We start from the raw sequence: 115343 nt of genomic DNA, 5'->3' as shown, positions 1-115343 counted from the left end.
ATTGCCAAAAACACTTTCTTCAAACACTTCTATATGACCGTCCAAATATTGTTTAAAAAATAAAATAAGCTTTTCACCACATTTGTCAACCAAATGTTTTTCATAAGAAGGAGATTCCATTTTAGTTATTCCCTTCAGGACCTGCACCATTTCCTCTCTTTTTTCATGTAAATAGTCGACAATCTCTATCATCAGCAAACACCCTTTTTAAATCGAGCTTATCTTAATATATGCTCCCTCCAAAATTGCATAACCCCTTATTCTTTACAAGGAAATAATTATGCGAGATTCACGGTATGAATAAAATCAATAAATTGAACAAAAAGCAGATGAATGTCTGCCCGAGCTCTAACTAGCCGATGCTGATCTTGTAAATATTTGTGCAAGCTTTATCTTCAGAACAAATAGTGCTTTTCTGAATTATATTGCTTTAACACCTTACTTTGCTGATGTAATCTTTATTCGTCATATTCGTTGTTATACAGCTTGTATTCGCCATCATACTGCTTTTACTTATCGTTACTCAAGCTGTACTCAGCCTCAAATAAATAACCTTAAGTTCGTGGCTCCTAACTTTTCATCATTGCACTGTCTTTCTAGATTAATGCATGCTACTCGAGCGAATCCTATTATCTGGTATCGCTCAAATGCATTAAAGACGGTTTGTTCGCACATCCCAATGTCTCCATGCAGATAGATCAACGCAAAAATAAAAAGCGACATTTAGCCGCTTCACTTCTGTTCATCCTGTAAAATAGAGTAAATCTTAATATCCCAATGCTTGCCTTTTGTGAACATAGCCTTACGTAAAATCCCTTCAAAACGCATACCAGCCTTCTCCATCACTCGACTTGACCCAATATTCTCATCCAAACATCGTGCTTGAATTCGGATCAGTTCCATCTCTTCAAAGCCGAAGCGGATAACTTCCTTGGCAGCCTCAGTCATAATGCCCTTTCCCCAGAAATCTCGTGATAATACATATCCTATTTCAGCACTTCCGTGTTTCGGTTTCCACCAAATAAAATCAATCGTACCTACAATTCTTCCTGTTTCCTTCCATTCGATTCCCCACGGTGCCACTTGTTTTTCTGCATAACGTCCCTTAGCAAACTCCAAGTACTGTTTCGTATCTATAATGGATTGATGGCGATCCCATGTCACATACCTTGATACTTCCTCATCTGAACCATAACGAAATATATCTTCTACATCTGTATCCTTTAATTTTCTTAATCGCAAACGTTTAGTCTCTAAAATCGGCAATTCTAAAATCCCTTGTTCACTCATCTTCCCCACTCCTATTTACATTTTCCTTATTATAAATGAGTTATTAACATAAATCGATCGCATTTTTCAATTTTTCGCATTTATCCAAGATATTCTTGCTCGTATATTTGTATCATGACGGAGAAATTATATAAATAAGGAGGAGATGTGTAATGAACAGCCAACGTGCGAAGGAAATAATGGAGGCCTCTCATTTGATCCAAGTTCAATACCATGGCATTCCTGTCTATTTACAAAAAATACACCCTGAACAGCAAACAGCTACTATTTTTCCTTTAGATAATATGGAACATGAGCAAATTGTAGATCTAGAGGGCTTAAGTGAATAGACTTTTAGCATTCCTTTAGCATTCCTTGAGGAGGAGGATTTCATTGAATCAACAAAGAGCTGAAGAAATCGTGCAATCAGGCGAAATAAAACATGTCACATACCAAGGGGAACGTGTTTATATTCAACAAGTTGATGCACAAAACAAGACAGCACGTATTTACCCTTTGGATGATCCACAAAAAGAAATGGATGTTCCTCTTACACAACTTGTGGAAAAACTTTAATTATAAAAGAAACAATCTTGTCAAAGATCGTTACTGTACAATACCGAAAATATTCGATTTAGCAAAGTTCGTTTCATCCTCAAAGATAGGAACAATGATTCAGTGGGAGATCACCTCCCACTGGACGATAAGCATTAATCTTTATTACAAGCAAATCACTTGGAAACAAATGCATCTATCTAGCATAATGTAAAAGAAGACATTATCGCTCTTAACCCGACTAAACAAATAAGTTTTATCAAATTAAAAAAATAGGAGGAGAAGCAGTTTGGATCTATTTATTCGCTCAGAGCAGCAGCAATCATGGCTAAACAAATTACAGGAGAAAGAAGATAAGTTTAAAAATCTCTCCGCCCAAATTGATGAACAGGGCATCTTCCCAAAGGAGAATATTGAAGATCTAGTTCATTTAGGCTACACAAAAATCACCTTACCGAAGGAGTTTGGTGGGGAAGGTCTAAATGTTTATGACATGGTGCTATTTCAAGAAACACTAGCAAGCTATGATTCTAACACTGCTCTTTCCATTGGTTGGCATTTGGGCACTGTCGGGGAAATCTATGAGAAAAAAGCTTGGACACCGGAAAACTTAGATTTCCTAGCAAAGGAAATTTTAAATGGGGCTGTTGTCAATCGATCTGTAAGTGAAGCACAAACTGGTAGTCCGACGCGCGGTGGCCGTCCTGGGACGAACGCGGTGAAAATAGAAAATGGCTGGGTATTAAATGGAAGAAAAACATTTACAACAGCTTCGCCCATCTTAACGTACTTTTTAACCTCTGCTTGGGTCGAAGAAAAACAGTCCATCGGTTTCTTTCTTCTTCATAGGGATTTACCGGGGTTATCGGTGGATGAAACATGGAATGTCATGTCGATGAGAGGAACGGGAAGTCATGATTTAGTTTTGGAGAATGTTAGAGTAGAAGACACTAAACTTATCGAACTACCTGACAAAAAAAATCCCGCAAAATTTGGTGGCTGGTCCTTGCATATTCCTGCTACGTATCTTGGAATTGCGCAAGCTGCTCGTAATTATGCCGTACACTTTGCCAATCACCATGCTCCGAATAGCTTAAAGGGACCGATTAGTCAATTGCCGAATGTGCAACAACATATTGGTGAAATCGAGTTAGAATTAGCTCAAGCACGACATGTGTTATATAGCGTTGCTTCAGCATATGACGATACAGACCGAAGACCATACTTAACAAATGAAATTGCGATTGCCAAACATACGGTGATCAATTCAGCAATTAAAATTGTTGACCAAGCGATGCGTGTAGTTGGCGCCAAAAGTTTACAACTTACCAACCCTTTGCAACGCTATTATCGTGATGTACGTGCTGGATTGCATAACCCGCCAATGGATGATATGACGATTAAAAATTTAGCCATGACGGCTTTGAAGGAAGATGAAAAGTAAGTTGTAGGACTTCGAATGAATATAGATCAAAGGCTAAATTTGCGACGTGTTGTCCGCAAGGTCAAATCGCGACATGCCATCGCTCCTCTTGCATTAGTACGTCGCAATGCCTTTGTGACCAAATTCCAGTTCGCCGAAAATTTCAAATAGTAAAGGGAGAAGAAGTTATGAAAACTCTAAAATTATTTAGTCTCCTCTTCGGTCTTAGCATATTCGGATTATTAGTTGGTTGTGGATCCCACTCTACTTCAGAAAATGCAAGTGATTCTAACGGAGATGTTCGGAAGATTAAAGTGGCTTATGATCAAGCTTCTAAACCCATTTCTTGGCTAGATAATGCCGGAAATCCCACTGGTTATGATGTGGAAGCGATGAAATTAGTCGATAAATTACTTCCAGAATATGAATTTGAATTTGTGGGTACCACAAGTGATGACTTACTTGTTGGTGTATCCCAAGGGAAATATCAAGTCGGCGTTAAAAACGCCTTTTGGACAGAAGAAAGAACGGAAAAATTTATCTATCCTAAGGAATTTCTAGGTTTAAGCAGTATTGGGCTTGTTTTAAAACAAGAAAACGCCCAAATCAATTCGCTAGAAGAATTTGCTTCCGCCGGAATGACTTTGGCTCCAATTGCAGCAAACAATGCCCAATACACTGTTATTGATGAGTACAATCAAAAGAATCCTGATAATCCGGTAAAACTTAAAGCAGGTGATACTTTTTCAGTTGATGTCATTCAGTGGGTAAATGAAGCTCGCGTCGATGGCGGGGTCATCATAGAGGGTCCTTTTGAAAAGCAAGTCTTAGCAAAAGATGGACCATATCACAATCTTGTGAACGAAGTAGTCTACAATGAGTTTAATGTCATAAAAACTTGGCCTTTGTTTAATATGAAAGAACAGAAATTTGCCGATGCCTACGATGAAGCAATTCAAAAACTTAGGGATGAGAAGAAACTTAATGATTTAATGATAGAATTTTATAACCGCGATCTATTTGAGGTGCTTGATCAAGTAGAGAGATAGTCCATCAGTAACAATATTAGGCTCCCCACATATACTATTTTCCAAACTAAGCTTCCATTAGACAATCGATTGTATCATTTTGCTTCCAAGCACCCTTGCTCCTTTTCTAAAAGGTGTGACAACAATAGTATCTATGTTGTTCTCTATTTGAAGCCATGTTTTTCATTAATTTCATTTTATGTATAGATTTTTCAATTTTGAAAAAGTTGGTGAAGAATATGCAAGAGTATTTTGACGCCACATATATTTGGGATGCATTTCCTACTCTCATTCCTTTTCTAAAAGTAACTTTTTTAGTCGTCATACTTTCCGTTCTTTTTGGAAGTTTACTTGGTTTTATTCTGGCCGCAATGAAAATTGGTAAGAGCAAAATTGCCCAACATATTGCTCATGGATATACAACGATTTTACGCTGTACCCCATCCATTGTTCTACTGTTTTTAGTCTATTATGGAGTGCCCGCTATTTTCATCCATTTTGGGATTGATTTAAATGATATGGATAAAGCAATTTTCGTTGTATTGACATTCACTCTCCAATTTGGAGCCATTATGTCTGAAGTGATCCGGACTGCCTATGAATCTATTGACAAAGGACAATATGAAGCAGCAGTAAGTGTAGGACTTAGCCCTGCCCAAGCATACAGACGAATTATCTTTCCACAAGCCTTTGTGGTCGCCTTACCCAATTTCGGTAATGGTTTATTAGAATTATTAAAAGAGGGCTCTTTAGCTTATACAATTGGCTTAATTGATGTGATGGGGAAAGCAAACATGATCATTGCAAGCAATTATAACTCTCATGCTTTAGAAATTTACATTGCTTTATCAATCATTTATTGGGTGCTTTCGATCGTAATCGAACAGTTTTTCCTCAAGCTAGAAAAGCTTTTCGGCAAAGGGAAGCAAGTAGTTAAAAATGTGTAGGAAGGTGACAACATGGGGATAAATGTTCCTTTTTTAATCGATACATTTTTTACTGCATTATCTGGAGTGCCTGTCGCCTTGTTCATTACGATTGTGGCACTCTTCATCGCTTTACCACTTGGCTTTTTATTAGCCTTAACTAGACTAAATAAGATTCCTTTTTTGAATCAGTTTTCCCGTGTTTATGTATCTTTTGTGCGGGGGACGCCTGTCATTGTCCAAATTTTCATTATTTACAATAGTGTTCCTTTAATCCTTTCAAGAATATTTGAGAAATATGATATTCAAACAAATGTGTATGATATTAATCCGATTTGGTACGCCTTTATTGTATTTTCTCTAAATACAACAGCTATTTTAATTGAAGTATTCCGCTCCGCCATAAATACGGTAAGTAAAGGACAGCTTGAGGCGGCCTTATCTGTTGGACTAACACAATATCAAGCATTTCGTAGAATTATCATTCCCCAAACTTTAGTAGTCGCCCTACCGAATATTTGTACAGCAACCGTTCATCTCATTAAAGCCACTTCTTTAGGGTACGCCATGTCCTTACACGAGATTACTTTAAAAGCCCAAGTTGCTGCCAATATTGGCTACAACTATGTGGAAGCTTATATTGATATTTTCCTTGTCTATTTAATTCTATGTAGTGTAGTTGAATATTTGTTTAAATGGTATGAAAAACGTCTGACAAAATATAAGATCGCCTAATAAAAGTCTAGGAGGCAAACAACATGCTACAACTCAAAAACATGCATAAATCCTTTGGTAAAAATGAGATTCTCAAAGGCGTGGACTTGTCGATCGATAAAGGAGACGTTGTAGTTATTATCGGTCCAAGTGGCTCTGGTAAAACGACCTTTCTTAGATGCATTAACTTTTTAGAAAAAGCGGATCAAGGTCATGCTACCTTTGGCGACCTAACTGTAGACCTTCATAGCGCATCCAAAAGACAAATCCACCAAATTAGACAAAAGGTAGCTTTTGTTTTTCAAAATTACAATCTGTTTAATAATAAAACAGCATTAGAAAATGTAACTGAGGGACTAATTATCGGCAGAAAACTCCCAAAAGCAAAAGCAGAAGAAATCGCCAAGCAAGCCTTAGATAAGGTCGGCCTAACAGATAAATACCAATCATATCCTGGCGAGCTTTCCGGTGGACAACAACAGAGGGTGGGAATTGCTCGAGCTGTTGCTTTAAATCCGGACATTATTTTATTCGATGAACCGACTTCAGCCCTCGATCCTGAACTTGTTGGAGAAGTCTTAACTGTAATGAAGGATATTGCCAATGAAGGAACGACCATGGTCGTCGTTACCCATGAAATGTCCTTTGCCCAAAATGTGGCGAATCGAGTTATTTTTATGAATGATGGTGTGATTGTTGAGGAAGGCTCTCCCCACGATATATTTTTAAAGCCAAAGGAAGAACGCACGAAAAAATTCCTTAGAAGAATTTTAGCGGAAGATTATTAACAACATATATATTTATGCTTACTAGCTTGGTTCCACATGAACATGGACACTATATACTTGGAAGTTTTTTATTAAGGCCTCTTCCACTTCTGTCGCAATTTCATGAGCCTCTTTAATATCAAGGGTAAAGTGGACAAGAATCACAATGTCAACCACTGTATTATTTCCGTAATTTCGAGCTTTAATTTCTTGAACTCCTTTTACCCCATGCACTTGAAGAGTAGCCTTTTTATAGATATCTAATTGCTTCTCATCAAATCCATCTGTTAAATAATGGGAAGCTTTTTTAAAAATATCCCAAGCTGTTTTACATATTAATATTCCAACTATACTGGCTGTTACAGGGTCTAACCAAGGGAGATGGAATTGTGAACCAATAATGCCGATTGCAGCACCAATACTCACCCAAGCATCTGATAAATTATCCTTCGCAGCAGCCATAACAGCTTGGCTGTTTATTTTTCGGCCTAATTTTATATTATAGCGATAAACCAAATACATGATAAGTGAACAGAACACACCTACCCCCGCCGAAATAATATCTGGTGACTCTTGGGAAGGTTGAAATATAGAAGAGATCGCTCCATATAAGACTTGTATCCCCACAATCATCATAATAAAGGAAGCTACCATAGAGGCCACTGTTTCAGCCTTCCAATGTCCATACGGATGATCTTGATCAGGTGGTTTTCGTGATAATTTCAGACCAATTAACACAGCAATGGATGCGATGATATCTGTCGCATTATTTAGACCATCTGCTTTTAATGCCTCTGAGCCGGAAAAATTCGCAACAACTAATTTCAATATAGCCAAAATGATATACGCAATGATACTAATAACTGCTCCACGCTCTCCCATTTTCAAATCTTGATATCGTTTTTCCTCCAACCTCATCACCTCGTAAAACACTAATGAAAATATGATACCAATTCAAACGTGAGTGGGTCTATAGCAATGTTTTTTCGTTATACTATATAGTTGGCAGCAAGCATAATAAGTAGCACATAGGCAAATTTTGCTGATCAATATTTGCCTATGTGCAACCCCAACTGTGTAAAAGCGCAAAAAAGATGAGCCCTCCTCCAAGAGGACTCACCTTCTCCCACGTGTCATTCATAAATAATATGTGATGCTACTTAAAAGTCGAACCCCACAGACGTCGAGTACGGATCTGTCTCCCATTCGTGTGTCCGAGCTTTTTCATTGGCCGCTTTTAAATTTTGGATTAATTTATCTAAATCAACCGCTTGCTCATAATGCCATTGAAGAGCCGCCGATGTGTAAAGCTCGTTTAACTGGGCAACGGAGAATGATTTTGTTTGATCAGCAATATAACTTATATCCTGTTTTGTCATAAAACGATCCAATTTTTTACCAAATAAATATTTTTCTCTTAACACTAGACTAGGTGTCTTAATTTCGTAAGCACGGTCAAAACGTCCCGCGCGATTCATTAAGGCAGGATCAATACGTTCAGGATAATTTGTCGTCCCAATTAAAAAGAGACCTTCTTTCGATGTCGCTCCATCTAAAGCATTTAGAAAAACAGAGCGAGCCGACTCTGGCATAGAGTCAATATCTTCGATGACTAATACCATCGGAGCCATCTTGGCAACGATTGAAAAAACCTCTTGAATCGAATAACTAGAAGTATATTCTGTAATTTGCCAGTAGGCTACAGGGGCGTCAATACTCCCAGCAATCGACTTCACTAAAGTCGTTTTCCCATTTCCCGGAGGCCCATATAACAATATTCCTCGCTTATATGGAATATTGTACGTCTTAAAAAATTCCCCACTCTCATTGAAAAATTCATCAATTGAGCGATAAATTTCATTTTTTAATTCTCCTTCTAATAATACATCCTCTCTGCTAACTTGCTGTGTGATCCATTCCTTTGTTCTCTCGACTCCGTCCTCTGTATCCGTAAAAACCGTCACACAATCTTTCATAATCTCTTTTTGCCGCTCATATACGTAAGCCAAAAACTGGAGAAGATCATGACCGTTTTTGGCTAAAAGGAACTCGCGTTCATAATCTGCATGATTTTGAAAAATGGGTAGTTTTAGTAAGCCTACCTGATGTTCAGGGTAGTAATAGACCGAATTGGTCAAAGCAGGCTTAATCACAAAATCTTGCTGATCCCCATTTTGCTCATAGATAATTGTTCCCGTTTCAACGTAATCAAAAATATTAGCCACTAATTGGGCATGGCCAGCATCTATATCCTCCTGGAGCACAGTCCAAATCTCTTCTTGCCCCTCACTATCTAAAAACAGTTTGAGCGAGCAACCTGTCTTTTCATACATGACCTGCAAAACTTTATCTAATACAAACCCATAATCATGATAATTCGGTAAAATCTCTCGTGTATTTTCAAGCATATGAATAATAAATGAACTTTCCTTCAAATACATAATCCCCTTCAAACTTTTATTAATTCCTCTCCTTAGATTATAGAAAAATAAAGTTGAGGTAAAGAACAAAAAGCAAAATCCTTGATTGTCAAAATAGTTTTTTCAACAAAAAATGAAACAATATACACATATGCATATTGCTCCTATAAAGAAATGGACAAAGGCAGAATGCTAACTAAGAGAATATCCTGCTACTGACACCATAAAGATCACAACTACAACAGCAATGATCACGCCGATTAATTCAAATAATAATACAGCTAAGGCAAAATTTTTCCGTGGTGATGGACTACCAAATCCCCACACTAATAACAATATAATATTTACTAGAGGAATTCCTAATAAAAATATCGTCCAAAACCATTGACCAACCGAAAGTTGCTTTTGTTGTTCCATTCTCTTCTCTCCCTTAAGTCGTTCTAGATGCATTTTTAAAAAAAGATCAATATAAATGCTTATTCCGTGCTTGGCAAAATAGAACGGTATGTAGTGCCCTTATGTTGCGGGACTGGAGCGCCATCTACTCTATACGCTAGCTCCATTTCCATTCCATATTATCTCATTTCCCAGAGTCTTTTGATTCAGGTAATTAGACCTAATTTTTAATGTAAAAACAGCTCCTCCAACGAAGAGCTGTTTTATGATTCCTCTAACGGGAACCCAAAAATATTCACTACTTTAGCTGCATTAGCATTTGAAATAGTTGAAGCAAAACCTAAACATAATAAAGTTTCATTTGGATTTTTATCCCTAGGTAAATAAATCCCCATCCCCTCTGGTTCTCTAAAAGGCAGGTCACTCGCTATTCCAATCCACCGCTTATCAATGACTTTCCCTGTCTTCCAATCTATTGTCGTAATATACGTATTGCCTTTAGGTTTTTCCGAATCTCCTGTTCCGAAATTATTTCCCTCTAATAAATAGAGAAAATCTCCATAAGAGACAAAACCCTGAAAAGTCCCCAGTTGTGGTTGGGTCATTTGAACAATCGGCTGAAAGTGATGCCGCTTTACATCGTCTAAATGATAGAGTGCAAAGTGGAATTCCCCGTTTTGGCGATACCTCATTGTCAAAAGGTTATGTACATGATCTATGTTCACTGTAGTGTGATCCACATTAGGTAAAAACTCAAATTTTTCTATTATAGTGGTATTTGATTCAATCGTTTCTTCATTCATAAATGGGAATCTGGCAATCCTCTTTCCCCAGCCATTTTTCCCACCATTTGCAACAGCGTCACTCTCCGTCCAGATATAAACTTCTTTTCCGTCAGGTTCAACCCCAATGGAAACACCATGGCCAAATCCCCTTAAATACATATAACCAAGTTTATTTCCTGCCATATCCAATTTCGTTAACACTAAATCACCATTAGATGCTCTTTCCGCTCCCTTTAAAGCTCTCCTTTCATCCGAAAATTGATAGCCTTTAGCCATCAACTGCACTGTGTAAATATGCTGATTTCTATAATCAAAGGCAAAGCTCTGAAGAACCGTATGATCTTGCAAAGATTTCTCCCTCAATAATTCGACTTCCTGACCGTTAAGATCAAATGATTTAGCATGAGGAAGCTCTGCTTGTACGTCATTAGGTAAAAAAAGGCTAACGAATAATCCTAAAGTTATCAAAAGCCTATTTTTTCGTGAAAAATTCAATGATCATTATCCTTTCTTACTTCATAAATCCGCATGCACTTAGGTTTGTCTGCAAAATGCAGAATATACTCCCGGTACTCTGATTTCGCTCTAACCCACCTGCCCTCTCGATAAAATCAATTTGAGCGGCTCGGACAATAAGCACCCACTCCACTAGAGCAAGTCACTTTGCCCTCCTCTTTCAGTTCTTGATCTTAAAAGCATTTAAAAAACATAATAAAAAAATAATTATTATATAAGGTGTCCTTTTGCATCGTTCGGATCTATATGAGGGATAGGAGGGATGCAAAATGGAGAAAATTACATTTGGAAAAGAGTTAGCAACAACAATTGGGTTGAACGAAAGTATTGTATTGGAGAGACTGTACAAACATGTTGAAAAAGAAGGAACACCTTTGAACGGACACGTGTGGATGGAGCGTACATATGAAGAATGGCGGGAGGATTTTCCATTTTGGTCGATCGCCACGATTAAACGAATCTTTACTTCTTTGAAAAAACAAGGCCTAATCTTAATAGAACAACACGGAAAACACCGCTACGACCGCACGAATTGGTATGCTTTGGCACAAGAAGGAGACCAGGCATTTATACAAGATAATACGTCGAACGCTCAGCCACAACAGGAAAATGGACTAGAGGAAAAAATGACTTCTGTGCAAAAGCAATTACAGAAATTGCGTTTTTTCCCACTTCGCGATACCCAGAAAAAAGAGTTGGCCCATGCATGTCGACATTTCCCACTTGAGCAAATTTCCCAAGCCCTGGAAGTGACTGCAGAACGGGCAATTTTCGCTTGGAAATATGCGTATAAAGTATTATTAAGCAACAAGAAGACCCCTTCAAGTACTTTCCAACGTAAAATCATTCGGACAGAAAGAGTACCCGACTGGTTTCAAAAAGAAGAGCATTTGAATAAAATGGACACCACCCCGCAATGGAATGAAGAAGCGCTCGCCAAAAAGCAGAGATTAGAGGCGATCCAGGAGAAATATCGAAAAAGGGAAACCATTGGACTCTGTTAAAGCATTTCAAGATGTTCTCCCTAGCCTCAACCTGCTACATTTTATATTTTTTTACATATTTTTAGCATTAGAACAAAGACTAATTATGGAGGTGATAGAGATGGCAAAAAGAACGGAAAGTAATTTGGAAGGATTAAATCCGGAAAAAAGGCCAAGTCGAAATGTTGGATATCAGGAAGAAATGGCACAAGAACCACTTAGCACCAAACAAAAATTAAACAATAAAAGGCGAAAAAAGAATCAATAAACGATTTCTTCCTTCGCTCTTTTGTATAATGATGCCTTTTTTCACCCAGCTATCGACTAGCCATTAGGGATTTCACTGGGCACCCAAGTCCCTATGGCTCAATCTATTTACCTTAAGTAGTCTGTTAGTGATACCTAGAACAATGGCAAAAGCGCCTGGGAATAGGGAGAACGGCTAAAATTGCGGCGTCTTGCGCATCGCAAGGCCGTTCTGACCTACATCCTGAGCCTTGACCACTTTTGTTAGCTCATTCTCAAACCTACTTATTTCAATATAAACTGTGCTTGGCTATGACCTTCCTTTGTTTTCTTTACTTCAAGAATAGCAGGAAAAATCGATTTAAGTTCCTGAACATGAGAAATGACACCGATCATTCTTCCCGACTGTTGTAGATCAACCAATGTATCGATCGCTTTATTTAGTGCTTCTTCATCTAGAGTCCCAAAGCCTTCATCAATAAACATGGTTTCGATCGAAATATTTCCTTGAAAGCTTTGGATGACATCGGACATTCCTAATGCCAAACATAGAGAAGCATTGAATTTTTCGCCACCAGACAGTGTTTTGACGTCACGAGTTTGTCCTGTATAGGCATCGTATATATCAAGAGCTAACCCACTCTGTCTTCCATGAGTTTCCTGACGATCACTCCGGATTAAATCGTATTGGCCATTCGATAATTTTTTCAATCGTAAATTAGCCGCTTCAATGATCTGCTCCAAATATTCAATTTGTAAATAACGTTCAAAGGAAACTTTATGCTGGTTTTGACCACGAATCACATCATACAAATCACTTAAAACCGCAAGTTGCCGTTCACTTTCGCGGACTCGCTTTTCTGCTTCCGTAATCTTGTCTAGCAATTGCGTTGCTTCCGTAAAGAAATTCTTTGATTGTTCCCACTGATTAAGGGCTGTTTCATAAGCCTGCTTAAGTTCTTGCAAATGCTGTTCTAATTGTTGTAAATCGGCTTCTTCTTTATCTTTCAAGCTTACCTCTAATTCCTTTACTTGCTCTTGAAGTAAGGAACGAGTTTGTTTAAATTGCTGGATCTCATTTTTTAATGCTATTCGCGCTTCTTCTAGCATTTTAGCTGCGCGATAAGTCTCCTCAGAAGCAAATCCGGACTTTTCTAGCAAAGATTGTAAAATAACTTCCATTTTCTCTCTCTTCGCCTTTGTCTCCACTCGTTGCTTTTCGGCATACTCCAAGTTCGTCGTAGCCTTTGTTTTCTGTTCTTGTATCTTTTGAAGCTCTTGCTGCACTTGCTCCCAAGCGTTGTCTAAAGTTATTTTTTCCTTGTTTGTTTTTTCGATCTGTGCTTCTAATTGCCCCAGAACACGTAATTCCTTTGGGATCGTTCGAATCCGTTCTGTATAAAGCGCCTTTGTATTTTCTGCCTTCAACCTTTTTTCCTGATAATGTTGCTCACACTCATCTCTCTTCTCATCCAACTGTTTAAGCTCTTGTTGCTGTTCCCTCAGTTTACCTTTCCATTTAATGAGCAATTCTTGATCAGCTTTTAACTTTTCTACTTCTTCGTTTAAAAGCTTTCCTTCCCCTTTTAATTGGTCTAGTTTCACGGAAACTTCTTCTGTGCTTAGTTCGAGAGATTTTATATCACTTTGTCTTTCCGCCAACTGCTGCGCATTAGCAGTCCATTCTACTTTAAGAGTATGATATTCATTTTCGTCATGATCCAGCCTCTTCTTGAGCATTTCTAATTGTTCTTTCGAAACTATCCCCCCTCTATCTGTCGCCTTCTGGGGATGTTCCAAGCTCCCACAAACAGGGCAAGCTTCTCCATCATGCAAATGACTCGCCAAAACAAGGGCTTGTTGATTGAACCAATTTTTTTCTTGCTCTAAGTATTCCGCTTTTTTCTGTTCGAAAAGCGCTTTTTTTTGCTTTAATTCCTGCTCCAAAGTGGTTTGTCTAAGCTTATATTTGTGAAATTCATGTAAAACTTTCCACTGCTCACGTTTCTTTATTAATAACTCGTTTTTCTTTGGATACTCGCTAACCTCATTCTCCTTTCCCATAATTTCCTGATGCCATTTCTCAACTGTTGCTGTTTTTTCCTTTCTCTTCTTCTTGATATCATCGAGCTGAACATGTGCTAGATTGGCTTGTTTCTCAAGTACGTAGATCTGCTGTTTGACTTGATCTATTTCTTTTACTGTCGGGAGATAATCCTGCAAGCGTGTCAGTTCTTGATGAAGCTGCTCTCTCTTCCCCTTTTTTTCTTCTTCTTGACGATACATTTCCAAAGTTTGCTCGTAAGCATCCTCTATCCTCTTTTTTGCTTGAACAGCTTGTTTATAAGCTTGCTGCTTTTTCTCTTCGTCCTCACGTAACTCTTTCACCTGTTGTTCATATGGCTCAATCGAACTTGCTCGCTCGGCTGCTTCCAATTGCTTTTCTTTTTGAGCAAAAGCCGAAACTTGCCCATCTAATTGCAGTAATTGTTGCTTTTTTCCCGTAAGCTCCGCAAATCGCTCATTCAACGCTTGTGCTTGATAATATTCGGACTGCTTTGCTGTATGTCGTTTATACGCTTGTTCATATTTTTCATGATCTTGGGCTTTCTTCTCATCATAATAGATAACCTCATCTTCAAGCCCCTGTAAAATTTGTTGAATATTATAATGCTCCTGGGAAACTACTTGGAAAAAGGAAGATCCCTCTCTAACAGGCAAAGTCGCTTGGACATTTTGAATAAATGAGGCTTTCACTCTCTCTTCTTGTTGATAAATCTCCTCTACCCGTTTTTTTCGATTTCGTAGCTTTTCACCAATTTGCTGATAGCGATCTGTTTTAAAAAGACGACGTAATATATCTTCCTTATTTTCCGTTTGTGAAGTTAATAGCTTTCGAAATTCTCCTTGCGGTAACATGACAATTTGTTTAAATTGTGCTTGAGTAAGCCCTAAAAGAGATTCAACTTTTTTATCTATCTCAGAGACGATTTGTCGATCTACACAAGGAATTTCTTTCCCATTTTCCAATTCAAAAAACTCATAACGTTCACCTGTTTTTGTTTTATTCCCCTGTTTTACATGGCCCAGTTGCCGCAAAATTCGGTATGTACGTTGATGGAGCTCAAATACTAATTCAACCGCCGTATGGATGTCATCCTCTGCAAAGTGACTGCGCAACATAGTCTGATTTTCCCGATCCTGTCCACTTGCACTTCCATATAAAGCAAAACATATCCCATCGAAAATCGTCGTTTTCCCTGCACCTGTATTACCCGAAATCACGAAGATAGACTGCTCCTTTAACTTTGTAAAATCAATAATCTCTGTATCTTTATAAGGGCCAAAAGCAGTCATTCTTAAAGTTAATGGGCGCATTCCTGTTCCCTCCTTTTTCAGTGAATGAAAATATAAAATAGTTTCTCATGTAAATTATTCCATTTAGCCTAGTCACCAGCGGTGCACACTAGGACCATCTGTTTTTAGCCAACGGTCTACCTTTAATCTAAAGCAAAGAATATCTTTAGCTAAGTCACTAAACAACATATTGCGCTTTTTAATTAGGTACAAATTCTCTTTGTGGTTGTGCAGTGGTTTCATTTTCATCTTGCAATAATTCGTCCACAACCTCTTTAAATATCCTTTCCGTTTCTTCCGTCACTCTCTCTCCTTTCACTTGTTCGTAAAAAGATTGAAAAAGTTCTAGATCACTCATCTTACTCCGCGTCTTTTTCGTAGTGGCGATAGACTGAGTAATTATTTGTTTTCTTTCAACATGCATCGCATTGGGATATACGGAACGAATTTTTTCCATTGGTGATAGAATCGGAGTTTCATCTAATAATCGAACAAAAACATAATCATCACAAATTGAATGAGTTAATAACTCGGACATCGTGGCTTCAACTGTGCGCATATCTCTTTTAGGTATGAGCTCTTTTTTTGTAATCTTAACATCCCCGTTTTGCCCAAGCTCCACAATAGAATAACCCTTTCGATGATGTTCTTCAGATATCGAATATTTCAAAATCGAGCCTGCATATCGAATCTTTTCCTTCATAACATAATGTGCTTGATGCAAATGTCCGAGAGCTGTGTAATGAAAATCAGAATAGAGCTGTGCATCGACATATTCTGCCCCACCAATAGAAAGTGGCCGTTCAGAATCACTCGTATTTTCTTCCTCATCCCCAAAAGGAGTGACAAATGCATGACCAATTAGCACATGGCGAGCATTCAGATCAAGCTCAGCTTTTATTTCTGTCATAATTTTTCGCGCTGCATCCTGATGTGAACGTACCTCCTCATCATCAAATACATTGCGGACCATACTTGGATCACAGTATGGCACAAGATGAAAATGCACAGGTCCAAAAGCATCATGAAGAATAACAGGCTGTAATTCTTTAGTTAAGCGTCCCGCCATATGTAACCCATTTTGCTCCATGATTTTACTACCAAAATGTAGACGACTTGGACTATCGTGGTTTCCCGCAATGGCTAGTACAGGGATTTTTAATTTTAAAACAATCGTTTCTAGAACTTCATCTAAAAGTTGTACAGCTTCCGTTGGTGGTACTGCCCGGTCATATAAATCACCGGCAACGATGACAACATCTGGCTGCTCTTGTTCAATATCTTGTATAAACTGCTGTAAAACGAATCGTTGATCGTTAGTCATATAAACACCTTGTACTAATTTTCCCAAATGCCAATCCGCTGTATGGAAAATTTTCACTTATGATCACTCCTCGTAAACTATTTTTTTCGGATCTATTCCTATTATTATAACGTATTTCCCTATAGCTCACTTGAAGATTCGACATTTATTCCCTTATTGCAACAAAAACAGGACAAGTTATAATTATATTAATAGAGGGAGGTGATTTTGAAAATGGAAGATTCTGCTTTGAAGGAAATTCTCCACGCTCTTGAACTTCAGACTGTATATTTTGATCAAAAAGTAGAGCAACTTGAAGAACAATTTAAGGGGATAGAACAGCGAATTGATCTGCTCGAAAAGAAAATAGATTCCAGTATATCAATTTTGCCCAAACAGCGAAAGATGTTGATTTACTTTTAATACTATTAGAGGAATGCATACCTCAAAGAATCCTACACAGATCCTCTTCACAAAACCCTACTAATATCCGCACCATCACGGAGCAATGTCTATTTTCGCATAAAAAAAGAGGACCTCAGATCGTCCCAATTGGAACAATCCTCGGTCCTCTTTCAATATTCATTATAGTTTAACAACGTTAGCAGCTTGGTCGCCACGGTTGCCTTGAGTGATATCAAAGCTTACTTTTTGACCTTCTTCAAGAGTTTTGAAACCTTCGCCAGTGATAGCTGAGAAATGAACGAATACGTCTTCTCCGCCTTCAACTTCGATAAAGCCAAAACCTTTTTCTGCGTTAAACCATTTAACTGTACCTTGATTCATGTGTAAATACCTCCAAAAGTTTGTTACTTAATAACGATGTAAACAAAAATTCACATGCTTTCACGGAATAACTAAGTAAATAATATAATCCCGTGAAAACATGTGAATTATAAGATTTAATACATATTAAGTGTAAATTTATTGTAGCACAGGCGATTCCCCATAGCAAGCCTTTGTTAAAGTTTTTTAAATTAAACTTGTAAGCGTTTTTCATTCTTTCCTAAAAATGGTCTAATGTAACTAAAAGTTTCGCTTTGAAAACTAGTCATAGGGAGCTAAATAATCTAGGTAAGATGCCTCCAACTACGAGCAAAGTTCGGTGGTTGCTCTAAAAATAAACATATTTTCGGATGTTGAATATTTTGTTTGACAGGAGCTTATGGAAAAAAGATTTAAAAACAGACTCTATTTGGAAGGGGTTTTTCTTTGACACATTTATCCTTGTATGGTATCACATAAGTAGTTAGCACTCACAGATTACGAGTGCCAAATTTTATAAGAATAGTGAAAGGTGTTTGTTCAGGAATCTTTCATCTCAAGAGCTAACGCTAGTAGCTAGATCTAAGAGGCGCACCTATGCTTAGTGACGCAAACAAGCACCGAAAGGCTAGTTGCTGTGAGCAAGCTAAATCGAGCACGAACCAAAATTTGCACTTACCTATACTTGAACAAAAGGAGAATAATTATGGAAAAAAAGCTGTTTCAAGCAGAATCAAAGCGTTTATTAGAAATGATGATTCATTCGATTTATTCAAACAAAGAAATTTTTCTAAGAGAATTAATCTCCAACTCTAGTGATGCTATCGATAAGATTTATTACCGTACCCTCACAGATGATTCTTTAACCTTTGATCAAGACGATTACTACATAAAGCTTTCAATCGATAAAGAAAACCGAATTTTAAAAGTCGAAGATACAGGAATCGGCATGACGAAGGAGGAGCTTGAAGAAAATCTTGGAACGATTGCGCAAAGTGGCTCCTTGGCCTTTAAAAAAGAGAATGAATTAAAAGATGGTCATGATATTATCGGTCAATTTGGCGTCGGCTTCTATTCTGCTTTCATGGTAGCCGATCAGGTTACTGTAATTAGTAAAGCTCTAGATAGCGATGAAGCCTATAAATGGCAATCTTCTGGTGCTGATGGCTATACAATTGAAACAACCACAAAAGAAACGGTTGGAACAGAAATCATCTTAACCATTAAAGATAATACGGAAGAAGAAAATTATGATGAATTTCTAGAAGAGTACCGCATCCAGTCAATTATTAAAAAGTATTCCGATTTCATCCGCTACCCGATTAAAATGAATGTGACAGAAAGTAAACTAAAAGAAGGCACAGAGGATGAATTTGAGGAGATAGTCGAAGAAAAAACACTTAATAGCATGGTGCCTATTTGGCGGAAAAATAAAAGCGAATTAACAGACGAAGATTATGATAATTTTTACACTGAGAAACGCTACGGCTTCGATAAACCTTTAGCCCATATCCATACAAGTGTTGATGGAGCCATCCGTTATAATGCGATTCTTTATATTCCAGAGAAAATGCCTTTTGATTATTATTCAAAAGAATTTGAGAAGGGCTTGGAATTGTATTCAAGCGGAGTACTTATCATGGATAAATGTGCGGAGCTACTACCTGATTATTTCAGCTTTGTAAAAGGAATGGTTGACTCTGAAGACTTATCTCTCAACATTTCTCGGGAGATTTTACAACAGGATCGCCAATTAAAACGAATTGCCAATAATATTGAAAAGAAAATTAAAAGCGAATTGCAAAGCATGCTGAAAAATGACCGTGAAAAATACGTGACTTTCTATGAAGCTTTTGGTAGACAGTTAAAGTTTGGTGTATATAGTGATTATGGTATGCATAAGGACGTATTACAGGATCTGCTTATGTTCTCCTCATCTAAAGAAAACAAGCTTGTGACATTGGATGAGTATGTTTCAAGAATGCCGGAAGAACAGAAGTATATTTACTATGCTTCAGGAGATTCAATTGCTCGCATTGAAAAACTGCCACAAACAGAGCTTCTCTTAGAAAAAGGCTATGAAATCTTATATTTCACAGAAGATGTAGATGAATTTGCAATCAAAATGTTGATGAACTATAAGGAAAAAGAATTCCGCTCTGTAGCAAGTGGTGATTTAGGACTTGAAGATCAAGAACAGAAAGAGAAAGAGGCCTCAGAAGAAACAGAAGATAACAAGGAACTATTCGAATCTTTGAAAGAGATTTTGTCCGGAAAAGTGAAGGATGTTCGTGCTTCTAAACGATTGCGGTCCCACCCTGTCTGTCTCTCCACAGATGGCGAAATTACGATCGAAATGGAAAAAATCTTACAAGCCATGCCTGATAATCAAAATGTGCAAGCAGAAAAGATTTTGGAAATTAATACGAATCATGAAGTGTTCCAAGCGCTAAAATCAGCCTTTGCGACTGACCAAGATAAATTAAATCTTTACACGAACCTTTTATATAACCAAGCACTTCTTATCGAAGGATTACCTGTACAGGATCCAGTTGAATTTACAAATGATATTTGTAAAGTGATGGTATAACATCATATACCGAACCCGATTTTCTAGGGTTCATAAAGACTGTAGACAAACTCTAAAATAACGAGTTGTTTACAGTCTTTTTATTTTTATACTGGATAGAGTAAGCGTCCCGAAGAATGCGCTTCGTCACTACGCTTCTGCAGAGTCTGGGCTGTCTCGCAAATCCCGCAAGAGTCGAGCGGATGCTTCTCCAAATCATTAAAGTATTAAACGTTACTTTTCTATAAATACTCATTCATTTCTATAATAGATAGTAAGATTAACCTTAAGATGATGGGAAAGTCGTGACAAGAAGACTAATTTATGAACGCAACCAATTAGAAATCCTTGCGATTGAACAACTTGTTTCCCCAAGACCATTTAATTCACAAATTGGATGGTCAATTGACTATCATCAATACAAATCAAATTCTTCTTAATATGTAAGCTGTCCATTGTTCTTACAGTCTAGATGGACATGAAAATATCCAGAAATGGTATAAGGACTGCTTAAGAAGTAGGATCTTCACTGAAATTCCTTTATTCAGACAAAAATTATGTAAAGTGGTAAAAGGCACTGGGAGAAAACTCATTCCCAATACCTTATGGCGGCAAAACTGGACGGACCTATTTTCTAGGGTTCGCTTTTTATAAACAAACAAGCTACTAAACGATAATCCGAATACCCTTTATTTAATGGCACCGGCAACCATTCCAGCTATAATTCTTTTACTAAAGAAAATAAATAAAATAAGCGGTGGAATCGAGATTAATAACACATTGGTAAATAGTAAATTCCATTTCGTATTAAATAAGCTCATAAAATTATATAATGTTAATTGCAATGTAGCGTTCTTTGCACCTGGAAAAAAGTACAAAAAGTTTACGAAATCATTATAAATTTGAACTGAATTTAAAACAATGATCGTTGCCGTTACTGGCTTTAATAAGGGTAAAATGATAGAGGTAAATAATTTCAACCTGCCACACCCATCAATTAAAGCTGCTTCATCAAGCTGTTTGGGTATAGTAGCCATGAATCCGCGATATAACAAAACCGTAAAGGGCAAACGTAAAGCAACTTGAACTAGGACAATCCCTATCATTGTCTTAAACAGTCCAATCCCGTTTAGAACCCAAATTGTTGGGACAATTGCAGGCGGAATAATTAATCCAGCCAATACGAGGAAATTTAGAAATGGTGATAATTTCCCTGTTCTTCTATGCATTACGTAGCCGGTCATAGCTCCGCAAATAATTAAAATAATAATAGAAAAAATAGTAATAAGTGTGCTATTCATAAAGGCCCGAAAAATCATTCCATTTTCAGCAGCGATTACTTCCTTTATATTCTCACCTAACTGAAATTCAGTTGGCCATGCCATGTTTAATAACGAGGATTCCTTAGTTGTCTTTGCTGCATTAACAAAGACAAAATATAGTGGGATACCGAAAATAATAACCGTGAGCAAAACTGCAAACAACTCAACAAAGAATTTCTTAACCTGTTTTATTTTTGGTACCCTAGACCTTTGAAAACTAGTGGTCATCTCCTTTGATGCCAAACCTTCGGGTAGTTTGCTCATTAAAGATCAACCTCTTTCCTGTTTAAAAAGTAGTGCAGCGGAAAGGCGAGTAGTGATACTACAATGAATAAAATCACATTCCCTGCAGTGGAAATTCCATAAAAACCAGCCTGATATTGCTTATAAATGATGGAGGCGATTAAATCTGTACTAAAACCAGGACCCCCTTTTGTCATTACCCAAATCAAATCAAAGGAACGTAAACCACCAATAAATGCTAAGATAATCACCGTATTCATCGCCGGTCTACTTAATGGCAAAATAATATGCCAAAATTTTTGGAAGGAATTCCCGCCATCAATCATCAATGCCTCAAAATATTCTTCGGGGATGGACATAATCCCTGCTATAAAAATAACGGTCGCAATCCCTAAACCTTGCCACACATCAACCAAAGCAACAGACAAAAGTGCAATTCTTACATCTCCTAGCCAATCGGGACCGACAATACCAATTGCAGACAGTACAGTATTAATCATCCCCTGTGATGGATGCATCATCATGGAAAAAGCTATACCAATGGCAATTGTACTTAAAAGTGTGGGGAAAAATACCATAGACCGGATAAAACCCACAGTTCTTAACCTTGTACATAGAAATGTCCCGATTAATAAACCGAAGATAATTTTCAAACCACATGTCACAACAGCATAAATAACTGTATTTTTAAAGCCAATATTCATCGATGGCTCTGATAAAAAGGTCTTGAAATTCTCAAGTCCAATAAATTCCCAATCTGTCAGTGTCCACCATGTCATACTAAAAAAGAAGGACATGATAGTAGGTAGTAGAAAAAAGGTAAAATAAATGATTCCAGCTGGTAATAGAAAATAATATGAATAGGTTGATGTGTTTAGTTTGGTCATCTTTGTTTCCCTCTCCCTTTCATTGAGATTAAAAGAATTGCCCCTTTAAAAACAGGGGCTTTTCTAGTGGTGATGATTAGTACATCTCTAACTTTCGTTTCATATTTTCTACTATTTACTAATTGGCTATATGTTGATATAGATTACCAGCCTTCTAAATTAAGTTGTTTTGCTTGCTTCTCAACATCCTTGTCATACAATTCAGCACCTTCTTTTGCTGATTTAATTCCACTGCCTACCTCAATTAATATTTGCTCCAAGTTAGGGCCTTTTAACGGACTTAAGAATTCTAGTGCAGGAGCTGTTTTATCTTCTTCAAAATATGGTGTCATGTCTTTAACTGCTGTAAATACATCCTCAGGGAGCTTTACATCCTCAATTGCAAATGGACCGATTGGTGGGTCTGCAGCTAAATATGCCGCAACTCCCTCTTCAGATACAAATACTTCAAACCACTTTTTCGCAGCATCAATATTTTCACTATTTTTATTGATATAATAAGCATTTGGCATCCAAATCGTAAAACCATTCTTCTCGGCATTATCTCCAGGTTGCGGAAATACCCCAATGTCCCCAATCTCATCTGGGTAATTCTCCGCCATCAGCGGCAATATTTGCGATAACATCGGATAATGAGCTCCCTCGCCTTCAGCTAACATCTTCATTCCCGCATCATATGTTGTGGACAAAAAGTCTTCATTCATATATCCCTTTTCGTAAATGTCTTGCATTTTTTCGAAACTTTTCAATGCACCCGGTGTTGTAGCAATTTTGGCCTTATTCGCTGTATAGTTTTCCGGAAAGTCTGGATTTTCTGCTAAAACATTAAAGTTATCTGCTAATACAATAAGCTGGGAAGTCCAAGTTTCTTTATATGTTCCGATAACAGGTGTTTTGCCTGCCTCTTTTATTTTCTCATTGTTTTCCATTAATTCAGTCCAAGTTTTAGGTACCTCTAAACCTAACTCTTCGTATAATTTCTTATTATAAAACCACCCTCCGACTTGAACAGGATTTCCAGGAATGCCATAAAGTCCATTTTGATCAGATACCGATTCTTTAAAAGAATCCATTAGTTTGTCTGCGTAAGGTTCATCGGATAAATCAACGAAGTTTTTAGAGGGATTGAGCGCATGCATTAATGATCCTGAGTTATAGTAAGCAATATCAGTCATATCTCCGGTGGCCAGGCGTGTTTTCATCAGGTTGTCCCCCTCCGCCCCGCTTGGTCTAATTTCAAATTCTGTTTTAATGTTATACTTTTCTTCAACAAGTTTGGCCACAGCCTCTACCCCTGCCTTTGATGATGTATTGCCAATTAAAACAGAGAGGGTGACACCATCCACATTTTCATTATCTGTGGAACTAGAAGTGCTCTTATCTTCACTACATCCTGCCAAACCAACAAAGACCAAAAAGGTAGTCATGAGGAATGCAAATAGCTGCCCTTTTTTCCGTAACATAGATACAACCTCCCACAAATATTTTCGTCATAGTTTTATTGTAAGCGCTACCAACAATAACAATAAAGTACTGTTATTTTCGATTCATGTACCCTTTTTTATTATTTGACTGTGACTGAATGATTTTGATGATGTCTGCAAAAAAATAACTGCACTTTTGCAGTTAGCTACGTTATATTTTTATATTCACTAGGATTGTTCCCAGTATGCCTTTTGAAAACTTCGGAAAAATGGCGATAGCTATGATAGCCTACCTTTTCACTAACTTCCATTACTTTGGCACCTTTTATTAGCATTTCCTTCGCTTTCCCTATCCGCTTATTCGTTAAATATTGGATATATGTCATACCTACTTTTTCTCTAAAGAGCGAACTAAAATAAGTTGGAGTTATTTGCACATGATCAGCGACATCCTGTAATGTAATGGCTTCATTATAAAATTGATCTATAAATATACAAGCTTTTTCCATTGCATCTTGTTTACTAACCTGCTGAATATTAATTATCTGACCTAACATTCTATTTAGTTGCTCGTGAAGCCATTCCACCATCTTATCCCATGTTTCTATTTCTCTTATCTCCTGTTGGGGAAAATACTTCGCCCAAAATCCTTCCCTAGAACAAACATCCTTTTCAGCTTCTTTCACAATTTCAAGGCAGAGATAAATAAGATGGAGTATTTCATTTTCCAATATTTCTCTGCTCTTTATTTGGGCTTCAAGTTTATGAATGAATAAATTTACCTGTTCTAACAATCTTTTATCATCACCCACTCTTAAATAGGCGCTAATTGCCTGTTTATATTTTGAGAAGTCTTCAAATACAGAGGTCCTTCGTTGGATATCTTTAAATTTCACCAACCTTTTTTCACCCATAAACATCCCATATTCCATGGCATAAAATGCTTCCCGATAACTTTTAGATGCATCTTTCATTTGGTAGTAAGTGCTCCCTAGACCACCTAGAATTTGATGATCCAATTGTTTTAAGAAATGCGTGATGATAACTTCCTCGTTATTATTATCAAAATGAAAAAGTACTAAAAAGTATGTGCCTCCATAATAGGCATAAACTATTTGACAATCATAACTATCCAACAGCTTCACATGATCTTTCATCGCAAGAACTGTAATCCCGACAATTTTATTGGACTTATTCCCAAACACATTTCGCCAATTCCATTCTCCCTGTTCTCCTAACGTTAATAAATCAAGTGTCGCTTTTTCTAAGCGAATATGGTAGTTTTTTTCCCAATCTGCCTCCAATCTCTCTAATCTTTTTTTCTCATTAATCTTTTTTATCGTTCGTTTCATCACCTCTTGAACCATTGATAATGTCACAGGTTTTTCAAAATAATCCATAACCCCTAACTTAATTGCCTTTTTTAAATACTCAACTTCATTAAAACCACTAAATACTATGCATACAGTTTCAGGCACCTCTGCCAATATTTTTTCAATTACCGCTAATCCATCCAATCCTGGCATCCTTATATCTGTTAATACAATATCTGGCTTTTGATTGATAAAAAGGGAAATAGCCTCATACCCATTCATCGCTGTACCTACCAATTCAATTCCATATTTCTCCCAATCTATCATCCTTTTTAATCCCTCAAGAACAATATACTCATCATCAAACACGACCATTTTCAGCATTATTCTCACCGTCCACTCTCTCTGTATCGAATCTCAACCTTCGTTCCAATATCACTAGTTATACGTAAGGAACTTTCCACTCCATAATATAATTTCAATCTCTCCTCCACATTCTTAAGACCAAACCCTTTTTTCGTACTCTCTATATCCTTTATTCCAACACCATCATCCTTTATAGTAAAAACAATTTCACTTCCGGTTTTCTCACCTGTTAACCAGATTGTTCCTGGCCCCACTTTTGGCTCAAGCCCGTGATACACAGCATTTTCTACTATAGGCTGTAATAATAATTTCAACATCTGCCTTTCTAACAAAGCAGGCTCCACTTGTTCAACGTATTGAAATTTATCATTATACCTTATATTCTGGATTGTAAGATAACTCTTAATGTGGGAGAGTTCTTTTGCAATCGGAATAAGATCCTTCCCGTTATTCAAGCTAAGCTTAAAAGTCTCTGATAAGGCTTGGGTCATTTTAGCAATATTATCGTTGGATTCGATGATTGCTAACCAATAAATAGATTCTAACGTGTTATATAAAAAATGAGGTTTAATTTGGGCTTGTAATATCTTTAACTCTGATTCTTTCTTAATCAATTGGTAACGAATTAACTGATCATTGAGATGTCTATTTTCAGAAATAGCCTTTTTAAAGTTTTCACCGATTATACTAATTTCATCTTTCCGTTTTAATTCATTTCCACCCAATGCCGAGTTTGTCCAATCTGTCGTTAGCTTTTTTAATTGCCTTAAAGGCTTATTTAGCTTTCCAGAAAAGATGAAGGACAGAGTAAAAGATAGGACAGCCATCAGAAAAACTAAGAGAATGGTAATCTTTCCAATATCACTTGATTGGCTAAGCAACCCCTGTTCATCTGTAATATGAACAAATACCCACCCCGTTGTTTGGTTACGATATAGATTAGAAACATATCCTTTTTCCGTAAAGTGTTCGATTGCTTTGCCTATATTATCCCAGTGTCCTTCCCGAAGACGATTGACTTCTGGGTAACTATACATCGCTCTCACCCTATCCTGAGAGTCATCAAAAATGATAAATTTGCTATTTTTACTATCATTAAAAGTCTTAGAAAATAACGACTTTCTTACATTTACAACTAACATCCCAAGAACTTGTTGATTAAATAGCTGATCAGATTCGCGCAACTGCTTAACTGAAGAGAATGTATCAACGGATTCGTCTCCAACTAATACGTTTTCACTAAAGAACACGGTCTTCCCTTGGGCTGCATCGCTTTTGTTATACCAATCTTCATTGACTATTTCACGGAAAATCCCCCCATTATCGTACTTCCCTGTGCTCTCTGGATCGCCATAACAAACTGAACGATGATAGGCATCAAAAATACATATGGAGTCAATATCCTGAGTATCGATAAAATAACTATTAATCAAATTCTCCATACTCTTAATAGTTTTAATATCAATATGTGTTTCTTTGCTACTATAGTTTGCTAAGCTGCTTTTTAATTCGGTTTGGATATCGCTATTCCATACAATCACTCTTTCCATATTAACAATATTTTTCAACAACAGATCTGCACTTTCACTTGATGTTTTTAAAATATCCTTTGCAGATTGCATTTGGTTGTCTACTAAAGTACTTTTCGCAATATTAAAGGAGAGGTAGCCAAGTATAGTCAGTGGCAAAATGGACAGCAATACCATGGTAATGAAGTATTTTTGCCCAATTTCGCGCGTTTGGAACCACTTTTTGAAGGTATACCAAATTTTTTTCATATCTCTTCTCCTTAATGCATAATCTAATGGCTAGATTGATTGCTGTGTCTAATAAAATACAATTTTATTAACCTTTCACCGCTCCAGCGGTCATACCGGCAACAATCTTTTTATTGAAGAAGATAAACAAAATTAATGGTGGTATTGAAATCAGTAAAACGTCTGCAAAAAGTAAATGATAAGAAGTTCCATATATACCTGTAAAATTATATAAGGTTAGTTGGACTGTTGCATTCTCTGCACCAGGAAAGAAATAGAGCATATTCTCAAAATCATTATAAATTTGTATAGAAGATAAAACGATAATCGTTGAGGTAACTGGTTTTAGCAAAGGAAAAACCACTCGAAAAAACAATTGAATTGGCCCACATCCATCTATAAAGGCGGCTTCATCTAATTCCTTAGGTATTGTAGCGACAAAAGCTGTATATAATAGGCAAGCAAAGGAGAAATGTAATGCAGATTCGAGCAATATAATTCCTTGGATAGTCTTAAAAATACCGAGGGATTGCAGAACCCAAATTGTCGGTACAATAGCTGGTGGTATCATTAATCCAACAAGAATCACATAGTTAAGTTTTTTTGCTAGTCCCTTTCTCCGCTCAAGGATAAAACCTGCCATAGAACAAACGATGATTAAGATCATAACGGAAAATATTGTGATAAACGTGCTATTAAGAAAAGCTTGTAATACAATCCCCTCATTCATTGTGAGTACTTCTAAGTAATTCTCTATTATATGGAATGAGCGGGGAATGGCTAGATTCATAATAGCTGCTTCTTCACTACTTTTCATTGAATTAATCATGACAAAATAAAAAGGAATTCCAAAGAAAAGAACAGCGAATAATATGGCAATGATTTCTGTCAAAAATAATCCGAAACTTCCCTTTCTAAATTTTTTCCCTTTCCAGATAACAGCTCTTGAATCTTTATTTAGCAGTGATCCATTTCCTCCTCTGCCCTTGTTATTCACAGGTCCACCTCTTTACGATTAAGAAATTTAAAGATTGGAAAGGCAATGATTGCTACAAAGAAAAATAGCAGAACATTACCTGCAGTGGCAAGGCCAAAAAAGCCACTTGCATATTGCTTATAAACAATGGAAGCTAGTAGATCAGTATTGAATCCTGGTCCCCCTCCAGTCATTGCCCAAATCAAATCAAAATTTCGCAGTCCTCCAATTAACGCAAGCGTAATTACGGTATTCATAGCCGGCTTGGATAATGGAATAGTAAGATAAAGAAAAGATTGAAATGAATTTCCCCCGTCCACTTTAAATGCTTCATAATACTGTGCGGGGATTGCTAAAATACCAGCAATAAAAATGACTGTTGCAATCCCCACTCCTTTCCAGATATCCGTCAAGGCTACAGAAAAAAGTGCAATACTTGGATCTCCCAACCAATTAGGTCCAGAAATCCCAAGTCTCTCAAGCATTGAATTAATAACACCTGTCGTAGGGTGCATTAACGCTTTAAATGTGACACCGACTGCGAACGTACTTAACAGTGCCGGGAAGAAAACAATCGATCGCAGAAAGTCTTTATTCCTAATTCTTGAGCATAAAAAGGCGGCCAGTAAAAATCCGATAACCGTCTTTCCAATCATTGTTGTAAAAGCAAATAGAAGTGTATTTTGAAACCCTATGCGTAGAGAGGGTTCTTGAAAGAACTGGATAAAATTTTCCAATCCAATAAACTCCCAATCTTCTAAGGTCCACCATGTCATACTATAAAATAAAGACATAACAGTAGGCCAGATAAAAAGAACACCATAGATAAGGATAGCTGGTAACAGAAAGTAGTAAGGATACAGTTTTTTCGTCATTCGATTCATTTATTGTCCTCCCCTTTGTCACCATTTAATTCCTAATTGTTTCGCTTGTTTTTCCACATCCTTATCATATGACTTTGCCGCCTCAAGGGCAGTCATAGTCCCACTACCAACAGAGGTACATAATTGTGCTAAATTTGGCCCTTTAATAGGAGACGCAAACTCTAGTGCAGGGGCAACTTTTCCTTCTTCAAAATACTTTGCCATATCTTTGACTGCTTCATAGGCATCTTCAGGTATTTCAACCCCTTCCATTACAGAAGGACCGACACTTTTCTGCTTAGATTCATATATTTCTATGCCTTTTTTAGAAACAAAAAATTCCATCCACTTTTTAGCTGCGTCAACATTTGGAGATTCCTTACTAATTAAAATGGCATCAGGCATCCAAACTGTTAGTCCATTTATATCTGCGTTATCACTTGGTTGTGGAAATACACCAATATCATTTATTTTATCAGGGTATTTTTCAGCTAGTAATGGTAGAAATTGAGCTAGCATTGGATAATGTACCCCATTTCCTTCAGCAAGTAATTGCATACCCTGATCATAAGTTGCCACTGTATAGTCTTCATTCATATATCCACTTTCCGCAATTTCTTGAATTCTTTCAAATCCCCTTAGTGCAGAATCTGTTGTAGCGAATTTTGCCTTTCCCGCGGTATATTCATCCGCAAAATTTTGTTCTTCAGCCTGTAAATTGTAGTAATCGGCAAGTATTGGCAATTGTGAGGTCCAAAGTTCCCCATATGTACCAATGACAGCTGTTCTTCCGGAATCCTTAATTTTCTCATTGTTTTCTCTAAGTTCATCCCATGTTCTCGGTACGGAAAGACCTAATTCTTTATAAACCTTTTTATTATAAAACCAAGCCCCTACCTGACTAGATTGAATCGGTATCCCAAAAATCTTCTCTTGGTCACTCACTACTTCTTTATAGGAATCCAACACTTGATCAATATAGGGTTCGCTTGCCATATCAACAAAATGCTTGTCGGGATTTAAAGCCATTAAAAGTGAACCCGAATTATAGACGACTAAATCTGGAATTCCCCCAGTTGCCAAACGTGTTTTTACTACATTTACACCTTCAGGACCACCTGGACGTAACTCCACGTTCGTCTTTATGTTTAATTCCTTTTCAATTTCTTCAATAACAGCACGAAAGCCCGAATTATCAGCCACATCTGATATAAGAATATTTAGTGTGGTCGTTACTTCATTATTATCCTTACTATTTGAATTTACTTGTTTATTATTGGAGCTAGTTGTATTACAAGATGCCAGTAAACTTGTAATTAAACAAACACTGGTTATAAAGCCGATAAAGCTAAATTTACTTTTCCTCAATATCGTTCACCTCTTCACTATATTTCCACCTCAACAAATAAAGGGCTTACATTATTCATTAACATCTTTTATAAAGCTTTAGATTATAATTTATGGCTGTTTAATAATTGATCTCTCATCCAGTTATTATTGATAAAAGGATCTCCCTCTTCAAGAAGAATAGAAAACAATCTCCTTCTAAATTCTTTTAATCTATCTTTATGTTTGGTATTATAAATTTCATTTGTTAATTCAAATGGATCTTCTCGTAAATCATAAAGTTCATCTATACTCGTAGGATTCCAAATATATTTCCATGCATGGGTCCGATACATTCTCTGGGTAAATAAGCCAAACTGTTGTCCATGATACGTCGCAACGATTTCCTGTCTCCAATCCGGAAGTATCTCCCCTTTTAAGAATGGAACTAGGGAACGTCCTTGAAAAAAGTCTGGTATCGTCATGTCTAATAGCTCTAGAATAGTTGGAGGTAGATCAAGTAAATTGTAAACAAATTCACTGCAAGTAGAATTCCCTCTAATTTTACCCGACCACTTTAGAATTAATGGGACCTTTACAACATCTTCGTACATTACAAAGTGCTTATCCATCATGCGATGGCTGCCACATAAGTCTCCATGATCTGATGTGAAAATAACGATCGTATCTTCTTCGAGTTTAAGTCTCTCTAATGTATTTAAAATTTGACCAATAGCATGATCTACCTGAGAAATAACCGCGTAATATTTAGCAACGATTTTCGCCCAATCTTTCCATTCAAAATTTTCCACCTGCCAATTATATAATTGTTGTTTTTGAATATATGGTTTATTTATAAATTCTTCCGCAAACCCTCCCCATGCAGGTATATTTTCGGGTGAATACATACCTGCAAATTTTCCATTAGGATTATAAGGCAAATGTGGCTCCGAAAAATCAATTCGAATATGCCAGGGGTCAGCTTTTCTCGAAAGTTTTTCAAGCATTTCGCTAGCTTTTCTACTAAGCCAATGGGTCCGGCTATCTTCTAAGGGAATCGGATCTATTTCACCATGCCATTTAGTTAATTTTTCCTCTTCATCAATCCTTATTCCATCACTTAATTTTCTCTCCGGATATTTTTTCTCTCGAAACTTTGTATATTCATTCAAACTGACATAATGTTCATACCCATAAGCTTTTGGATTATATTGTGGATGAACATGCCATTTTCCTAAATAGGCATTATTATAACCTAATTTTCTCAATTCTCTTGGCCAGGAATATTCTCTAGGTTCTAATGGCTTTATAGCTGAGCCAAGATCATGATTCCATAAGGTACCAAAAGTCTCAGGTCTCCTTCCATTAATGAGTGCAGACCTAGCAGGAGTACAAAGAGGAATATTTGTATAAGCATTCATAAACCAGATACCATTTTTAGCCAAATCATCAATATTTGGAGTTCGCACAGGATATTCTTGACTAAATCCGATACAATCATAGCGTTGCTGATCAACCATAATAAATAACACATTTGGTTTCTTTGACATTTTATCAGCTCTCCTCCTTTAAAAAAGGGGCTTTATATAAGGTCTAGTAGGATTGATATCATTTCAATTATTGACTGTTATTATAGCAACAAGAGGATTGATGTTCATGGTCTATCAAGCCATCTTCAGGGCTGATTTGGTCACATATTGTTTGCCTTTATTCTCTAAGAATTTCTCTGTCTTAGGGTGAAGATTCCAACGATCTTTACTTTAAAAAGTAGGAGAATAACTATAGCTTTTTCTATAAAAGGGCTTTAGTACGAATCTTTCCCTCTTTTCATTCGTAATTGAATAAAGAGATGAAAGTTTACGTATAAAAGTTGTTTTTCCATACTCTTAGTCTTTTTCACATGCTTTTTACCAAAGAAGACAAGCTGAAGTTGACTTAAGCAAGCAGAACCCAAAAGGCTGCTAGGGTCAATAGAAGCTGGTTGTCTACTGCTATATAAGTAAGGAAGCCACGGGTTCCTTATTTTTTTAATTCCCACATCAATATAGAAAAGCACTTTTATCATCGATCATTGACCATGTGTCAAAAATAGCTAGGTTTGCGGTTTAGTGTCAATATTCAGATAAGGAATAAAGAAACAGGAGGCATCAACATATGAATAAGGAGAGACGCCCCAAATTAGCATTACCCATAACAAAATGGGAAACTACCTTTAATCTTGCTACTCTCATCATTTTCATAAGCGCAATGGTATATTTGATCGTTCATTGGGGCCTTTTGCCTGACAAGGTTCCTGCTCATTATAATGCAATGGGAACAGTCGACCGCTGGGGAAATAAAGGAGAGATGCTTATACTCCCTATTATTGGGGTAATTTTGTGGATTGGCATGACCATTTTGGAACGTTATCCACATGTCTACAACTATATAGTTCCTATTACAGAGGTAAATGCACGGGCTCAATATATAAACGCACGATTTATGGTCAATATCCTAAAAAATGAAATTCTTATCTTCTTTTCTTTTCTAACTTGGGTAGGGATAGAAATAGCATTGGAAAACCATAACGGAATAGGCATTTGGTTTTCCCTGGTCTTTTTAGGCTTCCTATTCGGTTCGATGGGCTATTTTATCATCCGCTCCCTTTGGCTTAAGTAAAGGAGAGAAGCTATAGACTTATCTGAAATAGAGGCCTGATAGCTGATTTCCAATTTTCACACGGAAATCAGCAAGTTCAGGAACAAACATAAAATCTCTCTGATTACTAAGAGGATTTAGTACAGGGGGCTTTATTTCTTATTTTTCAAATCATCCACATGATACTCTGTCAGTGGCCCAATGAACTTTCGATATCTTTCTAGCTTAAATGCCTCTAATTCTTCTGGGGTCATCTCTTTAATGACTTCAGTTGCCTTCTCCTTCGTATTTTCGCATTCTTTTCCCTTTTCAATGATTAAACGTTTCAATGTAAATCCCTCCTAATGAAGTAAAACTTAATCAGCGGGGTTTATTAGGTGCCATCTTGCACTAAAAATCCTAAAAGCTGTTATGCAGATAAATGAAAAAACCCCATCTGCATTGGATAACAGAAGGGGTCTTAAGACCGATCTTATCATCCAAAGCAAAAAACTAAGCTTTGCTGGTTTTAGCACCTTACCTATGCAGGTTGCTGTGACGTCGTAGAGCCAGATCTCTCAGCCACTCTTGATAACTATTCAATTTATCCCTATTGTATGAGGGATTGGCAAAAATTTCAAGGTAAAAGCAAGTCCTTTTTTACAAATTAACAAAAATTACTATTAATGGGTATATGAAGAACCATTCAGCTTTGTTCTATTCTTTGAATGCATAAGAAGGGAATATTCATCAGAGAAAGATTCTCAACTCCCTGTTCAATTATAACCTCACTCAAGCCTAATTTATTCAGCTGCTTTTTTAAACGAGTAAGGGCCTTCTGATAAATTGCATCCGGCACTTTTCCCACTTGGTCATGTGAAGCAAACAGGTCAGCTAGCTCAGCTTTTTCTACTGGCTTTCCTTCAGTGTGATGCAATAAGATCCTTTTTAATATTGTCGCTTGCAGAATGGTCAGTGGGACTTCTTCTTTCTGATAAATTATGGACTGTTGATCATCAGAAAAATACAAAATAAGGGGAGAATTCTCTACTTCTTTGTCGATTAAATCCTTACATTCATCTGCCGAAGCCAATTTAATCCCATTCTCAGAAAGAACTGTAAAGGTATGACTTTGCAGATATACCTCTTGGTGAACGATATTTCCTTGGATAGTAGGAAGATCCAGCCCCGACTTCTCATCCCTTGTTTCTGCCACTTTTCTAATCATGTCCTCAGTCTCCATTGCTACTTTTAAAGTACTGTTTTGTAAATAAAGCAGTACTTGATAATGCTGTTGTTCTGATAGGCTATATGGTGAATGGGCATTTCGCTCATGACTTTTTAAAGCATTATTAAAATGAACTACTGCTGTTACGTAAAAGTTTTTCCTATAAGCATATATCCCTAGACGATAATAGGCTAATGCATTGCCACGATCATATTTTAAGACCTTGCTTAATGACTTCTGGTCATCAATAAGATCCCTTTTATAATAGGTCTTCATATAGGCTCCATAATGTAGCAAATGTTCGATAAGAGCTTTTTGGATTTCCTTGGCATCAAAAGGACTTTCACTCTTTTTTTGTCGAGCAAGCCTTCGTAATAAATCTTCCTCAACTCCGATGAGTGCTGATAGGGAGACACTCTTTTCTTCATCCACAGAAATTTGAAGTTCTTCTCTTAAAGCCAAAAGTTCCTCTAATGACATGTTCAGCATATTTTCACTCCATCCCCCAATTTTTTCTTCTTATATCATACTCCTTTTAACTAGCTTTTTCAGGTTCGATCCTATTATAAGAACATCGATTTCTTTTTTACATAAAATAAAATATAAGTGTGTTACAAACGAAACCTAAAAACATTGATTATCTATAAACAGCGAAAATTTTATCATTTTTACTGAACTTTTTGAGCATCCTATAATGTAACAGGAAGGAAAGAATTCGTATGTTTCCTTGGAACTCATTCCCTTTTAATCTTAAACAAGATAAGGCTCCTCCTTTTGAGATTGGAAAAACTAATGTTGATGACTATGTACAAAAGGTTTTATCCCAAGCCTTTTCTGCTTTTGGTCAGGATGCAACGAATTCAAATGATTTGTTAGGATCTCTTCTTAAACAGATGCCCGCTTCTTCAGGTTCTTCATCACCAAACGGTGTAGAACTTTTTGAATCCTTTCAATTTATCTTTATTCACATTTCCGTTCCTGACGAAAAAAGTTTAGATAGATGGAAAGTTTATCATACAACCAATCAGCTCATTATTGAAGATTTAGAGGTCCCACAAAATACCAAAACAATTACCTTGCCTGCACTTGTAAATAAGAAGAAAACAACTGCCGTTTATAAAAATGGGATTTTAGAAATCATCCTTCAGAAAAAGACAGATATGCAATATACGGAAGTGGGAGTGTCAAAAGAATAAAACAATTCTTTTTCATTTTTCTCACTTCCGTTAATTTCAATCATTTACTGGACAAGCTCCTTAAACCCCATTTTTCAAATATAAGGATAATGAAACCGTTATCACTAAATATTATGAATATTCCTTTGTTCAAGCTCATAATTTCATGTTATAATGTACGAATATTCTAGTTTATTAGCAAGGGAAGTGGATGACGCCATGAGTGAAACAAAATTGAAATCGAAGACTGTAAATGTGGAAGATATCCTCATTGCTTACCAACAATTAAAAGACGTTGTGGCACATACGCCTTTGCAAAGAAGTGAGCGTTTATCTGAGAAATATGATTGCCATGTTTACTTAAAAAGAGAAGATATGCAACATGTGCGCTCGTTTAAATTACGAGGCGCTTTTTATAAAATTAAACGAATTGAAGCAGAAGCACGTGATAAAGGGGTAGTGTGTGCTAGTGCCGGCAACCACGCCCAAGGTGTTGCTTATGCTTGTTCCCATTTGGGCATTTCTGGAACTATCTTTATGCCGCAAACTACTCCAAATCAAAAGATTGAACAAGTGAAAATGTTCGGACGTGAATATGTTGAAATTGTACTTGTTGGAGATACATTTGATGATTCCTCGAAAAATGCATTAGAGTACGCGAATAAAGAGGATAAAATTTTTATTCACCCATTTGATGACTATGATATTATTGCCGGACAAGGAACAGTTGCTGTAGAAATTATGAACGATCTTGAAGAGCCTGTTGATTTTGTCTTTTCCAGTATTGGTGGAGGTGGCTTAGTATCTGGTCTCAGTTCATATATTAAAAACTTATCTCCACATACTCAAATGATTGGGGTAGAACCCGCTGGAGCCGCCAGTATGAAAGCAGCCATTAAAAATAATGGCATCACTCCACTTGCTTCTATTGATAAGTTTGTAGATGGCGCTGCTGTTGGCTGTGCAGGGCAAAAGACATTTGAAATTTGCCGTCAATATGTGGATGATATCATCCCAGTTCCAGAGGGAAAAGTATGTACGACGATTTTAGATCTTTATAATAAGTATGCGATTATTGCAGAACCTGCTGGGGCTCTTCCAATTGCAGCATTAGACTTTTATAAGGAAGAAATCAAAGGGAAATCTGTCATCTGCGTCATAAGCGGCGGAAACAATGATATCGGGCGGATGCAAGAAATCAAGGAGAAATCCTTATTGTATGAGGGACTTCTTTATTACTTCATCGTAAACTTCCCACAACGAGCTGGAGCCTTACGTGAGTTCCTTGATGATGTTCTTGGGCCTGAAGATGATATCACCCATTTTGAATACACGAAGAAAAACAACAAAGAAAGCGGTCCAGGGTTAGTCGGAATTGAATTAAAAAGACCAGAAGATTATACTGGTTTAGTAGAGCGCATGCAACAAAGAGGATTTCCTTATACCGAGGTAAACAAAGATAGTACTTTATTTAATTTGCTTATTTAACAAACAAATGGCTGATCACAGGTGAATTTCGCCAAGTGGATCAGCCTTCTTTTATTCTCATTGAAGAACTCTAAATGGGGTAACGGTTCGTTCTTTTTCATGTCATAAGACTTCTCTTCTAGGTATTCAATTAACGCCTAGAACACGCAAACCGCCGAAACTTCCTTTTGATGTACAATTGCAAGAGAAAAACATGAGGCTAGGACATAACTAAAATGACTAAGCCTCAAAAGCGAATATTGCATTACCTTAGCGGAGGAAATATACGTAGACTGCTGCGGGAAGTAAGAGTTCAGGCGAAGTCTGAGGAGGCTTGACACTAGGAAAAGTAGGCTAAGTTCGCGCCGTCCTGGCGGCAGGCTCAAAGCGCAACTTCCTGTTGCTTCATGCGTCTCTTTCCCCAATGAGCCGTTGCTGTAAATATAAACATCAGAGCAACAGCCATTCGTAAAGAAGTTTCCCAATCATCAAAATAAGACAGTCCAAGAAAACCAATCAAACGAAAAATCAAGAATGACACGATCAATAGGCTAAACGGAGCCATTCGTATTCCCCCTCTTATTAAAAACCTTTGGTTATCATAAAATACAAAATAATGACAGGTAATAAAGTAGCAGTGATTCCGAAAATGGCCCAATAAAGCGATGCTTTCCTGTACGCTTTAGAAATGATACCGGTCTCTATCGATTGGGCGCTATGGCGGATCATGCTGCGCTGTGCGGGCAACAGTACCGTCAACCAGAGGATGCCAGTTAGAGAAAACAGGATCAACGAAAGGGTAAGCCAATTGAAGCCATACATCGAATACCCTGCTTGAACAGCCATTAGATTACCGGAAACGATAATTAAAATTAAACCCGGTAGAGTAAATATAAAGTCGGCCAACATCACGTTTTTCACCGTGTTGTGAATGAATGCAGGATCCCCCTTTATATCGGTCCGAATCTTCCAAAACGCTGCAGTAATTATATTCCCTAGAAAAATAACCGCTCCGAAAAGATGCAAAAACAACAGTAAACTCACTTGGTCCACATCCTTTTCATTTATTTTTTTGACCGGAGTATGTTGGTCATGAATGTTGAGAAATCATCTGTGCTAATACGTGAGAGTGAGCGTGGATTTAATTTGATCATTCATTACATATTGGACAAGATTCCGGAAGTGGTTACTTTGTTATTTATTTTTTAATTTTCTTAGATTCTCTATATCTCCATTAACGATCACATCAGTATGAGCAGAAATAATATCAATATCTAAATCCCACCATTTAATTTCTTGCAATTCATTAACAATTTCTTCTGAAAAACGATTTTTAATTTTCTTTGCTGGATTTCCCCCAACGATCGTGTAAGGTTCCACATCTTGTGTAATAACCGATTTGGCTGCGACAATGGCACCGTTCCCTATTTTTACCCCAGGCATAATGACAGTATCCATCCCAATCCAAACATCATTTCCAATTATGGTATCACCTTTAAACGGCAACTGATCTAACGTTGGCGTATATTTCTCCCAACCGTGCCCGAAAATATTGAACGGGTAGGTTGAAAAGCCATCCATTCTATGGTTAGCTCCATTCATAATAAACGTTACGCCGGGTGCTATGGCACAAAATTTCCCTATAATAAGTCTGTCACCGAAGAATTCATAATGGTATAACACTTGATCTTCAAAAGATTCACCATTTCTTGCATCGTAATAGGAGTAATCACCCACAAGAATGTTTGGTCTAGTAATTGTATTTTTAATAAATTGCACAACTTCATTTCCTTTAACCGGATATTTTTCTTTAGGATTAGGTCCTCTTTGATTATTTGATTCCATAGTATCTACGTCCTTTCATGATTTTAATAACAGACTTAGCCGACCTATCTTATTGCATTCCTCAGCGAACCATATGGCACCATCGGATCCTAATGTAATACCATGTGGCTCCGCATTTCGGGTAGGTATTGAATATTCAGTAACTTCTCCTTTCATTGAAATTCGGCCAATTTGATTACTCCCCCATTCGGTAAACCATAAGGCATGATCAGGCCCTTCTACTATTGCGTGTGGGCGAGCATTTGCAGTAGGGATAGTATATTCACTTATTTTTCCAGAAGGAGTGATCCTGCCGATTTTATTTCCGTTAATTTCTACGAACCAGAGGGCATTGTCAGGTCCACATGTAATACCAACAGGACCAGCATGTTTTGTAGGTAAAAGATAATTCGTTATTTCTCCAGATATTGTGATCCGGCCAATTTGATTACTTTGATTTTCAGTAAACCAAATGGCACCATCCGGGCCAGCTACAATAAAAGAGGGGTAGGAACCAGGATTCGGTAAATCATACTCAACCATTTCACCTGATGATAAAATTCGTCCTATTCTATTTCCATTCATTTCCGTAAACCAAATGTCTCCATTATTCCCTTCAGTTATTCCAAAAGGTGCTGAATCTGGGCATGGTAAAACATATTCAATCATTTCGCCTGTTGCTGTCAGTTTTCCAATTTTATTAGCTTTATTTTCCGTAAACCATACTTCCCCTTGGGTTGTGGAGGTTATGGACAGTACACCAGCATCGGATGTAGGAATAACAAAATGAGTGACTTCGCCGTTAACAGTCATTCGACCAATTCGATTGGCTTTATGTTGTGTAAACCATAGCGCACCATCTTTCCCTGTGGTTATTCCATAAGGGCTGAATCTATGTCAAGAAGTTCGTATTCTTCGATCTTTACAACCATGTCGTTCCTCCTTTTCTTTATAGGAAATATTTCACTAATTCGTTAGAGAATAATTAGATTAATAGGATTTCTATTGGAATATAGTCCACTTAACAAATTAGCCAAGTGGTTTATTGGGTCCTTCTAGTTGAATAATTTTTTTTATGATTTCTTCTCGTTTCATTTCTTTTAAAGGAAAGAACCTTGGTTGCGCTGGCAAGTTAAACTCAATATGTGAATGAGATAGCTCAAACAGTAGCGTTCCTATCTTATCTTTATGTTGATTTTCAATCACAATCCAAAAAACGCGTTTTTCATGATGAGGGGTGCCCCACTTAGCCTTCTCCATTGAATTTCTAAAATGTAGACACTCTCCAATAACAAAGTCATCTTCTTTCGTATTTTCTGCAGATCGAAAACCCTTTTCTTTTACTAGGTTCCATACCGGTGGAATAAGTTTATCTAAATACATGCCGTATGTTGCATCTTTATATTCCCGAAATAGCTGTTCAAGCTCTTTGATATTCTTGTTCAGTACTTCTTTCCAGTGTTCTTCTATATAGGTAGATAGCACTTCTCCTAACTCATAGATTGTCATCTGCGGTTGAATATTTACTATTGTCATATGAATCCCTCCATATTTTTCATCCTACAAATCAAGCTTACAACATTAAAGCCAATTCTAAAGTTTTTAAAAAAATGGCTGATTTTACAATACCTGATTTGATAAACTTTACATTAACGTACAATTATCAAATATTGGAGTGTGCTCATTGAAAAAAATAAGGCCTATAGATATTGCAAAAAAATTAAATATTAGTACAAGCTCTTTAAGAAGCTATGAAGAAAGAGGAATTGTGCCGAAACCTGAACGGTCATCTACTGGTTATAGGATATATACAGAGGAACATGTAGCTTATTTTGAGTGTATTGTAGCTATGTCTCCTGGGTTTGGTATGGATATAACATCGGCTGTTCTAAAAAACTTGCAACGAAAAGAACTAGACGCTGCTCTTTGGATAATAAATAATGCGCAAGTAGCAAATTATGAAGACAAAATTATGATTAAACGTGTGAATAAACACCTGGAAAACTTGACTCATGAACACTCTATAACTACTGGAGAATTGTCACTTCAGACAAATATACCTCCAACAACTCTTCGATATTGGGAAAAAGAGGGATTTATTACGTCCAAAAGAGATGAACTAAATAACTATCGCCTATTTGACACATTCCAGCTCATAAAAGTCTTATTAATGAAGATAACTCAGAATGCAGTTTATTCATATGAGGTAATTCAAATAAAAAAAGAGATTAAAAATTTAAACCAATATGATCTTGAAGAAGTTAGAAAGGTAATACATGATATTCAAAAGCATATAGGTAAGCGTAACCAAAAACAGCTTAAAGGGATATTTTATCTATATAAATTATCTAATATTAAATCTGCATTGAATATATAGTATTTTTTTAGATGGTACGAAAAAGCGCCAACCCTTATTCTGAAGTGCCCCCCTTATCAAGTAAACAGGGAAATAATAAAAAAGGATTTAAGCTACTTTAGCCCTATATTCCATAAGGCTAAGGCTGTTTAGTCGTTTTTGACATCTTTCATGATTATAGAAATGTTCAGAAGAATTTAAAGAGTGGGTAGTAAGCTGTATATCTGGAAAGCCACGCTGATCATGGGACGATAGTAGATGTGATTCGAAACAACAATCACAAATAATCGGTATCAGCAATATGCGATGTCCTACAAATTCCCAGAAGTACGTATTATTATAAAGCCAATATCTAAGAACATAACTACGATCAGATCTAAGATTTTTTTCTCTTAAGCGGAAAACACAATGTGATTAGCAAATTCCACAAGTACTGGAGTCTTTACGTGACATCGTTGTATCTAAGAGGTACGATAAATTTACTTATAACAAACAAAGAGGGATCTATGTTGAAAAAAATCTATAGTGATATTATCCAATATCGAGGGACCCATTATGACTTTGGCTTTGTACAAGGCAAAGAAATAAAGGATTCTCTTACAATTAGAAATCGAGAACAGCAATGGAAAGTACGGAAACCACGATTTACTATTGAAGTAGATGAAGTTAAGCAAGCGATTCTTCCGTTCGCTCCGGGAGTTTGGGACGAGTTATTAGGTCTACAAGCAGCACTGGAATGGCCGATGGAACGTATTCTCGCCGAGTTTGGTGGCTATCGTTTAGATTATGTAAAATCGGGCTGTTCCATTTTAACAGGTGAAGATTATTTAATTCGCAATTATGATTATCATCCTAAAACATATGAAGGACGTTATACATTATTCCAGCCATCTGATCAAGGCTATGCGATGATTGGACCGAGCCAAAGAGTGACCGGACGCATGGACGGAATGAATGAAAAAGGCCTAGCTATGGGCTATAATTTTATGAATCGAAAAAAGCCTGCAGATGGATTCATCTGTTGTATGATCGGAAGGCTTATTTTAGAATCATGCGCTTCAGTACATGAAGCTGTTGATCTGTTAAAAGAAATTCCGCACCGACATTCCTTTAGTTATACTGTATTCGATTCAAGCGGTGAAACTTATATTGTAGAAGCAACTCCGCGCCGGATTGAGGTTCGTCAGGCAAAAGCCTGCACAAATCACTTTGAAATTCTCACAGACGAAAATCGCCATCATCTCGTTGATTCTGAGCGACGATTGAATGCCATGAATGCGAAGTATCAAGAACTTTCTGACGCAAGGTCTGCCTTCCGTTTTATGAATAGTCGCGATCAAGGTGTTTTTTCCGAGCTTTATAGCAGTTGGGCTGGCACGATCCATACTTCCGCCTATTTACCTCGAGAGATGAAAGCATGGATGGCTTTAGGTGGAGACCAAGAACCGATTGAGTTTGACTTTTCTAAGTGGCTAAGTGGAGAAGATTTTATTTGCGACAACATTACGGGGGAAGTGGATACAGACATCCCATTTGTCCATATGGATGAAGGAGCACATTGGTCGCGCAAGAGATAAGTTTATAAAAGTATATCGAGTAAAAGGCTAATAGCGCAAGCGCTATTAGCCTTTTACTTTTATTCGTATCTTAGAGCATCAATCGGACTTAACTTCGATGCTTTGTTGGCTGGTAAGATACCAAAGATGATGCCGATGAAAGCAGAGAATCCGACACCGATTAGGACGACGATTGGGCTGACCATAGCATTGATCGGGGACAATAATGTAATTAAACCTGTCCCCGCACTCGCCAAGCCGATTCCGATCAATCCACCTAATGAAGTGAGAGTGATCGATTCAATTAAAAACTGAAATAAAATTTTTCCTCTTGTCGCTCCCAACGCCTTGCGCAGACCAATTTCTCTCGTCCGCTCTGTTACGGAGACGAGCATAATATTCATGACGCCGATTCCGCCAACTAGTAGAGAAATACCGGCGATGCTACCAATGAATAAGGTCATGATAAGGATCACTTGACCAATTTCATCTTCGATCTCTGACATATCATAAGTAGTAAATTGGCCTTGCTCAAGCTCCTTGCTTTCCGTTAGTGTTTCGGCTGCTAGTCGGCCTGTCTCCCCGATCGATTCTGGACTTTCAGCTATTACAGATAGGCTTTCAATCTCATAGCTACCGAACATCATGGAAATAACCGCTCGAGGCATTAACATCTCGCCTGATTCACTCCATTGATATTGTTCAGGTATGGGGGACTTGTATACACCGATCACCTTATAAGGATTATCGTCGAGATCAATAATCTCACCGATTGGATTTTCATCTTCCTTAAAAAACATTTCTCTTGCAACCTTATCGATCATGACAACCCTATTCATTCCTTCATTGTCTCGAGCATTAATTGGTCTACCTTCCAACACTTCAATGCTTTGGGCTGAAAAATATTCCGGCCCCACTCCAGTAATATTCATTTCACCTGTTTTATCATTTCGCACTAACATGCCCCAACCTGTATTCGTTCCAATGGCAGCTTTGACACCCGGAACAGCTTCAAGTGTCTCTAAATCAGCACTGTTCAATTCCGGATTTTCATAGGCATAATCGCCATTCATCATTTCTTCTTCCGTGGGTTCATATTCATAATATAGCTCAATAACATTTTTATCGACTGCAAATAACTCGTCAGTCATTTGTGTTTGGGCTCCCTGACCAATTGCCACAATCGTAATGACGGCGGCCACACCAATAATGATCCCAAGCATTGTTAAGAGGGCACGGACCTTATGATTCCAGATCGATGAAAAAGCAATCTTGAAGCTTTCTAGAAAATTCATGATGTCATCCTCCGATCATCCGTAATCAGCCCATCCCTTAATGTAATGACCCGATTGGCATACGCCGCCACTTCCTCTTCATGCGTAACGAGGATTACCGTCTTGCCTTCTTGATTTAATTGCACAAAAAGTTCCATAATCTGTTTGCTTGTTTTCGAATCAAGGGCACCAGTTGGTTCATCTGCCATGATTACGGATGGGTTATTGACAAGAGCACGAGCAATCGCCACCCTTTGTTTTTGCCCCCCAGATAATTGGTTCGGTAAATGTTTTACACGATCCCCCAAGCCGACTTTTTCCAACATTTTCTGTGCTCTATCTTTACGCTCTCGTTTCGAGACACCTGCGTAAATAAGCGGTGTTTCCACATTTTTGATCGCATTGAGACGCGGTAGTAAGAAAAATTGCTGAAACACAAAGCCGATATGGCGATTACGTAAAGCAGCTAATTGTTTTTCCCGAAAAGCACTAATCTTTTCATTGTTTAATTCATAATCGCCTTCTGTTGGGTAATCGAGAAAACCAATGATATTCATTAACGTCGATTTTCCCGAACCAGATGGACCCATAATCGCAACAAATTCACCATCTTCAATGGAAAGATCGATCCCATGCAGGACAGGGACTTTCAAAGTGCCATTCCCATACACTTTTGTAATCTTACTCAACTTCATCATAGGATGTCACTTCCATTCCATCGTACAATTCGAGATCTGGAGATACCACAACCAACTCACCCTTTGTCACACCTTCCGTGATCTCAATGAATTCATCATTCATTTTTCCTGTTTCAACTTCGCGTCGTTGTAAAACACCATCCACAAGAACATAAATGACTTCCACCATTTCGCCGGTGCTTTCTTCACCCTCTTCCATTGCTTCTTCTTCAATAATCGCCATATGAGGGACAACTAAAGATTTTTCACCACCACCCATTTTCACTTCTAACGAAACATGGAAACCTTGGCGCAGTTCAGAAGTATCATCTTTAATCGCAACTTTAAACGGATAGGTTGTAACATTTCCGCCTCCACCCATATCATAATCTTCTACCCCACCGCCATCATCTGTAGGGAATTGGGAGACAGATTCCACGACACCTTTCCATTCACGCTCTTTAAAAACTTTTGGCCGAATGATGACAGGTTGATCTTTTTTAATTTTCACCGCATCAAATTCATTCATCGTTCCAATAACTTTATAAGGATCACTAGAAATAATATGAACGACAGGCTCACTGGCACCTTCTTCTGTCTTTTCAATATTTTCATTTATCTTTACGACGATACCATCAATTTTACTCACAACAGTCATCGCCTTGATTTGTGTATCTAATTCATTAATTGCTTCCTGAGCTGTTTCAATTTCTTCTTTTGTTGCTTCATGGTCCATCTCAGCCTGGACCAGTTCATTTTGCAATTGATTTACATCATCCTGTGTGACAATCTCTTCCATTACTTCCGCCTCTGGATCTATTTTGCGGCCAACCTGTTGTTTTGCATTTCTAATTTTTTTATCTAACTCTGCCATTTGATTAATCTCGATTTGTACTCTCTTTTTAATTAAATCTCGATCACGAACAGCTTTGTCAAATTCACGTTTCAATTTCGAAGAATCATAGAGAAATAGAGGATCGCCTGCTTTTACCTTCTTATTTTCCTCTACTTTAAATTCTTGAATTTCCCCATTCTCAGGTTCTAAATATATCTTTTGTTCACTTTCCGGAACGATCTTTCCCGTCACTAGAATACTTTCTGTTAATTCTTGTTCATCCGCCTTTTGCACGGTAAGTGGCATGTCTTCCATTTCTTCTACCCCACCACCGACCATTTTGCTCCCTAAATTCATGACAAGAGCGGCCCCGCCCCCTAGGATAATCAAAATCCCTACAACAATACTAATCCAAATCCAAACCTTCTTCTTCAATATAGATCCCCCTTAAATTACTCTCTATTAAAAAAAGATATTTAAACCCTATATACTATAACGTAAAAAGTGACAAAATAGTTTCTCTTTCTTTAAAATATTTTTACAAGTATTGACATTCTCATTTAACCATTTCTTCTAACCTTTGACAATATAGACGTCAAATCGGATAGAATCCCTACAGAATATGAGTGAATTTTTCACTCTGTCCAAGAATAACCGTTTGAGATAACCTGCATGGATCGAAAACCTTACTATTACCTTAATTTTGGTTAATAATCGTTCAACTCCCGTTAAGCTAGTTGGATTATGTTTTCACCCGTCAATCTATCAGGCTACTTCTTTGGAAAAGATAATTAAATAGAAAATAAGAAGATAATATAAATAATGGAAAAATCACCAAACTGATTAATAAACTTATGATTTGGTATCCATCCAAAAATACAATTGGTAACCGTGAAAGTAAAAACGTCGGAAAAACACAGCCTGAAAAAATAATAACAAAGGCGGTAATCCCTGAAGCAGATCCAGCTTTACATAAAAAAAGGGAACATATAAAACAAATGATCCCGACCATAAACATCATTTGCTCAAAAAAAGAAAAGGGAATGTTTATTTCAGTGCGCATAGTAACCGCTTCAAATACGATTGAATAAACAACCATCGTACTGATTAACATCAGCAAGCCCATAGACATAATTTTGTTCGTTTCTTGTATCTGTCTTTCATCTCCCTCTAAATTTGGATTGTTAAAGCTTTTAAATAGTTGAATCAATAAACCTGTACTCATGATCAAGCCTCCCAAAATAAATCATTTAAAGTCTTATTCAACTCTCTACAAATCGCGACACATAATTTTAAAGAGGGATTATACTTTCCCGCCTCAATCATGCCAATTGTTTGTCTTGTTACTCCCACCGCTTTTGCTAATTGTTCCTGCGACAAATCGGATTCTATTCGGGCTATTTTCAGACGTTTATTTTTCATGCAGACCACCTCACCAACTAAATACACCGACAATTAATCCTTACATACTGTTAGATATATATTACATTGCGCATGATTTATTTGTCAATTTATTTTTCAATACTAAAAAAAGGTAGCCCTTCTCAAGGAACTACCTTCTTAAAATTTTTATTTTTCAACATCGGATGATTTGTTGTTCTCCTCCACCTTTTCAGGATGTTGAGTATAAAATTTCCGACCGAGCCATGTTTGAAAAATCATGAAAATACCACCAACCACCCAATAGAGTGGTAATGCCGCTGGTGCTGAAAAAGAAATAAACATGATCATAATCGGCGAAATATAAGCAAACATCTGCATTTGTTTCTTCTGAGCTTCAGGAACAGTTGCCATAGAGACCTTTGCCTGGATAAAATAAACAAATCCTGCAATCAACATCATAATGCGATCAGGACTTCCTAAGTCAAACCATAAGAAGGAATGATTCGCAATATCTGCCGAACTACGAATAGCCCAATATAATCCCATCAAGATTGGCATTTGAATAATAAGTGGTAAACAACCGACACCAAGAGGATTTACATTATGTTTTGTATAAAGAGCCATCATTTCCTGTTGAATTTTCTTTTGCTCTTCTGGATCTTTTGTAGCTCGCAAACGTTTTTGGATATCATCCATTTCCGGTTTTATCATATCCATTTTGACCTTCATTTCTTGCTGTTTCTTATACGTATTTAACATGAACGGCAACAAGATCAAGCGGATTATTAATGTAATAGCAATAACAGCTAGTCCAAATTCTCCCCATAAAGCAGAACCAATTTCATGAATTCCCCATGCAAGTGGACGGACAAAAATATTATAAAAAAAGCCGGTTTCGTTTTCTACACCTGAACAACCACCAAGCATAAAAGTGGCGATAATAAGCATAGAAAGTAAGATTGTATTTTTTTTCAATTCGAGTTCACCTTTCTACTTTTAAGAATTTTTAGCTTTTAAATAGAAAAGTGATGATCATCCGCATCATCTGGTGATTCTTGTCTTCTTACTGTTTTCATTAATTGAAAGCGATGATAACGCGGTCTGTCATTTCGAATTGTGGGCATCGTAAAGATGTTCAAATGAACAGATTCACTAGCTCGTCCATTCGTTTGGACAGAATGTGAAAGTATGATTAATTGCCAGCTTAAAATCCAAATAATCGCAATCGTAAGTGGCAAAATCCACTCGGCATATGATTCTTGAAGTAGTAAATCATACATGACTATCACCTAATTTCTTCATCCAATTAGCACCTCTTCCTAGGAACCTAAAAGGATCCATCCAAGACGCCCGCTTTTTAGTTTCCAATACTAAAAGTATAGTAGTTATTTCAAAGAATGTAAAAGGGTTTATTTACATATAACTAAAAAGAGTGTAAGAATGGCGGATTTCGGTGATTTAACAAAATAGCTTTTCTCTGGATCCGATTTAATCGCACGTAAATCATGCCATATTCAGAGCCACTCTTTAGCAACTCTTTCAACACAGTGTTTTGTGGCCACACGAAACACCAAGCTTCTTCTTTCAGCAAACTACTCTTATAAAACCTTTCTATGAATATGATCCATTATAAAACCACTGGCTGGTAAGGTTGGCATTTTAACAAGACTAAAACTCATGTCCTGTTCAGGGACTTCATAATCTATTTTATTCGCTAAGAAATCCAAAGTGGCCTTCATTATTTCAATTGTAATACCTTCCCCTGGACAGCGATGCCCTGTCGCAGCGTCTCCTCCCCCCTGGGGAATAAAATTGTATAAGCTTCCATTCCACTTCCGAAATCTTTCTGGCTGGAATTGATCCGGTGTCTCCCATATATCGGCATCATGATTCGTTCCATAAAGATCAAGTATGACAAGTTGCCCTTCTTTAAAATCGCATTCTCGCCATCTAAAATCTTTGCGTGCTTTTGCACCTAGAAACGGTCCAAATGGATAATAGCGACGGACTTCTTGAGCGAAAATTTCTCGTTCTAAATCTGTCGTTAAGTGTGTTCGATATTGTGGATGCTCATATAACGCCAGACCTTCAAAGGTAATAAATACAGCGATCGCGATAATTGGCCGTAACACATTATTTAATTCCACTGCTGCGGTATGTGTATCTAAGAGTTTCCCTTCTAGATCATAGTGAAAGGCAATCGTATAAAGTGGGGTTCCTTCCTTTACCTCTAGTTTTCCTTCACGCACTCCTTCGATCAAGGAACCTGCCCATTCATCTAATTTTGTCCTTGCTCTCCTGCCTTTCCAATGGCGTGGTCCGATGGCTCCAAAAGCATCCACTAACGAAGTAAAGTCATCTGCTTTTTCTGCAATGTCTTTTTCATTTAAAGGCACCCCCGCCCATTCACAGGCCGTCCGTAATAATACCTTTCGCGCTTCTTCAAATAGGACAATATGTTCTGCTTGCTCCCATTCTGTGATACAAGCCTCCCATTTTCCCAACACAAGTTCACCCAATTTCTTTGCCTCTTTCGGCGTCATCATCGAAAGAAACAACTTCTTCCGATGATCATGCTCTTTCCCGTCCAACGCTTGTACACCACCTATGCCAAACAGTGACTTTTGAACCCGTTTTGGTACTGCACCTTCACGTTGAAATAGCTCTGTATTATAAAATAACTTGGCTGCTTCTTCTCCACTCATACAAATTGTATTTTGTCCTAGCAAATGTGCCGTAAATAATTCCGAATCATATCTTTCTCTTCTATTTTGAATGAACTGATATCCTTCTTGATATAAAGACAGACTATTATCTAAACCTTTGTCATGAGGTACTTCTTTGTTCATCGTCATATTTCAGCTCTCCTTTTTGTCCTGCTACAGGCGCCTTCGTCTCGCAGGATGACAAGTTAGAACGATGTCCCTTTAAATCTTCAGCCTTTAGATGGCGACCTTAAGCTTTTTAATCAAACGTTTGATTAAATGTCCTATCTTTTACATTTGACCTTTAAGCAGCAATTTAAACATATTTGAAAATGATAAAAGGGAGAAAGTAAGTCTGGATATTAAGTCCAACTGTAGTTAAACTTTATATCGTTCTAAAATGGAAGATTCTATGAATACCATTAACAGAAACGACCTACTATATTCTTTTATCATTACTAGAGCCTGCACATGGATATTTGATTTTTGTAAAAAGTGGAGGAATTGAGTGAGAAACAAGTAAATTTCGTCGCTGAACCCGTATGAAGCGATTGCCAATTTACTGGAAAATCAATTCAGCCAATCTGTAAAAGTGAAAAAGATATTGCAGTCTGACTATGCCATTATGCAACACATGGTTAACATGTCATAAAATCTTTTAAACTATGATTGGCGGGAGCAAGTTTAAAAAATTAATAAAAAGGTGCTTATAGTGATCATTACAGCCAGCCAGATGTTGCACAAAAAAGGATAAGTGTATTCAGGCATCTTCCCCTGTCACCTATCCTCTCCTTGTTCTACCAGTTCCATCGATGATAATAAGCCAGAAATTCTCATCCCTCTCCCCTGAGTTTAGAAAAAGTCACCAGAGAGGGAAGCGAGCGCTGGTCAATCTCATTTAACTTCAATTTCTTCTCGGCGCCTCTTATACCACTGATATAAGATTTCTGTAAACGCTAATGGCACATCCTCAACACCAGCACGCAATACTGGCTTTGCTCGACAAACGATACCAATATTCGCAAGCCCTAATAACTTTTGCAGCAAGTTACGTGTTACTTTCACTCCAATCACCTTATTTCGCTTGGAAATGAATAAAGAGGTAGTTACACTACCTGTTTTAATTTGAATGAAAGATCCATTTAAACTGTAACGTGTATGAACGAAATCAAGCCATCTTAATACATAAATAATAATGAATAAAATAGCAGAAATGATCCACCAAGCTTGTTCCATAGATAGAATAGACGGCTTAAAATAAAAGAGTAGGGCTGTTATAATGATCCAGAACCAGCTTGGTTGACATATGCGCAGCCAAAGCGATTTTCTAGGTAAACGATTCATTACATTTGTCACTTGGAAAGATGGTAAAATTTCCGCGACCATTTCATAAGCCCTGTTAATAGGGAGAAATGGATAGAGAGAGCTAATCTCAGTCTTATCTTCATCAGCATTCGAATGACCAGCACTAATTAGTTTCACTTCAGCAAGTCCGAGCATTCTTTTCATCAAAGATTGTTTAATTTCAATAGCTTGTACCTTATCTTTTGCTATTGAAAAATGATTCTCCTCTATTACGCCCTTCCTAACATAGATCCGCTCTAGATCTGAAGAAATTTCATATTGTCCGTATTGTAAAAACGTCCTAACGACGCCAAAAATAACGGAGCTAACTACAAGGACAATGATCACCAACATGACAATCCACCAAGAACTTTGGATAGCAGAAAACATCCCCTCTACTCTTTCTTCAATAGGGTAGATATCATCAAGTTTGAAATATAAAGAAACCATTAAAGGGATAAGGGCTAAAATGCTTAAAGATGTAATAGATGCCTTAAAAATATCCCTATTTGTCGGTTTAAAGTGGATCCTTCTCTTTGGTTTGCTATTACTAGCGTCTACATTAAAAGCCGCTGAAATGTCGTCCTCCTGAATAGGTTTGGTTGATATTTGATCGTCATCCACCTTGATTAACTCTTCTATTCGATCGGCTTCTAATTTAGAAATGACATCAAAAGTAACTGCCTCATCGCCATTTATGCCCGTTTCAAAGCTAATTGACGTAACCTTAAAAATCCGATGGAATATAGATGTATGTCTGTTAACATTTTGGATTTTAGAAAATGGGATGGTTCGCTCTGATTTACTGAAAATCCCCTTATAGAGATGAAAAGCTCGACCTTCAAGCTTGTATTTGTGGGACAGCCATTTCAAAACAATCGAGACTAGTGCTAGCCCAAAAATAACGATAAAAATAAACTGACCATAGGTTACGAAGTTCGAGTCAGAGTTACCTTTTATGATGAATAAATAAACGACAAAGAAAATAGAGTTCCTAACTAATTTCCAAAGTTCAAATAGAATTAGTAGTGGATGGTATCGTTCTACCTTCATCATGACTCCACTTCCTTAATTTTTGCATAATAAGCAATCTGATTCCTTAATGTCACTGCGACATCCTTAGACAAAGCCGGAATTGTATGTGATGAACCAATGGTTTCAATAGAAACCGAGCAGAGTCCATATTTTCTTAGTAACGGTCCTTGCTTAGTTGTAACGGATTGGATCTTGGTCATCGGCACGAGTTGATGCACCTCTATGAGGGCACCTGATTTCAACTGTAAAAACTCTTCATCTACATCATAACGCCAATTTTTATAAAGGAGAAAAGGACTGATCCATGACCAGATAGCACCTACTAGAGAAATGACGGTAATCCCAAGCAAAATCCAACTAATCCACACTTTCCATGAAAATAGAAAATCCAGATAAAATAATCCCCCTAAAATGACAAAACCAATCACATTCCCAATCGTTTCACTTAGCAACCATACTTTTACAGCATCCTTCGATAATCGTCTTTGTGGTTCGTCTATTCGCGAATAGATTTCCATCACCGCCTATTTAAACTACTATTTTGATCTATTAAGCTATTATTTCATAAAGGATGATTTCTCCCAGTTCATTGCTATTATAATTTTCCTATCTTACGCTTCGAGAAACTCTACCTTAATTTCCCCTTAATTCTCCGTGTAACCAATGCTATAGACAAAAAATCTTCCAATTTCTTTAGGAGGAAAAGCTCGTATATATAGCATGGGGATATGCAAGAAAAGTAGAAGGCACACGACCTAAGGAATAAATAGCAAAGTTTAAGTTTTCCTAGCTAACCCTGATGACATGGCTAGATATGCTACAGCATCAAACAACTTTTCCATAAGCTAAGATTTTATAGTTTTTTACAGCCTAAAAAAGACCAAAAGTGGATGTACACTTTCGGTCGATCAATAGCTTGGTTCTCTTCAATTGGACAGACATAACCTAGTGCCTATCACTTGAAGGTGGATCATGATTTTATAAAAGTGAGCAAAGTCAGCATGATAGCTACCAGCTTTTCACTTGCCCCATCATAATCTCATCGATTTGCGAGAGGATATCTGAAATTAACTTACTGGCGGATTGATGTTTACTTAAACGTGGGTGCTGGCCGCACCATAGGGACATCCATTCAGGTCGATTTTGTTTGGCTGCTTCACTTCGAATTGATTTTGTTAAAGCATTTTGTAGTGGATATTTTGGCAATTCCTGTTCATGCTTTGCCATCTTGGTAATGAAATCATTGCGAATGCCTCGGGCCGGTTTACCGCTAAAGGTCGAGGTCACAACCAACTGCTCCTCATGACTATTCAAAATAGCTTCTTTATGCTGGATATTCGCGCCACTTTCAAGACTAGTAACAAATGCAGTCCCCATCTGAACCGCTTCTGCTCCTAGTATCATAGCTGCTAAAATCCCTCTGCCATCCATAATCCCACCGGCAGCTATCACAGGTATGTCCAGGTGATCGACCACTTGTGGAACAAGTGCTATCGTTCCGATCATCGCTTCCTCAAAGGCTCCGATAAAAGTACCACGATGGCCACCTGCTTCACTTCCTTGTACAACGACCATATCCATACCCTGTTCCTGATTAGCCACTGCTTCTTTTACCGTTGTAGCCGTTCCAATCACAACTATATTTCTCCTTTTCAATTCCTGAACCACTTCTTTTGATGGCATTCCGAAAGTAAAACTACATACCGCTACCTGTTCTTCCATTATGATTTTTAGTTGTTTTTCAAAGATAGCGGCACTCGGTTTCTTTACCTTAGGCTTTTCCGATATGTTTAATTCCTCCCGAAAAGGTCGGAGCCATTCATTCGCTTTTTCAATATCCTCTTCTTCTATATCAGGTAATTCTGGAACAAAGAGATTCACGCCAAACGGCAGATTGGTTAGCTGTTTAATCTTGCGAATACTCGCTTGCGTTTGTTCAGGGCTTAAATAGCCAGCACCAAGCGTTCCAAGTGCACCAGTGTTCGAAACAGCAGCGACAAGCTCTGGCGTAGTGACACCACCCGCCATCCCCGCTTGGATAATTGGATATTGTATATTTATAGCCTGTGTCACCCTATTTTTATGCCACAACATAATCTCCCCCAACTCAAGCTTTTACTCTCTTGGCCAATGACATGATTTAAACAGTTCAATTCCTTTATGCTATGTTGAGAGTAACATAAGAAAATTCTAAAAGTAAAAAAATTTGGTTAAGGGAGTATAATTCATATGAATAATGAGAAAAACACCAATCTATAAATATGAAAGATTCACAAAAAGAGTTGGGTTTCTTGAAGACCCTAAAAAAGTGGAGATATTGCTCTTAGAAAACTACTTAATCTTCTTTCAGTTGAAAGATAAGAACCTCTTAGATCTGCAGGAACAGGCTATTTTAAGTTACCAACAGCCAAAGCAGTAAAGGGCGGGAATGTTTTCGTAGTGGATGTCCCCCAATATGCTAGATAATCCAGTCTAAAGTAAATAAGGAGCTTATCCTAATACCAAGACACTAGCAGGTAGTGTTGATATTGACGCAAATAGCAAGTGGAATGTCGCCTTTTACTAGTTACAAAGCGACAGTGGGTTGGTAATATAATAACTGTCCCACCAACAAGGCTGGACACAATCAAATTTAGTGAATTTATAGAAGGCTAAAGGGGGCTTATAAATGACGTCTTATACTCGCATTAAATTCCCGACAGGGTTTTGGACAGGATTACACCAATTAGGTATCACCCCCCATGAAGTAGTTCGAAAAGCTAGGCTTCCACTTACTATTATTCATGAACCAGTTGTCAACATTCACCAATACTTATCGATTTGGCAGGCTTATTCGGATCTTATAGATGATATTGCCAAGGGGATTATCAAGCTCGCGACTGGCTTTGAAACTGTTCATTACCCACCGACCGTACTAGCAGCTTATCATGCTCGTGACTACCGCGACGCACTAATCCGAATGGCTCGGTACAAGCAAATGTGTCCCCCTGAAAATCTACTTATCACCGAGAGAGACGAGCATTGTACAATCGAACTGAAATGGTTAAATACTGAGCAATCTGCTCCATCGATGCTGATTGGTATCACGCTCGCGTTTCTTCTGGAGCTAGGGCGCAGGGGGACGGGTCAACCCTTGACAGCAAGGTCCGTCGAATTTTCACATTCAATGGGCGACGTAAAGTTACTTGAAGATTATTTCGGCTGTCGTATCCAGATCGGTGGAAATTGTAACAAATTAACGCTCCATAGAAGCGACTTGGATAGGCCCTTTATCTCGTACAACGGAGAATTGCTAGAGATTTTGACTCCCGTATTGGACCAATCATTGGATGAGCAACAGCCCAGTAACTCAATCACTGAGATGGTTAAGTGGATCTTGAAACGCAGCCTGACTGGTGGGCGTCCCGACATTCAGACTGTCGCAGGCGAGTTAGGGATGAGCAATCGTACACTGCAGCGCCGTCTTACTGACGAAGAAACGAGCTTTAAGCATCTGTTGACACAAGTTCGATATGAACAGGCACGGGAGTATTTAGCAGACCCATCACTCGAGATAAGCGAAGTGGCCTTCCTAGTTGGATATGAAGACCAAAATTCATTCTACCGGGCTTTTCGCCTTTGGGAAGATGATACTCCTTCAAATTGGCGTACTAAACAGTTCGATAAAAGCTCAATAAATTGCCGTGTTTTAAAAAAGGAAACCTAATAAAAACTACAAAAGACGATATATAATTTTTTATCTTAGTAAAGTAAAAGGAGAAATGTATGATGGATATGGGATTAAACAATAAAACAGCTTTAGTTACAGGGGCAACGAGAGGTATAGGTAGAGCAATTGCCATTGAACTTGCCAAAGAAGGTGTTCATGTATTAATCAATGGACGAAATGATGAAGAGGTAGAACGAATTGTAAATGAAATCAAAGCAGATTTCCCGACTACCTCCCCTCAAAAGGCAACAGCCGATATTGTGGATATTCAACAAAGAGAATCTATATTTAAAAAATACCCTACTATTGATATTTTAGTTAACAATATGGGTATTTATGAAATTATGCAATATAAGGACGTTACCGATGAAGTATGGGAAAAATACTTTCGCACCAATGTTCTTGCCGCAAATGGTTTATCTAAATTCTATTTACCTAAAATGTTAAACAATGATTTTGGAAGAATTATCTTTATTGCGAGTGAGGAAGCAGTTATGCCTTCAGGACAAATGCCTCAGTATTGTATGACAAAATCAATGCTTCTATCGTTGTCAAAAAGCTTATCTAAATTAACAACAGGAAAAGAAGTCACAGTCAATACGATCATGCCGGGACCAACACTCTCTGAAAACGTGCATCAAATAATTGAGGGTATATACCCTCATAAAGATATGACTTTTTTAGAAAAAGAGAAAGAATTTATGACTACAAACCTACCCCAATCTGAAATACAACGATTTATTAGGCCTACTGAAATAGGCAGACTCATTACATTTATATGTAGTCCTTATGCATCCGCATTCAAAGGGTCTCCTATCCGCATGGATGGCGGACTTGTACCGACTATTTTTTAGCACTTGGTATTTTGCAAATCACAGATATTGCTTCTTGATTTTGACACTATTATCTTTACTTATCTTTTGTTCAATATAATGATCTCTTATTGAACTATGGAAACCGGTAATTTAACCCTGAAGAAAACTGTCTATCGAAAGACAGATAAGGTACAGATGATTGGAACATTAAATTCCAATCCAAACAACGCAGTGGTTTAGGAAAAGAAAACAAGTTATACAAAATATTTTTATCGGTCGCTTTTAGAATGATCTCATCACTTTTATCCGAGACTACGTTATTTAATAGCCAAGGTCTTTCCATCCTACGAAAAATTACGTGATTTGATACTGTTTCATTCGCAAATAGATGAGACCATTCAACATTATTTTCAGCACCAATAGAACAGTTATGGTCACCACAATATTTTGTCCAAAAGATTGGAGAATAAATTCTTGTTTCGTGCTCATTAGCGTTAAAAAATCCTCAATCCGAAAATTGTTAATTGGAAATAAGTTTAATAGTTTATAAACAATGCCTCTTTTAATTAGTTGTGTGAATGCTTTTGGCAAAAGGAACAACCCTAACCCCATTGCTAAAGAGCTGAACGGTGAACGAGTGATAGATGAAACATATAGGGTGATCGCTATAATCGATAACAAACTAATAAAATGAAGAGCCATAGCTAAACAGAACACTTGCAATTGATTGATCTCTGCTGGAAAGTGAAACAACTTTAATGAAAAGTTTGTTTGAATACTTGTATCCCAACCAGTAAATCCACTATTATAAACATAAAAAGCGCCCAAAGATATCATCTGAATAAAAAGAAATACAAAAGTCGAAATTAAAGTGGCAGCAATGATTTTTGCGATGGTTAATTGGTTTCTACCAAACTTTGTCGACAATAATAACTGATGCATATTTCTTGAAGTATCACTGGAGAAAACTAGAGAGCAGATTAAAATGACAATAATGCTCGTCAGGATGAATATTTGGCTTGTGACTTGAAATAGGTCCCTCCATGTCACAAAGCTCCCAATTTTTAATGGCGTCTGAAATTGGGTAAACCCAATTTCTTTTATTGTTTTAAGATCGATTTGATCAATTGTCGTTTTTTCCCCTTGCTCCATTGCATCATTCATTTTTGTATAGACACTTTTATCATTCGGAAAAAATGTATCAGCAATTTCCCAAGAGAATAAATCAAAAGTTCTGTTATCTACATCTGACTTTTGGTATCGATCCATATAATCCGCTAGAATAGCTCTTACTTTTCGATCACTAAATTCTCCAGTACCTTTCTCAACAACCTGATGGTAAAGCTCCAAACCTTCGCCAGCTTTTCCTTGAAGTTGTGAATAATGAAAACCAATAAACAGGATGCCTGCCAAAACAAATAATGAGACAATCAATGCACCAATAAACGTTTTGTTTTGGAGGATTTTTTTCATTTCATATTTCACCAATGTTTTCATTGTTCAGCCTCTCCTCTAAAATAGTATAGATATAAATCTTCTAATGTTGGTTGAACATGTCTAGCATTATCTGTCGGTTTTTCTTTGGAAATAATTCTTAAGACTATCCCTTTTTCCCCATGTTTTTGATTGCTAATAATATATTTTGCTAACATCTCATCCAGTTTAACTGGTTCAACGATAACCTCCCAAACATATCCCTGAATAGTGCTCACTAATTCGGAGGAAACGCCTCTGTTTTCCAGTTTCCCTTGATTCAAAACAAGTATTTCGTCTGCAATATACTCAACATCGGAAACGATATGGGTGGAAAGGATCACAATTTTATTTTCGGAAAAAGAACTAATTAAATTGCGAAAGCGAACCCGTTCTTTCGGATCCAAACCAACAGTGGGTTCATCCAGAATTAATATCTCTGGATCGTTAATCATCGCTTGAGCAATCCCTAATCGTTGTTTCATTCCACCAGAGTACTTTTTAATTTTTTTATTCTTCACATCATCTAATCCAACGAGTTTCAAAAGCTCCACACATCTTTTTTTTGCAAAATTTTTATTGATCCCCTTGAGTGCAGCGATATATAACATAAATTTCATCCCTGTAAAATTAGGATAATAACTAAAGTCTTGTGGTAAAAAGCCTAAAACGGAACGAAAGGCGTCCGGATTAGTCTGTATATCATCATGATTATATTTGACTGTACCGGCACTTTGTTTCAGTACCCCACAGATAATCCTAAATAAAGTCGTTTTCCCTGAACCGTTTGAGCCTAAAAGGCCATAAACACCCGGTTTTAAACAAAATGAGATATCATGAAGCACAACGGTATCATCATATTTTTTTGAAATATTTTCTATCTCTAAAAGCATTAACAAAACGCCTCCCATTTTTGCACTTTCAGCATATCCACGACAATAAATCCTAAAATAATAATTGATAAAATAAGCCCTGCTCCCCAATACTCCATTCTGAACTGATAAATATCGAATATATTCGTTAAAATCATGACACACAACAAAACGAGGCCAGAACCAACCCAAAAAACAACGGAGGAAAGAGTATTTCTCCAAATCGTAAACAAAGAAAACAGAACAATGCATGTAATATTAAAAGGAACGAGTAGATAAAGGACTATTTTCCAAAAGGAAATGGCCATCACCCCCTGGCAAATGAAAGCAAGACAGATAATCAATAATAAATCAGTTAAACCAAAAATAAGTAATTTAATCATCGTATGTTGCCGCAAATCATATTTGAGTGTTTGCTCCAATTCCCACATTCCCGTTGTAAAACTGCGGAATAATTCTTCAATAAAAAAAATAGCTGAAAACATAACGGCAACTGTTAAGCTTTGCATGATCAAGATGAAAGGCTCATCATTCATAACTTGTGTAATTAAGTTTGTCGTCAATGCGAGAAGAGCAAATTGAAGCAGCCAGGTATGGAAGCTCGTAAAGCGGATCGACGAACGAAAAAGGTGATACAGAGATTGTTGGGAATGTTGATTTTTAATGATCTTTTGTTCCCCTAATTGAATAATTTCTTGTCTCCGGATATTATCGATTGTAATTTCATAGGTTTTCATTTTTTTAACCGTTTCCTTATCCATTCATAAACTCCTCTCTATCTAGCAATTTACTTAGCTTTTTTAAACCTTGATGGATCCTCGATTGGGATGTAGACACGCTTGTCCCAGTAATTTTGGCAATGTCTTTTACTTTTAAATCATGGTAATATTTCAAAATTATCGCTTCTCTTTGAATATCAGGAAGTGTGTTTAATGCGGCTTGTATTTGGTTAACACTTTCCTGTAGCAGTAAATTGGTCATAATCGTTTCAGAACCTAGACTTAAAACCTTCTCATCTAATTCAGACTGGGCAAATTTCAGCTTGTTATAATAGTTGTTACATACATTTACAGTGATCGTAAATAAGTAGTTAAAAAATTTTCCGCTAAACTGATATTTCTCAATATTTTCAATGATTCGCAGAAAAATATCTTGAGTTAAATCCGCAGCTAAAACCCGGTCACCCAAACATCTTCGTACACAATATGAAAAAATTTGGCTATAATACTTATTCACTAATTTCTCCCAGGCCTCCGTATCTCCAGCTTTTATTTTTCGAATTAAAATATAGTCTTCAATCGTACTCACCTATTCCTAACAAAAATACTCTTCACTATAGATTAACAATGATCACTCAAAAATCATTTAACTTTATTCATAAAATTTTAATCTATTGAATCCATTTCATAATAGAGTTTTTAGCATTCAAATCCGAACAACGTTGATTTACGCTTCAGGTGGACTCCGGGGGCGTGCGGTGAGCTTCCCCGCCGCTATGCTCTTACGGGATCTCACCTGTCACGCTAATCCCCCAGAAGTTGCCACCTTCCTCTCCAATCAACTAAGTTAAGGAAATGCATTGACTAACAATTCAATCTCCTATAACAAAACGTTCGTGTATTGCTCATTCATAAGCAATGATGAAATTGACTCTATTATGTAATCAATCTGTTTATTTAAATATTCACTTAACATTTCCCGTTCTTTGTTTATCCTTACAATTACTCTGATTCCATCAGATACACCGAAAAAAATCCATTTTGAAAATGTTTTATCAAAATGGATCCCACTTTTGCCCAATTCAGCTCTCTCGCTTTCGTTCTTTTCAGCAAATGGCTCTCTCACTAGGAAAGGATGTTTTTTTACCCAAAAAAACCTTTACACACTCTATATCGGTGGATCGTGTAATGATAAAGTCGCTTAAATTTGGGCTTTTTTAATTATTCCGCCCCATTGTAAAAACTTTTTGAGTTATCGTTCTATGGTTATTTTCAATTTCTTTAGTTATGGTGGTTTCTTTCAGGTCATCCATTTAATTTGAATACCAGAAAACTTGAAATGCTTTGATAAAGAGCAATGCAGTAGGATTTACCGTGAAATCGCACAAAGTTAAATTATCGTTTGACAATAATTAGTTATTGTTTTAGAATAATTTACAATATAAAGGGGGCGATCTCTAATGAATCTTTTTACTAAGACTGTTTTAAAATCTTTATCGATTGTGTCAACAATTGCTCAAGTTTTATTTGCGTTTGCTGGATTAATGCTATTGTTTGCGTCTGGAGCTTTATTGTTTGTATCAAAGGGACTAAAAACGCAATTGCTACAGTACACAGATTTATATTCAAACACAAACCTATCTGTATGGTTTTTAGTCCTTTCTTGCTTAGTCGCGCTAGCAATAATTGCTTGTTTATTTATCATTATGTACGCTTTAAATAAAATGATTGGTAATATTTATGAACAACATTATTTTGTTTCTCAAAATCTTAAATATCTCAAACTTATCTTAATCTCAATCTCAAGTTTTACTGTTTTGCAGTTCATTAGTCAGTTGTTCTTTGCGCAAGCACATGCCTATAATGTTAGTCATATTTTTTCAGAATCTTGGCCAAGTTTATTAGGATGCATTCTTCTGTTAGCCATCGTTTATACAATTTACGTAGTTTTTAAATATGGCATATCTTTACAAGACGATTCTAACAACGTTATTTAGGTGGGATTTCTTCATGATAAAAGTTAATCTAGATAGAGTAATGTTAGAAAGAGGAATCTCTTCAAAAGAGTTAGCAGAAAAAATTGATATTACTCAAGCTAATTTATCAATATTAAAAACAGGCAAGGCGCGCGGTATTCGCTTTGCCACATTAGAAAAAATCTGTCAGACTTTAAATTGTCAGCCAGGAGATATACTTGAATACGAAAAAGCCGACATATAGCAAAGAATTTGTTATATGTCAGCTCATATCATTCAGTAAAGAGAAAACTGGAGATAATTAAACAGGCAAAATAGAACATAGTTAATGTTACGCGAATAATTGTCTAGACTTGTTTTGTTATTTCGGCGCCCGAAATCCCGCTTCCGCCGCTTCTTCTTCTGTACAAAACATGACTTCTGCTTTTGTTTGCTTATACCAAGGGGAATCTGGGGTATGATAAATTTTTCCAGAGGAGCCAATATTGCCTTTGATTTCGCAGTTTTGATTATTTTCAATTTCTTGATCAGAATTCTCAGTTTCTGAGTGAAAACCATCATCTTTAGCATAATTTTCAATTGACCAGATGCCGTCCTCTCTCTTCTGTGCCTTCTTCTGAGCCTTTTCAAACAATGTTAAGTACCTGGTATTCGGTGGATAGACATAGGCAACTCGCGCTAATCCTTCTTCTAACAGCTTTGTTTGAACACTCTCGCCATCAATATAAATATACGCGAGCAGTCGACCATATTTATCGATTCTCTCTCCAACATCAAATTCAATCGTTAATTTTCCATTCTTGAGCAGCTCAGCATTTCTTTGCTTCGCTTCCTCGCCAAATGGCTGTTTTCCAAGTCGAGGATGATTGGTTTCTGGCGTATCAATTAATAAATAACGAACATTTTTCTCTTGTCCTTGATAGATAATTTTAATTGTGTCACCATCAATCACTTTCACCAATTCAACTGGAATTTGGTCCGTTGTACCTGAGGTCCCAATTCCAGAGAAAATCTCACTCTTATCCACTAGGAAAAAGCCACTTCCGATCAACAGAAAAAAGGATAGGAACAAGGATCCAACCCGTTTCCAGGTGAATCCTTTTTTCCTAACCACCCGTGCTAAACTCCATAAAATTAATCCACAGATGACAAACATTAAAGCAAATAGAACATCCATATTTTTATTCTCCTGATTTAGTTAATCTACGGTGACAGATAGCTCCTTTACAAGTAAAGATGGGGCACCAGTGCCTCCTGGACTAATATACAGGTCTGCTCCAACTTCTTCAATCCCTTTCAATAAGTCAAAGAAGTTTCCAGCGATCGTCATTTGTTTCACTGGCGCCGTAATTTTGCCATCTTTTACATAAAAGCCATTGGCTGCAACAGAAAAATCTCCTGAAATAGCGTTCGCACCAGAATGCAAACCAGATAACTTTGTAATAAGTACAGCTTCTTGTTGCTCGGCTACGAGGTCATCTATTGTCTTTTCTCCTGCCATCACAATGAAATTTGATGGGGCAATTACAACCGTCCCTTTATAGGATGGCTTATAGGCATGCCCTGTCGTTTCTACGCCCGCTTTTTTGGCAGTTTTACGATTATGCAATAAAGTCTTAAGAATCCCCTTTTCAATCACCGTGCATGTCTTCGAAGCGACGCCTTCCCCATCGAAATTCCGATTTGCTGGTCCCCCTTCATAAAAAGGATCATCAATGATCGACAGTTGTTTGGACGCGATTTCTTCACCTACCTGATCTTTTAAGCGAGATTGGCCTTTCTGAGCCACTTCTGCTGAAAAGGATGAAAGAAAAGTACCAAGTAATTGAACAGCTGCATCCTTTCTAAAAATAATCGGATATTTTTTATTCGCAATCGCTTTTTCCCCCAGATAAGATAGTGCCTCTTCTGCTGCTTCACGCGCAATTTCATCCACATTAAGTGTATTGAAATCCTTTGTCATTTTGATCGTAAAGCCACTTTTCGTTTCGTCTCCAGATTTTACAACTACTGACAGCATGATCGCAAAGAAATTCTTGCGATCGTGTAACACTAGACCCTTACTGTTGGCAAGTAGACGCTCCTTTGATTGTTCAATCATCCGACATGTGTTTAACGAGTGAACTTGACTATTATAGTGAAGGACTTTTTCCTCAACAGCTTTTAAAAAAGCCATTTTTTCTGTTGTAGAAATCGTATCCATTGCTTCTGAATAATGATCTATTTCTTCATATTCATCACTACCCGCAAAGATTTCTTCAGGCTCCTCTTCCTCAGCTAATTCTGCATTCGCCTTCGCCTTTTCAAGCAAATAATCAATTGAATCTTCTTCAATTTTTTCAGTGAATGCATAGCCCGTTTTTCCATCGTAAATCCCACGAAAAGAAAGTCCGCCTGTCTGTGATGTTTCATAGCGGTCGACTTCTCCTTGATAAATATCACAGGATAGTCCTCTTGCCTGCTCATAATAAATTTCCATATCCTCAAATCCAGCCATCAAACCACTTGCCATTACTTTTTCTTGGAATTTTTCAATTTTCATCGACTTATTCCCCCTTTGTCCCGCCGACCGTGATTTCACTGACACGTATCATTGGTTGACCTACATTCACTGGCAGACTGCCGCTGAGAGAACCGCACATCCCTGCGCCATGAGCAAGATTATTGCCTACCATATCGACACGTTGCAAGGTTTTCGGGCCATTTCCAATCAATGTCGCTCCTTTGACAGGCTGAGCAATTTTTCCATCCTTTACGATATACGCCTCATGAGTAGCAAAATTATAGTCTCCTGTTGCGGGATTGACTTGACCGCCACCCATATATTTCGCATAAATTCCAAACTCTGTATTAGCGATAATTTCCTCAGGTGTCGAATTTCCTGGCGCAATATACGTATTGGTCATCCTCGAAGTAGGGCTGAAACGGTAGGACTCTCTTCGACTGGATCCTGTGGACTTCATTCCCATGCGTCGGCCATTTAATTTATCAATCAAGTATCCTTTTAAAATACCATTTTCGATTAGAATATTCTTCCTCGTTTTTTCTCCTTCATCATCTATATTTAAAGAACCCCATTCATTCTGGAGTGTGCCATCATCAATATAAGTGACAATATCAGGGGCCACCTGTTCACCAATTCGATTAGCAAAAACAGAATTATTTTTCGCGACAGCAGTTGCTTCTAGTCCATGCCCACAAGCTTCATGGAAAATAACGCCGCCAAATTCATTATCAATAATAACGGGGAATTTTCCGCTCGGACATTCTTCCGCTTTCAGCATTGTCACAGCAATTTTTGCTGCTTCACTAGCATAATGTTGGAGGTCTAATTTTTCAAAAAACTCAAAACCCTGATGTGCGCCAGGTCCATAAAATCCTGGCTCCATCTGGATACCATCTGAAGCAATTGCTTGAATCGCTAATCGGCCTCTCACTCGCTTATCTTCCACAAACTTTCCTTCTGAATTGGCGATTAATACATTTTGTTCATGATCTATGTATTGAATCGTCGCCTGCGCAATACTGGAATGATAATTTTTGGCGATGTCATAGGCTTGTTTCATTACATCTACTTTGTGCTTGCCATCTACCCCATCAGGCATTTTCTCAATCTTATGAAGAGGGGGATGAATTTGCCTATGAAGAATGGGGGCTTGCTGATAAAAGTCACCCTGTAAAGCCTGTGCTGCTTCTTGCGCTGTCTTCAATAAACCAGCTTTGGAAAAATCAGTTGTATACGCATAGACACTTTGCAAGCCATGAAACACGCGGATACCGACACCAGCTTCTCTTCCTGATAAACTGCGGTCAATCTTTCCATCGTGTAGCCGCAAGTTATTGGAATACCTATCTTCCGCAAATACTTCAGCAAAATCGCCACCTGTTGATAAAGCAGCAGCTAAAACTTCTTCCATTATCGATTGTTGGATCATAATCTATTTTCCCTCCTCTTAAAAACTCCGAAACTTTTCCTATATAGCTAGTGTACTATCAATTTTTGCTTTGTACTACACTAAAGTAAAACTTCAATTAATAGGGACGATCTTCCTCCCTCCATTACTTTTTCGCATCATCTAAGCCTTATAATGGGGGGCCTGCCTTGTACTTGAAACTTTTTCAAGGAAAGAACCCTCTCCTAGTCTGGTATCTGATTCGAATTTATTCCAATAATGCTTATGTCTATCTATTAAATTTACTCCACTTATCTTTGTATGTAATCTCCCATTCATCTTCTGTTCATAATCGAACCTTAAGCTTTAGTTAAGGAGGAGATAGAATGTTTAAGTTTTGGCTATTTCTGCATTTTACAGGTCTTTCCATTTGGTTAGGATCTTTACTAGCGATTATCTTGATTTTAGTGATGATGAAAAAGCATCTAGGTTCGAAGGAACTTTCCGCTATCGTGAAAAAGATAACACGGATTGGAAATATATTGGTTCATCCGAGTGCTTTTTTTGTATTGTTAAGCGGCGTTTTGATGATTATCTCGATGAATCTCAATGCCAAGCCATTTTACCTTGCTTTTATGGAACGGGTTGGCGGGATCACTGTTTTAATTACCATTATTGGTGTAAGTCTTTTCGGACGCAAACTTGTCAAAAAGCTAACTCAACTTGAGGTAGATGGCGAAGTGCTGAAACATACCCGAAGTATCAATAACTATATTATGATGATGCTGCTCTCCATTTTACTTGTTTTAGCTGTGATTTTTGTAGTCAGTTTTCGCTTTTAACTTTTTATATAAGCAGGTGGAGAGTTTTTCCCCTGCTTTTTGTAATTGTATGGAGCATTAGAATAATATAGTTCAAGCCATTTCCTGCGTGTCTAACTAAATATGTGCCGGAAATTCATACATAAATAATCCACAAAGTTATACACATTATTAACACAATTATACAGGGAAATATTCAGTTTTTGCACATTATCCACAGTTTATTTCTTACTTATCCACATCGATGATTAATATCCCCATTTAATCATGTTTATTCTATTCGTAACGATGATTATACACAATCTTATCCACATGAAATTTCAAACGCATATTGCATATCAATCATTCGGTTTTTTATATTTCTTGAGGAGATTTCCTGCTGCGATTATGAAACTTGCCAATACTAATTTTGCTAAGAACCCTTCATAATCAGTTGGCCCAACAAAATAAAACAACACAGAGAAAAGCCCGAGGATTGTAAATTGTGTGGTCTAAATAAATAATTTGTTCTTAGTAGTTATGAATTTATGAAAAAAGTGAGCAGTCAAATATAGACATACCCACTAAAGATACGAGTATAGCTAAGTTTAGAATCACGCTCATTAAAAGATTTACCTTTTTCATTTAAAAATTCTCGTTTAATGGAGATCTTATTCTCGCCAAGGCAATCGGGTTATGAACTCTGTTCCTTCCTCAAGCTTACTTGTCACTTCTATCTCTCCTTCATGAAGATCAATAATTTTCTTCACAACAGACAGTCCTAAACCGCTACCGGCTTGGGCTCGATTTCGCGATTTGTCTGCCATATAAAATCGATCGAATATATAAGGAAGTTCCTCTTCAGGTATTCCTGTTCCTGTATCTCGAAATGTGACTAGGATTTGGTCATCAATCGCAGCAGAGATGAAAATAGTCCCAGCTTCTGCTGTGAATTTGATACTGTTGATTAAAAGATTTGTCCAAACTTGTTGGAGTAATTGTCGATCTGCTTTTACCACAATTTCTGGTAAATCCAATTCAAGCTTAAGGTTTTTCGTATTCCATTCCCACTCAGTCAACAAGACGATTTCACGAATTTGTTCATCCAAGCGAAATGACTCTTTATGAAGCACTTTTGCTTCTTTATCAAGCGAAGATAGCATCAAAAGTTGCTTGCTTAATGAAGACAGTCGCCCACTCTCCTTTTCTATAATTTCTAAATATTGATCAGCCTGTTCAGCAGATACCGATTTAGTGCGGATCGCTTTTGTAAAACCACGGATCGATGTTAAAGGAGACTGAATTTCATGAGAAACATTGGAAACAAATTCTTGCCGCATATCGTCTAGCTTTTTCAAAGATATCGCCATTCGCTCAAAATCACGTGCAAGGTCGCCAATCTCATCTCTTCGATTGCGATCAAGCTGAATATCATAATGTCCACCCGCAATTCTTTTTGTCGCCTTCGTCAGCTTTTTTATAGGCCGGACAAGAAAACCCGCAAAAATGGCAATCAAAGCTAAACTAATTAAAAAAGTAAGACCTAAAAGGATACTAAAGACGATTCGCATTTCTCCGAATTGCTTTTCCACATTAGGGCGCACAAATAAGGCTTGAATTTTCCCATCCACTTTTATTGGTATGCCGATACTATTTTTTATATCATCTTTGAAAAACCCCGTCACAAATAGACTGCTTTGGAATTCGGAAATTCCATGATACGTCTCGCCATTTAATACTGATTGAATTATAGCTCCATCTAATGCATAACTGCGGAATTCATCTCCAAACCGAAAGCCCTCCATGTCTTGATTCACCAAGTACAGCTGAAAGTTCATATTGGCGATCCGATTTAAATACTCATCCACAGGCATGTTGTCATCTGAATGCTCATATAAAAAGCTAATTTCCTGTGCTACTTCTAAAATTTTTTCTTCGTTATAATCTTTTAACTTAATTTGATAATAGAGATTTGAAAATAAAAAGGCAATCACACCACTGATTAGGGCAATAAGGGCAAAGGTAAGAACGATCCGAACATATAAAGTTTTCATTTCTCTCTTGCCTCTAACTTATAACCGAGTCCGCGAATGGTGACGATTTTAAAATCATCCGTAAGACCACGAAAACGTTCGCGCAGACGCTTAATATGAACATCAATTGTCCGATAATCCCCTACAAAGTCCTGTCCCCAGACTAAATCCAATAATTGTTCTCGGGTATAGATACGATCCGGCTGGCTGGCAAGCTGGGCCAAAAGTTGAAATTCTTTTAGAGGTAATTCCAAATGCTTTTCACCGACTTTGACTTCGTATTTATTTCGATCAATCACTGTCTTATTTAAGGTGATAATATTATCCGAAACCATTTGATAGCGCCTCAGCAACGCACGAATGCGGAACAATAATTCTTCTGGCTCAAAGGGCTTTACAACATAATCATCTGTGCCCGATAAAAAGCCTTTCGCTTTATCTTCCATTTCTCCTCTAGCTGTTAATAAAATAACGGGAATATCGTAAAATTGGCGAATTTCCTCACATAATTCCCAACCATTTTTTCCAGGCATCATTACATCTACAATGGCTAAATGAACTTGCTCCTGTTCAAGCAATTGAGAAGCCGCCTCTCCATCTTCGGCTGCCAATACTTCAAAACGTTCTCTTTGCAAATAAAAACGTAAAAGTTCACGAATATGAGGATCATCATCCACGATTAGCATTCGAGTTTGCATCACACCACCCCTTTTTCTATAACTGTACCGTAATTTCTTCTTGAAACAAAATGATGGCTATTTTTCTAAAGTGATTGAGGACAATTAACAGATAGAAACAGACAGAGTGCTTAACAACACTCTGCCTAGGGTTCAATCGCCGGAAATTTTTTTATCTTTACCATGAGTTAGAATCAAAATAGATGGTAAGAAAATGCCTCTAATTAAGAAAGTATCCAAGAGAATTCCTAGTGCCATCGTGAACCCAAATAAAAATAGTTCCTGTAGAGGCTGGGTCATAAGGACGGCAAAGGTGGCAGCTAGGATTAAACCAGCGGAAGAGATAACCCCACCCGTTACAGATACTCCCTTAGCCACTGCCTCTTTCCATGGAAGTTGTAACGCTTCTTCGCGAATTCGGGAAACGAGCATAATATTATAATCAATTCCGAGTGCAACCATAAAGACAAAAGTATACACTGGTAATCGATAGCTTATGGCCTCATACCCCAATCCATATTTGAAAATCCACCAACTAAAACCAAGGGATGCAAAATAGGATAATAGAATCGTTCCCATCATCAGAATCGGCATTAGAACAGATTTCGTTTGAAAACCGAGAATCACCGTTAGTAATATTGTTACGAGTGAAAATAATACGATCATATCTCTTTGATTCATTGTGCGCACATCTAATTGCTTGGCTGTTTGTCCAGCATAATGTAGTTCCACATCACTCGGTGAGAATCCACTGTCTTTAAGGATTTTCCCGCTTGAATCACGCAAATCTTGAATCGTGTCTAAAGCCTCAACACTGTATGGATTTTCTGCTAATATAAGCTGAAACTTGATCACTTGCTGGGAATCTGCCAAGAAATTCCGTGGTAAGTTGGCTGGGTCCTGGGCCATTTCCGCTGTCAAACTTGGAGAAACTGATTCTACTCCCTCCTGTTGCTGTAATTGATCTGTTAATTCATTCACTTGCTTTATCCAGTCATCATTCACCTCGATGTCTGATGCTGCTTTTAAAATAACCGTAACTGGTGCTAATTCTCCAGCAGGGTAATGGTCTTCCAATAATTCGAATCCTTGTCGAGAAGGCATGTCATCTGGAAAAGATTTTAATAAGTTAAAAGAAAACTTCATCGAAGTAGCATTGAAGGCGCCTATTAATAAAATTATCAGCAATATTCCTCCCATTATAGCTGGACGCTTTTTCACTAGCTGACTTATTTTAGACCATAGACCTTCCTTCTTGCTTTCTCTTTTCTCCACTGTTGGTACAAATGGCCAGAAAGCTTTCCTCCCCATTAAAGCGAAAATACTTGGAATTAGAGTTAAACCAGCGATTAAAATCACGATCACAGCAACGGAGAAAACTGGAGCAAAATGATTATACGGTTGGAAGATCGTTGTAAACAGTGTAAGCATCGCTAGAAATACGGTGCCTCCGCTAAAGACAATCGGTTCTGAAATATGATAGATTGCTTCACCCATCGCATCATACTTTGATTCTTGCCTTTTCAGTTCCTCACGATATCTCGAGAAAACGAACAAACTATAATCAGTGAGTACAGCGAATAATAAGACAAGCATGATCGAAATGGCTGAACTGTCGACAGTAAACCAACCATTTTTTCCGGCAAGACCTAGGATTCGATCAACTACACCATAGACAATGCCTGCAATCACAAGCGGCGTTAACGCTAATAACGGTGAGCGATAAATCAAGATTAAAAGAATAAAAATCAACACAACCGTGGCTAACATTAAAACAAAATCGGCATTTCTGAATAGAGAAATCGTATCCGCGGAAATTCCCGCTGGCCCCGTAATTTCAAATTGTAATCCATCCAAGCCAATTTCTTTAACCTTATCGCGAATTTTATCCAGTGCTGCTAAAGTTTGATCGGAATCTGATTCCGGTTGAATGGAAATATTGAATAATAGAGTCGATTCATCCTCAGAAAACATCTGATTCTGAATTTCTCTTGGAAATTGATGATACGGTAACGCACTTGAAATATAATTGGGCCGCTCATCAGATGCTAACCATTCACTTAATTCTGTTAGCTTTTCTCGGTCCCGATCTGTAATTTTTCCCTCCCGATGAAACACAAGTAAAGCCGGCAACCCATCATCTGACGGGAAGTGTTCTTCCATGATTTGCTCGGCAATTTCAGAAGGCTGATTCTCCCTCACACTTGCTTCCTGACTACTCACTGCATTCTCTTTGGCCCCTGGCGCGACGGCACTCAAGATTGCAACCACGACGAGCCAAACAATCAGAGTGATTTTCGCACCCTTGGAACTACTCGAAAACTGGACAATCTTGCGAAATGGACGAAGCATTTTAACTCATCTCCTACTCTTTTCTTTATAGCTCGATTGTAAAAATCCAATATGAACGCAGTGTGAATGACAGATTACGAGTGATCCCCCATCTTTTTTTAGGCTTTATACTGATCTATTAGCCATTGCAACTAGTCTATTAGCCATTGTGATATTCCTATTAGCCGTTAGGGCATTTCTATTAGCCTTTGCGATATTCCTAGCATTTGTCCCTCTTTTATTAGCCATTGCATCTATGTATTGCCCTCTGCCCATTTTTTACAAATTATATTGACACCGTTTCAAGAGTGTTGTATGGTTAATTACATAAGTAACTAACCGATATGGTGGTGAAGTTGTGACACATTTAATTGACGATGGACGGCCTATTTTCCAGCAAATCGCCGAACGAATCGAGGATGACATAATAGAAGGTTCTCTTTTAGAGGAGCAGCAAGTTCCTTCCACGAATCAATTTGCCTCATTTTACAAAATCAATCCAGCTACGGCCGCTAAAGGTGTGAATTTGTTAGTAGATGAAGGGATTTTATATAAAAAGCGAGGGATTGGCATGTTTGTGACAGAAGGAGCACGCACAAAAGTATTAGAGAAACGTAAGGAACAATTTTACGAACAGTATGTCTTAACGATGATTCAAGAAGCAAAGAAGTTAGGTATGACGATTGACCAGCTAACAGAGATGGTACAAAGAGGGGGGAGAAAGCATGACTAAAATTATTGATATCCAACAGCTTTCAATGACATATGATGATGATAGCAAGGTCATCAATGATATCAATCTTTCAATCAAAGAGGATAAAATATATGGACTACTTGGAAGAAATGGAGCTGGGAAAACAACATTAATGAAGTTGATCACAGCTCAGATCTTTTCAACAGATGGTGTGCTAAGAGTGTTTGGTGAACATCCTTATGAAAATCAGCAAGTCTTAGAAAAAATTTGCTTTATTAAAGAAAGTCAGAAGTATCCGGATAATTATCGGGTTCGTGATGTATTGGAAGTTTCAGCCTCTCTGTTTAAAAATTGGGATCAAGAGTATGCATTGAAGCTCGTAAAAGAGTTTGATCTACCTCTTAAAAAAAGAGTTAAGAAATTATCACGCGGTATGCATTCAGCAGTTGGAATTATTGTCGGGCTGGCAAGTCGAGCACCGCTCACTATTTTTGATGAGCCTTATCTCGGACTGGATGCGGTTGCGAGAAAAATATTTTATGATCAATTAATTACAGATTTCGGAAATCATCCTCGTACGATCATTCTATCTACCCATCTAATTGATGAGGTCAGTAACTTATTGGAGCATGTGATCGTTATAGATCGCGGGAATATTATCATTGACCGAGATTCTGAGGAGTTACGTGGGCTTGCCTATACGGTGACAGGTTTGGCCGCTCAAGTTACGTCATTTGTAAAAGGAAAAGAAGTCATCCAAGAGGAAAGAATGGGTGGTACGATGACAGCTACATTAATTGGCGATGAAAACTCTAATGAGCAATCTGCTGCTAAACAGTGGGGACTTGGGGTCTCACCGGTCTCTTTGCAACAGCTTATAGTTTATTTAACAAAGTCAAAAACTGAAGGGATGTTGTCTTCATGAGTATTCAACGGGCCTTGAAAATTCACAACCAAGACAAATGGACATGGCTCTATATTGCCTTCATTATTTTATTTGTAAGCTTTCTATTTGGTTTGACTATAGCAGTCTTTATTCCGGGTGATGATAAAATAATGATCACAGGGTTCAGCTACATTTTCGTCTATATGTTTGTCATGGGAGTTACCGGTTTTAGCCAAACCTTCGCTTATGCAATGGGCATGTCGGTACGGAGAACGGATTATTGGATGAGCATGGCTATTATGGGATTACGCTCTAGTCTACTTTTCACTATCATTTTCGTTTTCCTTGCATTGATAGAAAATTGGACAAATGGATGGGGGAATCAACTTATCTTTTTCCATTTTCCTTATCTCAATGATGGGAATATCTTCAAGCAATTCATTGTTTATTTTATGGGTTTCGCGAATTTCTTTTTCCTAGGCCTCTTGATTTCTATTTTCGCAAAGCGGTATACGCTTAAAGGGCTGCTCATTCTTGGTCTAGCATTTCTTTTTTCCATCACTCTAGCTGTTCTATTAATCACTTATTTTGAAGTATGGATGGATTTGTTCCAGTGGTTCGTGCAACATACAGCTTTCCAACTTAGCATTTGGTTCATTCCGCTTACACTTTTTTACATGACCGCTTCTTTTCTAATAATCCGAAAAACAGCAGTTTAAATCTAGAGAGCATGCCTATGTAAATAAGGCACGCTCTTTTTATTTTTTAATCGGAATATCTATTTTCTCTTTGTATTCTTTCATATAATGCAGCCCTTCAATGATTATATAATCTGGCTGAGTCCGTGTTTCAAATACTAGTGTCCTTTCTTTCAAAATCTCTCCATTTGCTTGTTTGCTCTCTTTTTGGTTGACCGTTGTTTCTAATGGGGTCACCTCTTCACCATTTCCTATGGATACACCATCAAGCATGACATCTTCTGTAGTAGCAATCGTCACTTCTATACAATTTTTTACGTCAATATGTTTGATATATAGTTTTTCCCCACCAAACTCAATCGGTCCTTCTCCAATATTAGTGAGTGTAACTTTTTCATTTAATATCTTATAACCAACAAATTCCTTCATGATGAGCTGTAAAGAGTCAAGTTGATCAGGTAGGGGATCGTAATGTAACTCAAACTCAGTCCCCTTTAGACTAGAAGTACTCCCACTGCCAAGTTGTTCAAGAAGCTGGCTATTGGCCTTTAATTCAATTCCAGACAATGCATGTGGAACCCTATCAAAATTTTCCACCTTCAAGGTTCCTTTGATCGTTGTCATTGTTGGTGTCGCAATAATTGAAGTGAATTTGACCTTTCCCTTATCTACCTTGATCGTCTTCTTCAAGGATTGTTTCATTCTCGTATGGAAAGCTTCATTCGGATTATAAGGGAAGGTTATGCTCCTTTCAATTTGACCGCCACTGGCCAGATTATAAAAAAAATGCAATGTTAAATTTTTTGAAAAGGCACTAACAGGTTCAAAGGTCTGGATACCTTTTAGCTCCGTTTGCGTATCATCCAGTGAGGCAGTCCCCGCTACAGCCTGTGAGTTCGTCAAAAAGCCGCTAAGACTAAGCGAATACGGAAGATTTTGCCCATTAACCCCATCAGAGTTTTTAATTGTATAATATAAAATTAGTTGGTTCTCATCGGCCATTATGCCATCCACATATAAACGATTCCCCTCTGCTAGATCGGTCGATTGATCAATGACTTGCCCCATTCCTTGATCATTTAAATCCTGTAACGTCCCTGTCATCACCTCACCAAATCCGATTAACTTTTTGCCATAGTAAGCTACGGCATTATAATGATAACCAACAAAAAGGGTTAGGAAGGCGAGCGCAGCAGCCATGATCCAAATTCGAGATTTCCGCCTTTTTGTAGGTGTTTTATCTAGCGCTTTTTTCAATCGATTTTCTAATTCCTCAGGAGTGACCACTGATGCTAACTGCTCTTTCCCCTGTTCTAATTGCTGTTCAATCTTATTCAATCTCTTCACCTCCATAATGCTCCCTTAATTTTCTTAATCCATTAAAGACCCGGGATTTTACCGTTCCGACCGAGACATTTGTCATCTCAGCGATGGTTTGGTAATCAAGATCATGAAAATACTTTAGTTGAATAGCTTCCTTTTGCTGATCATTGATATATTCTAATAACTTTTCTATAACCATAAGTTGTTCTGAACGTTCATAATCGTCTTTCGTGGAGAGCTGATTTTCCTCCACCCCACTTACTGTAACCACATCATCAGCTAGTACAAGTCGCTTTCGTTTTCGGACGATCGCCTTACAAGCATTCACCAAAATGGTTTTACTCCAACTAAAAAAAGCCTCATTTATTTTTAATTGATTAATATTTTCATATACTTTCACGATCATTTCATCCATGGCCTCTAGCGCATCATGCTGATTGCCTGTATATGTCAGGGCCAAACGGTAATAGGCATCTTTTTCAACCATAACAAGTAGGACTAACGCATCCTTATTCCCTCTCTTTGCTCTTTTCACTAGTCGACTAACATCCATCTCTTCACCTCTCTATTTATTAGAGTCTGTACGATATAGGAAAGTTCATTTTATTTAGAAATTGTTTTTCACCTTCTCTACTATAAAGGGCAATACATAAAAAAACGACCTACATGATGTAAGTCGTTTTTAATTGATATTCTTTATTGAAGCAGGAGATCATCCGCGTGAGTCTGCAGCCAAATCTGTCTGGAACTCATCACTTAACTTCCCATTTTTATTTTTCGGTTTCCATAGTTCCGCAATTTCCTCAAGTGACTTATTTTTCGTCTCTGGCACAATTGTCATCACAAATACGAAGCAAATTACGTTAATAACAGCGAATATCCAGAATGTAAAAGCTCCACCCATGTTATTAATCAACATTGGAGTGAATTGGCCAATGGCCCAGTTTGCTCCCCAAAGGAACATTGTCGCAATCCCAACAGCTTTTCCCCGAATATGATTTGGGAAAATCTCTGGGATCATAATCCAAGGAATCGGTCCCATGGAGATACAGAATGAAGCAGTAAATCCAGCAATAAAGATAACTAGTAATGGACCACTATTCGTAGGTTCAAAGAAAAACACGCTTCCAATCAATACCATGAAGATCGCCATTAAGCTCGAACCAATTGCCATAAGTTTCTTTCTTCCCAATCGATCAATTAAAAGAATTGCTATAATTGTAAAGACTACCTGTACGCTTCCAATAATACTTGTTGCTAAAAATTCCGTATTATTTTCAAAACCTACTCTGCGGAAAATATCTGGTCCATAGTATGTGACAGCGTTCATCCCGATAACCTGATTAAATAAGGCAAGAAAGATTCCAACTCCCATTGCCATACGAAGTCCCGGCTTCAATAATTGCTTTACAGATGTATTCTTTTCTGTTTCAATTGAAATTTTAATTTCTTGAGTTTCTTTTTTGGCTATTTCATCACCATTGATCCGGCTAAGTGTTTTGAATGCTTCTGAATCTCTACCTTTTTGAATTAAGTATCTTGGACTTTCCGGAACAAAGACTAACAGAATTAAAAAGATAATTCCTGGAATTACGCCATAACCAAGCATCCAACGCCAGCCGACTTCCATTCCCCATTCATAAGAACCACTATTGGCAACCCCATAGTTAATATAGAAGGTAGCACAAATCCCAAAAATGGTAAACAATTGATAAAGTGAACCGAGTCTTCCTCTAATTGCTGGTGGTGCACACTCACTAATATATGTTACCGATAAAGCGGATGCAAAGCCGATACCAAATCCACCAATAATTCTTGCCCAAACAAGCATTGTTACACTTGTAGCAAAAGCAGAGGCTATGGCAGAGATGATAAATAGAACAGCAGAAACAATCATAATATTTTTACGGCCATATCGATCACTTAAAAATCCGGACATAGCGACACCAATCACTCCACCAACCATTACGCAGGAAATGACCCATCCTTCCATAGCAGGGCTCAAATCATATAAGTCTTGCAAATAACCAATTGCACCGGAAATAACGGCGGTGTCGAAACCGTATAACAGCCCCGCCACACCTGCTGAGGCGGCGATTAGAATCACATACCACATCGAACGTTTCTCTAACATGTTGATCCTCCTTATTTATGTATCAGCATAGTTGTGTAAATTAATAAATAGTGGGAAGCGCATACTGCTATATCCCACAAAGGAGCTTGCGATTACATATGATCCCTGACAACTCCTATATGTCATGTTTCTTATAGCAATCACTGAAAGCCCTTTAAATATTGCTTTCATTACAATTTATCACGCTTTCATATCCGTGATAGCACTTTCACCTTCACTTTCTTGTTAAAACCTAGACAATCTTGCAAAAGTGATTTTGCAAAAGGACAATCGCAAGCGCCTATTTATTTCTACAAATGATCCTTCTGATAAATTTCAAAGCAATTCCAAATTAACTAAAGTAGAATTCATATTAATCCACCCAAATTGATGAATTTCGTAAAAAAATAACAGGTACAAATCATCACGATTTATACCTGTTATTTCACATAATTATTTCTATATTCGCGGGGACTTAACCCCGTCTCCTTCTTAAACACACGACTGAAATAATTGGGATCTTTATAACCAATGGTTAAGGCAATTTCCTTTAATGGGAGCGTGCCTTCCAATAAAAAGTTTTTTGCCTTTTCTAAACGAACTTGTGTTAAGTATTCAATGAAAGTGACCTGATATTGTTCTTTGAATAGCTTACTTAAATAATAAGAGCTTAAACCAATCTGCTCAGCCACTTCCTCTAAAGAAATTGATTTGTGATAATAGCAATCAATATAATCTTTCGCTTGAATAAGTAATCCTTCTATTCCATTTGCCCGCCATTCTCCTATTTGTTCTATAATTGTCGATAAATAAGCTTTGGCAGTTGCTTTTATTTGTGTTGATGTATCTAATTGTGCAAAACTCATCTGCACATCATCTTCAAAACCGAGCTCTTTCATAGACCTTGTTAGCACAATAAAGAAATTTCCCAAGGCTTTTTTTACAGTAGCTAACTGGTAATCTGCAGCTTGGAGAATTAATTTGTAATAAGTATCGAACATTTGCAATCCATGCTGAATGTCTCCCTTTTTCACCGCATCTACTAGCTCCTTTTCAACCTCAAACGGAATAAGTTCTCTTCGCTTTTGTTTCAATTGGCTTGTGAATACCATATAGGAAGCTCCCGGATGATCATGTACAAATTCCAAGGCAAAAATCGCTTCTTCATATGATTTGGAAAAATCATTTACATCTGATACAACCATTCCTACTCCAGAAAGAAGGCGACAATCCTGCAATTGTTGTTGAACACGCCGAATGATCGAACGAGCAAAATCTTCTCTTATGCTCGCAGCTCCTTCTATAACTTCATGAAACATAAACGCTGGAACTTGAAAGCCCGTTAATGGGCCAACTAAACAATGAGGGTGCTCTTCTTGCAGAGCCTTTTTTAAAATACGATACCATTCACTTTTATTATCTCGTCCTGGATGCAAATGAGTCGACTCAAACGAAAATACTGCAACAAAACCTTGTCTTTTTTCTAGATCTAACCAATCTCGCCATTCATCTACACTAAATTCATACACATGATCCATCATTAAGGAAACGATAAATTCTGCCTCAACTAAAGAACTAGCTCTTTCCAAGCGGTAATTGATCTCCGTTTTTTCAGCCTCCTTCTGTCTTTCACTTTCCAATTCTGCTACCATCCGATCGTATGCTTCCAAGACTTCCGCTACTTTACTTGGTTTTAACAAATATTCCTTTATGCCGAACTTCATCGCTTCTCGTGCGTAATCAAATGTGTCAAAAGCAGATACCATCACACATTTTGTATTCGGCAGCTCTACCAGTATCTGTTTCACGGCTTCAAGACCATCTATTTCTGGCATTTTTATATCCATAAAAATTAGATCAGGTTTATGGGACAGAGCAAGCTCAATCGCTTGCTTTCCATTTTGGGCCTCTGCTACTACTTCTACCTCTTCACGATTCCGTTCCAACATTAGCCTGAGTCCTTCCCTCTCAATAGATTCATCATCAACAAACATCACTTTTACCAAATTGGTTCCCCCCTTTTCACTTCTAATCCGTCGATAAATAAACGCTCACAGTTGTCCCTTTCCCTAGCTGAGAAGAAATACTTAAGTTACTGCCTTTATCAAACAGTTTAAGTCGACTCATCACATTACGCATTCCGATCCCAGTTGAATGCCCAGAACTTTTTCTTGAGGATGTTTCATCTTCAATCTTTGTATCCATTAATCTTTCAATTGTCTGTTGGTCCATGCCTTTTCCATTGTCTATTATTTCAATACATACCTTCTTGTCCTTTTGGTAGATATTTAGTTCGATCTTCGCTCCCTCAGCCATATCTTCAATACCATGGACAAAGGCATTTTCGATTATCGGTTGGAGGGTTAAGCATGGTAGTGGAGCTGATAAGCAATCTGGATCAATGTTCTGATAAAATTCTACCCGATCACCAAAACGTGTTTTCTGGATAAAAAAGTATTCGTTCACAATTTTCACTTCATCCCTTAAGCTAGTCTCTCGTTCCAGATTACCGATATTATAACGGAGCAAAGTGGATACAGATGATATTAAATCACTTGTTCGCTCAGCACCTTCTATATAGGACATTTTGGAAATTGTATTTAATGTATTGAATAGAAAATGTGGATTAATCTGATTCTGCAGGCTTTTCAGCTCCATTTCTTTTAACAGCTGGGCAAGCCTTGCCTTTTCTTGTATCTCTTTGACAGAATGCATAATATTCTTTTTCATCTGATTGAAGGTTTTAGTAAGGAACCAAAGTTCATCCTTTCTCGGAACGACAATATCCTCTCCAGAATATCTTCCTGCTGAAATTTCCTGAGCTGCCCTTGTGAGCCGACTAATCGTACTCGTAATTCCATTTGAAAACCAAAGAGCAAAAAGAATACTTAAAATAATGATTGCAACCAGAATGGAGGAGCCTAAATTACGGCTACTTTTAATTTTCCCATTAGTAAGTGAAAAGAGTTCTTGATATTCAGTTAGCTCTGTATTAATTAAATCTAATGTCTTTTCATGAATATAACGAGAAGTTTTCTCAGCTTCATTCAATGAAGTGGAATACTGTTCAATATCTTGCTTCTGCACGCTATCAACTGTTTGGTCCGCCAATTCAAGAAAGCTAATCATCATGTTTAAATAATTTTCACGGGGAATGTGCTTTACCTCCGTAGCCGCAAACTCTTCCTGTAACTGAAGGAGTTTCTGCTTATCGTCCTCATAATAAAGTAAATTATCAGGAAGCGGTTCCTGTACATATATTTGCAAGGATTGAAATGTATCATTCGCTACTTTTGTCATCTCGTTTAATAAGAAAAGATGATCCAAACTATCATTATGGAGTTCTGTTACTTTCTGGCTATTTTTCTCTCCTACAAAAAAAATAAGCAAAATTAATAGAAGAACAACAGCAAAATACAGAATAAGCTTCGTCCGAATTTTGATCATGATGTTTCACCTGCTTGGCTTTTCTGATATAGGAGGTCAGGTTTCCGAATAATCGTAGCATCGGTATGATGTATTTCCTCAACCGGCTTCCCTTTGATAATATCCATCATGATCTCTACACTGCGACTCCCCATTTGATATGGTTGCTGTTCGACAAGTGCATCAATTGCCCCGTTTTGTAGTAACTGTGCATTTTCATCTGACAAATCGAACGTAATGACATACAAGTCATCAAGACGGTTTAATTTTTCCGCGGCAGCTGTAATACCGCCCCCATCTAAAGTACTTGTCCCATAAAAAGCGGTAATGTCTGGATGCTCCCGCAACATCTTATAAGCTTGTTCTTCTGCTCCAATTCTATCAATATTAGATTCTTCCACCGCAACAATTTCAATTCCATCTGTCTGTTTCAACACATCTTTGAAACCTTCAATTCGAAGCTGATGATGGGCATTTGCAAATCGTCCCGTAATAATTCCTACGGTTGCTTTTCCCTTCGTATCCTTTACCAATGTCTCTCCTGCTAACCTCCCAGCCTCATAGTTATCGGTTCCAATATAGGCAACTCTTCTGCTTTCCGGTGCATCTGTATCCACTGTCATAACCGGAATTCCCTGATCCACAGCCTGATTAATAAGAGGAGTAAACTTGTCATTGAGCGCTTGGACGATGATCCCATCTACCTTCGACTTAACCGCCATATCTAAAAGCTTTAATTGCTCTTCAGGATTAGAACGCTTCGGCCCTTCATATTCTACAAATACATCATACTCTCCTTCTTTCTCTATTGCTCCTTCTCCTACTAATCGCCAATAAACATGATCCATTTCCTCACCAATTAAGGCAAAATGGTAGGCTGACGGTGAACTAGTATCAGCATTCTTTTTTATTTTCGCATCATAACTCTGTACCTGATTATAAAAGTAAATTGCAAAAGCAAATACAAATACGAAGGAAGCAAGCAGTAAAGTATAAATGATTGCTGTCCGTTTCATACCTACCTCTCCTATAAAAAACTTATTATCTTTATATAATTAATGTAGCATAATCATTTTTTAAAAACATCTTATGAAAGAGGATGGTATATGAATGGGTGAAACGCTTTAATATTCCATTATGGGGACTGTTTATTATAAAGAATTGGAAGGCATATATTTAAAGGAAATAAATATTCGTTTACCGGTTAAACGACTTTTCATGAGCTGACAAGCATCATTACTTTTTAACCATTATAAAAACGACTTACCTAGGTGTTCTCCTAAATAAGTCGTTTTTGCAAGATTACTATTAAGCCTGGGCATTTTCATACTTCGCAATTTCGTCTTCCAATTGTAAAGTCAAAGCAATTTCATCCCAACCATTTAATAGCATTTCCCGACGGTAGGGATCCGTTGTAAAGGAATAGACAACACCATCAGCGGTTGTGATTGTTTCATCCTCTAGAGAAACGGTCACTGTCAAAGACTTTTCTTTGCCTGCCGCTAATAATTCCTCAATCTGATCCGCTGATAATTGGACTGCTAAAATACCATTTTTCAGGCAGTTATTGTAAAAGATGTCAGCAAAACTTGTAGCGATAACGACTCGGAACCCATAGTCTCCAAGTGCCCACGGTGCATGCTCACGAGAGGAGCCACAGCCAAAGTTCTCACGAGCAACAAGGATTTCTGTCCCTTGATATTCTGGTTTATTTAAAATAAACTCAGCTTTTTCAGTTCCATCATCATGGAATCGCCAGTGATAAAATAAATATTTGCCAAAACCAGTTCGTTCAATCCGTTTTAAAAATTGTTTCGGAATAATTTGGTCTGTATCGACATTAGAACGTTCAAGTGGCGCTAGGACACTAGTTACTTCTTTAATCGGCTTCATGCTGTCGCCCCCTCTTTTGTGAAGTTACGCACATCAACAAAATGACCGGCAATTGCTGCCGCTGCTGCCATTGCTGGGCTTACAAGATGTGTACGAGAGCCATTTCCTTGGCGTCCTTCAAAGTTACGGTTCGAAGTGGAAGCACAGCGTTTTCCTGCTGGAACTTGGTCCGCATTCATTGCCAGGCACATACTGCAACCTGATTCGCGCCATTCAAAGCCTGCATCAAGGAAGACTTTATCTAATCCTTCCTGCTCAGCCTGTAATTTTACTGTTCGCGAACCTGGAACAACAATCGCATTAACCCCATCTTTTACCTTTTTACCAGCAATGACCTTGGAAGCAGCCCGTAAATCTTCAATTCGAGAGTTTGTACAGGACCCAATAAATACATATTGAATTTCAATATCCTCAATTTTTGTTCCACCTTGCAGACCCATGTACTCAAGTGCTTGCTCAATTTCAGCTTTCTCTGAATCGCTTTTAGCCTCTTCTGGCTTTGGTACCTGACTAGAAATGCCTACACCCATGGAAGGATTTGTTCCCCAAGTAACGAATGGTTCTATTTCAGACGCATCGATTTCAATCACAGCATCATATACAGCATCATCATCTGTAGCAAGGCTACGCCATTCGCGTTTTAATTCTTCGAACTTTTCCCCACTTGGAACATGTTCTCTTCCCTCTAAATAGGCAAAAGTTGTTTCATCTGGGCTAATTAAACCTGCCTTAGCCCCTGCTTCAATTGACATATTACACACTGTCATCCGTTGTTCCATTGTCAGATTACGAATGGCTTCACCAGTATATTCAAAAATATGACCGGTTCCGATATTCACACCATATTTAGCAATAATAGCCAAGATCAAATCTTTCGATGTTACGCCAATGCCAAGTTCACCATTCACCTTTACCTGCATTGTTTTTGGCTTTTGTTGCCACAGTGTTTGCGTAGAAAGCACATGTTCCACTTCACTTGTACCAATCCCAAAAGCGAGAGCACCAAAAGCACCGTGAGTCGAAGTATGACTATCACCACAAACAATCGTTTTTCCGGGTTGGGTTAAACCAAGCTGAGGACCGATTACATGGACAATTCCTTGGTCTGGATGTCCCATCCCTGCTAAGGGTACACCGAAATCCGCACAGTTTCTTTCAAGTGTTGTCATTTGTTTTTTCGAAATAGGATCTGACACGGCTTCATTTAAGCGTGTTGGCACATTATGGTCCATGGTCGCATAGGTCAAATCAGGTCTTCTCACTTTACGTCCATTCAAGCGAAGGCCCTCAAAGGCTTGGGGAGAAGTAACTTCATGCACAAGATGAAGATCAATATAGAGTAAATCAGGCTTCCCCTCTTCTCGATGAACAACATGTTTCTCCCAAATTTTCTCAATAATGGTCTTGCCCAATTTCTTCACCTCACCCTTCAAGTTCATTCACAATCTTTTCCGTCATATCTGTTGTCGACAATACTTCTCTTCCAATATTCTTAAATTCACTTGTGCAATAACCAGCCTCAAGGATCTTTTGCACAGCAGCTTCAATCGCATCAGCTTCTTCGAAGAGACCAAATGAGCTACGTAACATCATTGCTGCAGATAATATAGCACCTACTGGATTGGCGATATTTTGCCCAGCGATATCAGGTGCAGATCCGTGTACAGGTTCATAAAGTCCAAAACCATCGACCCGCAGACTTGCTGATGGCAACATTCCAAGCGAACCTGTAATAACAGATGCTTCATCACTTAAAATATCTCCAAACATATTTTCCGTTACGATCACATCAAAGGTAGACGGATACGTAATTAATTTCATCGCCGCAGCATCCACAATCGTATGCTCATATTCTACTTCTGGGTATCTTTTTGCCACATCTTCTACAACTTTTCGCCATAGTTTACTAGATTCAAGCACATTAGCTTTATCTACCGAATTCAACTTTCCTCGTCGTTGTTTTGCTAATTCAAAGGCATGCACGACAACACGTTCAATTTCTTCGCGGCTATATAGCAATGTATCTACCGCATTTTTGTCATCATGATGGCTTGGTTCCCCGAAATAAAGGCCACCCGTAAGTTCTCGAACAATCACCATATCTACGTCTTTGGCGACATCTTCCTTTAATGGAGAGACTGCTAGTAAACTTTGATAAGCCTTAACAGGACGGAGATTGACACTTAATTCAAAATGCTTTCGAATTTGCAGAAGGCCTTTTTCTGGCCGCAAATGGGATGGATTTTGATCCCATTTTGGTCCCCCCACGGCTCCTAGCAAAATCGCATCACTTTGTTCACAAAGTTGAATTGTTTCATCTGGTAAAGGTTGACCTGTTTCATCAATCGCTCCTCCACCAATAAGACCATGCTTCCACTCAAATTCATGATCAAAGCGGCGTCCAATTGTCTCCAAAACAGCAATCGCTGCATCTGTCACTTCTTTTCCTATTCCATCACCGCGTAATACCGCTATTTGTTTCTTCAAACTTCAAACCCCCAAACATAATCCCATAAGGTTATCAATATCCTATTTCTCCTGAAGACGTTATGCATGCTTTCCCTGACTAACTTCGCCCTTCACTTCGCAATGCCTTTGTAGTTTATATCCTGTCTAGTAAAGACAAACAGTTAAGATCGCTACTTTCTATTGGCCTAAATTTCGGGACGTGCCAAGCACCCCCCGAAATTAAAGTTAAACTGACTTCATTAGTTCTTTTATATGAGTTGAAAGCAGGCTTCGATTAACAGCATTTAAGTAAGCTCTTGCGGACGCCTCAAGAACATCTTGAGCAGAGTCTCTTCCAGTTAATTCCTCACCACGGAAAGAAAGATTTACCACGGCATCTGCAAGGGCATCTCTTCCTTTCCCAATCGAGCTAACCCGATAATCTAAGACATGTACCTCTTCATCTACAACTTTTTCAAGGACGTTGAAGATAGCTTCAACACTACCAGAGCCACTAGTTGTTTTCTCAACCACTGTGTTATCAGGCTTTTTCACAATAACAGTTGCAGATGGGTCTTTTTGTGATTCATAGTGTACACCGACTCTTTCCAATTCAAATGTTGAAGTGTCAGATTCTTTTAATTGCTCATTTGTTAGAATCGTCCAAAGATCGTCATTGGTAATTTCCTTTTTGCGATCTGCTAGCTTTTTAAATTCTGTGAAAGCACTATTCAAACTATCTTGATCCAATTCAAAGCCAAGTGATTTAGCTCGATCTTGGAAAGCGTGGCGACCAGAATGTTTCCCCATAACTAAGTTATTCGATGTTTCCCCAATTAACTCAGGAGTGATGATTTCATAAGTCGTTGGTTCTTTCAACACACCGTCTTGGTGGATACCTGATTCATGTGCAAAGGCGTTTTTCCCTACGACAGCTTTATTTGCTTGGATGTGCATACCTGTTAATTTGCTTACAAGTTGACTGGTACGCTTAATCTCATTTAGTGTTAAATCTGTTTTAATATTTTCATAGAAATCTTGTCTTGTATAAAGAGCAACCGCAACTTCCTCTAAAGCCACATTTCCTGCCCTTTCACCGATTCCATTAATCGTTCCTTCAACCTGATCAGCACCATTTTCAATTGCTGCTAATGTATTCGCAACAGCCATCCCTAAATCATTGTGACAATGAGCAGATAATTTAGCTTGCTCAATATTAGGAACATTTTCTTTTAAAAATTTAAACAATGCTCCATATTCCTGTGGTGTAGCATAACCTACTGTATCAGGAATATTGACAACAGATGCACCCGCAGTAATCGCCTGCTCTACAATATGAGCTAGAAATTCACGATCTGAACGAAAAGCATCTTCTGCAGACCATTGCACAAGTGGAAAAAATTGCTTCGCATATTTAATGCTTTCAACAGCAGTGGCGACAACCTGTTCAGGTGTCTTCTTTAACTTATATGTCATATGAATCGGTGATGTTGCAATAAAGATATGCAATCGTGGGTTTTCAGCTACTTTCAAGGCCTCCCAAGCTGCATCAATATCTGATTTAACCGTTCTTGCAAGACCTGTCACAGTCGAATTCCTCACTGTGGAAGCAATTTGTTTTACTGAAGCTAGATCACCTGGGGAGGCGGCGGGAAATCCCGCCTCAATAATATCTACCCCAAGTCTTTCTAGTTGTTTGGCAATCTCAAGCTTTTCTATAGAATTCAGATTTACGCCTGGAGATTGTTCTCCATCACGCAAGGTAGTGTCATAGATGTCAATTTTTCGCACTTGTCACCACTTCCTTGGATTTCTTTTTACCAGCTTTTACAAATGGCATCATTTCGCGTAGTTCTTGACCTACTTTCTCAATCAAATGCTCATTTTCACGACGGTTAATTGCATTATACTCCGGACGGTTCAATTGATTTTCCAAGATCCAGCCTTTCGCAAATTTACCTGTTTGGATATCGTCTAAGATATCTTTCATACGTGCTTTTGTATCGGCATCAACAACACGTGGTCCAGATACAAAGTCTCCCCATTGTGCTGTATCAGAGATGGAATAACGCATACCGGCAAGACCATCTTCATACATAAGGTCTACAATTAGTTTCAATTCATGCAAACACTCAAAGTAGGCAAGTTCTGGTTGATAACCAGCTTCCACAAGTGTTTCAAATCCAGCTTTTACTAGAGCAGTAGTTCCACCACAAAGTACCGCTTGTTCTCCAAATAGATCTGTTTCTGTTTCTTCTTTAAATGTTGTTTCAAGCACACCTGCGCGAGCTGATCCAATTCCTTTTGTATATGCTAGGGCAATATCTCTCGCCTTTCCAGTTGCATCTTGGTATACCGCAAACAATGCTGGAACTCCTGCTCCTTGTTCAAATGTACGACGAACAAGATGTCCTGGCCCCTTAGGCGCTGCTAGGAATACATCCACATTTGATGGAGGTACGATTTGGTTAAAATGAACGTTAAAGCCATGTGCAAAGACAAGTGCTTTCCCATCCTTAAGTTCAGGTTTTACTTCATTTTCGTATACAGGAACTTGGCGCTCATCTGGAAGAAGGATCATAATTACATCTGCTTGAGCAGAAGCTTCACGAACCGAATAAACTTCATGACCATCTTCAACCGCTTGGTCAAATGATTTTCCTGGTCTTACACCAACCACTACGTTAAATCCGCTATCCTTTAAGTTACTAGCATGCGCATGACCTTGTGAGCCATATCCTAGAATTGCAATCTTCTTACCTACTAAAATTTGTTCATCGATTTCGTTATTGTAATATACTTTTGCCATTTTAATTCATCTCCTAGTTTTTATAATTGTAATATAGATAGTTGTGCTGATTCTTGCTTTTGATACTCGCGGACAAAGGCTGTAACCCCTGTTCTAGATATATCTTTAATGCCATAAGGCCTAAGCAACTCAATAAAAGCTTCTACTTTATTAGGTTCTCCAGTTACTTGTACAGTGATATTGTTTTTCCCCATATCAATCACCGTTGCTCTAAAGGGCTCAATAATGCTATATACTTCACTTCTAACAGGTGGTGGGCACTGTACTTTTATAAGGGCTAATTCCCTTGTTACAATTGACTTATCGGTAATATCAGAAACCTTCAGTACATCAATTTGCTTTTGCAATTGCTTCACTAGTTGTTCCATTTTTCCCGGGTCATCCATTGGCACAATGAAAGTAATTTTAGAGACAGTAGGATTTTCAGTTGGTCCTACCGTAATACTTTCAATATTGAACTGCCTTTTTGCAAATAATCCCGTGACCCGATTCAATACCCCACTATTATTATTAACTGTTACGGTAAGAACTCGTTTCATCGGTTTCATTCTCCCACCCCAATCATTTCATGAAGTCCTTTTCCTGTTGGAACCATTGGACACACAATTTCGTCTTGAATTACGCGACAATCAATGAGTGCAGGCCCTGGATAATTGAAAGCTTCTTCCAAGGTTTTTTTTGCTTCCTCAGCATTGGCACATCTAAAACCTTTTATTCCATAAGCCTCAGACAGTTTAACAAAATCAGGCTGTTCAGGCATTAACGAATGCGAATAACGTTTTTCATAAAACTTTTCTTGCCACTGACGAACCATTCCTAAACAGGCATTGTTGATAATTACAACCTTTACCGGCAAATTCAGTTCTTTAATTACAGACAATTCCTGTAGAGTCATCTGGAATCCTCCATCTCCTGATATCGCCACAACGGTCTGTTCAGGCGCTGCTAATTGTGCTCCAATTGCAGCGGGGAACCCAAAGCCCATTGTTCCAAGCCCTCCAGATGTCACCCAATTATGAGGGCCATTGAAAGGATAGTATTGGGCTGCCCACATTTGATGTTGCCCAACATCAGTTGTGACAATCGCATCTCCACCTGTCAACTCATGAATTATTTCAATCACATGTGGGGATGAAAGCTTTCCTTCAGGTGAGCTAGGTTTTTTAAATGGATATTTCTCCTTATTTGCCTGTAATTGTTTCATCCAATCTGAAATATCCGGAAGAATAAAGTCCATCTTTAAAAGTTCTTTTAGTACAACCTTTGCATCTCCTACAATTGGAACAGCTGTCGGTACATTTTTGCCAATTTCTGCTGGATCGATATCAATATGGGCAACCGTTGCATTCGGAGCAAAATACTTAAGATTCCCAGTCAAACGATCATCAAAACGTGCTCCAATATTGATAAGTAGATCACAGTCTGTGATGGCCATATTTGACGTATACGTTCCGTGCATGCCCCCCATTCCTAGAAACTGTTCATGGTCGCCAGGTATGGTTCCTAATCCTAGTAAAGTATTTACTACTGGATAGCCTGTTTTTTCAATAAACTCCTGAAATTCTTTGTGAGCTTTAGCAAATAATATCCCTGCTCCAGCAAGAATTAATGGTTTTTTAGCATTGCTCATAAGGCTAGTAAGCTTTTGTAATTGCAAATAATTTGGTTTTGTTGTCGGTTGGTACCCTGGTAATTGTATACTTGCCTCTGGATATTCCCCTGATAACTGGGTTGCAATATCTTTCGGGATATCAATTAAAACAGGTCCTGGACGACCCGTTGAAGCAATGTGGAATGCCTCTTTAATGATACGCCCAATATCTTTTAAATCTTTCACTTGGTAACTATGCTTTGTAATTGGCATTGTAATTCCGACAATATCTGATTCTTGGAAAGCATCTGTTCCCAATAATGAACTTCCAACTTGCCCTGTAAACACAACAAGTGGTAATGAATCCATCATGGCATCCGCGATACCTGTCACTAAATTGGTTGCTCCAGGGCCAGACGTGGCGATGACCACTCCCGGTTTTCCAGTTACCCGCGCATATCCCTCTGCCGCGTGGATTGCTCCTTGCTCATGCCTAGTCAAAACATGTCTCATAGGATTTTTATGCAGGGCATCGTAGATTGGGAGTACGGCCCCTCCTGGATAACCAAAAATAACTTCTACTTTCTCTTTTTGTAATGTCTCAATAAACAAATCCGCTCCGGTCTTCGTTTTACCTTTGGCTTCAGTGGCTGTATTTTGGTTATTTGCTTCCATTTGGATTCCCATACTCACTGCAAGCTTCATCCTTTCAAATTATCATTTTTTAAAACATATCATAAATCCGACAATTCATGCATTAAATTCACCGATTTGTGAAAAAATTCCCTCTAGTCTTTAAAAATAACAACATTTTTTATTTTGAATGGCTAATATCCTCACTCTAATAGTGTAAAAATGCGTAAATAAAAAAGTTTTTTCAGCCCACACAAAAGGAGAACCTTTTATGCAGGGATGAAAAAACTTCATGGTACCACCCTACTTTTCAGTGAAATTCACTGACTCAGGAGCGACTAATGCCACTCATTGATAACGAGAACTGAAAATCCCCGTGTACCCATAATCACGAATGTTTTCCGGGTACCTGCTCCAAGGCGATGTCACAAATGGCTGCATTGTCGGTTTCCAGCAGTGCCGACTCTCTGGTAATGCAGTGGGTCCATTCATTTTTACCTTTTCATTGCTTTGTGGTGATGTTCAAAGGAAGTTTAATCTTCTTCTGAACATACACTTGATATTTAAATGTAGTCTTTACACTTTCATCTGAATTATTCTATATTTTCATTACTCCGCCAGTGCTAGCAGAAGTAACTAGTTTAGAATATCGTGCCAAATATCCCGATTTTATCTTTGGTTCAAATGGCTTCAAGTTCGCTTGACGGTTAGCCAATGTTTCTTCATCCACATTCAACTGAATGGTACGGTTGGTAAGATCAATAACTATTTCATCGCCATCTTCCACTAAGGCTATCGGACCACCTTCAGCTGCTTCTGGAGAAATATGGCCGATTGAAATCCCTCTAGATGCTCCGGAAAATCTTCCATCTGTAATTAATGCTACGTCCTTATCCAAACCTCTTCCCGCTATTGCTGAAGTAGGTGATAGCATTTCCGGCATTCCTGGTCCACCCTTAGGGCCTTCATAACGGATGACGACCACATGCCCTGCCTTCACTGTACCATTATTAATTCCTTCTTGTGCATCATCTTGTGACTCATACACAACAGCTTTACCTGTAAAAGTTTTAATCGACGGATCGACAGCTCCCACTTTTATGACGCCTCCATTAGGAGCAATATTCCCGTATAAAATGGATAAGCCACCTACAGGGCTATATGGGTTTTCTTTTGGTCTTATGACTTTAGGATTCTTGATAACATGATCTTTCACATTTTCATAAACTGTTTTTCCGGTTACAGTCATTCTCTCTCTCTCAATTGCCCCAATTTCACATAATTCGCGAATAATCGCACTAATTCCGCCAGCATCATGTACATCTTGCATTGTATAATCAGAGGCTGGTGCGATCTTTGCTAAGTAAGGAACTCTTTCAGCTACTTTATTAATTCTGGATAGATCATAGTCTAAACCTGCCTCATGAGCAATCGCCAACGTATGAAGAACTGTATTGGTTGATCCACCCATAGCCATATCAAGTGCGAAACAGTCATCAATTGTTTGATCGGTGACTAAGTCACGCGGCTTCACATCGTCTTTTACCATTCGAATCAGATTCTTTGCCGCTTCTTTAATCAACCGATGACGTTCATTGGATGTCGCTACAATCGTTCCATTTCCTGGAACTGTGACACCAAGCATTTCCATCAAGGAGTTCATGGAATTAGCGGTAAACATTCCTGAACAAGATCCACAGGTAGGACATGCATTTTGTTCAATGTCGAGAAGCTTTTCCTCTGACATTTTTCCAGCATGGAAAGCTCCCACCCCTTCAAAAACAGATGTTAATGTTAGTGGTTCGCCTGTTGATGATGTTCCACCTTCCATTGGGCCACCTGATACAAAAATGGAAGGGACATTGGTTCTAAATGCAGCCATCAACATTCCTGGAGTGATCTTATCGCAGTTTGGAATATAAAATACTCCGTCAAACCAGTGAGCATTAATTACTGTCTCAGCTGCATCTGCAATAATTTCTCGACTTGGTAAGGAATAACGCATTCCAATATGCCCCATGGCAATACCATCATCTACACCAATCGTATTAAATTCAAACGGGACACCACCTGCTTCCCATATCGCTTCCTTTACGACTTCAGCAAAAGTATTTAAATGCTTATGCCCCGGAATAATATCAATATATGAATTACAAACACCTATAAAAGGCTTTTCTAAATCTTTTGTTTTTAGACCTGTAGCATATAATAGACTTCTATGCGGAGCTCGGTCAATCCCCTTCTTAATCATATCGCTTCTCATTGATTACAACTCCTGTTATGACAGTTTCATAGTCGAAATGAACAAATGCTCAAGTTCCATTCTGAGTAAAAACAAGTTTATCCAACATTTAACGACTCGTCATGAATTTTGACACCATCGGTTACCGTTAATTCGCGGAAACTTTCTGACAAATCAATTGTGACTGGTCCTGGTTTTCCATCACCAACTACACGACCATCTACTTTAGTAACAGGGATCACTTCTGCAGCCGTACCTGTTAAAAAGACTTCATCAGCAGTGTAAACTTCATGTCTAGTAAAAATGCCTTCTACCATTTCGTAACCTTTAGCTTGAGCTAATTCCATAATAGCATTTCTCGTAATTCCGACAAGTGCTCCTACATATCCAGGTGGAGTTTTTAACTTACCGTCTTTCACTATGAATATATTATCAGCCGATCCCTCTGCGACATGACCTTGATCATTTAACATAAGGGCTTCGGAAACACCAGCTAACGAGGCTTCAATTTTAACCAAAACATTATTTAAGTAATTGAGAGATTTTACCATCGGACTTAATGCATCAGATCTATTACGTCTTGTTGCAACTGTAATAATTTCAAGTCCGGTCTCATATAGCTCTTTAGGATAAATCCGTAGTGGTTCAGCAATGGCCAATACGGTTGGTTTCTCGCATGTATATGGATTTAATCCAAGATCCCCTACACCACGAGATACTACGAGGCGAATGTAGCCATCATTGAGCTTATTTTGGCGGAGTGTTTTTACAACAATGTTAGTCATTTCCTCTTTTGAATACGGAATGGTTAACATGATGGACTTCGCCGAGTCATACAAACGTGTCAAATGCTCATCTAAGCGGAATACATTTCCTGAATACGCCCGAATTCCTTCGAAGATTCCATCTCCATAAAGAAATCCATGATCATATACAGAAACAACGGCGTCTTCTTTTTTTACGAATTCTCCGTTGAGGAAGATCAATTGTTCACTCATTTTATTCGCCCCTCTCATCGGATATTTATTTTTCAGTTAGTTTTGATTTATTAAATTGTTCCTATGATACCGCGGTATTGGCGAAAGGTCAAGGGATTTTCAGAATGTTTTAGCTTTTGAAAACTCACCATTTTATTTTGAATCCGTTTTCAATACGATCATACCAACCATTGAAAAAAGTAAAACAATAAAAAGATTTTTCGACATTTTTTTAAAAGTATAAAATGATCGCGAGCGGGCCAATAAACACGCTAAGGCCGCTTTATTGAGAAAGGCTGTTGGAGACAAAATAAAATAGGGATTTCACTGTAATGTTCAACTTTGAGGGGAAACCATCAACGGATTAGTGGAGAGCAAAAGTAAAGCCTCAGGTTTAATAGGGAATCAAAGGCTAAATACGCGCCTTCCTGGCAGCAGGCTCAATCGCAACTTCCTGTTGTTGCTTTGTCTGCACTAGTACTTCCTTGCCTTTGTGAGTAATTTCCTATTAACCCGAGACTCCTCTAACCTAGTTATGGCCTTACGATTAAAGACCATTCTATTTCACTATTTCATTTTCGATGCATTTTAAACTCTAAGTATAAATCATTATAGTATGCGAGCATTTTTTTCCCTAAATTATCATAGACTTCTAACTTCTCCGTTAACTCGGGCTCTGGATAAAAGCGTTGATCGTTGACAACTTCTTCATCTAAATAATCCAATGCTTTTTGGTTAGGTGTAGAGTAGCCAACATAATCCGCATTCTGGGCGGCATTTTCGGGATCAAGCATAAAATTGATAAATTTATAAGCTCCTTCTATATTTTGGGCTGATTTAGGGATAACCATATTATCAAACCACAAATTGGACCCCTCTTCAGGCACTACATAATCAACATTTTCATTTTCCCACATAACATCAGCCGCTTCCCCAGACCAGGTCACACCAATAGCAGCTTCTTCATTTGCAAGTAAAAGTTTGATTTCATCACCAATGATTGCTTTCACATTAGGTGTGAGTTGATCAAGCTTTTGCTTAGCTTCTTTTAGATGCTCCTTATTCGTATCATTCAAAGAATAGCCAAGGCTATTTAACCCCATTCCAATCACTTCCCTTGCTCCATCAACAAGGAAGATTTGATTTTTATATTCAGGGTTCCATAAGTCCTCCCAGCTTGTTAATGTCTGACCATCTAACATTTTCGGATTATAAATAATTCCAAAGGTTCCCCAAAAATATGGAATGGAATACTCATTTTTCGGATCAAAGGATAAATCCAAAAAACGGGGATCAATATACTGCAAATTAGGGATTTTTTCATGATCAAGTGGTAGCAGCATTTCTTCTTCCTTCATCTTGCTAATCGCGTATTCCGACGGAACTGTCACATCATACGCTGTTCCCCCTTGGGAAATTTTCGTCATCATCGCCTCATTGGAATCGAAAGTTTGATAAATGACCTTCATTCCTGTTTCTTCTTCGAATTTATCAATCAATTCTGGATCAATATAATCTCCCCAGTTATAAACATTTAACGTATTGCCTCCTGTAAAACCTTGGGCTGAATTCAAATGTGAGGCTAGATACATCAGACCAAATGCAATGACGATCACAGGGACAAAAATACGCATGATTTGTTTCATGATTTTCTCACCCCTTGACCAGAAGGTTTAGCATTGCGTTGATTTACGAAGTAATAACCTAAAACAAGCACAAGCGTAATTAGAAATATTAGTGTAGACAACGCATTGATCTCTAAAGAAATCCCTTGTCGTGCCCGCGAATAAATTTCTACAGATAGTGTAGAGAAGCCGTTCCCTGTGACAAAAAAGGTCACAGCAAAATCATCTAGCGAATAGGTTAATGCCATAAAAAATCCGGCGAATACACCTGGTGTGATATAGGGCAAAATTACTTTTGATAACACATCCCAATTGGTTGCCCCCAAATCTTTCGCTGCGTCAATCAAACTTGTACTCATTTCTTGCAGTTTTGGCAAAACCATAATTACGACAATCGGTACACTAAAGGCAATATGAGAAAGCAAGACAGATGTAAAGCCAAGCTTAATCCCAATCATTGTAAACATAATCAGAAAGGAGGCACCAATGATGACATCCGGACTAACTATTAGCACATTATTTAAGGTTTGTAATGTCTGCTTTGTTTGCATCTTCCGCACATACATAATCGCAAGGGCTCCAAAAATACCGAGTATAGTCGAAATTGTAGCTGATAGGAGAGCAATGACTAAAGTATTTAAAGCTATAATAATTAATCTCGTGTCTTTAAAAACATTGAGGTAATATTCCCAAGTAAATCCTTCAAAGTTACGCATTGATCCTCCACTATTAAAGGAATAATACATGAGATAAAAAATTGGCGCATATAGAACAAAAAAGACAAGTACTAAATAAAGATTGGCTATTTTTGCTTTTCCTTTCACGCCAAATCACCCCGCTTCCGTTGGCCTGTCAGGATCATGATAATCGCCATCGCAATGATTAAAAAGACCGCGATTGTGGAGCCCATTCCCCAATCCTGTGTAACAAGAAAATGCTGTTCAATCGCCGTTCCTAATGTGATCACGCGATTTCCGGCGATTAATCTTGTAATCATAAATAAAGATAGAGACGGAATAAAAACAGCCTGACAACCAGATTTCACGCCCTTTAATGTCAGGGGAAAAATGACTCGTCTAAACGTCATCCAAGCGCTAGCCCCAAGATCGTTTGCCGCATAGATATAGGAGGGATTAAGCTTTTCCAATGCATTAAAAATCGGCAAAATCATAAAAGGAATAAAAATATAAACCGAAACAAAGATAAAGCTGAAATCGGTAAATAAAATTTGCCGTGAACCAATGCCGATCACATCCAATAGCTGGTTCGCCGGGCCATAAGCTCCAAATATCCCTAAAAAAGCATAAGCTTTTAATAATAAATTAATCCATGATGGCAGGATGATCAGTAGTAGCCATAATTGCCGATGTTTCGCTTTTGTTAATAGGTAAGCAGTTGGATAAGAAATAAGTAAGCAAAATAATGTAATTAGAAAGGCATACCAGAATGAACTAAGCGTCATTTTTAAGTAGACAGGTGTAAAGAACTTTTGGTAATTACTCAGGGTCACATTGCCCTCAATATCAAAAAAAGAGTAATATACGACTAATAAAATTGGTGTAACAACGAATAGAACAATCCAAAGAACATATGGAACCAAATAAATGTTACGCATTTTCTTACTCTGCATGGCGCACCTCGTCATATGCCTCTAAACGCTTATCAAATTCCTCTTCTGTTTCACCTAATCGCATAACATGGATAGCCTCCGGATCAAAGTAAAGCCCAATTTGATCACCTGGTTTCGCCTTTTTAGTGGAATGAACCAACCATTCATTCCCTTCCTGGTCATAGCAAACAATTTCATAATGAACCCCTCTGAAGAGCAAGGTATCGACTGTGACGCGGAATTTCCCCCGTTCCAAAGTTGTAATTTCTAAATCCTCAGGTCGAATCACAATTTCCACCGGTTCATTGGCATGAAACCCTTGGTCAACACACTCATATTGTTTCCCTGTAAACTCAACCAAAAAATCCTCAATCATCTTTCCAGAAACAATGTTCGACTCCCCAATAAAATCAGCTACAAAGCGATTGATTGGTTCATCATAAATATCTATCGGTGTTCCGCTTTGTTGGATCATTCCTTGATTCAAAACAAAGATCTCGTCTGACATTGCCAGTGCTTCTTCTTGATCATGGGTAACAAAAATAAAGGTAATCCCCAAACGTTGCTGTAACTCACGAAGCTCGTATTGCATCTCTGTCCGTAGTTTTAAGTCTAAGGCTGATAAAGGTTCATCTAATAAAATCACTTCAGGTTCATTAACAATCGCTCGGGCTATTGCGACACGTTGCCTTTGGCCACCTGACATTTCGGTGATTTCCCTGTTTTCATATCCTGCTAAATTGACAAATTTTAAAGCTTGTTTCACCTTTTCTTCAATAACATGATTTTTTAATTTTTTAATCCTTAATCCGAACGCTACATTTTCAAACACATTTAAGTGAGGAAAAAGCGCATAGTCTTGAAACACTGTGTTCACTTGGCGTTTGTTTGCTGGAATCCGATTAATTTTCTTGCCATTGAAGAAAATATTTCCCTTTGTTGGTTCAATAAACCCCGCGATTAAACGTAATATCGTTGTCTTCCCACAACCTGATGGGCCTAATAATGTGTAAAATTTCCCACGTTCCATTTCAAATGACACATCGTCTAAAATTAGATCATCATCGAAGTATTTTGAAACATTTTCAAAACGAATAATTGCTTGCTCTGTCACATTTGTTCCCTCCGTCTCTTCCGTTGGCCTACTTATAAATAAGACTCTGTTGCGACCAAAATTAATTCACTAAAACCTTTATGTACGTTACTAATTTGGTGTGTATCAGAAGCGTGGAAGTAAATTGATTCCCCTGCTTTAGCAAAATAAGTTCTCTTTCCAAGTGTAATCATGACCTCTCCTTTCAATACATAAGCGAAGGTCTCGGATAAAGATGGCTCGAATTCTTTAAACTCCCCTTTTTCACTTAATGTTAACCAAATTGGCTCCATTTCCATTTCATTGGATTCAGGAACAAGCCATGTTATTTCATACCCTTTTTCCTCATCTTTAAAATCAGTTTGAACTTCCTCCTCATACACAACCCGTTGTTCTCGTTCTTCCTCATCAAAAAATTGTTTCGGTGTACAGCCCAATACTTCTAAAATTACAAAAAAGGTTTCCATTGAAGGGGAACTTAAATCACGTTCAAGCTGAGAGATGTAACCTTTACTTAAATCAGTTCGCTCTCCCAACTCTTCTTGTGTTAACCCTTTTTTCAATCGCAATGTTTTAATTTTCTTACCGATTTCCATCTTTAAAAACCTCATTTTAGTTTAATGATAGTAAACATACACTCAATAAAGTTTACTTATATGAAACTTAAAGTTTACCACCAGATTATTATACATAAATCTCAGAATTGAGCAATAGGTTTTTTACGATTTAGTCCAAAATGGAGGAGAGTACTTTCAGCGAGAGTCGAAAAGATCGTAAGGATGTCGGGGCTTGGTTGTAAAGTTAATTAGAGTATGGAGGAAAAAGGTAAGGGTGTCGGCCTTACCTGTCTTCATAGCATTAGGGAGAGGAATCATATTAGTAGAGGATGGACGATTGCTCGATTAAGAGAATTGCAAATGGTAGAAGTAGATGTTCGAAGGTTTGCCATGAAGAGGTGGATATGGAATGAATCTATTAGATACTTTACAGACAATTGCACTCTCTGAAAAATATCGGAATATGTCAACAGGAGGGTTGGATGAGCGAGTTCAAAAAAGAAAGGAAAAAATGAGTGAATGGCTGCAGATATATTTATAATCACTATCACAAACGAATGAAGACAAAATCAAAAGACCTAAGTCCGGTAGAATACCGAACTTAGTCACCAACAGTCTCAAAATAATTGTTTAGCTTTCATATATTACTTTTATTTTTTGAAAGGAGGATGAATGGAAGGAATATACCTAGAATTAGAACTAGAAGATTCTTAGCCCATTACCTCTTTAAAACACATATTTACTAACCGATATTTTCCTACGATCTTTTCTTTGATATTCATATTTATCGATTATGAGGAATTCATTATTACCTAAATAATAATGTCCATATACATAGTCTTCTTCTGAATCATATGATACAGAATCGATTAACTCTAAATCGTTGTCGATGACAAAAATTTCTTCCTCATCTATTAGATAAAATGAATGATCATTGGCCGGATAGATTTCAGGGTTTCTCATATCTTCTTTTATAAATAAGGTTTTATCATCAGCACCATTATATAATGGTTCTCCACTTTCAATTTCAACCCTTTTTAATGCTTCATTGCTAAAGTCTTTAGAGAAGTAATGACCATTTTTAAAATCGATATACATGATGTCACTCGTTGAATCGGAAATATAATAGGGATCTTGTAAAATTGTATCCTTCACCGCTTGATTGCCATTCAAGGAAACGACATGATAAGATTCATTATCTTCCTCTTTATCAGGATACACATATACTGGACCCGCTGATGTGTTAATCACTTCGCCAAAGTCCCCAGCAAGATCATAATATGTATATGTCTTTTCATATACAACCTCTAGATCATACTCGCCTTTTTTACCCGCTAAAATATCAGTTATATCACAGGTTTCAACCGTAATAATCGCTTTCTCAAGATCTTCTTCTGTATTTGGCCTAAAATCAAATATTCGTACAAGAAGATTATCAACGATCATACTGCTGCTAGATAATTCCCCATCGACCTTTGCTAATTTTTCTAAAGTAGGTGAATAAATTGTACTTTCTGGGATAGCTTGATCATTCTCATCAAAAGTAAATACCTCAAAGTCAAACCCTGGCTTATTCGTGACGGAGCTATTAAAATAATATAACTTTTCGTCAGAGGATTTCGTAATAAGAGAGATGTTATCGACAGCTGGTGGCCCCCAGTCTTCCACATCATCTTCCGGATCATAATCAGATTCATATTCCAAAGCAGAGAACATTTTTTCTTCCTTGATAAAATCCGCAATTTCAGTATACGGTGTAAAACCTTTAATTATTTCAGTATTATTAGTTTCTGATTGCTCAGGCTGTTCAACATTTGCCTTTTCCCCTTCAATAGGAGAATTTACGCTATTATTTGTATTGCTACATGCAGTTAATAATATTATTCCTGCAACTAATATATAATATAATTTCTTCAATTTGTTATACCCCCATATTGATCAACGAATAATAGTTATTTATTAAATGGTTGGAAAGAACCTAGTGCTGCATTCACTAAGTTGAATCCACTAACGATAAATTGATTCGAAACATACCAAATCTTTATTTCTAGATAAAAATACCCGCGACATTATACACCTCCAGTTGCTATCCTACCATAATTATTTATCCAGAAGAGTTCTTAAGACCTAAATGGCTGGTTTTTGCAAAATATCCTTTCATAAACGGATATCGTATCCGATCTATGCTAAAAAGGCGAATCACAAAAACTTATTGATTTTGCATAATGACTAAGATCTTTCAATAAAACCGTAAATTTCAGATCTTAAAAACTGCATTTTATAAAAAAGAGCCGCCCGAAAAAGTCAGTTTATCGACCATTTCAGACAGCTCCATATCTTATCTATGCCCCTTGTTTATGCCCTTGCTGCAATTGATACATTTGATAATATTTACCTTTTCTCTTCATTAGTTCTTCATGATTCCCTCGCTCGACGATTGTTCCCCGGTCTAATACTAAAATTTGATCCGCCTTTTTAATCGTGGATAATCTGTGAGCAATCACAAAGGTTGTTCGGCCTTTCTTCAAGACATCCATTGCTTCTTGGATAATTGCTTCTGTTTCTGTATCAATATTAGAGGTCGCTTCATCCAAGATCAGAATGGCCGGGTCAAAAGCCAAAGCACGGGCAAAGGAGATTAATTGCCGTTGTCCAGAGGACAAAGTGCCCCCTTTTTCAGCCACTGGTTCATCAAGACCCTTTTTCAAGTTTTTCAATACCCGATCTGCCCCAACTGCTTCAAGTGCTGCTTCCACTTGCTCTCTGGAAATCCGTGGATCATTTAAACTGATATTTGAAGCAATCGTGCCGGTAAATAAATATGGATCTTGTAACACAATCCCCATATGTTCACGCAATGCTTGCTTAGACATTGACCGGATATTTTTACCATCAATCCGGATCTCTCCTTGCTGGCAATCATAAAAACGGAATAATATATTCATAATGGAGCTTTTTCCGGAACCTGTATGCCCGACAAGTGCGACCGTTTCTCCTTGTTTGGTTACAAAATCAATATCCTTTAATACATACTCTCCTTCTTGATATCCAAAATAGACATGGTCAAATGTCACATTTCCCGCAAAACGATCAACCTTCTCTTCCCTGACCTCTTCGCCTTTTTCATCGAGTAATTGAAAAACACGATTACCTGCCACTAGAGCCTGTTCTAGATTGGATAATTGGTTGACCATATTATTTACAGGATTAAATAAGCGATTAATGTAGTCGACATACGCATACAGCACCCCAACAGTTAAAGCAGAATGCACACTAAGAAAATCATGCCCAAAATACCAAATAAATCCGACAAATACAAAGTTCCGCAATACCCCGACAAGGTTATGACTGGAAAGGGCATCCAGTGATAACAGCTTGTTTTGATAACGAAAATGAACACCATTCATTTCATCAAACTCATCTCTCATTTTTCGCTCTCTTCGGAAAGCTTGGATAATCGGCATACCTTGGATTGATTCATTCATCATCGCGTTGATCTCACTAACCTTGGAACGAATAGCATGATTATATTTCGAAGCATATTTCCGATAAATTATCATCCATACATATAATAATGGTAAAAGCAGCAAACAAATCAACGCTAATTTCGCATCTAAAATAAACATCGCCGTATAAATGCCAATCATATAAATGATCCCGGTAAAGAAATTAGATAACACGGCCACATATAATTCTCGAATCACTTCCGTATCATTAGTAATGCGGGATACAACTTTTCCAGCTGGCAAATCATCAAAATATCGAATGGGTAGACGATGCATATGAGTAAATACATCATTTCTCATTTTTTGAATAATCCGGTTCGCAGCTTTTTGCAAAAGCAAAAATTGCCCATAAAATAATAAAGCCGCTACAATAAACAGAAGCATATATATGACAAGTAATTGAATAATCATAGGGATTTCTGGTTTATAAAATGCTAAAGTTTCATCAACTGAAAGTTTTTGCACTTGGTATTCATATATCTCGCCATTAATATCGACCTTCAATTGATCTCCTTGAACAGAACGGCTTCCATCCAAAGTGACTTCCTCTTCAACCCAGTAAAAATTTCTGCCAACTTGTAAAAGTGTTGCCGTTTGATCAGATGGGTCAGCTCCCTTGGTATAAAGTTTCCCTCCGAAGGAAACAGCTGATTCCTCCGCTGTCGTTTCCTGCCAATACGCCTCAATTCCTAAGATATGGTCATCAATCATTTTTTTGGCTACTAACGGTCCCAATACTTCTGCTCCCACCGAAACCGCGAGCAAAGCAAGTGCACCAATAATCACCCATTTGACATGTAAGGCGTATTGATATAATCGTTTCCCTGTCATGTTGCCTGCCCCCCCTCGCTCAAAGAATCTTCTAATTGTTGGCGATCATGCTGTTCCTTATACCAACCATTTTGCAGAAGTAAGTCTTGATGACGTCCTTCTTCGACAATCTCCCCCTCATCTAATACGATGATCCAATCTGCATGTTCGACTGAAGATAAGCGATGAGTCGTAATCAATGTTGTTTTCCCTTGTCTTTCCCGACGCATATTCTCAATGATATTCGCTTCTGTTTTTCCATCAACAGCTGAGAGTGAGTCATCTAAAATTAAGATTTCTGGATTTTTAATAAATGCTCGTGCAATTGAAATTCTTTGTTTTTGGCCTCCTGATAATGCAACTCCTTTTTCTCCTACAAGCGTTTCTAAACCAAGGGGGAGCATTTCTAAATCCTGTTCAAAATATGCCAATTGAATCGCCTTCTGTATCTCCTCTTCTGTTGCGGTTTCTTGACCGAATAATATATTTTCACGAATACTTCTCGAAAAGAGAATATGGTCCTGTGGTACGTAACCAATCCAGCCCCTTACCTGATCCTTTGTTTGTTCCGCCATATTCACTTTGGAGATTGAGATTGTTCCATCCCCGAGTGGATACTCCCTTAAAAATTGCTTAATAAAAGTTGTTTTCCCACTACCTGTCTTCCCCACAATTCCAATTGTGTCCCCACGGGTAATCGTTAGATTAACAGCTTTTAAATTTGCTGTTGTAGCTGTAGGGTATTGGAAGGTAACATCATCCAATTTAATTCCATCTGGTTGTTCTACTTTTTGTGGATTTTGTGGATCCTTTACATCCTCTTGATATTGCAAAATCTCTTCCACGCGATCTAATGAGGCATTACCTCTTTGCATAATATTAATTAATTCGCCAATTGCAAACATCGGCCATATCAACATCCCGAGATAGACATTGAAAGAAACAAGATGCCCTAAAGAAATTTCCTGTTGAAAAACAAGATATGTGCCATATGACAGTCCAATCACATAACTAAGCCCTGTTAAGATTTGTGTGGCTGGATGAAAAAAGGCTTCTATTTTAACAACACCGATATTTTTTTCGTAGACATCATTGGTCATCTTCTGAAATTCAGCCATACTTGCCTTTTCTTGAACATAAGCCCTTGTGACTCGCACTCCTGAAACAGATTCAAGTACGCGGTCATTCATATCACCAAAAGCTTTTTGTGCCTTTATAAACCGACCATGAATCTTCTTTCCCAATACAGTGATGATCAAGGCAAGCACTGGTAAGGGTAAAATCGCAGCGAATGTTAATTTCCAAGACACAAGGAAGCCCATTGTCAATAAAATCGTCAGCATATATAAGGTAGAATCAAACAATGTCAAAACCCCAAAACCGGCTGTTACGGAAATGGCTCGTAAATCATTCGTACCTCTCGCCATTAAATCACCCGTCCGGTTCTTTTCAAAAAAGGGCGGGGCCATTTTCAGTAAATGGTTCATCAAACGAGAACGCAAATTCTTTTCCAAAATAAATGCGCCACCAAAAAGCTGGTATTGCCAAATATACGTAATCGCATAATTGAGAATCGAGCCTCCAGCTAATATGACAATATAAAGTGATAATAATTGCCATGTTAATTGCGTTAAAATCATATGATCGATTGCTTCACCTAAAATAAACGGTGGAACTACTTCAAATATATTAGCGATGGTTAGTAATAAACCTGCGACCATATACCTCTTCCAATGTAATTTAAAAAACCAACCTAGTTTCCTTAAGACACTAAACATTTTCTCACCTCAAACAAAACTTTTATTTACGCAACACCCTATCTACGCTTAATCCTCCTTATAACCCCCATTCAGAATGACATCAGTCGCATCCGTACATCTAATACAACAAGTTCTCTCCCTTCAAAAACACAAAAAAGGCATAGTGCATCAACAAAAATGTATGCCACTATGCCTTCCATTTATGAGATACGAACACGAAGAATCATGCCCGCATGGATCTATTTTTTTGCTCTTCTTTACGCAAATAATGGGCAGGCTAATTCATTATGAAGTTGATAGAAGTTTGATAAAATTATTTTCATTTGAACTGCCTCCCTTTTCGCAAATTTTTGAATGTTTTTATACTAGCATGTGTTATTCACCAATGTCAACGCTTTTATGGAAAGTATTAGGTAAAATATTTGGTAAATAAATGAAAGACTATATTTTATTTTTCCACTTATTATAAAATAAACATTACATAGTTATTTTACACAGCTACTTTCGGATGTTATTATTTTAGTATTTAAACAAAGGGGACAAGCTACTATGGCAACTAAGAATTCACAAGAAATCCTTGAGAGTGTCCCACAAAAAGGCTTTTTTGGGCATCCTAAGGGTTTGTTTACATTATTTTTCACGGAATTTTGGGAGAGATTTTCATACTATGGTATGAGAGCCATCTTACTTTATTACATGTATTATGCCGTAACAGAGGGTGGACTAGGGCTGGATAAAAGCATGGCCGCTTCAATCATGGCGATTTACGGTTCTCTCGTTTATATGTCAGGGATTATCGGTGGCTGGATTGCTGACCGCTTATATGGAACAAAGAAAACTGTGTTTTACGGCGGAATATTAATTATGGCCGGCCATATTGCACTATCCTTTCCTGGGGGAGTCACAGCCTTATTTTTATCTATGGGCTTAATCGTCATCGGAACAGGATTGTTAAAGCCGAATGTATCGAATATTGTTGGTGATTTATACAGTAATGATGATCCTCGAAGGGATGCTGGTTTTAGTATTTTCTATATGGGGATTAACCTCGGTGGTTTACTTGCACCCTTTATTGTCGGAACACTCGGTCAAAAGTATAGTTTCCATCTCGGCTTTGGGGTAGCAGCTATCGGAATGCTAGCTGGACTGATTATTTTCTTAGCAACAAGAAAGAAAAATTTAGGTCTTGCAGGTTCTTATGTGCCAAATCCACTTTCACCTGAAGAAAAAAAGTCAGTATTTTTGAAAATTGGACTCAGTACGTTAGTCATCGTAATTGCCGGTGCCTTTCTTATTTCTAAAGGCATTTTAACGATTAATCGCTTTACAATGCTTGTAAGTGTTTTAGGGATCATTATCCCTGTGATCTACTTTTCGGTCATGTATTTTAGCAAGAAAACAACAAACGAGGAACAAAAGAATCTACTTGCCTATATTCCTTTGTTTATTGCCGCGATGATGTTTTGGGCGATTCAAGAACAAGGTTCCGTTATTTTGGCACAATATGCAGATGAACGAACAAGATTATCGTTTGCCGGCTTTTCGTTAGCATCATCTTGGTTTCAATCTTTAAATCCATTATTTATTGTTCTGTTAGCACCTGTATTTGCGGGATTATGGATGAAGCTAGGAAAACGCCAACCTTCTACACATCAAAAGTTTTCATTAGGCTTAGTACTTGCGGGAATTTCTTTCTTAGTAATGATTATCCCAGCTATTTACGGTGGCCCCGATACACTCGTCAGCCCATTATGGCTTGTGCTTAGCTTTTTCATCGTTGTACTTGGGGAATTATGTTTATCCCCGGTTGGACTCTCTGCGACAACAAAACTTGCACCAGCAGCATTCTCAGCACAAACGATGAGTCTTTGGTTCCTGTCGAATGCTTCAGCCCAGGCTATAAATGCGCAAGTTGTAAAATTGTATACACCGGAAACAGAGATTCTCTACTTTGGAATTATCGGTGCGATCGCCATTTTTCTTGGTGCTCTTCTGTTTCTCCTTTCATTTTTATACAAAAGAAAAGTTTAAAACAACGACTACCTTTTAAAGAAAGTAATTTCCTTTAAAAGGTAGTTTTTTCATGTATATAAACTGGGGAAATTTCCCAACAATCTTTTTACATAATTGGTGCCGTGAATTAAAGAATAATATAAAGTGAATTTCTATCCGACGGGAATTTTAAACCTGTTCTATTTTCTACAACTACGTCAGGTGACAATTCTGTTGGTCCGAACAAAGCAAGGCTTTTACCGCAAAGGGTGCCACTACTCTCTACAGAACCATTATAAGATTAGCAATACAGATGAAGCTCTTTGCTTCCCAGCGTTTAGCCCCCCGCTATGCTTTTTCGAATTTTCTAAAAAATCTTATGCAGAGGTACAGCCTGTTAACACTATATAAAAATGGTTGTCAGGAGTTGAAAAAAGTGAAAAAACGAATCTTATTTATCTTCATGATAACCTGCTTTCTTTTATTATTTGGGTGTCAAAGTATTAAGAAAGACCAATTCCAACTAGAAGGAAAGCAGGATGAGCTCGTTCATGAATCCACCAATTTTTTAGTACTTGGTGTTGATTCCCGAGGCGAGGAGAACTCTCGGACTGATACAATTATGCTCGTTAATTATCGACCCGAGGACCGAGTCTTAAAACTTATTTCAATTATGCGAGATTCGTATGTAAAAATCCCCGGCCACAAACATCTTTTTGATAAAATTAATAACGCCTATTTTTTAGGGGGAGAAGAACTTCTGAAAGAGACGATTCAAAATAATTTTGGTTTAGATGTAGATCATACAATTACTGTGGATTTTCAAGGATTTATAAGTGTGGTGGATACGCTTATTCCAGAAGGTATACAGGTTGATGTAGATCAAACAATAATTGATGATATGAATTTAGAAATGATGGCTGGTGAAAATACCTTACATGGAGAAGATTTGCTAAAGTATGTACGCTTCCGTCACGATGAACGAAGTGACTTTGGAAGGGTTGAACGACAACAAACAGTTTTATTAGATGTCATCGATAAAATGAATGAAAAGGTAAATTCCTTTGTCGGTATGACCAAAATTCCTCAGTTGGTTCATGACACAATCAAAAATGTAGAAACAGATTTGAGTCCCCAAGAAATTATTACTCTTAGTTCTATGGTCTTTTCACAACCGATTGAACAAATTGACACAATGCGTATTCCCGTTAAAGATGGGTTTACTAATCAAACCTATGATCATGCAGGTGCTGTATTAGAACTTAATTTCTTAAAAAATCAGGAAGCGATGCAAAAGTTTCTTAGTGAACCCACCCCTGTTAACGATGAGCCTTAATTGATTTACATTACCCTTGGTAGCGATAACAGTTGATCTAGTTTTTCACTGAAAGTCTCGATAATTTCCAACTTAGAATGGAGTCGGTCCGTTTGTGATGACCATGACATTGAACAAAGCAGGAAATGGTTCCCCATTCCTGCTTTGTTGTAATTAATAAGGTTTCGGGCTTAGTAAAGCCTGCGCTTTATTAATCGTCTCCATGTATTCCTTCGCCGGATCTGAATTTGCCACAATGCCCGCTCCTGCTTGTAGATAGGCGATTTGATCTTTGATGACTAGAGAACGAATAGCGATGGCAAAGTCTACATCTCCATTCACATTTACATAACCAATAGCTCCTGCATAGACTCCACGCTTTGTTTTTTCCAAGTCATTAATAATTTGCATAGCTCTTGGTTTAGGGTCCCCTGACACAGTGCCAGCTGGAAGGCAAGAGATTAAAGCATCAATCCCAGAAATATCGCTCTGCAACGTGCCTTCTACTTCAGAGACGATATGCATGACATGACGATAATACTCCAGCTTCATATAATCTTTGACTTCGATAGTATCTTTCAAACAAATAGCGGATAATTCTTGACGACTTAGATCGACAAGCATCCGATGTTCAGATAATTCCTTTTCATCGGCGAGTAGTTCCTGAGCCATACGCTGATCATCTGCTTCATTTTTTCCACGTCGCCTTGTGCCAGCAATCGGATTGGTTGTTACTGCTCCACCATTTGTTTTAATAAAGCTTTCTGGTGACGCACCAAGTACGACGTATTTCTCGAAATCAACATAGAACATATACGGGGATGGGTTTGAATTACGTAATACTCGGTAAAAATGGAAAGGGTCTTCCTCTACTTTTCCTGTCATTCTTTGTGATAAGACGATTTGCTGCACTTCTCCCTCTTGGATATATTTCTTTGCCTCTTCCACTTTACGCATAAACTCCTCTTTCTCCAACTTAGGCGCGAATTGAATCTTGCAATCTGATAGTGACTCATCCGCTTCTTTCCGAGAAATTTGCGTTTCTAAATGTGCCAGACGTACGTCTAATTCTTGCCCCGTAGTTGTACCATCATAATCTATGGATAATAAATAAATCGATTGCGCTAGATGGTCGAAGACGACTACATCTTCATAAATCATAAAATGAATGTCTGGCATTTCAATTTCATCTTCTAAAATTGGACCGATGGGGATATATTGACGAATTGCATCGTAACCAACATAGCCAATGGCTCCCCCATAAAAAGGAAATGGCACCTCTAAATCAAGCTTTGGCAAAGTTTCTTTTAAGGCTTCTAGAGGTTTTCCTGCCGTTTCTTGAAGTACCTTCCCGTCACTAGACAATAATTGCGAGATCTCCCCCTTCCCAATAAATTCAAAAATTGGGTTAACTCCAATAAAGGAATAGCGGCCTTGTTCATTGTGTTTAAAAGAACTTTCCAATAGAAACTTCTTCTTTCCCTCTAGTCTCAAAAAAATATTTATCGGTGTTAAAACGTCCCCATTTAATTTTTTCATTTTGAACTGTGCTTGTTTCGTTTGCATTTTCTCATTCTCCTTTCAATTTTAAAAAAATAAAAAGCCCCCAAACCAACAATCAAGTAAAATTGTTGGTTTGAGGGCGATCTTCACCGCGGTGCCACCTCAGTTGGAAAAGGGTCTCTTTTCCATCTTTTTCAGGTACAGGAGTTAGCCTCCTAAACCCTATCCATGTAACGACGGAATGTCGTGTTTTCCTACTTGCCCATTCATGGTAGTTCAAATGGGCGTTCAGAAAACCACTCGCAAGTCCATTCAGTAAAAGTCTTCGTATCGGGATCACACCATTCACCGATTCTCTGTAACGAAAATGCTTAAACCTACTCTTCTTGCTTCACGTTTTGCTTTATTCAATTAAACCCATTAAATATGGGTTAGGTCGATACTATTAGTGCAGGCGAAGCAACAGGATGTTGCATTCTTAGCCTAATAACCCTAAACCTATCAAGGGATAGGACACCCTTTCTTGGTTCAGGAACATTTGCTTGTCGCCCCTCTCAAGCGCCTTCCGCTTTTCTAGACAAAAAGGCCCCTCATCCAAAGGACGAGGGACCGTGGTACCACCTTTATTAGCTGAAATCAGCTCACTTTTTTAACATTCATGTTTAACCCTTGTAACGAAGGGGGTTCGCCAAAGCCTACTATCATCCAGAGTTCGGTTTGGAAGCTCAGAAGTCCATTCACTTTGCATCAACACACTGGTTCACACCAACCACCAGCTCTCTTTTGTGGTCCGCAAGCTACTACTCTTCTTCATCGCCAAAGTTTTCATTGTAATTGTTTTTGATTTTATTTGAAAATTCCCTAAATGTCAATAACTATTTTTTTAACATTACACACTGGTTGTGAATAGGCTTATTCGTCATTCAAAATAAATTGGATAAATGCTAGGTAACTATCCAATACCGCGGCAAAGCCCTGCCTGTAATTTGGCCGTTAAAGACATCTTTGAAAAAATATATCATTACAAAGCTTTGACCCATCAATAATCCTTTATTATTCTTACAAAGGGAAAATTTATAATCCTTTTATTTTTTGCTCAACCTACTCACTGCACATTCAAACATAATTTTAGCAGCGATAGATGTCGTGATCTCACGTACATCATATAATGGATTGACTTCAGCAATATCAAATACATCGACTTTGTCATAAAGTTCTTCTAACATTGAAAAAGCTTGTACGACAGTTAATCCACCTGGCTCATTCGCTCCTGTTCCGGGAGCAAAACCCGGTTCCAATACATCCATATCAAATGTGAGATAAATGTAATCCACTTCTTTTAGTTTATCATTTAGAATCTCGGAGATGATTTCTTTAGGATCTCTGGAATGAACGTCCCTTGCGGTATACTGAACCACACCCACTTCATTAAGATAGTTAGCATACCAAGGATAATTAAAGCTTCGCACACCAATTTGTACAACATGTTCGGGACTTATTCTTTCAAGTTCAATCGCTCTTCTCATTTGACTGCTTTGGGAAAACTTTCCCTGTACAGGTGAATCATCAACCAAATCCAGATGTGCATCAAATTGAATAATTCCTATCTTCCCTTTCGTGTTATCATGTAAAGCTTCGATAATGGGATAAGAAATTGAATGATCTCCTCCCAGTACAAAAGGAAATACATCATTCGTCAACATTTCAGTTACTTTATTTTTTGCGTTGGCAAATGTCTTCTCAGTACTATAGGCGACGATATCAATATCTCCATAATCTATAATACTGTTCTCATGCAATGTATAAAGCTTTCTTTTATCTACATCATACACCTGGTTATCTTCAATCCGGTTTTCAAACCATTTGTAAGCCTCTCTAATCCCTTGAGGGGCAAATCTCGCACCTGGTCTACCAAGTGATGCGCCACCATCCCAAGGAAATCCTACTATTCCAAAAGTCTCTTTTTTCATTATTCAGCAGCTCCTTTAAATTCGCGTTCAAAAAGGAGGATAAAAAGGCCAAATTGGAAAAAAGCGCTGACACTCGTACATTCTATAAGTCAAAGTTCGAGGTGTGCTTGTACAGGTGTGCTGACTTCGACGTTCGACACAGGACGTGCTGGTACTTAGTCGAAAATCCTATATCTTTTAGCGTCATTTTATCCGACCTTTTGGACATCCTCTTTAATTTTAATTTTATTTTTACTGTAACTAAAATACATGACGATACCGACGATCAACCAAACCAAGAATAATATATACTCAATACCGTGTAATGAAATTGGTGTCCCGGGAATGATCATCATCAAAGTTAAAATACTAGAAAAAAATGTTGCGATATAGCTCATTATAATCCCGCCGGGCGGACTATAGGGTCTATGTAAATTGGGCTTTTTCCTATATAGCTGAACACTGCTCAAGGACATGAAAAACCAAGCAATAAGAAATGAAATCCCACCCATCACGATAAATGGTGATAAAATCCCTTGTCCGAGAAATATACCAAAAATGGTAATCAGCAGCATGAATAATAATGCATTCTTCGGTGTTTTATTGTTGTGATCAACTTTTGACAATACCTTCGGCAGAAAACCAGCTTCTGAAAATGACTGAATCAAACGGCTGCCTGCAAATAAAAAGCCATTAAAAGTAGTGATGACACCAAGCAATACTCCAAAGACAATAATGATCGTTAAAAGTTTTGAACCTGTTGCCGCTTCAAATGCTGAAATTAATGGTAACTCTCCTAAATTCACAAGTTCTTCTGCAGGCATAATAAAACTGGACGCCAACACGATGACCGAATATAGTAAACTACCAGCAATAATCGTACCGACAATTGCTTTCCCCAGATCTGCTCTATTTATAGTAGAGCCTACCTCATTTCGTGCTTTAGGAATTGTATCAAAGCCATTCATAAAAAATAAGATGGAAGCAATGGCCGATGCCACACCACCTATCGTTCCTGATTCAGATGTTGTTTGCGAGATATTTTCACTTGACCCTGCAACAAATCCTCCAATAATAAACACAAAGAATGTTGCAATCATCATCCAGGTTGCAATGTTTTGAAATTTACTTGATTGCTTTACACCTTTGTAATTTAAATAGACGATGATCGTAACCATGATTAAACTGACGATTAAATGAGGAAGGTAGATGACCGAACCAAACAAAGAATACAGCGGAATAGCGTTCATCGCTGGTATTAAATACGAAGTTAGCGCAGCGACCGATACTGCCACCCACGGCAGAATAATTAAATATCCCAATATCAAAAACCATCCGCAAACAAAAGCCGAGAGCTTGCCGACAGCTAAATATGTATATGCATATTCCCCACCTGAAACTTTTAAGCTGGATGTGAGTTCACCGTAGACAAAACCAATTGGAATAATCATCAACATTGTCACCAAAATGGCAATGATTGCCCCAATACTGCCTGCAGCCGACATCCATGCAGGTATGGATATCACCCACCCTATTCCTATCATACTTCCAAACGCAAGTGCAAAAAAGTCTTTGCCTGACATTCCATCCTTCATTGAACCACCTCTATGTTATATTTATACCTGATTATAAATAAATATTCATATAAAGACAATCATAAAGTTTGCGATAAAGTTGTTTTACCAAAAGTCCAAAAGAAATATAGGCTCAGTTAACGAGCGTTGGTGCTTTCAATAGCAAACTACCTCGCATACATAGAATCAATCACTATACATAATTTAAAAAAGTTTACTAGGTTAATCGTTTGTATATTGGCTAAAACCATTAGAGCCTATATAACAAAAAAGACTGGAATTCACTCCAGCCTTTGAATAATTGCATGCCTGTTGCCGCTCTATATTCATTTTTTACTCTTCAAACACCAATACACCAAATTTTCTGCAATGCAAGACCTTGTCTATCCGCGTTCGTATGCTTCCCATTTACATTACTATTCTCTAAAGAAATTGATTCATTATCATTTGGAATGACCGTAACAATTATTTTCCTAACATCAAACGATGGTTATGAAAAAGCTTATTCGCTATTGGAAATAAAATGGCAATACACGCTAAATAACTGCCAATTGCTAGCGCAAAGCCACTACCTGGAATTTGACTGTTAAAGGCATCTTGGACAAATAAGAACAAGTTCATTACAGGAATAGCATATAGGAATAGTTGATGAGTATCTCCTAAGAAAAACATAAATAGCATCGGCATAGTCATCAATCCCATAATAGGAGTAATATAATAACCTGCCTCTTTGACGGAGTTTGCTAACATACTTAAAATCATTTCCAATTCTGCTATAAAGATGGCATGTAATGAAACTAGGATAATCCCCATTAGGATAAATAAGAGTGGATTTTCAATTGCCGCCATTCCTTTTTTCAATTCCGTTGTGAAATTCATTAGCCCACTGAGCAAACCAATACATAATATGCCAGTAAAAATGCCAAGTAAAGAAATCGTCAACCATTTAGCCAATAAAATTTTTATCGGTTTTACAGGAGTGATGAGCAGTGCTTCCATCGTTTTCTTCTCTTTTTCACCAGCAAACAATTCAGTAGCCGACGGGTAGGAACCATTCGCAATTGCGATTGGAATTAACAATGGGATCAAAATGGCAAGCATGAAGGAGGCCATGGCATCATCTTCATTTTTTGTCGTTTGTGGTTCAACTTGGAAAACATTGAGGACATTGGGATCTATTTCACTAGCCACCATTCGCTCTTGTACAACCTCATTTTGCCAGTTTGTAAATACAGATTGAATCAAACTCCATGCACCAGATGACTCCTGGCTACCAGGATCAAAATAAACACGTACAGGTACGGAAGTTTGCGCTTCTAAGGCTTCTTCCCATCCCCCTTCCATTTCAATTCCTGCTTGAACTTTGCCATCATTCATTGCCTCCTGCACATTCGCATGTTTTTCAATCGTGACATCAGGCAAATAGGTTTGTAGCTTTTCAATTAATTCAGCTGCAGCATTTTCTTCCACCGCAAGTGTAAACTCAGGATCACCACTAGAAACCAAGAGTTTATCATAAAAAATCGTCAAAGCGGCCATCATGACAAATGGAAATATAATCAATAATGTAACACTTCTTTTATCTCGTAAGACATCTTTCATCTCTTTCAAAAATAATGTTTTAAACATAGAGATCCCCCCTTACAATCTTGGAAGTGAACAGATAATTTAGATCCCGGCTATTTTCTTTTTTATACAGATCTTCAAGATTGCCTTCATACACAATCTGTCCTTTATGCATCATAATAATGTCATCACATAGATGAGCAATTTCATCCATTATATGGGTAGAGAAAATAATCGTTTTCCCCTCTCCCTTGAATTGATAAATAAATTCACGAAAAATAGTTGCCGAAGTAATATCTAATCCTGTTGTTGGTTCATCAAATAAGACTATATCCGGATCATGGATTAATGTCCTAGCGATTGCTACTTTTTGTTTCATTCCTTTAGAGAAACCATCTACTTTCCGATCCAAGTACTTCCTCATGCCAAATCGCTTCGCTAACATTTCAATTCGATTTTTAATATCATGGGCACTCATTCCATAAAGGCTACCGAAGTATTCAAGATTTTCACGCGCAGTTAAACGATTATAGAGCCCGGTCTCTGCACCAAACAATACACCAAGTCGGTGGCGTACCTTCTCTTTATGAACGTAAATATTTTCCCCGTCTATTGAAATGGTTCCTTCATCTGGTTCAATCAACGTACAGATCATCCGGAGCAATGTTGTTTTTCCTGCCCCGTTTTCACCGATTAATCCGACTACATTCCCTTCCTTTATGCTAAGCGAAATATAATCGACTGCTTTCACTAATTGCTTTTTATCTTTAAATTGTTTAGAAACCTGATCAATGACAATCATGTCGTTTCTCCTCCCACTTTCTAATTGTCTCTATTGTACGGTGTAATTGGCTTCAAGTCTGCCATCTTGTCGCGAAGGGGCACTTACCTGTCATGAAAAGTTCAGATGACAGAATGGAATGCTCTCTTTCTCAAAATGGATTATAATGGAGGGAGATTTTCTAACGGTGTGTGTTTAAATGTTTTACATAGACGTTGTGTCTACATGAAGTACTAGTGCAAAGAAAATGTTAGAACAGCGCAAATATCGCTGTTCACGCAATTTTCCTTACTTTTTGAACATCCTTTAAAGGGGTTTTTGCAATGAGAGTGGGTATTGTTGATGACCGTCAAATTGACTTAGATAAATTAAAATTTATTTTACAAGAAGAAAAGGATATTGAGCTCATATTTGCTACTACCGACTCAGAAGAAGCATATCGAGAGATCCAAAAAAACAAGATTGAGTTATTGATAGCTGATATTGAAATGCCAGGCATTTCCGGGTATGAGCTTGCCGATATTATCCAAACACATGGACTGCTCATTTCCGTTATTTTTGTAACTGCCAAAAGTGGTTATGCCGTTCAAGCCTTTGAATTAAATGTACATGATTATATTTTAAAACCTTATACAAAGGAGCGGCTACAACAGTCTTTGGACCGTTTTCGGGAAAAACAACATGCGGGCAACCTCACA

104 protein-coding genes, 2 pseudogenes, 1 riboswitch and 3 other annotated features (2 of these 110 cut by a window edge) are annotated in these 115343 nt (G+C 37.8%); of the genes and pseudogenes, 31 read left to right on the top strand and 75 right to left on the bottom strand.

Annotated elements, in window-relative coordinates; all coding sequences use genetic code 11:
- Both J2Z23_RS04545 and J2Z23_RS04540 read right to left on the bottom strand, forming a co-directional pair.
- Nucleotides 1-192, bottom strand: partial view of a M20 family metallopeptidase gene (locus tag J2Z23_RS04545; protein WP_057981904.1) — the 5' portion only. 948 nt of this gene lie to the left of the window's left edge; the window shows 192 of its 1140 coding nt (coding positions 1-192); the start codon lies at nt 190-192; the stop codon falls past the left edge of the window.
- 540 nt (nt 193-732) lie between these two features.
- On the bottom strand, nt 733-1290 hold the full coding sequence (locus tag J2Z23_RS04540; protein WP_057981903.1) for a GNAT family N-acetyltransferase: 558 nt from the start codon (nt 1288-1290) through the stop codon (nt 733-735).
- A gap of 152 nt (nt 1291-1442) precedes the next feature.
- Between J2Z23_RS04540 and J2Z23_RS04535 the strand changes: the two genes are divergently transcribed.
- The 7 genes from J2Z23_RS04535 to J2Z23_RS04505 all read left to right on the top strand — a co-directional run bounded on the left by J2Z23_RS04535 (nt 1443) and on the right by J2Z23_RS04505 (nt 6703).
- Nucleotides 1443-1619, top strand: a complete 177-nt coding sequence (locus J2Z23_RS04535; protein WP_064467820.1) for an H-type small acid-soluble spore protein — start codon at nt 1443-1445, stop codon at nt 1617-1619.
- 43 nt (nt 1620-1662) lie between these two features.
- The gene (locus tag J2Z23_RS04530; protein ID WP_057981902.1) at nt 1663-1845 is read left to right on the top strand and encodes an H-type small acid-soluble spore protein; all 183 of its coding nucleotides are present in this window, start codon (nt 1663-1665) and stop codon (nt 1843-1845) included.
- Between the two features lie 268 nt (nt 1846-2113).
- Entirely contained in the window at nt 2114-3268 is a 1155-nt protein-coding gene (locus J2Z23_RS04525) for an acyl-CoA dehydrogenase family protein (RefSeq protein WP_209973335.1), read from the top strand.
- A 167-nt stretch (nt 3269-3435) separates the two neighbouring features.
- A complete protein-coding gene (locus J2Z23_RS04520; protein WP_209973334.1) occupies nt 3436-4296 on the top strand; it encodes a transporter substrate-binding domain-containing protein in 861 nt (286 codons plus the stop codon).
- A gap of 218 nt (nt 4297-4514) precedes the next feature.
- A complete protein-coding gene (locus J2Z23_RS04515) occupies nt 4515-5222 on the top strand; it encodes an amino acid ABC transporter permease (RefSeq protein ID WP_057981899.1) in 708 nt (235 codons plus the stop codon).
- Nucleotides 5223-5234: 12 nt separating this feature from the next.
- Nucleotides 5235-5936, top strand: a complete 702-nt coding sequence (locus J2Z23_RS04510) for an amino acid ABC transporter permease (RefSeq protein WP_057981898.1) — start codon at nt 5235-5237, stop codon at nt 5934-5936.
- A 23-nt stretch (nt 5937-5959) separates the two neighbouring features.
- Nucleotides 5960-6703 (top strand): amino acid ABC transporter ATP-binding protein, encoded by a 744-nt coding sequence (locus tag J2Z23_RS04505; RefSeq protein WP_057981897.1) that lies wholly within the window; start codon nt 5960-5962, stop codon nt 6701-6703.
- 21 nt (nt 6704-6724) lie between these two features.
- Here J2Z23_RS04505 and J2Z23_RS04500 read toward each other — a convergent pair whose 3' ends face one another.
- The 4 genes from J2Z23_RS04500 to J2Z23_RS04485 form a co-directional block, all read right to left on the bottom strand.
- Nucleotides 6725-7594 carry a cation diffusion facilitator family transporter gene (locus tag J2Z23_RS04500; protein ID WP_057981896.1) on the bottom strand — a complete coding sequence of 290 codons (870 nt, stop codon included), beginning with the start codon at nt 7592-7594 and terminating at the stop codon, nt 6725-6727.
- A 248-nt stretch (nt 7595-7842) separates the two neighbouring features.
- The gene (locus tag J2Z23_RS04495; RefSeq protein WP_057982033.1) at nt 7843-9123 is read right to left on the bottom strand and encodes an ATP-binding protein; all 1281 of its coding nucleotides are present in this window, start codon (nt 9121-9123) and stop codon (nt 7843-7845) included.
- A 171-nt stretch (nt 9124-9294) separates the two neighbouring features.
- Nucleotides 9295-9519, bottom strand: coding sequence for a hypothetical protein (locus J2Z23_RS04490; protein WP_057981895.1), 225 nt, complete (start codon nt 9517-9519; stop codon nt 9295-9297).
- 242 nt (nt 9520-9761) lie between these two features.
- Nucleotides 9762-10646 (bottom strand): phage baseplate protein, encoded by an 885-nt coding sequence (locus J2Z23_RS04485; RefSeq protein WP_128738490.1) that lies wholly within the window; start codon nt 10644-10646, stop codon nt 9762-9764.
- 422 nt (nt 10647-11068) lie between these two features.
- Between J2Z23_RS04485 and J2Z23_RS04480 the strand changes: the two genes are divergently transcribed.
- A complete protein-coding gene (locus J2Z23_RS04480; RefSeq protein ID WP_057981893.1) occupies nt 11069-11803 on the top strand; it encodes a hypothetical protein in 735 nt (244 codons plus the stop codon).
- 100 nt (nt 11804-11903) lie between these two features.
- On the top strand, nt 11904-12050 hold the full coding sequence (gene sspO, locus J2Z23_RS04475; protein WP_238456098.1) for a small acid-soluble spore protein O: 147 nt from the start codon (nt 11904-11906) through the stop codon (nt 12048-12050).
- 263 nt (nt 12051-12313) lie between these two features.
- On the opposite strand, the gene J2Z23_RS04470 is transcribed toward sspO, so the two are convergent.
- Nucleotides 12314-15406: an AAA family ATPase gene (locus J2Z23_RS04470; protein ID WP_057981891.1), complete on the bottom strand. Its 3093-nt coding sequence runs from the start codon at nt 15404-15406 to the stop codon at nt 12314-12316.
- A gap of 178 nt (nt 15407-15584) precedes the next feature.
- Nucleotides 15585-16766, bottom strand: coding sequence for an exonuclease SbcCD subunit D (locus J2Z23_RS04465; RefSeq protein ID WP_209973331.1), 1182 nt, complete (start codon nt 16764-16766; stop codon nt 15585-15587).
- 150 nt (nt 16767-16916) lie between these two features.
- Here J2Z23_RS04465 and J2Z23_RS04460 point away from each other — a divergent pair, with 150 nt between their 5' ends.
- Complete coding sequence (locus tag J2Z23_RS04460) at nt 16917-17111, top strand: hypothetical protein (RefSeq protein WP_128738489.1); 195 nt, start codon at nt 16917-16919, stop codon at nt 17109-17111.
- A 162-nt stretch (nt 17112-17273) separates the two neighbouring features.
- Here J2Z23_RS04460 and J2Z23_RS04455 read toward each other — a convergent pair whose 3' ends face one another.
- Entirely contained in the window at nt 17274-17474 is a 201-nt protein-coding gene (locus J2Z23_RS04455; RefSeq protein ID WP_057981888.1) for a cold-shock protein, read from the bottom strand.
- A 685-nt stretch (nt 17475-18159) separates the two neighbouring features.
- Between J2Z23_RS04455 and htpG the strand changes: the two genes are divergently transcribed.
- Entirely contained in the window at nt 18160-20043 is a 1884-nt protein-coding gene (gene htpG, locus J2Z23_RS04450) for a molecular chaperone HtpG (protein WP_057981887.1), read from the top strand.
- Nucleotides 20044-20327: 284 nt separating this feature from the next.
- The gene (locus tag J2Z23_RS22535; protein ID WP_274380110.1) at nt 20328-20462 is read left to right on the top strand and encodes a hypothetical protein; all 135 of its coding nucleotides are present in this window, start codon (nt 20328-20330) and stop codon (nt 20460-20462) included.
- Nucleotides 20463-20711: 249 nt separating this feature from the next.
- On the opposite strand, the gene J2Z23_RS04445 is transcribed toward J2Z23_RS22535, so the two are convergent.
- The 9 genes from J2Z23_RS04445 to J2Z23_RS04405 all read right to left on the bottom strand — a co-directional run bounded on the left by J2Z23_RS04445 (nt 20712) and on the right by J2Z23_RS04405 (nt 32049).
- Nucleotides 20712-21608, bottom strand: coding sequence for a carbohydrate ABC transporter permease (locus tag J2Z23_RS04445; RefSeq protein WP_082881247.1), 897 nt, complete (start codon nt 21606-21608; stop codon nt 20712-20714).
- Nucleotides 21608-22474, bottom strand: a complete 867-nt coding sequence (locus J2Z23_RS04440) for a carbohydrate ABC transporter permease (RefSeq protein ID WP_209973329.1) — start codon at nt 22472-22474, stop codon at nt 21608-21610. Before J2Z23_RS04440 ends, J2Z23_RS04445 begins: the two co-directional genes overlap by 1 nt.
- Before the next feature lie 143 nt (nt 22475-22617).
- Nucleotides 22618-23937: an ABC transporter substrate-binding protein gene (locus J2Z23_RS04435; protein WP_057981885.1), complete on the bottom strand. Its 1320-nt coding sequence runs from the start codon at nt 23935-23937 to the stop codon at nt 22618-22620.
- A gap of 167 nt (nt 23938-24104) precedes the next feature.
- On the bottom strand, nt 24105-25595 hold the full coding sequence (locus tag J2Z23_RS04430; protein WP_238482615.1) for a response regulator: 1491 nt from the start codon (nt 25593-25595) through the stop codon (nt 24105-24107).
- A 5-nt stretch (nt 25596-25600) separates the two neighbouring features.
- Nucleotides 25601-27355, bottom strand: a complete 1755-nt coding sequence (locus J2Z23_RS04425; protein WP_209973325.1) for a cache domain-containing sensor histidine kinase — start codon at nt 27353-27355, stop codon at nt 25601-25603.
- A 67-nt stretch (nt 27356-27422) separates the two neighbouring features.
- Nucleotides 27423-28331, bottom strand: a complete 909-nt coding sequence (locus J2Z23_RS04420; RefSeq protein ID WP_238456097.1) for a carbohydrate ABC transporter permease — start codon at nt 28329-28331, stop codon at nt 27423-27425.
- Entirely contained in the window at nt 28328-29194 is an 867-nt protein-coding gene (locus J2Z23_RS04415) for a carbohydrate ABC transporter permease (protein WP_209973323.1), read from the bottom strand. The genes J2Z23_RS04420 and J2Z23_RS04415 overlap by 4 nt, the downstream gene beginning before the upstream one ends.
- An 18-nt stretch (nt 29195-29212) precedes the next feature.
- Nucleotides 29213-30541 carry an ABC transporter substrate-binding protein gene (locus J2Z23_RS04410; protein ID WP_209973321.1) on the bottom strand — a complete coding sequence of 443 codons (1329 nt, stop codon included), beginning with the start codon at nt 30539-30541 and terminating at the stop codon, nt 29213-29215.
- Between the two features lie 83 nt (nt 30542-30624).
- Nucleotides 30625-32049, bottom strand: coding sequence for a sulfatase family protein (locus J2Z23_RS04405; RefSeq protein WP_209973319.1), 1425 nt, complete (start codon nt 32047-32049; stop codon nt 30625-30627).
- A 604-nt stretch (nt 32050-32653) separates the two neighbouring features.
- Between J2Z23_RS04405 and J2Z23_RS04400 the strand changes: the two genes are divergently transcribed.
- On the top strand, nt 32654-33157 hold the full coding sequence (locus J2Z23_RS04400) for a DUF1648 domain-containing protein (protein ID WP_057988313.1): 504 nt from the start codon (nt 32654-32656) through the stop codon (nt 33155-33157).
- 131 nt (nt 33158-33288) lie between these two features.
- Here the strand turns inward: J2Z23_RS04400 and J2Z23_RS04395 are convergent, their stop codons facing one another.
- Complete coding sequence (locus tag J2Z23_RS04395; RefSeq protein WP_165589659.1) at nt 33289-33465, bottom strand: hypothetical protein; 177 nt, start codon at nt 33463-33465, stop codon at nt 33289-33291.
- A 140-nt stretch (nt 33466-33605) separates the two neighbouring features.
- Nucleotides 33606-33713: riboswitch (SAM riboswitch) on the bottom strand.
- A 108-nt stretch (nt 33714-33821) separates the two neighbouring features.
- Nucleotides 33822-34832: a hypothetical protein gene (locus J2Z23_RS04390; protein WP_209973317.1), complete on the bottom strand. Its 1011-nt coding sequence runs from the start codon at nt 34830-34832 to the stop codon at nt 33822-33824.
- A gap of 230 nt (nt 34833-35062) precedes the next feature.
- Here J2Z23_RS04390 and J2Z23_RS04385 point away from each other — a divergent pair, with 230 nt between their 5' ends.
- A complete protein-coding gene (locus tag J2Z23_RS04385; RefSeq protein WP_057988317.1) occupies nt 35063-35539 on the top strand; it encodes an Hsp20/alpha crystallin family protein in 477 nt (158 codons plus the stop codon).
- A 198-nt stretch (nt 35540-35737) separates the two neighbouring features.
- Nucleotides 35738-37006 (top strand): threonine ammonia-lyase IlvA, encoded by a 1269-nt coding sequence (ilvA, locus tag J2Z23_RS04380; protein WP_057988320.1) that lies wholly within the window; start codon nt 35738-35740, stop codon nt 37004-37006.
- A 361-nt stretch (nt 37007-37367) separates the two neighbouring features.
- Here ilvA and J2Z23_RS04375 read toward each other — a convergent pair whose 3' ends face one another.
- The 5 genes and pseudogenes from J2Z23_RS04375 to J2Z23_RS04355 form a co-directional block, all read right to left on the bottom strand.
- Nucleotides 37368-37550 (bottom strand): hypothetical protein, encoded by a 183-nt coding sequence (locus J2Z23_RS04375; protein WP_209973315.1) that lies wholly within the window; start codon nt 37548-37550, stop codon nt 37368-37370.
- A 17-nt stretch (nt 37551-37567) separates the two neighbouring features.
- Entirely contained in the window at nt 37568-38029 is a 462-nt protein-coding gene (locus tag J2Z23_RS04370) for a DUF2269 family protein (RefSeq protein ID WP_057988324.1), read from the bottom strand.
- 150 nt (nt 38030-38179) lie between these two features.
- The gene (locus J2Z23_RS04365; protein ID WP_057988326.1) at nt 38180-38830 is read right to left on the bottom strand and encodes a Vat family streptogramin A O-acetyltransferase; all 651 of its coding nucleotides are present in this window, start codon (nt 38828-38830) and stop codon (nt 38180-38182) included.
- Nucleotides 38831-38845: 15 nt separating this feature from the next.
- Nucleotides 38846-39741 (bottom strand): annotated as a pseudogene (locus J2Z23_RS04360) (Vgb family protein).
- Between the two features lie 97 nt (nt 39742-39838).
- Nucleotides 39839-40345, bottom strand: a complete 507-nt coding sequence (locus tag J2Z23_RS04355; protein WP_238482602.1) for a DUF6022 family protein — start codon at nt 40343-40345, stop codon at nt 39839-39841.
- A 148-nt stretch (nt 40346-40493) separates the two neighbouring features.
- Here J2Z23_RS04355 and J2Z23_RS04350 point away from each other — a divergent pair, with 148 nt between their 5' ends.
- On the top strand, nt 40494-41186 hold the full coding sequence (locus J2Z23_RS04350; RefSeq protein WP_209973313.1) for a MerR family DNA-binding transcriptional regulator: 693 nt from the start codon (nt 40494-40496) through the stop codon (nt 41184-41186).
- 488 nt (nt 41187-41674) lie between these two features.
- Nucleotides 41675-42742, top strand: a complete 1068-nt coding sequence (locus tag J2Z23_RS04340) for a C45 family autoproteolytic acyltransferase/hydrolase (RefSeq protein ID WP_209973311.1) — start codon at nt 41675-41677, stop codon at nt 42740-42742.
- Nucleotides 42743-42801: 59 nt separating this feature from the next.
- Here the strand turns inward: J2Z23_RS04340 and J2Z23_RS04335 are convergent, their stop codons facing one another.
- The 8 genes from J2Z23_RS04335 to J2Z23_RS04300 all read right to left on the bottom strand — a co-directional run bounded on the left by J2Z23_RS04335 (nt 42802) and on the right by J2Z23_RS04300 (nt 49739).
- Complete coding sequence (locus J2Z23_RS04335) at nt 42802-44016, bottom strand: ABC transporter permease (protein ID WP_209973309.1); 1215 nt, start codon at nt 44014-44016, stop codon at nt 42802-42804.
- Nucleotides 44013-44693 carry an ABC transporter ATP-binding protein gene (locus J2Z23_RS04330; RefSeq protein ID WP_057988336.1) on the bottom strand — a complete coding sequence of 227 codons (681 nt, stop codon included), beginning with the start codon at nt 44691-44693 and terminating at the stop codon, nt 44013-44015. The genes J2Z23_RS04335 and J2Z23_RS04330 overlap by 4 nt, the downstream gene beginning before the upstream one ends.
- A complete protein-coding gene (locus tag J2Z23_RS04325; RefSeq protein WP_057988339.1) occupies nt 44677-45942 on the bottom strand; it encodes an efflux RND transporter periplasmic adaptor subunit in 1266 nt (421 codons plus the stop codon). Before J2Z23_RS04325 ends, J2Z23_RS04330 begins: the two co-directional genes overlap by 17 nt.
- A gap of 322 nt (nt 45943-46264) precedes the next feature.
- Nucleotides 46265-46732: a hypothetical protein gene (locus J2Z23_RS04320; protein ID WP_057988341.1), complete on the bottom strand. Its 468-nt coding sequence runs from the start codon at nt 46730-46732 to the stop codon at nt 46265-46267.
- Nucleotides 46733-46734: 2 nt separating this feature from the next.
- Nucleotides 46735-46929, bottom strand: a complete 195-nt coding sequence (locus tag J2Z23_RS04315; protein ID WP_057988343.1) for a helix-turn-helix transcriptional regulator — start codon at nt 46927-46929, stop codon at nt 46735-46737.
- A 147-nt stretch (nt 46930-47076) separates the two neighbouring features.
- Complete coding sequence (gene yidC / locus J2Z23_RS04310; RefSeq protein WP_238456096.1) at nt 47077-47865, bottom strand: membrane protein insertase YidC; 789 nt, start codon at nt 47863-47865, stop codon at nt 47077-47079.
- A gap of 38 nt (nt 47866-47903) precedes the next feature.
- Nucleotides 47904-48179 (bottom strand): hypothetical protein, encoded by a 276-nt coding sequence (locus J2Z23_RS04305; protein WP_209973307.1) that lies wholly within the window; start codon nt 48177-48179, stop codon nt 47904-47906.
- A gap of 309 nt (nt 48180-48488) precedes the next feature.
- A complete protein-coding gene (locus J2Z23_RS04300; protein ID WP_209973391.1) occupies nt 48489-49739 on the bottom strand; it encodes a CYP152 family fatty-acid peroxygenase CypC in 1251 nt (416 codons plus the stop codon).
- Nucleotides 49740-50011: 272 nt separating this feature from the next.
- Between J2Z23_RS04300 and J2Z23_RS22175 the strand changes: the two are divergent.
- A pseudogene (locus J2Z23_RS22175) lies at nt 50012-50247 on the top strand (PadR family transcriptional regulator).
- 242 nt (nt 50248-50489) lie between these two features.
- On the opposite strand, the gene J2Z23_RS04295 reads toward J2Z23_RS22175, so the two are convergent.
- From J2Z23_RS04295 to J2Z23_RS04285, 3 genes are all read right to left on the bottom strand, one after another.
- A complete protein-coding gene (locus J2Z23_RS04295) occupies nt 50490-51995 on the bottom strand; it encodes a PH domain-containing protein (protein WP_064467810.1) in 1506 nt (501 codons plus the stop codon).
- Nucleotides 51992-52492, bottom strand: coding sequence for a PH domain-containing protein (locus J2Z23_RS04290; RefSeq protein ID WP_082881242.1), 501 nt, complete (start codon nt 52490-52492; stop codon nt 51992-51994). Before J2Z23_RS04290 ends, J2Z23_RS04295 begins: the two co-directional genes overlap by 4 nt.
- Before the next feature lie 490 nt (nt 52493-52982).
- Entirely contained in the window at nt 52983-54068 is a 1086-nt protein-coding gene (locus J2Z23_RS04285; protein ID WP_057988350.1) for an NAD(P)H-dependent flavin oxidoreductase, read from the bottom strand.
- 142 nt (nt 54069-54210) lie between these two features.
- On the opposite strand from J2Z23_RS04285, the gene J2Z23_RS04280 reads away from it, so the two are divergent.
- The 3 genes from J2Z23_RS04280 to J2Z23_RS04270 all read left to right on the top strand — a co-directional run bounded on the left by J2Z23_RS04280 (nt 54211) and on the right by J2Z23_RS04270 (nt 56537).
- A complete protein-coding gene (locus tag J2Z23_RS04280; protein ID WP_057988352.1) occupies nt 54211-54393 on the top strand; it encodes a hypothetical protein in 183 nt (60 codons plus the stop codon).
- A gap of 249 nt (nt 54394-54642) precedes the next feature.
- Nucleotides 54643-55680 (top strand): AraC family transcriptional regulator, encoded by a 1038-nt coding sequence (locus J2Z23_RS04275; protein WP_057988354.1) that lies wholly within the window; start codon nt 54643-54645, stop codon nt 55678-55680.
- 62 nt (nt 55681-55742) lie between these two features.
- Nucleotides 55743-56537 (top strand): SDR family NAD(P)-dependent oxidoreductase, encoded by a 795-nt coding sequence (locus J2Z23_RS04270; protein WP_057988355.1) that lies wholly within the window; start codon nt 55743-55745, stop codon nt 56535-56537.
- Between the two features lie 315 nt (nt 56538-56852).
- Here the strand turns inward: J2Z23_RS04270 and J2Z23_RS04265 are convergent, their stop codons facing one another.
- From J2Z23_RS04265 to J2Z23_RS04245, 5 genes are all read right to left on the bottom strand, one after another.
- Entirely contained in the window at nt 56853-57995 is a 1143-nt protein-coding gene (locus J2Z23_RS04265) for an ABC transporter permease subunit (RefSeq protein WP_209973305.1), read from the bottom strand.
- Nucleotides 57992-58864 carry an ABC transporter ATP-binding protein gene (locus J2Z23_RS04260; RefSeq protein WP_057988360.1) on the bottom strand — a complete coding sequence of 291 codons (873 nt, stop codon included), beginning with the start codon at nt 58862-58864 and terminating at the stop codon, nt 57992-57994. Before J2Z23_RS04260 ends, J2Z23_RS04265 begins: the two co-directional genes overlap by 4 nt.
- Nucleotides 58864-59604: a hypothetical protein gene (locus tag J2Z23_RS04255; RefSeq protein ID WP_209973304.1), complete on the bottom strand. Its 741-nt coding sequence runs from the start codon at nt 59602-59604 to the stop codon at nt 58864-58866. Before J2Z23_RS04255 ends, J2Z23_RS04260 begins: the two co-directional genes overlap by 1 nt.
- Complete coding sequence (locus J2Z23_RS04250) at nt 59597-60151, bottom strand: RNA polymerase sigma factor (protein ID WP_128738484.1); 555 nt, start codon at nt 60149-60151, stop codon at nt 59597-59599. Before J2Z23_RS04250 ends, J2Z23_RS04255 begins: the two co-directional genes overlap by 8 nt.
- 291 nt (nt 60152-60442) lie before the next feature.
- The gene (locus J2Z23_RS04245) at nt 60443-60688 is read right to left on the bottom strand and encodes a hypothetical protein (protein WP_209973302.1); all 246 of its coding nucleotides are present in this window, start codon (nt 60686-60688) and stop codon (nt 60443-60445) included.
- 334 nt (nt 60689-61022) lie between these two features.
- On the opposite strand from J2Z23_RS04245, the gene J2Z23_RS04240 reads away from it, so the two are divergent.
- Nucleotides 61023-61559, top strand: a complete 537-nt coding sequence (locus tag J2Z23_RS04240) for a DUF2975 domain-containing protein (RefSeq protein WP_209973300.1) — start codon at nt 61023-61025, stop codon at nt 61557-61559.
- 13 nt (nt 61560-61572) lie between these two features.
- A complete protein-coding gene (locus tag J2Z23_RS04235; protein WP_057988369.1) occupies nt 61573-61782 on the top strand; it encodes a helix-turn-helix domain-containing protein in 210 nt (69 codons plus the stop codon).
- A 117-nt stretch (nt 61783-61899) separates the two neighbouring features.
- Here J2Z23_RS04235 and J2Z23_RS04230 read toward each other — a convergent pair whose 3' ends face one another.
- The 3 genes from J2Z23_RS04230 to J2Z23_RS04220 are packed head-to-tail and all read right to left on the bottom strand — an operon-like array spanning nt 61900 to nt 65473.
- Nucleotides 61900-62715 carry a thermonuclease family protein gene (locus tag J2Z23_RS04230; protein ID WP_238482601.1) on the bottom strand — a complete coding sequence of 272 codons (816 nt, stop codon included), beginning with the start codon at nt 62713-62715 and terminating at the stop codon, nt 61900-61902.
- 21 nt (nt 62716-62736) lie between these two features.
- Nucleotides 62737-64080: a TldD/PmbA family protein gene (locus tag J2Z23_RS04225; RefSeq protein WP_209973298.1), complete on the bottom strand. Its 1344-nt coding sequence runs from the start codon at nt 64078-64080 to the stop codon at nt 62737-62739.
- 4 nt (nt 64081-64084) lie between these two features.
- Nucleotides 64085-65473: a TldD/PmbA family protein gene (locus J2Z23_RS04220; RefSeq protein WP_209973296.1), complete on the bottom strand. Its 1389-nt coding sequence runs from the start codon at nt 65471-65473 to the stop codon at nt 64085-64087.
- A 344-nt stretch (nt 65474-65817) separates the two neighbouring features.
- On the opposite strand from J2Z23_RS04220, the gene J2Z23_RS04215 reads away from it, so the two are divergent.
- The gene (locus tag J2Z23_RS04215; protein WP_057988375.1) at nt 65818-66273 is read left to right on the top strand and encodes a hypothetical protein; all 456 of its coding nucleotides are present in this window, start codon (nt 65818-65820) and stop codon (nt 66271-66273) included.
- Between the two features lie 629 nt (nt 66274-66902).
- Here the strand turns inward: J2Z23_RS04215 and J2Z23_RS04210 are convergent.
- The 3 genes from J2Z23_RS04210 to J2Z23_RS04200 all read right to left on the bottom strand — a co-directional run bounded on the left by J2Z23_RS04210 (nt 66903) and on the right by J2Z23_RS04200 (nt 71293).
- On the bottom strand, nt 66903-68285 hold the full coding sequence (locus J2Z23_RS04210) for a sensor histidine kinase (RefSeq protein ID WP_209973294.1): 1383 nt from the start codon (nt 68283-68285) through the stop codon (nt 66903-66905).
- Nucleotides 68282-68962, bottom strand: coding sequence for a response regulator transcription factor (locus J2Z23_RS04205; RefSeq protein ID WP_209973293.1), 681 nt, complete (start codon nt 68960-68962; stop codon nt 68282-68284). Before J2Z23_RS04205 ends, J2Z23_RS04210 begins: the two co-directional genes overlap by 4 nt.
- A gap of 132 nt (nt 68963-69094) precedes the next feature.
- Nucleotides 69095-71293: an MMPL family transporter gene (locus tag J2Z23_RS04200; RefSeq protein WP_209973292.1), complete on the bottom strand. Its 2199-nt coding sequence runs from the start codon at nt 71291-71293 to the stop codon at nt 69095-69097.
- A 337-nt stretch (nt 71294-71630) separates the two neighbouring features.
- Here J2Z23_RS04200 and J2Z23_RS04195 point away from each other — a divergent pair, with 337 nt between their 5' ends.
- From J2Z23_RS04195 to J2Z23_RS04185, 3 genes are read left to right on the top strand one after another with little or no spacing between them, the layout of a single operon-like run.
- A complete protein-coding gene (locus J2Z23_RS04195; protein WP_057988383.1) occupies nt 71631-72005 on the top strand; it encodes a GntR family transcriptional regulator in 375 nt (124 codons plus the stop codon).
- Nucleotides 71998-72891: an ABC transporter ATP-binding protein gene (locus tag J2Z23_RS04190; RefSeq protein WP_209973290.1), complete on the top strand. Its 894-nt coding sequence runs from the start codon at nt 71998-72000 to the stop codon at nt 72889-72891. Before J2Z23_RS04195 ends, J2Z23_RS04190 begins: the two co-directional genes overlap by 8 nt.
- Nucleotides 72888-73571 (top strand): hypothetical protein, encoded by a 684-nt coding sequence (locus tag J2Z23_RS04185; protein WP_057988387.1) that lies wholly within the window; start codon nt 72888-72890, stop codon nt 73569-73571. The genes J2Z23_RS04190 and J2Z23_RS04185 overlap by 4 nt, the downstream gene beginning before the upstream one ends.
- Nucleotides 73572-73610: 39 nt before the next feature.
- Here the strand turns inward: J2Z23_RS04185 and J2Z23_RS04180 are convergent, their stop codons facing one another.
- From J2Z23_RS04180 to J2Z23_RS04085, 20 genes are all read right to left on the bottom strand, one after another.
- Entirely contained in the window at nt 73611-74888 is a 1278-nt protein-coding gene (locus J2Z23_RS04180) for a DUF4179 domain-containing protein (protein WP_209973288.1), read from the bottom strand.
- Nucleotides 74881-75426 (bottom strand): sigma-70 family RNA polymerase sigma factor, encoded by a 546-nt coding sequence (locus J2Z23_RS04175; protein WP_209973286.1) that lies wholly within the window; start codon nt 75424-75426, stop codon nt 74881-74883. Before J2Z23_RS04175 ends, J2Z23_RS04180 begins: the two co-directional genes overlap by 8 nt.
- A 159-nt stretch (nt 75427-75585) precedes the next feature.
- The gene (locus J2Z23_RS04170; RefSeq protein WP_057988393.1) at nt 75586-77007 is read right to left on the bottom strand and encodes a sugar porter family MFS transporter; all 1422 of its coding nucleotides are present in this window, start codon (nt 77005-77007) and stop codon (nt 75586-75588) included.
- 419 nt (nt 77008-77426) lie between these two features.
- The gene (locus tag J2Z23_RS04165; protein ID WP_338018412.1) at nt 77427-78983 is read right to left on the bottom strand and encodes a response regulator; all 1557 of its coding nucleotides are present in this window, start codon (nt 78981-78983) and stop codon (nt 77427-77429) included.
- 31 nt (nt 78984-79014) lie between these two features.
- The gene (locus tag J2Z23_RS04160; protein ID WP_209973282.1) at nt 79015-80433 is read right to left on the bottom strand and encodes a sensor histidine kinase; all 1419 of its coding nucleotides are present in this window, start codon (nt 80431-80433) and stop codon (nt 79015-79017) included.
- Complete coding sequence (locus tag J2Z23_RS04155; protein WP_209973280.1) at nt 80430-81428, bottom strand: sugar-binding protein; 999 nt, start codon at nt 81426-81428, stop codon at nt 80430-80432. Before J2Z23_RS04155 ends, J2Z23_RS04160 begins: the two co-directional genes overlap by 4 nt.
- 292 nt (nt 81429-81720) lie before the next feature.
- Entirely contained in the window at nt 81721-82305 is a 585-nt protein-coding gene (leuD, locus tag J2Z23_RS04150) for a 3-isopropylmalate dehydratase small subunit (RefSeq protein WP_057988400.1), read from the bottom strand.
- Nucleotides 82302-83717, bottom strand: a complete 1416-nt coding sequence (leuC, locus tag J2Z23_RS04145) for a 3-isopropylmalate dehydratase large subunit (RefSeq protein WP_057988645.1) — start codon at nt 83715-83717, stop codon at nt 82302-82304. Before leuC ends, leuD begins: the two co-directional genes overlap by 4 nt.
- 10 nt (nt 83718-83727) lie before the next feature.
- Entirely contained in the window at nt 83728-84792 is a 1065-nt protein-coding gene (leuB, locus tag J2Z23_RS04140; RefSeq protein ID WP_064467805.1) for a 3-isopropylmalate dehydrogenase, read from the bottom strand.
- 207 nt (nt 84793-84999) lie between these two features.
- On the bottom strand, nt 85000-86544 hold the full coding sequence (locus tag J2Z23_RS04135; protein WP_057988403.1) for a 2-isopropylmalate synthase: 1545 nt from the start codon (nt 86542-86544) through the stop codon (nt 85000-85002).
- Nucleotides 86531-87562 carry a ketol-acid reductoisomerase gene (gene ilvC / locus J2Z23_RS04130; protein WP_057988404.1) on the bottom strand — a complete coding sequence of 344 codons (1032 nt, stop codon included), beginning with the start codon at nt 87560-87562 and terminating at the stop codon, nt 86531-86533. Before ilvC ends, J2Z23_RS04135 begins: the two co-directional genes overlap by 14 nt.
- A gap of 20 nt (nt 87563-87582) precedes the next feature.
- A complete protein-coding gene (ilvN, locus tag J2Z23_RS04125) occupies nt 87583-88101 on the bottom strand; it encodes an acetolactate synthase small subunit (protein ID WP_057988647.1) in 519 nt (172 codons plus the stop codon).
- A 5-nt stretch (nt 88102-88106) separates the two neighbouring features.
- Nucleotides 88107-89828, bottom strand: a complete 1722-nt coding sequence (ilvB, locus tag J2Z23_RS04120) for an acetolactate synthase large subunit (RefSeq protein ID WP_238482611.1) — start codon at nt 89826-89828, stop codon at nt 88107-88109.
- Between the two features lie 230 nt (nt 89829-90058).
- Nucleotides 90059-90301, bottom strand: a binding site (T-box leader).
- An 83-nt stretch (nt 90302-90384) separates the two neighbouring features.
- Nucleotides 90385-92049, bottom strand: a complete 1665-nt coding sequence (gene ilvD, locus J2Z23_RS04115) for a dihydroxy-acid dehydratase (protein WP_057988405.1) — start codon at nt 92047-92049, stop codon at nt 90385-90387.
- 77 nt (nt 92050-92126) lie between these two features.
- Complete coding sequence (ilvE, locus tag J2Z23_RS04110; RefSeq protein WP_057988406.1) at nt 92127-93026, bottom strand: branched-chain-amino-acid transaminase; 900 nt, start codon at nt 93024-93026, stop codon at nt 92127-92129.
- Between the two features lie 551 nt (nt 93027-93577).
- Nucleotides 93578-94651 (bottom strand): ABC transporter substrate-binding protein, encoded by a 1074-nt coding sequence (locus J2Z23_RS04105; protein WP_209973276.1) that lies wholly within the window; start codon nt 94649-94651, stop codon nt 93578-93580.
- Nucleotides 94648-95454, bottom strand: a complete 807-nt coding sequence (locus J2Z23_RS04100) for an ABC transporter permease (RefSeq protein WP_057988408.1) — start codon at nt 95452-95454, stop codon at nt 94648-94650. The genes J2Z23_RS04105 and J2Z23_RS04100 overlap by 4 nt, the downstream gene beginning before the upstream one ends.
- On the bottom strand, nt 95451-96245 hold the full coding sequence (locus J2Z23_RS04095; RefSeq protein WP_420798610.1) for an ABC transporter permease: 795 nt from the start codon (nt 96243-96245) through the stop codon (nt 95451-95453). The genes J2Z23_RS04100 and J2Z23_RS04095 overlap by 4 nt, the downstream gene beginning before the upstream one ends.
- 4 nt (nt 96246-96249) lie before the next feature.
- On the bottom strand, nt 96250-97353 hold the full coding sequence (locus J2Z23_RS04090) for an ABC transporter ATP-binding protein (RefSeq protein ID WP_057988412.1): 1104 nt from the start codon (nt 97351-97353) through the stop codon (nt 96250-96252).
- Nucleotides 97354-97385: 32 nt separating this feature from the next.
- A complete protein-coding gene (locus tag J2Z23_RS04085; RefSeq protein ID WP_057988414.1) occupies nt 97386-97928 on the bottom strand; it encodes a helix-turn-helix domain-containing protein in 543 nt (180 codons plus the stop codon).
- Between the two features lie 370 nt (nt 97929-98298).
- Between J2Z23_RS04085 and J2Z23_RS22530 the strand changes: the two genes are divergently transcribed.
- On the top strand, nt 98299-98430 hold the full coding sequence (locus tag J2Z23_RS22530; RefSeq protein WP_274387254.1) for a hypothetical protein: 132 nt from the start codon (nt 98299-98301) through the stop codon (nt 98428-98430).
- A gap of 185 nt (nt 98431-98615) precedes the next feature.
- Here J2Z23_RS22530 and J2Z23_RS04080 read toward each other — a convergent pair whose 3' ends face one another.
- From J2Z23_RS04080 to J2Z23_RS04070, 3 genes are all read right to left on the bottom strand, one after another.
- A complete protein-coding gene (locus J2Z23_RS04080) occupies nt 98616-99806 on the bottom strand; it encodes a hypothetical protein (protein WP_209973274.1) in 1191 nt (396 codons plus the stop codon).
- A 425-nt stretch (nt 99807-100231) separates the two neighbouring features.
- The gene (locus J2Z23_RS04075) at nt 100232-102226 is read right to left on the bottom strand and encodes an ABC transporter ATP-binding protein (protein ID WP_057988418.1); all 1995 of its coding nucleotides are present in this window, start codon (nt 102224-102226) and stop codon (nt 100232-100234) included.
- On the bottom strand, nt 102223-103983 hold the full coding sequence (locus tag J2Z23_RS04070; protein ID WP_057988420.1) for an ABC transporter ATP-binding protein: 1761 nt from the start codon (nt 103981-103983) through the stop codon (nt 102223-102225). The genes J2Z23_RS04075 and J2Z23_RS04070 overlap by 4 nt, the downstream gene beginning before the upstream one ends.
- A gap of 531 nt (nt 103984-104514) precedes the next feature.
- On the opposite strand from J2Z23_RS04070, the gene J2Z23_RS04065 reads away from it, so the two are divergent.
- A complete protein-coding gene (locus J2Z23_RS04065; protein WP_057988422.1) occupies nt 104515-105996 on the top strand; it encodes a peptide MFS transporter in 1482 nt (493 codons plus the stop codon).
- 397 nt (nt 105997-106393) lie between these two features.
- Nucleotides 106394-107293 (top strand): LCP family protein, encoded by a 900-nt coding sequence (locus tag J2Z23_RS04060; protein WP_057988424.1) that lies wholly within the window; start codon nt 106394-106396, stop codon nt 107291-107293.
- Nucleotides 107294-107446: 153 nt separating this feature from the next.
- On the opposite strand, the gene trpE is transcribed toward J2Z23_RS04060, so the two are convergent.
- From trpE to J2Z23_RS04035, 5 genes are all read right to left on the bottom strand, one after another.
- The gene (gene trpE, locus J2Z23_RS04055) at nt 107447-108838 is read right to left on the bottom strand and encodes an anthranilate synthase component I (RefSeq protein ID WP_057988426.1); all 1392 of its coding nucleotides are present in this window, start codon (nt 108836-108838) and stop codon (nt 107447-107449) included.
- A 69-nt stretch (nt 108839-108907) separates the two neighbouring features.
- Nucleotides 108908-109178, bottom strand: a binding site (T-box leader).
- A gap of 191 nt (nt 109179-109369) precedes the next feature.
- Nucleotides 109370-109598: a binding site (T-box leader), on the bottom strand.
- Nucleotides 109599-109860: 262 nt separating this feature from the next.
- A complete protein-coding gene (locus J2Z23_RS04050; RefSeq protein WP_209973272.1) occupies nt 109861-110745 on the bottom strand; it encodes an agmatinase family protein in 885 nt (294 codons plus the stop codon).
- 188 nt (nt 110746-110933) lie between these two features.
- Nucleotides 110934-112319, bottom strand: a complete 1386-nt coding sequence (locus J2Z23_RS04045) for an APC family permease (protein WP_209973270.1) — start codon at nt 112317-112319, stop codon at nt 110934-110936.
- Nucleotides 112320-112763: 444 nt separating this feature from the next.
- Nucleotides 112764-113927, bottom strand: a complete 1164-nt coding sequence (locus J2Z23_RS04040) for an ABC transporter permease (protein ID WP_057988432.1) — start codon at nt 113925-113927, stop codon at nt 112764-112766.
- The gene (locus J2Z23_RS04035) at nt 113920-114666 is read right to left on the bottom strand and encodes an ABC transporter ATP-binding protein (RefSeq protein ID WP_057988434.1); all 747 of its coding nucleotides are present in this window, start codon (nt 114664-114666) and stop codon (nt 113920-113922) included. Before J2Z23_RS04035 ends, J2Z23_RS04040 begins: the two co-directional genes overlap by 8 nt.
- A 302-nt stretch (nt 114667-114968) precedes the next feature.
- On the opposite strand from J2Z23_RS04035, the gene J2Z23_RS04030 reads away from it, so the two are divergent.
- On the top strand, nt 114969-115343 hold the 5' portion of the coding sequence (locus tag J2Z23_RS04030; RefSeq protein ID WP_057988436.1) for a LytR/AlgR family response regulator transcription factor. Its footprint extends 324 nt past the window's final position; 375 of the gene's 699 nt are visible here — the first part of the coding sequence; the start codon lies at nt 114969-114971; the stop codon falls past the right edge of the window.

The sequence above is a fragment of the Lederbergia galactosidilytica genome (genome assembly GCF_017873565.1).
In the GTDB taxonomy this organism is placed as follows: Bacteria; Bacillota; Bacilli; order Bacillales; family Bacillaceae_C; genus Lederbergia; species Lederbergia galactosidilytica.
Note: the sequence above shows the minus strand (reverse complement) of the source record. Positions and strands in the feature narration are given on the sequence as shown.

Excerpts from the sequence above, each read along its gene's own strand:
- J2Z23_RS04540 (WP_057981903.1), bottom strand. The coding sequence starts at position 1,290 with ATGAGTGAACAAGGGATTTTAGAATTGCCGATTTTAGAGACTAAACGT.
- J2Z23_RS04535 (WP_064467820.1), top strand. The coding sequence starts at position 1,443 with ATGAACAGCCAACGTGCGAAGGAAATAATGGAGGCCTCTCATTTGATC.
- J2Z23_RS04520 (WP_209973334.1), top strand. The coding sequence starts at position 3,436 with ATGAAAACTCTAAAATTATTTAGTCTCCTCTTCGGTCTTAGCATATTC.
- J2Z23_RS04515 (WP_057981899.1), top strand. The coding sequence starts at position 4,515 with ATGCAAGAGTATTTTGACGCCACATATATTTGGGATGCATTTCCTACT.
- J2Z23_RS04510 (WP_057981898.1), top strand. The coding sequence starts at position 5,235 with ATGGGGATAAATGTTCCTTTTTTAATCGATACATTTTTTACTGCATTA.
- J2Z23_RS04505 (WP_057981897.1), top strand. The coding sequence starts at position 5,960 with ATGCTACAACTCAAAAACATGCATAAATCCTTTGGTAAAAATGAGATT.
- J2Z23_RS04495 (WP_057982033.1), bottom strand. The coding sequence starts at position 9,123 with ATGTATTTGAAGGAAAGTTCATTTATTATTCATATGCTTGAAAATACA.
- J2Z23_RS04490 (WP_057981895.1), bottom strand. The coding sequence starts at position 9,519 with ATGGAACAACAAAAGCAACTTTCGGTTGGTCAATGGTTTTGGACGATA.
- J2Z23_RS04480 (WP_057981893.1), top strand. The coding sequence starts at position 11,069 with ATGGAGAAAATTACATTTGGAAAAGAGTTAGCAACAACAATTGGGTTG.
- sspO (WP_238456098.1), top strand. The coding sequence starts at position 11,904 with ATGGCAAAAAGAACGGAAAGTAATTTGGAAGGATTAAATCCGGAAAAA.
- J2Z23_RS04470 (WP_057981891.1), bottom strand. The coding sequence starts at position 15,406 with ATGCGCCCATTAACTTTAAGAATGACTGCTTTTGGCCCTTATAAAGAT.
- J2Z23_RS04455 (WP_057981888.1), bottom strand. The coding sequence starts at position 17,474 with ATGAATCAAGGTACAGTTAAATGGTTTAACGCAGAAAAAGGTTTTGGC.
- htpG (WP_057981887.1), top strand. The coding sequence starts at position 18,160 with ATGGAAAAAAAGCTGTTTCAAGCAGAATCAAAGCGTTTATTAGAAATG.
- J2Z23_RS04445 (WP_082881247.1), bottom strand. The coding sequence starts at position 21,608 with ATGAGCAAACTACCCGAAGGTTTGGCATCAAAGGAGATGACCACTAGT.
- J2Z23_RS04440 (WP_209973329.1), bottom strand. The coding sequence starts at position 22,474 with ATGACCAAACTAAACACATCAACCTATTCATATTATTTTCTATTACCA.
- J2Z23_RS04435 (WP_057981885.1), bottom strand. The coding sequence starts at position 23,937 with ATGTTACGGAAAAAAGGGCAGCTATTTGCATTCCTCATGACTACCTTT.
- J2Z23_RS04430 (WP_238482615.1), bottom strand. The coding sequence starts at position 25,595 with ATGCTGAAAATGGTCGTGTTTGATGATGAGTATATTGTTCTTGAGGGA.
- J2Z23_RS04425 (WP_209973325.1), bottom strand. The coding sequence starts at position 27,355 with ATGAAAAAAATTTGGTATACCTTCAAAAAGTGGTTCCAAACGCGCGAA.
- J2Z23_RS04415 (WP_209973323.1), bottom strand. The coding sequence starts at position 29,194 with ATGAATCGAATGACGAAAAAACTGTATCCTTACTACTTTCTGTTACCA.
- J2Z23_RS04405 (WP_209973319.1), bottom strand. The coding sequence starts at position 32,049 with ATGTCAAAGAAACCAAATGTGTTATTTATTATGGTTGATCAGCAACGC.
- J2Z23_RS04400 (WP_057988313.1), top strand. The coding sequence starts at position 32,654 with ATGAATAAGGAGAGACGCCCCAAATTAGCATTACCCATAACAAAATGG.
- J2Z23_RS04390 (WP_209973317.1), bottom strand. The coding sequence starts at position 34,832 with ATGCTGAACATGTCATTAGAGGAACTTTTGGCTTTAAGAGAAGAACTT.
- J2Z23_RS04385 (WP_057988317.1), top strand. The coding sequence starts at position 35,063 with ATGTTTCCTTGGAACTCATTCCCTTTTAATCTTAAACAAGATAAGGCT.
- ilvA (WP_057988320.1), top strand. The coding sequence starts at position 35,738 with ATGAGTGAAACAAAATTGAAATCGAAGACTGTAAATGTGGAAGATATC.
- J2Z23_RS04375 (WP_209973315.1), bottom strand. The coding sequence starts at position 37,550 with ATGGCTCCGTTTAGCCTATTGATCGTGTCATTCTTGATTTTTCGTTTG.
- J2Z23_RS04365 (WP_057988326.1), bottom strand. The coding sequence starts at position 38,830 with ATGGAATCAAATAATCAAAGAGGACCTAATCCTAAAGAAAAATATCCG.
- J2Z23_RS04355 (WP_238482602.1), bottom strand. The coding sequence starts at position 40,345 with ATGACAATAGTAAATATTCAACCGCAGATGACAATCTATGAGTTAGGA.
- J2Z23_RS04335 (WP_209973309.1), bottom strand. The coding sequence starts at position 44,016 with ATGAATTTTCTAGAAAGCTTCAAGATTGCTTTTTCATCGATCTGGAAT.
- J2Z23_RS04330 (WP_057988336.1), bottom strand. The coding sequence starts at position 44,693 with ATGATGAAGTTGAGTAAGATTACAAAAGTGTATGGGAATGGCACTTTG.
- J2Z23_RS04320 (WP_057988341.1), bottom strand. The coding sequence starts at position 46,732 with ATGAGTACAGGTTTATTGATTCAACTATTTAAAAGCTTTAACAATCCA.
- J2Z23_RS04315 (WP_057988343.1), bottom strand. The coding sequence starts at position 46,929 with ATGAAAAATAAACGTCTGAAAATAGCCCGAATAGAATCCGATTTGTCG.
- J2Z23_RS04300 (WP_209973391.1), bottom strand. The coding sequence starts at position 49,739 with ATGAACAAAGAAGTACCTCATGACAAAGGTTTAGATAATAGTCTGTCT.
- J2Z23_RS04295 (WP_064467810.1), bottom strand. The coding sequence starts at position 51,995 with ATGATGAAGGTAGAACGATACCATCCACTACTAATTCTATTTGAACTT.
- J2Z23_RS04290 (WP_082881242.1), bottom strand. The coding sequence starts at position 52,492 with ATGGAAATCTATTCGCGAATAGACGAACCACAAAGACGATTATCGAAG.
- J2Z23_RS04285 (WP_057988350.1), bottom strand. The coding sequence starts at position 54,068 with ATGTTGTGGCATAAAAATAGGGTGACACAGGCTATAAATATACAATAT.
- J2Z23_RS04280 (WP_057988352.1), top strand. The coding sequence starts at position 54,211 with ATGAGAAAAACACCAATCTATAAATATGAAAGATTCACAAAAAGAGTT.
- J2Z23_RS04275 (WP_057988354.1), top strand. The coding sequence starts at position 54,643 with ATGACGTCTTATACTCGCATTAAATTCCCGACAGGGTTTTGGACAGGA.
- J2Z23_RS04270 (WP_057988355.1), top strand. The coding sequence starts at position 55,743 with ATGGATATGGGATTAAACAATAAAACAGCTTTAGTTACAGGGGCAACG.
- J2Z23_RS04265 (WP_209973305.1), bottom strand. The coding sequence starts at position 57,995 with ATGAAAACATTGGTGAAATATGAAATGAAAAAAATCCTCCAAAACAAA.
- J2Z23_RS04260 (WP_057988360.1), bottom strand. The coding sequence starts at position 58,864 with ATGCTTTTAGAGATAGAAAATATTTCAAAAAAATATGATGATACCGTT.
- J2Z23_RS04255 (WP_209973304.1), bottom strand. The coding sequence starts at position 59,604 with ATGGATAAGGAAACGGTTAAAAAAATGAAAACCTATGAAATTACAATC.
- J2Z23_RS04240 (WP_209973300.1), top strand. The coding sequence starts at position 61,023 with ATGAATCTTTTTACTAAGACTGTTTTAAAATCTTTATCGATTGTGTCA.
- J2Z23_RS04235 (WP_057988369.1), top strand. The coding sequence starts at position 61,573 with ATGATAAAAGTTAATCTAGATAGAGTAATGTTAGAAAGAGGAATCTCT.
- J2Z23_RS04230 (WP_238482601.1), bottom strand. The coding sequence starts at position 62,715 with ATGGATGTTCTATTTGCTTTAATGTTTGTCATCTGTGGATTAATTTTA.
- J2Z23_RS04225 (WP_209973298.1), bottom strand. The coding sequence starts at position 64,080 with ATGAAAATTGAAAAATTCCAAGAAAAAGTAATGGCAAGTGGTTTGATG.
- J2Z23_RS04220 (WP_209973296.1), bottom strand. The coding sequence starts at position 65,473 with ATGATCCAACAATCGATAATGGAAGAAGTTTTAGCTGCTGCTTTATCA.
- J2Z23_RS04215 (WP_057988375.1), top strand. The coding sequence starts at position 65,818 with ATGTTTAAGTTTTGGCTATTTCTGCATTTTACAGGTCTTTCCATTTGG.
- J2Z23_RS04210 (WP_209973294.1), bottom strand. The coding sequence starts at position 68,285 with ATGAAAACTTTATATGTTCGGATCGTTCTTACCTTTGCCCTTATTGCC.
- J2Z23_RS04205 (WP_209973293.1), bottom strand. The coding sequence starts at position 68,962 with ATGCAAACTCGAATGCTAATCGTGGATGATGATCCTCATATTCGTGAA.
- J2Z23_RS04200 (WP_209973292.1), bottom strand. The coding sequence starts at position 71,293 with ATGCTTCGTCCATTTCGCAAGATTGTCCAGTTTTCGAGTAGTTCCAAG.
- J2Z23_RS04190 (WP_209973290.1), top strand. The coding sequence starts at position 71,998 with ATGACTAAAATTATTGATATCCAACAGCTTTCAATGACATATGATGAT.
- J2Z23_RS04185 (WP_057988387.1), top strand. The coding sequence starts at position 72,888 with ATGAGTATTCAACGGGCCTTGAAAATTCACAACCAAGACAAATGGACA.
- J2Z23_RS04175 (WP_209973286.1), bottom strand. The coding sequence starts at position 75,426 with ATGGATGTTAGTCGACTAGTGAAAAGAGCAAAGAGAGGGAATAAGGAT.
- J2Z23_RS04170 (WP_057988393.1), bottom strand. The coding sequence starts at position 77,007 with ATGTTAGAGAAACGTTCGATGTGGTATGTGATTCTAATCGCCGCCTCA.
- J2Z23_RS04160 (WP_209973282.1), bottom strand. The coding sequence starts at position 80,433 with ATGATCAAAATTCGGACGAAGCTTATTCTGTATTTTGCTGTTGTTCTT.
- J2Z23_RS04155 (WP_209973280.1), bottom strand. The coding sequence starts at position 81,428 with ATGAAACGGACAGCAATCATTTATACTTTACTGCTTGCTTCCTTCGTA.
- leuD (WP_057988400.1), bottom strand. The coding sequence starts at position 82,305 with ATGAAGCCGATTAAAGAAGTAACTAGTGTCCTAGCGCCACTTGAACGT.
- ilvC (WP_057988404.1), bottom strand. The coding sequence starts at position 87,562 with ATGGCAAAAGTATATTACAATAACGAAATCGATGAACAAATTTTAGTA.
- ilvN (WP_057988647.1), bottom strand. The coding sequence starts at position 88,101 with ATGAAACGAGTTCTTACCGTAACAGTTAATAATAATAGTGGGGTATTG.
- ilvB (WP_238482611.1), bottom strand. The coding sequence starts at position 89,828 with ATGGAAGCAAATAACCAAAATACAGCCACTGAAGCCAAAGGTAAAACG.
- ilvD (WP_057988405.1), bottom strand. The coding sequence starts at position 92,049 with ATGAGAAGCGATATGATTAAGAAGGGGATTGACCGAGCTCCGCATAGA.
- ilvE (WP_057988406.1), bottom strand. The coding sequence starts at position 93,026 with ATGAGTGAACAATTGATCTTCCTCAACGGAGAATTCGTAAAAAAAGAA.
- J2Z23_RS04105 (WP_209973276.1), bottom strand. The coding sequence starts at position 94,651 with ATGAAACAAATCATGCGTATTTTTGTCCCTGTGATCGTCATTGCATTT.
- J2Z23_RS04095 (WP_420798610.1), bottom strand. The coding sequence starts at position 96,245 with ATGCGTAACATTTATTTGGTTCCATATGTTCTTTGGATTGTTCTATTC.
- J2Z23_RS04085 (WP_057988414.1), bottom strand. The coding sequence starts at position 97,928 with ATGGAAATCGGTAAGAAAATTAAAACATTGCGATTGAAAAAAGGGTTA.
- J2Z23_RS22530 (WP_274387254.1), top strand. The coding sequence starts at position 98,299 with ATGAATCTATTAGATACTTTACAGACAATTGCACTCTCTGAAAAATAT.
- J2Z23_RS04075 (WP_057988418.1), bottom strand. The coding sequence starts at position 102,226 with ATGACAGGGAAACGATTATATCAATACGCCTTACATGTCAAATGGGTG.
- J2Z23_RS04070 (WP_057988420.1), bottom strand. The coding sequence starts at position 103,983 with ATGTTTAGTGTCTTAAGGAAACTAGGTTGGTTTTTTAAATTACATTGG.
- J2Z23_RS04065 (WP_057988422.1), top strand. The coding sequence starts at position 104,515 with ATGGCAACTAAGAATTCACAAGAAATCCTTGAGAGTGTCCCACAAAAA.
- trpE (WP_057988426.1), bottom strand. The coding sequence starts at position 108,838 with ATGCAAACGAAACAAGCACAGTTCAAAATGAAAAAATTAAATGGGGAC.
- J2Z23_RS04050 (WP_209973272.1), bottom strand. The coding sequence starts at position 110,745 with ATGAAAAAAGAGACTTTTGGAATAGTAGGATTTCCTTGGGATGGTGGC.
- J2Z23_RS04045 (WP_209973270.1), bottom strand. The coding sequence starts at position 112,319 with ATGAAGGATGGAATGTCAGGCAAAGACTTTTTTGCACTTGCGTTTGGA.
- J2Z23_RS04040 (WP_057988432.1), bottom strand. The coding sequence starts at position 113,927 with ATGTTTAAAACATTATTTTTGAAAGAGATGAAAGATGTCTTACGAGAT.
- J2Z23_RS04035 (WP_057988434.1), bottom strand. The coding sequence starts at position 114,666 with ATGATTGTCATTGATCAGGTTTCTAAACAATTTAAAGATAAAAAGCAA.